The sequence below is a fragment of the Streptomyces sp. NPDC041970 genome, assembly GCF_055588985.1.
Window position 1 is genome coordinate 40,482 of sequence record NZ_JBVJCD010000005.1, and the last position, 112,426, is coordinate 152,907.

The window sequence follows — 112,426 nt, forward strand, 5'->3', positions numbered from 1 at the left end:
TGGTCGAGGTTCCCGCCGGTGCGTTCGCGGCTTTCGTCGCGGGGGTGCGGGGCGGGCGGTTCGGCGCCGTCTGACCGGGCCGGTCGGCGTCGCCCCACCGCGCGCGGCACGGTGGGGAATCCAGCAACGAAAGGGCTCCGTGATGACCGCATCCCCCCGCTGGTTCACGTCCTCGTACAGCGACAACGGCGGCAACTGCGTCGAGGTGGCCGCGAATCTGGCCGCCTCGCACGGTGTCGTCCCGGTCCGTGACTCGAAGGTGGTGGGCGGTCCGGTGGTCGAGGTTCCCGCCGGTGCGTTCGCGGCTTTCGTCGCGGGGGTGCGGGGCGGGCGGTTCGGCGCCGTCTGACCGGGCCGGTCGGCGTCGCCCCGCCGCGCGCGGCACGGCGTGGTGGGCCTTCCCGCTGTTCGGGCGCGGCTGCCGCGGGAGGGGGCCGCGCCGGGAGCCGGGGGAGTGGCAGGGTGGCGGGCATGTCCAGCGACCGTCTGATGCCCATCCAGAGCGCGGAGTTCCGCGCCATGGCCGACCGAGTCCTGCGCGTCACCGAGCTGACGTCGCGGCTCAACGTCCTGCCCTTCGACGACGAGGAGGGCAAAGCGGCGCTGTTCGCGCAGATCCTCGGCAAGCCGCTGCCGCCCCGCGTCACGATCTACCCGCCCTTCTTCACCGACCACGGCCTGCGCCTCGACCTCGCCGAGCGGGTGTTCATCAACCAGAACTGCACGTTCCTGGACTACGCGGGCATCCGGCTGAGCGAGCGCGTGATGGTCGGGCCGAAGGTCACGTTCATCACGAGCGGCCACCCGGTCGACCCGGAGGAACGGCGCCACTACCTCACCGGTGCGCCCATCCACGTGGCGGAGAACGTGTGGATCGGGGCCGGTGCGACGATCCTGCCGGGCGTCACCATCGGCAGGGACGCCGTGGTCGCCGCCGGCGCCGTCGTGGCCGAGGACGTCCCCCCGGCCACCCTGGTGACCGGTGCGAAGGCGGGGGTGCGCCGCCAGTGGTGACGGCCGTGACCCTCGACGGCCCGCGCGCGGCGCCGACCGTCGCGCGGGCGGCGGGGAACGAGCCATGGAGGAACCCGGCAGCGCGCGCTTCGGCACACAGCAGGGCCCCGCGAGGATGAACTCCGCGGGGCCCGGTGCGGTGGACTGGGTGACCTCAGTCGGTGAGCGTGTCCTTGATCTTTTCCTTGGCCTGGCGGGCGTCGCCCTTGGTCTGGTCGGCCCGGCCCTCGGCGGTGAGTCGCTCGTTGCCGACGGCGCGGCCGGCGGCTTCCTTCACCTTGCCCTTGACCTGGTCGGTCTTGGCCTGGGTCTTCTCATCGGCAGCCATGTCACTCACACCTCGTTGTTCTCGACGTTGCGGGACACCCTCCGCCTGACCGCGATCTCCGCGCTCAAACCTGCGGGGCCGGGCCGACCGGACACCTGCCGGCTCTGACCCGCCCGATGCCCTGGCCGAAACGCTGCCGGGCCGGTGGGGGGCGGGCGGGGGACCGTGCGCTGTGCCGGGCCGGTCGGGCGGGGGCTCGTGCGCTGTGCCGGGCCCTGGTTCCGGCGTGGTCAGGCCGGGAAGCGCCGTGGGTCGTCCGAGGACAGCGGGCGGCTGCCCTCGGATGAGGGTTCCGCGCGCATCAGCCACAGGCCCACCCGCCCACCCGCCCAGGCGCATCAGGCGGCCCCTGGCTGAATTTCTTTGGTCTGGACCATTGCTCTCCGGTCGGAGTGTGGAGGAAGCTGCTCACCACGCACCGGATCATCACGACCGGAGCCCTTGCCACCGGAACAGGAAGGCAGTAACTCCCCCATGCGCCAAGTGCTTTCGACCCTGAGCATGACCGGACTGCTGGCCGCAGCCGCCCTGCTGCTCGCCCCGTCCGCCCAGGCCGCCGGATACGTCTACGTCGGCATGTACCCGAGCGCCGCCGCCTGTGACGCGGCCGGCCAGGGCTACGTGGCCCGCGGGCAGGCGGTCAACTACTTCTGCGACGCCACCCCCACCACCGCCCGCCTGTCCATCTGGGTCTGACCGGCCCCACCTCCGGGCGTCGGAGCGCCCGGAGGTTGGAACCGGCCCGGCGGCCACCCGGCCGCCGGGCCGGCGGCCTTTCGTCTCTCTTCGCGGTGCGGCCGCCGTGAGCGCCGCGTCCCTGACTCCCCCGGGCGTCTGCGGCGCGCCCGCCCCGTGCGCGCCGCCGCACGCGGCGCCTCCGCAGCGCGGCCCCGGAGGGCCTGCGCCGCCTACGCGCCCGAACAGCCCTTGCGGGCCGGGGTCGCAGCGAACCAAACCATGCAACTCCCCTATCAGCAATGACTTTTGTCACTGAGGCGCGGCTGCCACGTGTGGCCGATCCCTCGCGCTTTCGCCTCTTTGTGATCTTTTACTCCCCGATAACTTCACGCTGTCATCACCATTTCCACGAAGAGGCGGGGCGTAAATGTCGGACACCATACCCATACCGGGCAGACGAAGATATCCATGGGCGCGAAGCGCTCTCATCCTGGTGTCGGGAAGTCTCTCCCTGGCCGTCTCCGTCAGCCTCCTCACGGTCGGCGAGAGAGCGGTGGCCGCCGACCGCGGCGTGCAGCCCCTGGTCGCCCCGGACGAGACAGTGGCGACCGAGGCCGCCGACATCCCGTCCGCGCGGATCGCGGCTCGGCTGTCGGGCAAGCGCGTGGAGGCGCTCTCGGAACGCTCGGAGACGTCGACGACGTGGGTGAACAAGGACGGCTCGCTCACCTCCGAGCTGACCGCGGGACCGGTCCGCTTCCGGGACACGACCACGCGGGCCTGGCGGAACGTCGATCTGGGCCTCGTGGCCGGCCCGGACGGAACCGTCGAGCCGAAGGCGCACCCGCGCGGGCTGCGGCTGGCCGGCCGGACCGGCACCCCGGCGGCCTCGCTCAAGGCCGCCCAGGCGGGCACGGGCACGGACCTGGTCACGCTGGGCGAGGGTGACCAGCAGATCACGCTCCAGTGGAAGGGCGGACTGCCCGCCCCGAAGCTCCAGGGCACCCGTGCGGAGTACGTCAACGCCGTGCCCGGCGCGGACGTGGTGGTCGAGGCGACCCGTACCGGCTTCGAGCAGTTCGTCGAGATCAAGCAGCGCCCCGTCGGCGGCTACACCTACACGCTGCCGCTGCGGGCCAAGGGGCTGCGGGCCCAACAGCAGAAGGACGGCAGCGTCCTCTTCACCGACGCGAAGAACACGAAGCGGGCCGTGATGCCGGCCCCGGTGATGTGGGACGCCACCGTCGACAAGGCATCCGGCGAGCACACCCGGCGGGTGCCGGTCGCCATGAAGGCCGTGACCAGGGGCTCCCTGGTCGATCTGGTCATCACCCCGGACGCCGAGTTCCTGGCCGACCCCGCCACGAAGTACCCGGTCACGGTCGACCCGTCGACCTCCTCGCTGGGCAACGTCTTCGACACCTACGTCCAGCAGGGCGAGACGGTCGACTGGTCCGCCGACGTCGAACTCGACTTCGGCAACCCCGGAACCACCAACGCCGACGGCACCCCGCGCACAGCGCAGTCCTTCGTCTCCTGGAACACCGCGCCCATCTCCGACGCGCTGGTCTCCAACGCCCAACTGTCGCTGTGGAACTTCCACTCCGGCAACGCGGACTGCAAGGCCTATCCGTGGGAGGTCTGGTCGTCCCCCGCGGCGACCACCGCCAGCCGCTGGACGAACCGGCCCGCCATGACGGCGAAGAGGGCCACCTCGACCGAGACGCGCGGCAACGCCGGCTGTGCCACCGCCCCTGACGGGTGGATCAACGCCGACGTGACCACGCTGGCCCAGGAATGGGCCTCGGCCAAGACCGCACGCGGACACCTGGGCCTGCGCGCCACCAGCGAGACGGTCATCCAGCAGTGGAAGCGGGTCAACTCCGCCAACGCCGCCGCCAACCCGCCCAAGCTGGTGGTGAACTACAACTACCGGCCGCGCACCGGCACCAAGCAGGAGGCCGGGCCGCCGTACTTCTCCTACACCGGCGCGTACACCGTCAACACCGCGACCCCGACCCTGCGCGACACCTTCGTCGACCCCAACGGCGACAAGGTGAACGGCACCTTCCAGATCTTCGACGGCACCAGCGACACCCAGGTCGGCGCGGTCCTGGTCTCGCCGTACGTCCCCTCGGGGCAGACCGCCTCCGTGAAGGTCCCGGCCGGTGTGCTGACCAACGGCAAGACGTACACCTTCCGCACCTCGCCCTACGACGGCGCCCACTACAACCTGGGCTGGTCGGCGCGGAGGACCTTCACCGTCGACACCTCGGCTCCGTCCGCCCCGACGCGGATCGTCTCGACGGACTACCCGTCCGGCTCGTGGGTCAAGGGAGCGGGCCAACCCGGCGTCTTCACGGTCACCCCGCCCGCCGCCGACCACCAGTGGCTGGAGTGGTCACTGGACGATGTGACCTGGACCAAGGTCGCCACCGCCGGCTCGACGGCGGCCAGGGCCATCTCCGTCACCCCGCCGCGTGACGGCGTCCACACCCTGTCCGTCCGCAGCGTGGACAAGGCGGACAACAAGTCCGAGGCCATCGAGTACGCCTTCAACGCCGGCCCCGGCGGCTTCCTCCAGCCCACCGACAGCGAGCGCACCGCACGGCGCCTGCCGCTCGTCGCCGAGGCGGACGCGGCCACGTACAACGCCGTGGCGTTCTCCTGGCGACGCTCCGAGGCGGACCCCTGGACCGCGATCCCGGTGGCGCACGTCACCGCAGGCGGTGTGCCCCTCACCGCCTGGCCCGTCCCGCTGACGAACGGCAGGAACGCCCCGCTGGTCTGGACTGCCGCCACCACGGTCGACCCCGACGGCACGGTGCAGATCAAGGCCGACTTCACGGGCGCGAGCGCCGCGTCCGGCAGCAGCGACCCGCTCACGGTGGTCGTCGACCGCGACGCCGACGAGGCAGCGGCCGAGAGCGTCGGGCCCGGCTCGGTGAACCTCCTCACCGGCGACTACACCCTGTCCGCCTCCGACGTCTCGTACTACGGGCTCTCGGTGACCCGGACCGCGTCCTCCCGCACCCCGCAGGCCGGGGCGGAGCAGCAGGGCCAGGCCGCGATCTTCGGCCCCCAGTGGGTCTCCGGCACGACCGCCGAGCTGACCGAGTCCGACTACGCGCACATCCGCCGGATCTCGGACACCGCCGTGGTCGTGGTCAAGGCCGACGACACCGAGATCCACTTCACCGCCAACGCCGGTAGGACCGGGTGGGTTCCGGAGCCGGGCTCGCAGGACCTGACCCTGACGGGCGGCATCGGCGGCTCCTTCACGCTGTCCGACTCCGATGCCGTGGTGACCGAGTTCGCCAAGCCCGATCCGGCCGTCGCCACCTGGCAGGTGGTCTCGACGCGGCTCGAAGGGCTGGACGTCTCCACGACGACCATGTCGACCGAGACCGTGCTGTCGGGCGGCAAGACCCTGGCCCGCCCCAAGCGGGTCGTGGCCCCCAGCTCGGCGAACACCAACGCCGTCTGCCTCGCCACGCCCACGACCCAGGGCTGCCGGGTGCTGGAGTTCGTCTACGCGACCGCCACCACGGCGACCGCCACCGCCTTCGGCGACTTCCGGGGCCAGGTCAAGGAGGTGCAGTTGTACGCCTCCGGGAAGTCCGCCACCTCGTCGACCGCCCGCGCGGTGGCCACCTACCGGTACGACGACGCCGGACGCCTGCGCCAGGAGTGGAACCCGCGCCTGGCCCAGTCCACGCAGACCCAGTACGCCTACGACAGCGCGGGCCGCGTCACCACGTACCAGTCCACGACGGACCAGCCATGGACCTTCGCGTACGGCAAGGTCGGCACCGGGTCGACCGCGGGGGAGGGCATGTTGCTCAAGGCGTCGCACCCGGCGCTCAAGCAGGGCACGACCAACACCCTTGAGGGCATCGCGGCCACGACCCTCGTCTACGACGTCCCGCTGACCGGGACGAGCGCTCCGTACGCGATGGGCGCGGCGGACGTGAAGGCATGGGGCCAGACCGACGCCCCCACCGATGCCACCGCCGTCTTCCCCGCGGACGTGGTGCCGTCGTCCAACACCGGCACCGCTCTCACCGCCGCCTCCTACGCCCGCGCCAACATCAGCTACCTCGGCGTCTCGGGGCGCACGGTGAACGCCGCGGCGCCCGGCGGCCACATCTCGGCCTCGGAGTCCGACAGGTTCGGCAACAACGTCCGGGACCTGACACCGGTCAACCGTGCCGTCGCCCTGGGGATCACGGCCGCTGACCGGGCCGTCCAGGCAGAGCTCGGCATCGCCCAGCTCACCTCCGCCGAGCGCGCCGAGCTCCTGTCGACCAGCTCTGTGTACGACGCCGACGGCACACGGGAACTGGAGGAACTGACCCCCCTGCGCAGGGTCGACCTCACCGCGGACCTGAAGTCCGGCGCCACCACACTGGTCCCCTCGGGCACGTCCGTGACCGCTCGCGGCTGGACGGTCAACGAGTACGACGCGGGCCGTCCCACCAACGGCACCGCTGGCGTCAAGGACCAGATCACCAAGGTGACCGTCGGGGCCCAGCTCCGTGAGCACCCCGGAGTCCACGGCGAGACCAGGGCCGACCAGACCGTCTACGACTGGACGCGGGGCCTGCCGGTCAAGAAGATCCAGGACCCGGGCGGCCTGGCCATCACCACCGTCTACGAGTACGACGCGAAGGGCCAGGTGACCAAGGAACTGTCACCCGGAGCCACCGGGACCGACGCGGCCACCCGCGTGACGAAGTACTGGTCCGCCACCGGCACCGCCGCCTGCGAGGGGCGTCCCGAGTGGGCCGACCTGCTGTGCTCCACCGGTCCCGGCGGATCGATCACCGGCGGCGGCGGCAACCCCGACCAGCTCGCCACCAGCACCTACGAGTACGACTCCTGGGGCAACACCACGACGATCAGCAACACCGCCAACGGAGTCACCCGCGCCACCACCACCACGTACGACGGTGCGGGCCGCGCCACCACGGTCGAGGTGACCGGGGGCCTGGGGGCCGCCGTCCCCACCACCACGACCGGCTACGACAGCGTGACGGGCCGGGTCCTCACAGCGGGTTCCCCGACAGCCGGGACGATCACCAAGGCGTACGACACCCTCGGCCGCCTGCTCTCCTACACCGACGCGGACGGAGGCAGGACCACGACGGAGTACGACCTCCTCAACCGCCCCGCCAAGGTCAGCGACACCGTCCCGTCCGTTCTCACCTTCGCCTACGACCACACCGCGGAGCCCCGCGGCCTGGCGACCGGGCTCACCGACTCCGTCGCCGGGGTGTTCAGCGCGACGTACGACCCCGAAGGCAGCCTCCTCACCGAGAAGCTGCCGGGCGGCTACACCATGACCGTCCGCAACGACTCCATCGGAACGCCGATCGACCGGACGTACACCAGGGACAGCGACTCGGCGGTCGTCTACTCCGACAGCACGACCGCGTCCGTCCACAACCAGACCACCAGCCACGCGGGCTGGTCCGACCAGACCTACCGCTATGACGCCGCCGGGCGTCTGACCACCGTCCAGGACACCTCCGACACGGTCTGCACCCGCCGGGCCTACGGCTTCGACGGCCGCACCAATCGCACCTCGGTCACGACGGCCACAGCGGCACCGGGGGAGGACTGCCCGACCGGCGGTGGAACCGCGAAGACCACGACCTACGACTCGGCCGACCGGCTCAACGCCGCCGGCTACACGTACGACGCCTTCGGCCGCACCACGGCGTTGCCGGGCGGGGTGACCGTCGGCTACTACGCCAACGACATGGCCCGCCAGGAGACGGCGGGCGCCAGGCGGCAGACCTGGACCATGGACGCCGCCCTGCGGCTGCGCTCCTGGACCGTCGAGGCCAACACCTCGGGCGCCTGGGCGAACGTCGGCACGAAGACCAACCACTACGACTGCGACTCCGACAACCCGCGGTGGGTCGTCGAGGACACCGCGACCGGCGCGGTGACCCGCAACCTGACCTCGCTCGCCGGCGGTCTCGCCGCGACGACCAGCGCCACCGGCTCCACGGTTCTCCATCTGTCCACGATCCACGGGGACATCGCCCTCCAGCTTCCCCTGGACGCTGCCCAGGCCCCCGTGGCGCTGGACACGGACGAGTACGGCACGCCCAGGGCAGGGCAGGCCGCCACCCGGTACGGCTGGCTGGGCGTCAAGCAGCGCTCCGCCGAGACCGTCACCGGGCACACCCTCATGGGCGTACGGCTCTACAACTCCACCACCGGCCGCTTCCTGTCCGTCGACCCGATCCACGGCGGCGGAGCCAACCGCTACGGCTATCCCGGCGACCCGGTCAACCAGAACGACCTGGACGGTCGTAAATGGAAGTGCAAGGCCAAGTGCAACATCGAGGGCAAGGGTTCGCACTGCACCGGCCACCTCTGGGGCGCCGGCTCCGGGAAGACCAAGGACGGCGCGGTGAAGGACGCGAAGCGGGACGCCACCCAGCAGGCGCCCCGCGGCTGCTACGCCCGTCATTGCCGGGCGTACGACTGCACCAAGAACCGGGTCAGGCAGTGGTGGGACGGCAACTACAACCCCCGCACCATGCACCGGCACAACCCGCCGAACTGGATGAGGCGCGCCAACCACAACTCCTGGGGAATCCTGTTCCGCAACGAGGTGTGGAGGGGTACCTACGGCAGCTTCTGCGGCTGCAGCCCCTGATCCCCGGCCATGGCGCGGGCCGGTGTTCCGGCCCCGTCCGGGGAGCCACCCCGGACGGGGCCGGGTCCGCGGAGCGCGGCACACTGGCCCCCTGCTCGTCAGCCCAGTTCGGAACGAGGACCACATCATGAGTGACGCCGACGCGGAAGCCGCCGGTACGACAGCGGAACCAAGGCTGTGGCAGGTCAACATCGCCTTGCTGGCGACAGCCGCCCAGCAGGAGGAGCTGATGGACCGGCTGGTGGAAGTGCTGTGCCCGGACCCCTCGCACGAGGGGCCGTGCCCCGTTCCCTGGGCGATGCACAGCGTGGACGGCGACTCCCTTTCCAAGAAGAAGCAGAAGGCCCTCCGGGAGGAGATCGCCGAGACCAACGGCCCGGCGCCGGACTGACCGAGTCCGGTCCGATCGACGCCACGAGCCCGGTTCCGTACGCCGTACGGAACCGGGCTCGTTCATGTGGCCGCACGGCAGCCGGAGGGCCGTCGCGCGGGCGCGTGCGGACACGGCCGCTCCGGGATGATCGGGCCGCGCCGCCGACGGAGCGGCGGGCCGGCCCGCCGCTCCGTCGGCGGCCACCCGTCCGGCGTACGCGACAATGGGGCCATGACCACGTTCGCCCCCGCCCTCCCGCAGCTCCGCATCGGCCCGCACACCGTGCGGCCGCCCGTGGTGCTGGCCCCGATGGCCGGCATCACCAACGCCCCGTTCCGGACGCTGTGCCGGGAGTTCTCCGGGGGCAAGGGGCTCTTCGTCAGCGAGATGATCACCACGCGAGCGCTGGTCGAGCGCAACGAGAAGACCATGCAGCTCATCCACTTCGACGCGACCGAGACCCCGCGCTCGATCCAGTTGTACGGAGTGGACCCGGTCACCGTCGGCAAGGCGGTCCGGATGATCGTGGACGAGGACCTGGCCGACCACATCGACCTGAACTTCGGCTGCCCCGTCCCCAAGGTCACCCGCAAGGGCGGCGGCTCCGCGCTGCCGTACAAGCGGCCCCTGCTGCGGGCCATCCTGCGCGAGGCGGTCTCCAACGCCGGTGACCTGCCGGTCACCATCAAGATGCGCAAGGGCATCGACGACGACCACCTCACCTTCCTCGACGCGGGCCGCATCGCCGTCGAGGAGGGCGTCACCGCCGTCGCCCTGCACGGGCGCACCACCGCCCAGCACTACGGCGGCACCGCCGACTGGGACGCCATCGCCCGCCTCAAGGAGCACGTCCCGGAGATCCCCGTCCTCGGCAACGGCGACATCTGGTGCGCCGACGACGCGCTGCGGATGATGCGCGAGACCGGGTGCGACGGGGTCGTCGTGGGACGCGGCTGCCTGGGCCGGCCCTGGCTCTTCGCCGACCTGGTGAGCGCCATGGAGGGCCGTGCGGCCCGCCACGCGCCCGCCCTGCGCGAGGTCGCGGACGTCATGGTGCGCCACGCGACGCTGCTGGGGGAGTGGATCGGGGACGAGGCGCGCGGGGTGATCGACTTCCGCAAGCACGTCGCCTGGTACCTGAAGGGCTTCGCGGTCGGCTCCGAGATGCGCAAGAAGCTGGCGGTCACCTCCTCGCTGGAGGAGCTGGCCGGGCAGTTGCACGAGCTGGACCTCGACCAGCCCTGGCCCGAGGGCGCGGACGGGCCGCGCGGGCGCACCTCGGGCAACAACCGGGTCGTGCTGCCGGACGGCTGGCTGAAGGACCCGTACGACTGCGCGGGCGTCGGCGCCGACGCGGAGCTGGACACCTCCGGCGGCTGAGCGCGCCCCGTCCGCGTACGGGCCCGCGTCCGGCCCCGGAGCCCGATACGCCCGCGCGCTCGCCTGAGCGCCCGTACGCACCGTTCGCGTGCGCCCTCGCCCGCCCCCGCCACCCCACCGGATCGCCCCCCGGGCCCCGGGGGGGGGCGGGGGGGGGGGGGGGGGGGGGGGGGGGGGGGGGTGGGGGGGGGGGGGGGGGGGGGGGGGGGGGGAGAGGGGGGGGGGGGGGGGCCCCCTCCCCCCCCCCCCCCCCCCCCCCCCCCCCCCCCCCCCACCCCCCCCCCCCCCCCCCCCCCCCCCCCCCCCCCGCTGGGGCCGGTCGCGTGCTCGCGGCCTGCTGGGAGCGGGTGCGCCCGAGCGGTCGGACAAGCCGGGCGGCGGCCGGCCGCACCATCCGCCGGCGTCCGCATCCTGAAATTCCGGGTCCGAAACCGGCGTGATTCACGCCACCCTTGATAGGCAATGCGCTCAGATGAGCGAATCGGAGGTGGCTGCACTTCTGGAAGACCTGGCACTCAGTGCCAGGTGGCCGTTTTCGGGAAGTGTACTCAGGTGCCGACAGGGGCGCTCTTATGAGCGTGCAAGGTCAAGATCAGGCCATGGTGCGTTCATGAGGTGAAGGCGGCGGCTGACCCGGTCCGGCGGCGGGGACCTTTCGATCTGCTGGCGGACGGGTGGTTGCGGCCGCATGACGACCAAGTGGACGTACCCATACACCTTCGATCTGGGTATGTTCCTCGCCGTCAGGGCAGCCACCGCGTCCTCGAGGAGTCGAGACCCGTGTCGGAAAACAAAGATCAGCAGAAGTTCGTCTACGACTTCACCGAGGGCAACAAGGACCTGAAGGACCTTCTGGGCGGCAAGGGCGCCAACCTCGCCGAGATGACCAACCTCGGCCTGCCCGTCCCTCCGGGCTTCACCATCACCACCGAGGCCTGCAAGGTCTACCTGGAGAGCGGCGAGGCGCCCACCGCGCTGCGCGACGAGGTGAGCGCGCACCTCGCGGCGCTGGAGGAGCGGATGGGCAAGCGGCTCGGCCAGGCCGACGACCCGCTGCTGGTGTCCGTACGCTCCGGCGCCAAGTTCTCCATGCCCGGCATGATGGACACGGTCCTCAACATCGGCCTCTCCGACGCCTCGGTGGTCGGCCTCGCCACCCAGTCCGGCGACGAGCGCTTCGCCTGGGACTCCTACCGCCGCCTCATCCAGATGTTCGGCAAGACCGTCCTCGGCGTCGACGGCGACCTCTTCGAGGAGGCGCTGGAGGCGGCCAAGGAGGCCAAGGGCGTCAGCGTCGACACCGACCTGGCAGCGGCCGACCTCAAGAAGCTCGTCAAGCGGTTCAAGAAGATCGTCGAGACGCAGGCCGGGCGCCCGTTCCCGGAGGACCCCCGCGAGCAGATGGACCTGGCCATAAACGCGGTCTTCGACTCGTGGAACACCGAGCGGGCCAAGCTCTACCGCCGCCAGGAGCGCATCCCCGGCGACCTGGGCACCGCCGTCAACGTCTGCTCGATGGTCTTCGGCAACCTCGGCCCCGACTCCGGCACGGGCGTCGCCTTCACCCGCGACCCGGCCAGCGGCCACCAGGGCGTCTACGGCGACTACCTCCAGAACGCCCAGGGCGAGGACGTCGTCGCCGGCATCCGCAACACCGTGCCGCTCGCCGAGCTGGAGTCGATCGACAAGGCGTCGTACGACCAGTTGATGCGGATCATGGAGACGCTGGAGACGCACTACAAGGACCTCTGCGACATCGAGTTCACCATCGAGCGCGGCCACCTCTGGATGCTCCAGACCCGCGTCGGCAAGCGCACCGCCGGCGCCGCCTTCCGCATCGCCACCCAGCTCGTCGACCAGGGCCTGATCGACGAGGCCGAAGCCCTCCAGCGGGTCAACGGCGCGCAGCTCGCCCAGTTGATGTTCCCCCGCTTCGACGACGAGGCCGCCACCGAACTGCTCGGCCGGGGCATCGCCGCCTCGCCCGGCGCGGCGGTCGGCAAGGCCGTCTTCGACTCGTACACCGCCATCAAGTGGTCCCGGTCCGGCGAGAAGGTCATCCTCATCCGCCGCGAGACCAACCCCGACGACCTGGACGGCATGATCGCCGCCGAGGGCATCCTGACCTCGCGCGGCGGCAAGACCTCGCACGCGGCGGTCGTCGCGCGCGGCATGGGCAAGACCTGCGTCTGCGGGGCGGAGGAGCTGGAGGTCGACACCAAGCGCCGCCGGATGACCGTCGGCGGCCGGGTGGTCGAGGAGGGCGACGTCGTCTCCATCGACGGCTCGACCGGCAAGGTCTACCTGGGCGAGGTGCCCGTCGTGCCGTCGCCGGTCGTCGAGTACTTCGAGGGCCGGATGCACGCCGGGGCGGACGACGCCGACGAGCTGGTCGCCGCCGTGCACCGGATCATGGCGTACGCGGACCGGGTGCGGCGGCTGCGGGTGCGGGCCAACGCGGACAACGCCGAGGACGCGCTGCGGGCCCGCCGCTTCGGCGCCCAGGGCATCGGCCTGTGCCGCACCGAGCACATGTTCCTCGGGGAGCGCCGCGAGCTGGTCGAGAAGCTGATCCTCGCGGACACCGACGACGAGCGCGAGACCGCGCTGGCGGCCCTGCTCCCGCTCCAGAAGGCCGACTTCGTCGAGCTGTTCGAGTCGATGGACGGCCTGCCCGTCACGGTGCGCCTGCTGGACCCGCCGCTGCACGAGTTCCTGCCCGACATCACCGAGCTGTCCGTGCGCGTCGCCCTCGCCGAGTCCCGCCAGGACGCCAACGAGAACGACCTGCGCCTGCTCCAGGCGGTCCACAAGCTGCACGAGCAGAACCCGATGCTGGGGCTGCGCGGCGTACGCCTCGGGCTCGTCATCCCCGGCCTCTTCGCGATGCAGGTCCGGGCCATCGCGGAGGCGGCCGCCCAGCGCAAGAACGCCAAGGGCGACCCGCGCCCCGAGATCATGATCCCGCTCGTCGGCACGGTCCAGGAGCTGGAGATCGTCCGGGAGGAGGCCGACCGGGTCATCACCGAGGTCCAGGCGGCCACCGGCACCGACCTCAAGCTCACGATCGGCACCATGATCGAGCTGCCGCGCGCCGCGCTGACGGCGGGGCAGATCGCGGAGGCCGCGCAGTTCTTCTCGTTCGGCACCAACGACCTGACCCAGACGGTGTGGGGCTTCTCCCGCGACGACGTGGAGGCCTCGTTCTTCACCGCGTACCTGGAGAAGGGCATCTTCGGGGTCTCGCCGTTCGAGACGATCGACAAGGACGGCGTCGGCGCGCTGGTCCGCAGCGCCGTCGAGGCCGGCCGGGCCACCCGCCCGGACCTCAAGCTCGGGGTCTGCGGGGAGCACGGCGGCGACCCGGAGTCGGTGCACTTCTTCCACGAGGTGGGCCTGGACTACGTCTCCTGCTCGCCGTTCCGGATTCCGGTGGCGCGGCTGGAGGCGGGCCGGGCGGCCGCCGGGCCCAGGGGCAGCGACAGCCGCTGACCCGGTCCTCGACCACCTTCCGGGGCAGCCGCCGGAGACCGAGCCCGGACCCTCACCCGGCTCGCCGGCCCGGCCGCGGCCCCGGAACGCCGAGAGGCGGCGGCGCCCTGTGCGGGGGCGCCGCCGCCTCACCCTCGGGCCCGCCGCCGCACCCCTGGACCCGCCGCCTCACCCTCGGGCCCGCCGCCCCGCCCCGGCGCCCGCCGCCCGACCGTCGGCCGTAAGGCGGAGAAGCGGAATACCGCGCGGATGCCGCTGGGATGTGGCGTAGCCCACATTGCTTCGTTTAATGCGCAAAGAAATGCGCGTGTCGGCCGGGGGAACCTGGGTGCGGTCCACGGATCCCCACCCGTGGACCGCACCCGGCTTACCCCCGTCGGGTACGGAGCCGCACCGCCGCCCACCGCCGCCGAACACACAAAGCCCCCCACGGCCTTCACGTGCTCATCCGGTGGGCACCGGATGCGTACCCGACGTCGTACAGCCTTTCGGGTGCGGCGTAACGGGGCGAGACGTTTCACTTCTGGCCGAAACCCCGTGGTGACCTCCTGTGATGGCCCGCATACCCTTTGGTGGGGGCGATTGCGGATGCAACAGGTGGGGGAACGGTGCTGCGTATCCATGTGTCCGGGGTGGACCTTTCGCGGGTGCGGATGGCCACACGGCCGGACGCCCTGTGGGAAACCGTTCTGAGTTTTCACCGTCTGAGGGACCGGCGCGCTTCCACGGTGTTCGGGAAATGGCGCGCGGAAACCCGGACCCGGTTGAATGGTGAAGTACACCTGCTGGCCGCGGTCGTTCCACCCCGAGGCTATTTCCCGGATTTCCTGACGCCCGCCCAGGAAGGCTCCGAGCCTTTCGCGCTGGACGTCGGAATAGAAGCCCTGCGCGACACCCCCGCCGACCGCGTCCGCGAGGAGCTGGAGCTGCTGGCGGCCGGACGGCAGCTCCAGCGGGCCGGCCGCCCGACCGGCGGGCGGTCCCCGGCGCGATCGGGCGCGGCCCTGCCCGCCGCACTCCTGGAGGGCCGCTCCGAGCCGCTCGGCCGCCTGATCGGGGCCCTGCGCGGCTACCACCACGCCGCCATCGAGCCGTACTGGCCGCACGTGCGGGCCAGCGTCGAGGCCGACCGGGCCGTCCGCGGCCGGGCCCTGCTGGACGGCGGGGCGGACGAACTCCTCGCCACCCTGCCCCCGATGATCCGCTGGCGCTCACCGGTCCTGGAGGCGGACTACCCGGTCGACCGGGACCTCCACCTCGACGGGCGGGGGCTGCTGCTCCAGCCGTCGTTCTTCTGCCGGGGCACCGCCGTCGTCTACCGCGACCCCTCGCTCCCGCCGGTGCTGGTCTACCCGGTGACCCACCCCGGCGCCCCGGTCTTCACCGGACCCGGCCCCTGGCTCGGCCGGCTCGTCGGGCACACCCGCTCGGCCATCCTCCAGTCCATCGGCGACGGCTGCACCACCAGTGAACTGGCCCGCCGGGCCGGGGTGTCGCTCGCCTCCGCCAGCCAGCACGCCTCCGTGCTGCGCGAGGCGGGCCTGGTCCTGACCCTGCGCCACGGCAACTCGGTGCTGCACACGCTGACCCCGCTCGGCGGCTCCCTGCTCCGCGGCGGCGAGCCGCTCGCCCTGCCCTGACCGGGCCCCGGCGGCCACGCGGGGGCCGGTGGCGAAAGCCTGTTCCCCGTACGCCGATGAGTTCCGGGCGCCGCCGCCGTCTACCCCTCGCAAGCGCCCGGCGGACCACCGCGGGGCCGGTACGGAGAAAGAGGCGACGGCCATGGCTCAGATGATCTTCGTGAACCTTCCGGTGAAGAACCTGGAGACCACGAAGGGCTTCTTCGAGAAGCTCGGCTACCGGACCAACCCGCAGTTCAGCGACGACCGGACGGCGTGCCTGGTCATCAGCGACACGATCTTCGCCATGCTGCTGGAGGAGTCGCGCTTCAAGGACTTCACGCAGAAGGAGATCGCGGACTCCACGAGGACGACCGAGGTCATCCTCTGCCTCAGCGCCGAGAGCCGCGAGAAGGTCGACGAGATCGCCGACGCGGCGCTGGCGGCCGGCGGGTTCCCCGCCAACCCGCCGCAGGACTACGGCCACATGTACGGCCGCTCGTTCCAGGACCCCGACCACCACGTCTGGGAGATTCTGTGGATGGACCCGGCCGCCCTCGAGGCCCAGGGCTGATCCCCACGCCGCACGCCGGGCCGGCGCGGAACCCGCGCCGGCCGGCCCGCGACCCGGAGGTCAGCGGCGGAAGGGGCCCTTCACCTCGTAGGTGATGCCGCCCGTGGAGCTGCCGCTCGTCCCGCGCTGCGAGGACAAGTACAGCCGGCTGCCGTCCGGCGAGAAGGCGGGCCCGGTGATCTCCGAGCCCGACTGGCCGGTGATCCGCAGGAACGGGGACACCTTGTCGTCCGGCGTGATCAGGCAGATCTCCATGTTCCCGCCGTCCTCGGCGACGTAGAGGTCGCCGGAGCCGGACCGGGTGACGTTGTCGACCCCGGTCAGCGGGGCGGAGCCGCTCGTCACCAGCGAGTCGTCGTAGGCGAGCGAGATGGACGAGGTGGTCGCGTCGTACGCCCACACCCGGTTGTCGCCCTTGGTGGTGAACCAGCAGGTGCCCGCCGCGTAGAAGCAGCCCTCCCCGCCGTTGAACACCTTCGCCCCCGAGACCTGGTGCCGGGTCTGGGTGGAGGAGGCCGCCGGGTCCGGCACGTCCGCCCAGGTCACCGGACCGGAGGCGCCGCTGCCCGCCACCAGCACCTGGAGGGTGCCGCGCGACAGGTCGCCCCAGGTCGTGGGGCGGAAGCGGTAGAAGCGGCCGTCCGACTCGTCCTCGGTGAGGTAGACGTACCCGTGGTCGGCGTCGGCCGCCGCCGCCTCGTGCTTGAACCGCCCCATCGCCGGGCGCCGCACCGCCGCGTTCACGCCCCACGGGTCGGTCTCGTACACGTATCCGCGGGAGACCTCCTCGCAGGAGAGCCAGGTCTTCCACGGGGTGCTGCCGCCCGCGCAGTTGTTGTTGGTGCCGGACAGGATGCGGTACGCGCCGGTCACCGTCCCCGAGGAGTCGAAGCGCACCGCGCTGGCCCCGCCGCCGCTGCTGGGGGAGGTCTCGGCGTTGGAGACGTAGATCCAGCCCGAACCGTCGGCGTACGTCGCACCGCCGTCGGGTGCGCTGTGCCAGCGGTAGGACGTCCCGGACACGGTCTGCCCGGAGCGGGCGATGATGCGGCTGGTGAAGCCGTTCGGCAACTGGATGCCGTTGCCGTTGGCCGCCTGGAGCGCGCCGTACGGGCCGGTGGCCGGCTGGGCCGGGCCGGCGTAGGCGGCCCCGCGCCAGAGCGTGCCGCCGAAGGCGGCCGCCGAGCTGCCGATCACCGCGGTGCGCAAGAAGTTCCGACGTTCCACTATCACTCCACGGGTGAGTGGGGGGCCCGCCGCTCCGGACGGACCGGCGGGTCGCGCGTCAGGACTGTAGAAGCGCAGAGTTGACGAAGCGTCACGGAGAAGTGAACGGTTGGGGGTGCCGGATCGCCCGTCCCCCCGGTCAGCCGAAGGTCCGCACGGCGAACACCGGGACGGAGACCCGCTCGTCGTCCAGGCACGCGCCGGTGGCGAGATCGAACCGCTGCTTGAGCAGGGGCGACGCCACGAACGGCCGCCCGTCGCCGGAGCCGAGCAGGCCGCGCGAGAGGACGTACGCCCCGGTGAACGGGTCCCGGTTGCCGATCGCGTGGACCCGCCCGGCCCGGTCCCGGAACAGGGCCGCCTGGTCCCCGTCCGGCAGCAGCACCGCGACGCCCCGGCCGGGGACCAGCAGCTCCGCGCGGCAGACCGCCAACCACCCCCCGCCCCAGGCGAGCTGGACCTCATCCGCCGCCTTCACCTGGTCCGCGATCGTCATGACGTGGTCCCTTCGAGGGTGCGGACGGCGAGCACCGGTCCGGCGAGCAGCTCCAGGTCCGGCTTGATCTGGTCGCGCTCGGGGACGAACCTCACCGAGGGGTCGGGCGCGCCGGGGGCGTTGACGAAGGTGACGAAGCGGCGCAGCCGCTCCGGGTCGTCGAGGGTCTCGGCCCACTCGTCGCGGTAGCCGGAGACGTGCCCGGCCATCAGCCGCTCCAACTCGTCGCAGAGCCCCAGCGAGTCGTGGACGACCACGTCCCGCACGTGCTCCAGGCCGCCGTCGATCCGCTCCAACCAGGCCGACGTGCGCTCCAGCCGGTCGGCGGTGCGGATGTAGAACATCAGGAACCGGTCGATCAGCCGCACCAGCGCGGCGTCGTCGAGGTCCTGCGCCAGGAGGTCGGCGTGGCGCGGCGTGGCCCCGCCGTTGCCGCCGACGTAGAGGTTCCACCCCTGGGCGGTGGCGATGACCCCGAAGTCCTTGCCCCGCGCCTCCGCGCACTCGCGGGCGCAGCCGGAGACCGCCGACTTCAGCTTGTGCGGGGCGCGCAGGCCCCGGTAGCGCAGCTCCAGGTCGATCGCCATCCGCACGGAGTCCTGCACGCCGTAGCGGCACCAGGTCTGCCCCACGCAGGACTTGACCGTGCGCAGCGACTTCCCGTACGCGTGGCCGGACTCGAAGCCCGCCGCCACCAACCGGGCCCAGATGGGCGGGAGCTGGTCCACGCGTGCGCCGAAGAGGTCGATGCGCTGGCCGCCGGTGATCTTCGTGTAGAGGCCGAAGTCGCGGGCGACCTCCCCGAGCACGATGAGCTTCTCCGGGGTGATCTCGCCGCCCGGAACGCGCGGCACGATCGAATAGGAGCCGTTGCGCTGGAGGTTGGCGAGGAAGTGGTCGTTGGTGTCCTGGAGCGCCGCCTGCTCGCCGTCGAGCACATAGCCGCTCGCGCCGACCTCGGGGGCGAGCGAGGCGATGACCGAGCCGACCACCGGCTTGCAGACCTCGCAGCCGTCCCCGCCCCGCGCCTCCTCGCGGCCGTGCGCGTCGAGCAGCGCGGAGAACGAGGCGATGCGCAGGGTGCGGACGATCTCGTACAGCTCCGCCCGGCTGTACGGGAAGCAGCCGCACAGGCCCCGGTCGGCGGGCGGCGGCAGCAGGTGCCCGACGACGGCCAGGCAGCCGCCGCACCCCGTACCGGCCTTGGTGCACCTCTTCACCTCGGCCAGCGTGGCGTGCGCCCGGATCGCGCCCTTGGTGACGTTGTGGCAGGAGCAGACCACCGCCTCGTCCGGCAGCGCCGACGGGCCGAGCGCCACCGCTCCGCCCGCCCCGGCCGGCAGGACCAACCGCTCCGGGGCGACCGGCAGCACCGTGCCCGTCATCGGCCGCAGGGCGCCGTACTGCTCCGCGTCCCCGACCAGCACCCCGCCCAGCAGGACGCCGTCCGCCCCGATCACCAGCTTCTTGTAGACCCCCGAGCGGGCGTCGGAGTACACCACGTCCGAGCTGCCCTCGGCGCTTCCGTGCGCGTCGCCGAACGAGGCCACGTCCACGCCGAGCAGCTTCAGCTTCGTCGAGAGGTCCGCCCCCGTGAACGCGGCCCGCCCGCCCGCGATCACCTCGGCGGCCGTCTCCGCCATCTCGTAGCCCGGTGCGACCAGCCCGTACACCCGGCCGTCCGACGCCTGCGCGCACTCGCCGATCGCGAAGACCGCGCGGTCCGAGGTCCGGCACTCCTCGTCCACGACGACGCCGCCGCGCTCGCCGACCGCCAGGCCGCACGCCCGCGCCACCTCGTCCCTGGGGCGCACGCCCGCCGAGAAGACGACCAGGTCGGTGGCGAGCCGGGAGCCGTCCGACAGCGCCATCCCGTTCACCGCCCCGTCCGCGCCCACGGCGACCTCCCGCGCGCCGACCCCCGTGCGGACGGCGAGGCCCATGGCCTCGACGGTGCGCAGCAGCGCCGCCCCGCCGCCCTCGTCCACCTGGACCGGCATCAGCCGGGGCGCGAACTCCACCACCTGGGTGCGCAGCCCGAGGCCCTTGAGCGCCCCGGCCGCCTCCAGCCCGAGCAGCCCGCCGCCGACCACCGTGCCGGTCGCCGCCCCCTTCGCGTACGCCTCGATCGCGAGCAGGTCGTCCACGGTCCGGTAGACGAAGCACCCGCGGGCGTCCCGGCCCGGCACCGGCGGCACGAAGGGGTACGAGCCCGTCGCCAGCACCAGCGTGTCGTACCGGAACACCGCCCCCGACCGGGCGGTCACCGTGCGCGCCTCGCGGTCGACACTCCGGGCCGGGTCGCCCACGCGCAGCTCGTAGCCGTGCCGGGCCATGAAGTCCGGCTCCACCAGGGAGAGCTGCTCGGGGCTGCGCCCGGCGAAGTACGAGGTGAGCCGCACCCGGTCGTAGGCGGGCCGGGACTCCTCGCAGAGCACCACGACCCGGACCCGGCCGGCCGCCGGGGTCATCCCCCGCGCGGCCAGGGCCTCCAGGAACCGCTGGCCCACCATGCCGTGCCCCACGAGCACGATCGTCGGCGGGGGAGCGGCCCCCGCCGGGCGGGCGTCCGGCGCGTCGGCGGCGTGCGGGGCGAAGGCGTGCTCCGGCATCTCGGTGACCTCCGTCGGTGTCCTCATGCCCCGAGCGTGGGCGGACGGTGTTACCCGGCCGCATCCCGCCTGTTTCCCCGGCGGAACCGTGCGCTCAGCGTTCCGGGCCCGGATCTGTGAGGGGGCGTCCGGGCGCGCGGCGCGCGCCGGGCGCACGCCGCGCGGGGAGGCGTGCGCGCGGTTCCGCGCCGTGCCGGAGGGCGTCCGAGTAGGGTCGGCGGGTGCCCGAGATATCGCTGACCACCCTGGTCCTCCTCTGCCTCGCCGCGGCCGCCGCCGGATGGATCGACGCGGTGGTGGGAGGCGGCGGACTGCTGCTCCTGCCCGCCCTCCTGCTCGGCCTGCCGAACGTGTCGGCCGCCCACGTCCTCGGCACCAACAAGGCCGTGGCGATCGTGGGGACCTCGGGCGCGGCGGTGACCTATCTCCGCAAGGCCCCGGTACGGGTGGGGCTGGCGGTACGGGTGGGGCTGATGGCGCTCGCCGGTTCGATGGCCGGGGCGTTCTTCGCCGCCGGGATCAGCAGCGACGTGCTCCGCCCGGTGATCATGGTCGTCCTGCTCGGGGTCGCCGCCTTCGTGCTGCTGCGCCCCTCCTTCGGCACGGCCGCGGCGGGCGACGGGACGGACCGGGCGGTCACCCGGACCCGGATCGTCCTGGCGATCGTGCTGGTCGGCGGCGGGATCGGCTTCTACGACGGCCTGTTCGGGCCGGGCACCGGCACCTTCCTGGTCCTCGCCCTGACCGCCGTGCTCCATCTGGACCTGGTCACCGCGTCGGCGACCGCCAAGGTCGTCAACGTCTGCACCAACGCGGGAGCCCTCGCGATGTTCGCGTACCAGGGCACGGTGCTGTGGGGACTGGCGGTGGTGATGGCCGTCTTCAACCTGGCGGGCGGGCTGGTCGGGGCCCGGATGGCGCTGAGCCGGGGGAGCGGTTTCGTCCGGGCGGTCCTGCTCGTCGTGGTGTTCTCGCTGGTCGCCAAGCTCGGCTTCGACCAGTGGAACGCCTGAGCGGCGCGCGGGCCGCGCCGCCGGCGGGGCGGCTCAGCGCACGTCGGTGAGGTGCGCGTACGCCACCACGTTGCCCTGGTAGCCGGTCTCCTTCGAGAAGCCTCCGCCGCAGGTGATCAGCCGCAGCGAGGCGTGCGGCGAGTCCCCGTAGACGCGCTGGTCGGGGAAGGCGTCGTTGTCGTACACCTCGATGGCGTCGACCGAGAAGACGGCCGTGCGCCCGTCCTCGCGGACCACCTCGACACGGGCCCCCTTGGTCAGGGCCCCCAGGGCGTAGAAGACCGACGGGCCCTCGGCGTTGTCCACGTGCCCGGCGATGATCGCGGTGCCCCGCGCGCCGGGCCGCACCCCGCCCGCGTACCAGCCCGCGAGGTCGCGGTCCGCGGTCGGCGGCACGTCGAGGCTGCCGTCGTCGGCCAGCCCCAGCCGCATCAGGGGCGCGTCCACGCCGATGCGGGGGACGCGGATGCGGACCGGCTCGGAGGAGGGGAGCGGCGCGGCGACGGGGGAGCCGGGCTGGAGCTGGGGCCCGGCGGCGAAGGCCTGCGCGCTGGAGGGCTGCGGGGGGACGACCTGGGCCGCGGAGCCGTTCTGGACGAGCCAGATGCCGCACAGCACGGCGATGCCCACCAGCCAGCCCTTGGCCTTCTGCGCGCTCTGGGACACGTCGTCGTCCTCGGTGGGGGCGCGGTGCGCGCGGGCGGCGCGGCCGCGGCGGTCGTGGGGAGGGCGGACGGGGCGCGCTCGGGGACGCGCCCCGTCCGGTACGGGGGGAGGGGAGGCGGCGGTCAGCTTCCCTCGGGGCCCTCGGGGCGGCGGCGCAGCAGCCACAGCCCGGCGGCGGCCGCCGTGCCGATCACGCCGACGCCGAGCGCGATCCGGGTGGAATCGGGCTCGACGCTGCCGCCGACGCCGGTCCGCACATGGCCGGAGGGGCGGGTGTGGTCGGGCTCGGGCTTCTCGTGCCCGCCGCCGCCGATCACCTTGAGGTCGCCGACGGCTTCCTTGCCGTTGTCGCAGGCGACGATGATCTCGTAGACGCCGGGACGGGCGTCGCGCGGCACGGTGAACTGGCCGACCACGACCTCCTTGTGGGTGCCGGGCCGCATCTCGAAGTCCCCGGCGTCCAGGGAGGCGGCGTCACCGATGCCGGAGCCCTTGGGGCCGCAGGCGGTGGTGTTCACGGTGACGGTGGCACCGGGGGCCGCGGTCGCCGGGGTGATCTCCAGACGGCCGAAGTCACCCGCGTACGCGGACGGGGCGGCGGCGGTGAGACCGAGCGCGGCGGCGGTGAACACGGCGCCGACGGCGCCGGTCACGAGGCGGGCGGGGGTGCGCATGGGAATCCTCCGGGCAGACGGCACGAGCGGGTGTGTCCTCTCCCGAGACAACGGGAGCGGGGGCGTCCGCGCCTTCTGACGCCCGGTCAGCCATCACCCGACCGGCCCGGTGCGGCCACCCCGCCGGAGGGGATCACCGCAGGTCGCGGCGGTGGAACCGGGCCGTTCGGTCCGCGCCGCCCACGGGGTGCCGATCGGGTGAGGGGGTCACCCGGCCCCTGTGGCGCACGTCACAGGCGTGGGTCGCCGGGGTCCGGGCACAAGCACGTCATCTCCCCCACGGGACGGATTTCCGCCCCCCACGGCACCGCCCTCACCGGCCTCTCCCCCCTGGGGGTCCGGTGGGGGCGGAGTCGGTCCCAGCTCGGCGGGTCACCCGGCACTCCAGGCGATCAGCGGCGGCCGCACCCGCCCGCACAGCGGCTGCCCCTTGGCGTCGGTGAGTCCCAGCCGGCCCGTCAGGCGCCCGGAACGCGCGGCGGCCGACAGGACGTCCGGGTCGATGTCGCCGAACATCAGCTTGGCGCGCCGGAACATGGTGAAGAGGCCGGAGTCGTCCACGGTGCCCCACGACAGATAGACGAACCGCCCGCCCAACCGGTTCTGGACGTACGGCCCCGCCACCTCGACCCCGTCCGCCGTCCGGGTGGCGGTGCAGTCCAGGGCCCACACCGCGGAAGGGGCGTCTCCCGGATGGAGGTCGAGCAGTTCACCGGGCCGGTCCTTGCGTTGGACGCCGACGTGGATGCCGGTGAAGCCGGGGAAGTCGGTGTCCGGGCCGCAACTGCGGCCGGGGAGCGCTGATGCCTCGATGTGGATCTGCATGACCCCCATCGTCCGGCACGGAGCTCCGGACGAGGCCGTCGGCCGGCGTCAGGTCGGGGGCGCGCGCCGTGGGGCGGGTCCGCGTGGTGACGGGGGCGCGTGCCGTGGTGCCGGTCCGCGTGGTGGCGGGGGCGCGCGCCGTGGGGCGGGCCCCGACGCCCACTCGCCTGCTGGGAGGGTCGGCCCGCCGGGAGGGTCGGCCCGCCGGGAGGGCCCGCGCGCCGTGAGCGCCTGCCCGCTGGGAGGTCGGCCCGCCGGGAGCCCCCGCCGTCCGGCGGTCGGCCCGGCCCCTCAGACCGGCTCCTGCGGGGCGCTCCCGTACGCCGCCGCCAGACGGCCCATCAGCTCCTCGTCCACCGCGAACGGGGTGTCGTCGATGCGCCGCACCGGCGCGATGCCCCGTGCGTTGCAGAGGAAGGCGGACCGGTAGCGGCCCGCCCCGTGCGGCCCGTCGCCCAGCGTCACCCGGCGGCGCGCCGACATCCCCCCGGCCCGCACCAGGCCCTCGTCCAGCAGCGTCATCGTGATCCCGGCCAGCGCGGGACCGTCGGGCCACACCACCGCCGCCCCGTCCCAGAAGCCGACGGTGGCGGTCGCGCTCTCGGCCACCACCCCGCCCGGCGCGGTCAGCAGCGCCTCGTCGAAGCCCGCCCGCGCGGCCAGCAGCCCGTGGTACGCCTGCCCGAAGTCGCCCGGCCGCTTGATGTGCGGGGCCGTGCGCACGTAGTCCACCGACATCAGGCTCCGCGCCCCGGCCGCCGGGGCGGCGGGCTCGTCCGCCGTCACCATCAGCGTCGTACGCGGCGCACCGGGCCCCGGAAGCGCCCGCACCCGCACCGAGGCGTCCCGCCGCCCCGCCCCGGCCAGGGCGTGGCGGACGAGCGCCCTGATCCGGTCGCCGTCCAGGGGCGGGCCGAACAGCTCCCGGTTCGCGGCGTCCAGCCGGGCGAGGTGGCGTCCGAGCCCGCGCACCCTCCCGTCCCCGACCTGGAACGCCGTGAAGTGGCCGAAGCCGTGGAGCGCGGGCCCACGCAGGTCCTCCGCGGTGGCCGGGCGGCCGTCGAACTCGACATGAGGGCCGGGGCGGTACGTCGTCATCCGGCCACCGTAGGGCGTCCGGACGCGGGTCGGCGGACGCGCTTGACCTCAACCATGGTTGAGGCGGAAAGGTCGTCCCCATGGACACCACACCCGCACCCACGTCATCCACCACCGCCGCCACGCCCCTCAAGGTGGCCGTCATCCTCGGCAGCAACCGCACGGGCCGATTCGGCCCGGTCGTCGCCGACTGGTTCCTGGACCGCGCGGCGGCCCATCCGGGCATCGAGACCGAGCTGGTCGACGTCGTCGCCGCCGATCTCCCGGCCGCCCTCTCCTACCGCCCCGCGCCGGACGAGGCGGCACGGGTCCAGGCGGTCTCGGCCCGGCTCGCGGCGGCCGACGCCTTCGTCGTCCTCACCCCGGAGTACAACCACTCCTACCCCGCCCCGCTCAAGAACCTGATCGACTGGCACCGCCCCGAGTGGCAGGCCAAACCCGTCGCCTTCGTCTCCTACGGCGGCATCTCCGGCGGCTTGCGGGCGGTCGAGCACCTGCGCCAGGTCTTCGCCGAACTCCACGCCGTCACCGTCCGCGACACCGTCTCCTTCCACAACGCGGGCGCCCTCTTCGACGACGAGGGGCGCCACCGGGACCCGGCGGACGCCGACGCGGCGGCGAAGGCCCTCCTGGACCAGTTGGTCTGGTGGGGGACCGCCCTGCGCGAGGCCAGAAACCTCCGTCCGTACGGCGCCTGACCGGCTCCGGGCCCACAATCGGGGCAGGGGCAGGAGCCCGCCGCACTCCGAGGAGACCGTCGATGACAGCGCCGCCGGCATGGCTGACCGTACTGACCACGACCGACAGCGAGGAGAAGGCCCACACGCTGGCGCGGTCGGCGGTGGAGGCCAGGCTGGCGGCCTGCGCGCAGATCTCCGCCCCCGTCACCTCCGTCTACCGCTGGCAGAGCGCCATCGAGTCGAGCCAGGAGTGGCAGGTCTTCTTCAAGACCACGGCGGCGCGCTACGACGAACTGGCCGACCACATCGAGCGCGAGCACGACTACGACGTGCCGGAGATCATCGCCCTGCCCGTGGTCCGCGGCAGCGCGGCCTACCTCGGCTGGGTGACGGCGGAGACGGCCCCCGCAGCCGCCCTGTGACGACGGGCGCGGCCTCCGTACGGTCAGCGCCGCGTGGTCTGCGGACGCCCGGCGGTCGGTGCCGCGCGCCCCGCGCCCCGCGCCCCGTACGGTCGGTGGCGCGCGCACGGCACCCGTACGGTCAGTGCCCCGTGGCCTGCGGGCCCCCGGCGGTCCGGTGCCGCGCGCCCCGCTGCTCCCCGTACGGTCAGCGTCCCGCGGTCTGCGGGCCGCCGGTGGTCGGTGCCGCGCGCACCGCTCCCGTACGGTCAGTGCCGCGCACACGGCCCCCGTACGGTCGGCGTCCCGCGGTCTGCGGGCCCCCGGCGGTCCGGTGCCGCGCGCCCCGCTGCCCCCCGTACGGTCAGCGTCCCGCGGTCTGCGGGCCTCCGGCGGTCAGCGCCTCGGCGACGCCCGGCTCGCGCGGGCCCAGGAAGCGCGGGTCGGGCCGGAGCAGGGCGTCGAGAGCGGCCTTGCCCGACGCGGCCAACTCCCGGACCCCGCCGTAGTACCAGGTCGCGTCCCGCCGCTCGTCGACCCCGACCCCGTACGCGTCGATCCCGGCTGACCGGCACAGCGTCACCGCCCGGTGGATGTGGAAGCCCTGGCTCACCAGCACCGCCCGATCGACCCCGAAGACCTTCTTGGCCCGGACGCAGGAGTCCCAACTGTCGAACCCGGCGTAGTCGCTCACGATCCGCCCGTCCGGCACCCCGCGCTCGACGAGGTACGTGCGCATCGCGTCCGGTTCGTCGTACTCCACACGGCTGTTGTCCCCGGTGACCAGGACGACCTTCGCCTTCCCGGTCCGGTACAGCTCGGCCGCGGCGTCCAGCCGGTGCGCGAGGTACGGGGTCGGCCGGCCCTGCCACAGACCGGCCCCGAACACCACGGCGACCTCGCCCGCCGGAGCCTCGGCCACCGTCCCCACCCGGTCATCGGCGCTGAGGCGCATCCAGGTCGCGGGAACCAGGGCCAGCACGCAGGCGGCCATCAGCCCCCGCACCAGCCGTCGGCGCGCCCGGCGGCCGCGCGGCAGGCGCAGCCCCCTCAGCCGGTCCGCCACGTTCTGACTCGTCCCGCGCACAGAATGCCCCTCCGCGATGCGTCCGCCGTGTGCCGGTACGGGACTCCGCCCGGCCGCGACCCCGTTGTGCCCCACCCGATCGGACGCCCGGCGGGGCGCGGCGGTTCGCCCACCGCCGCCTCTGTGGCCCGCGCCACCCCGACCGGTCCGGGCCGCGCCCCGGCCCGACCGACCGCCGGGCCGGGGCGTCCGCGCCCGTACGCGGACGTCCGCCCCCCCCGCCCCCTGGTACGAGGCGTCACCCCCGCCACCCGTCGCGGGGCGTCGCCGCCCCGCCCCGCTGCGAGCCGGCCGCACCCCGCCCCCCGCCCCGCTGTGAGGCGGCGGCAACCACCCGTGACCCCCGCGCAACGGCCCGGCAACGTCCGCCCGACACCATCGGTCCACGCCCACCCGCCGCCGCCCGGCCCCCGGAACGGAGCCCGCCCATGCACCCCACCCGGCACCGGCCCGGCCCGCCCGCGACCGCCCCCGTCCTGGTCGCCGTCGCGCACGGCAGCCGCGACCCGCGGGCCCTGCGCACCGTGCTGGCGCTCCTGGACCGGGTCCGCGAGCTGCGCCCCGGCCTCGACGTCCGGCTCGGCCACATCGAGCTGAACCGGCCGCTGCTCCCCGACACCCTGGCCGACCTGCGCGGAGCCGACGCGGTCCTGGTGCCGCTGCTCCTGGGCCGGGGCCACCACACCGGGCACGACCTGCCCGCTGCGGCGGCCGCCGCCCCCACCGTGCGCGCCCGGATCGCCGCCCCCCTCGGGCCGCACCCCCTGCTGGCCGAGGCGCTGCACGGGCGGCTCGTCGAAGCGGGCTGGGACCCCGCCGACCGGGGCGACCGCGGCGCCGCCGTCGTCCTCGCCGCCGCCGGGTCCCGCGACCCCCGCTCCGCGCAGGACACCCGGCGCACCGCCCGGCTGCTCGCCGCACGCCTCGGGGTCCCCGTCGTCCCGGCGTACGCCTCCGCCGCCGCGCCCACCGTGCCCACCGCGCTGCGCGCGCTGGCCGCGCGGGGCCGCCACCGCACCGCCGTCGCCGCGTACTTCACCGCCCCCGGCCGCTTCGCGAGCGCCGCCGCCGACGCCGCGCCCGGCAGGTCCGCCGCCCCGCTCGGCGCGCATCCGGCGATGGCCCGGCTGGTGCTGCACCGCTACGACCGGGCGGTGGCCGAAACCCCGGCGACGGCCGCGCGGCGGCTCGCACCCGTCTGACCTCCGGGCCCGCCCGCGCCGCGTTGTCGGTCGCGGTCGCTACTGTCGGGACCATGGACGGCACACAGGGCGCATACGGGGCAGACACGACGGACGGCACGCACGAGGCGCACAGCGCACGGCAGACGCACGGCACCCACGAGGCACACGACGGACATCAGCCGCACGGCACCCACGAGGCACTCCAGCCGCACGAGGCGCACAGCGCACAGCAGACGCACGAGGCGCACGACGGACATCAGCCGCAGGGCGCGCACCAACCGCACAGCACACAGCAGACGCACGAGGCGCACGACGCACTCGGCGCGCACCAGCCGCACTGCGCACACCCGCCGCACGGCGCACACACCGCGACCCGCGCGGGGCGGGCGTCCGGCGCGGCGGGTCCGTACGGGCACGCCGACACCGAGCGCTGGGACGCCGAGCCGGACAAGCGCCCCGGCCGCACCGCCTTCCAGCGCGACCGCGCCCGCGTCCTGCACTCCGCCGCCCTGCGCCGGCTCGCCGGGAAGACCCAGGTGGTGACGCCCGGCACCCGCTCGCCCGCCTGGGACGCCAGCCCCCGCACCCGGCTCACCCACTCCCTGGAGTGCGCCCAGGTCGGCCGCGAACTGGGCGCGGCGCTCGGCTGCGACCCCGACCTCGTCGAGACGGCCTGCCTCGCCCACGACCTGGGCCACCCCCCGTTCGGCCACAACGGCGAACAGGCGCTCAACGACTTCGCCTCCGACTGCGGGGGCTTCGAGGGCAACGCCCAGTCGCTGCGCCTGCTGACCCGCCTGGAGCCCAAGCGCTTCGTCCGCGACCCGAGCACCGGCGAGCTGGTCAGCGTCGGCCTCAACCTCACCCGCGCCGCCCTGGACGCCGCCACCAAGTACCCCTGGCCGCGCGGCGCGCACCCCACCGACCCGCACGCGGCGAAGTTCGGGGTGTACGAGGACGACCTCCCGGTCTTCGCGTGGGCCCGCCAGGACGCCCCGAAGGACCGCACCTGCTTCGAGGCCCAGGTCATGGACTGGTCCGACGACGTGGCGTATTCGGTGCACGACGTCGAGGACGGACTGCACGCCGGGCACATCGACCCGAACTGCCTCCACGCCGAGGCGGAGCGCGAGGAGATCCGGGCCGTCGCCATCGGCCGCTACGTCCCCGCCGACACCGACCCGCAGGAGCTGTCCGACGCGCTGGACCGGCTGCTCGACCAGGAGTGGTGGCCGCACGGCTACGACGGCTCCGCCGTGGCCCAGGCCCGCCTCAAGGACGCCACCAGCCAGCTCATCGGCCGCTTCTGCCAGGCCGCCGAGACCGCCACCCGCGCCGTCCACGGCCCCGGCCGGCTCGGCCGGTACGGGGCGGAGCTGGTCGTCCCGCGCGCCGTCCGCAACGAGTGCGCGGTGCTCAAGGCCGTGGCCGACCGGTACGTCATGCAACGCGCCGAACAGGAAGAACTCCGCGCCGACCAGCGCATCGTGATCGCCGAGCTGGCCGCGGCCCTCACCGCCCGCGCCCCCGAAGGGCTGGAGCCGCACTTCCGCACCCTGTTCGACCGGGCGGACGACGACCGCGCCCGCAAGCGGGTCCTCGTCGACCAGATCGCCGCGCTCACCGACGCCTCCGCACGATCCCTGCACGCCGCGCTCACCGCGCGCCACCGCTGACCGGCAGACTGGACACGACCACGGGGTGTGACCCGGTTCGGGCGACACCCTCTTTCGTCATCACGCTGCGTGCGGGACGCTCGCAGCGTGATGACGCCGCGCAGCACAGCACTGAGGAGGCATCAGGTGGTCGACGCACACAGGACGTTCGTCATCGTCGGAGCAGGACTCGCCGGGGCGAAGGCGGCCGAGACACTGCGTGCCGAAGGGTTCACCGGGCGGGTGATCCTCATCGGCGACGAGCGCGACCACCCCTACGAACGGCCACCGCTCTCCAAGGGCTACCTGGCCGGTTCGACCGAGCGCGCCGGCGTCTTCACGCACGAGCGCGCCTGGTACGCGGGCGCGGACATCGAGCTGCACCTCGGCCAGCCGGTCACCGCCCTCGACCGCTACGCCAGGACCGTGCAGCTCGGCGACAACACCGTCATCCACTACGACAAGCTGCTGCTGGCCACCGGCTCCGAACCGCGCCGCCTCGACATCCCCGGCACCGACCTGGTCGGCGTCCACCACCTGCGCCGCCTCGCCCACGCCGACCGGCTGCGCAACGTCCTGGCCGCCCTCGGCCGCGACAACGGCCACCTGGTCATCGCCGGAGCCGGCTGGATCGGCCTGGAGGTCGCCGCCGCCGCCCGCGGATACGGGGCCGAGGTCACCGTCGTCGAGGCGGAGGCCACCCCGCTGCACCAGGTCATCGGCCCCGAGCTGGGGCAGCTCTTCACCGAACTGCACAGCGCGCACGGCGTCCGCTTCCACTTCGGCGCCCGCCTCACCGAGATCACCGGGGAGGACGGCATGGTCCTCGCCGCCCGCACCGACGACGGCGAGGAGCACCCCGCCCACGACGTGCTCGCCGCGATCGGCGCCGCCCCGCGCTCCGCCCTCGCCGAGGCCGCCGGGCTGGAGACGGTCGAGCGGGCCCGCGGCGGCGGCATCGCGGTGGACGCCTCGCTGCGCACCTCGGACCCGCACATCTACGCCGCCGGGGACGTGGCCGCCGCCGCGCACCCGCTGCTCGGCGCCCGGCTGCGCGTCGAGCACTGGGCGAACGCGCTGAACGGCGGACCGGCCGCCGCCCGCGCGATGCTCGGCCAGGACGTGACGTACGACCGCGTGCCGTACTTCTTCTCCGACCAGTACGACGTCGGCCTGGAGTACTCCGGCTGGGCGCCGCCCGGCTCCTACGACGAGGTGATCATCCGGGGCGACGCCGGGAAGCGGGAGTTCATCGCGTTCTGGCTCAAGGACCGCCGCGTCCTGGCCGGGATGAACGTCAACGTGTGGGACGTCACCGACACGATCCAGGAGCTGATCCGCGAGGGCGGGCGGCAGGACCCCGACGTCCTCGCCGACCCGTCGGTCCCGCTGGCCTCCCTGCTCTGACCGCTCCCGCCCCCGCGCCCCCGAGGAACCGCCCCCCCGGGGACCGGGGCGCGGGACCGGGGCGCGGGACCGGGGCGCGGGGCGCCGGGGCGTGCGCGGGACCGGGGCGCGAGGGCGTACCGCACGGCCCGCGACGCGTACCGCACGCCCCGCGCCCGGCGTCCGATGTCTCACATCCGCGGGCGGCCCCGCAGGCGTCCGGCTGTCCGGGCCCACCCGTAGACTTCACGCGTGGCAGGCAGGATCAACGACGACGACGTGAAGGCGGTACGGGACGCCGTCCCGATCGACTCCGTCGTGTCCGAATACCTCCAACTGCGCAACGCGGGCGGCGGCAACCTCAAGGGACTCTGCCCCTTCCACGACGAGAAGTCCCCCTCCTTCCAGGTCAGCCCCAGCAAGGGCCTCTTCCACTGCTTCGGCTGCCAGGAGGGCGGCGACACGATCGCCTTCGTGATGAAGATCGACCACCTCTCCTTCTCGGAGACGGTCGAACGCCTCGCCGCCAAGGCGGGCATCACCCTGCGCTACGAGGAGGGCGGTTACAACCCCTCCCACCAGCGCGGCGAACGCATCAGGCTGATCGAGGCCCACAAGGCCGCCGCCGAGTTCTACGTCGCCCAGCTCGACGGCCCCGAGGCCGAGATCGGGCGCAGGTTCCTCGCCGAGCGCGGCTTCGACCAGGGGGCCGCCGCCCACTTCCGCGTCGGCTACAGCCCCGCCGGCTGGGACCACCTCACCCGGTATCTGCGCGGGAAGGGCTTCAGCGACAAGGAGCTGATCACCTCCGGCCTCTCCCAGGACGGCCGCCGCGGCCCCATCGACCGCTTCCGCGGCCGGCTCATGTGGCCGATCAGCGACACCGCCGGGGAGATCGTCGGCTTCGGCGCCCGCAAGCTGCGCGACGACGACAACGGCCCGAAGTACCTGAACACCCCCGAGACCCCGGTCTACAAGAAGTCGCAGGTGCTCTACGGCATCGACCTGGCCAAGAAGGACATCGCCAAGGCGAGCCGGGCCGTCGTCGTCGAGGGCTACACCGACGTCATGGCCTGCCACCTCGCCGGCGTCACCACCGCCATCGCCACCTGCGGCACCGCCTTCGGCAACGACCACATCAAGATCCTGCGCCGCCTCCTCATGGACAACGGCAGCGCGCGGGTCATCTTCACCTTCGACGGGGACTCCGCCGGCCAGAAGGCCGCGCTGCGCGCCTTCGAGGACGACCAGAAGTTCGCCGCCGAGACGTACATCGCCATCGCCCCGGACGGCATGGACCCCTGCGACCTGCGGCTCGCCAAGGGCGACGACGCCGTGCGCGACCTGGTCGAGCCGCGCACCCCGCTCTTCGAGTTCGCGCTGCGCCAGATCGTCGCCCGCTACGACCTGGAGACCCCGGCCGGCCGTGCCGCCGCGCTCGACGAGGCCGCCGCCGTCGTCGCCAAGATCAAGACGAGCAGCGTGCAGCGCGAGGTCGCCGTCCAGCTCGCCGGGTTCGTCGGCATCCTCGACCAGGAGTTCGTCGTCCACCGCGTCGCCCAGCTCGCCCGCTGGGCCCGCGACAAGGGCGGCGACCAGGGCGCGCGCGGCGGCCGGGGCGGGCCCCCCGCCCCGCGCGGGGGAGCGGCGCGGCAGACGGCGGCCCCCGCCCACGCCGGCTTCTCCGGCCCCGCGCTGAACCTCCGCAGCCCTGCCCACCGCACCGAGCGCGAACTGCTCAAGCTCGCCCTCCAGAAGCCCGCCCTGGTCTCCCCGGCCTTCGACGCGTACGGGGTCGACGAGTTCACCGCCCCGCCCTACGCGGCCGTGCGCCGGTGCATCGAGGAGGCGGGCGGCGCCGAGCGGGGCGTCGGCGACGGCCGCGAGTATCTGGTCGCCGTCATGGACGCCGCCCCCGACGACACCGTCCGCAACCTCGTCACCGAGCTGGCCGTCGAGGTCTTCCACGGCAAGAGCATCGACGAGACCTACGCGGGGATGCAGCTCGTCCAGGTCCGGCTGCGCGCCGTGGACCGCCGCATCGACGACGTCCAGGGCAGCCTCGCCCGCCTCGGCAGCCACGTGGCCCCCCAGGACCTGGCCGCCGCGCAGAACGAGGTCTGGGTCCTCCAGCAGTACGCCCAGTCCCTGCGCGCCAGGGGCGCGGACGCCCTCTGAGGGCACGCCCCCAGCGCCCGCGGCGGTCATCGCGGGTAACCGCACGGACTCAAAAAGTCACCGCACGCCCCTCGTGGCCGTCCTGTGTCGTGCCCCACACTGGACGCGGTGCCTGAGTCACCGGAGCACACCCGGTCCGCTGGGGGCCGGACCTCCATCCCGTCATCCGGCAGCGATCATCTGGAGGTCGCCCCCCGTGCAGACCCGGACCGTGACGCCCCCGACCGAGCCCTTCCCCGCCGTCCCGACGCAGAGCAGGGCCTCATACCACCCGGAGGCCGAGGCCGGCCCGCCCGAGGACGCGTCCGACGCCGTCCTGGTGGAGTCGGCCCGCCTCCCCGGACCTCCGGAGCGCCGCCGGGCCGACGCCCAGGGGCCCACCTCCGACCTCTTCCGGCAGTACCTCCGGGAGATCGGCCGCATCCCGCTGCTCACCGCCGCCGAGGAGGTCGAGCTGGCCCGCCGCATCGAGGCCGGGGTCTTCGCGGAGGAGCGCCTGACGACCACCCCGGACCTCGACTCCCGGCTCGCCGGGGACCTCGACCGGCTGGTGGTCATGGGCCGCACCGCCAAACGCCGCCTCATCGAGGCCAACCTCCGCCTCGTCGTCTCCGTGGCCAAACGCTACGTGGGCCGCGGGCTGACCATGCTCGACCTGGTCCAGGAGGGGAACGTCGGCCTGATCAGGGCCGTGGAGAAGTTCGACTACGCCCGCGGCTACAAGTTCTCCACGTACGCCACCTGGTGGATCCGCCAGGCCATGACCCGCGCGCTGGCCGACCAGGCCCGCACCATCCGCGTCCCCGTCCACGTCGTGGAGCAGATCAACCGCGTCGTCCGGGTCCAGCGCCGGCTGCTCCAGGAGCGCGGCTTCGAGCCGAGCGCCGAGGAGGTCGCCGCCGAGCTGGGCCTGACCCCGGAGCGGGTCACCGAGGTCCTGCGGCTCGCCCAGGAGCCCGTCTCCCTGCACGCCCCGGTCGGGGACGAGGACGACGTCTCCTTCGGAGACCTCATCGAGGACGGCGACACGCCCTCCCCCGTGGAGTCCGCCGCCTTCCTGCTGCTGCGCGAACACCTGGACGCCGTGCTGTCGACCCTCGGCGAACGCGAACGCAAGGTGGTCCACCTGCGGTACGGGCTCGACGACGGACGGCCCCGCACCCTGGAGGAGATCGGCCGGATCTTCGGCGTGACGCGCGAACGCATCCGCCAGATCGAGTCCAAGACCCTCAGCAGGCTGCGGGGCCACGCCTTCGCCGACCAGCTCCGCGGCTACCTCGACTGACGGCGCGCCCCGCCCGCGCCCGCCGCCTCAGTCCACCTCGGCCAGCGCCTCCGCGAACTGCGCCGCGTACAGCCGGGCGTACGCGCCCCCGGCGGCCAGCAGCTCCTCGTGCGTGCCCTGCTCGACGATGGAGCCGCTCTCCATGACCAGGATCACGTCGGCGTCCCGGATCGTGGAGAGCCGGTGCGCGATCACGAACGACGTGCGCCCGTGCGCGAGCCGCGCCATCGCCTTCTGGATCAGCACCTCGGTCCGGGTGTCCACCGAGCTGGTCGCCTCGTCCAGGACCAGGATCACCGGGTCGGAGAGGAACGCCCGCGCGATGGTGATCAACTGCTTCTCGCCCGCGCTGACCCCGGTCCCCTCGTCGTCGATCACCGAGTCGTACCCGTCGGGCAGCGTGCGGATGAACCGGTCCGCGTGCGCCGCCCGCGCCGCCTCCTCGACCTCCGCGCGCGTGACCTCGCGCGCGGCGCCGTACGCGATGTTCTCCGCGATCGTCCCCCCGAACAGCCAGGTGTCCTGGAGGACCATGCCGATCGCCGACCGCAGGTCGTCCCGCGACATCCGCGCCACGTCGACCCCGTCCAGCGCTATCCGCCCGCCGGTCACCTCGTAGAACCGCATCAGCAGATTGACCAGCGTGGTCTTGCCCGCACCGGTCGGTCCGACGATGGCGACGGTCTGCCCCGGCTCCACGCTCAGCGACAGGTCCTCGATCAGCGGCTTCTCCGGGTCGTAGCGGAAGGAGACCCCCTCCAGCGAGACCCGGCCCGTCAGCTCCTTCGGACGCTCCGCGTCCACCGGGTCCGCGTCCTGCTCGGGGGCGTCCAGCAGCTCGAAGACGCGCTCCGCCGACGCGATGCCGGACTGCACCAGGTTCGCCATCGAGGCGACCTGCGTCAGCGGCATCGAGAACTGCCGGGAGTACTGGATGAACGCCTGCACGTCACCGATCGACAGCGCGCCCGAGGCGACCCGGAGCCCGCCGACCACGGCGACCAGCACGTAGTTGAGGTTCGAGACGAACATCATCAGCGGCTGCATGATCCCGCTGGCGAACTGCGCCTTGAACCCCGCCTCGTACAGCGCGTCGTTCTGCTCGGCGAAGTCCCTCGCGGACTCCTCCTGCCGGCCGAAGACCTTCACCAGGCTGTGCCCGGTGTACATCTCCTCGACGTGGGCGTTGAGCTTCCCCGTCACCCGCCACTGCTGCACGAACTGCGGCTGCGCCCGCTTGCCGACCCGCGCCGCCACGAACACCGACAACGGGATCGTCACCAGCGCGACCAGGGCCAGCAGCGGCGAGATCCAGAACATCATGATCAGTACGCCGACGATGGTGAGCAGCGAGTTGATGAGCTGGCCCATCGTCTGCTGGAGCGTCTGGGAGATGTTGTCGATGTCGTTCGTCGCCCGGCTCAGCACCTCGCCGCGCTTGGCCCGGTCGAAGTACGACAGCGGCAACCGCGCCAGCTTCGTCTGGAGGTCCTCGCGCAACCGGAACACGATGCGGTTGATCACCCGGACCGACAGGCGCGTCGCCACCAGCATCATCAGCCCGGCCCCGACGTAGACCGCCAGCGCCAGCAGCAGGACGTCGCCCACCGCGCCGAAGTCGATGCCCTCGCCCGGCGTGAAGTCCACCCCCGAGAGCATGTCCGCCAGCGAACCGCTGCCCTTCTCGCGCAGCCCCTCGATCGCCTCCGCCTTGGAGGAGCCCTCGGGCATCCGGCGTCCGACGACCCCCGCGAAGACGAGGTCGGTCGCCCGGCCGAGGATCTTCGGGCCGATCACCGACAGCGCCACGCTGGCCGTCACCGCGCCCAGCATCAGCCACAGCGCGGACTTCTCCCGGCCGAACCGCCTCAGCAGCCGCTTGCCCGAGCCCTTGAAGTCCATCGACCGGTCGGTGGGAGCGCCGCCGGCCATCATCCGTCCGCCCGGACCGGCCATCACGCGGCCTCCGCTTCCGTCAGTTGGGAGAGCACGATCTCCCGGTACGTTTCATTGCCGTCCATCAACGCGTGGTGGGTGCCCGCGCCCACCACCCGGCCGCCGTCCAGCACCAGGATGCGGTCGGCGTCCCGGATCGTGGAGACCCGCTGGGCCACGATCACCACGGTCGCCCCGGCCGTCTCCCGCGCCAGGGCCGCCCGCAGCGCCGCGTCGGTCGCGTAGTCCAGCGCCGAGAACGAGTCGTCGAACAGGTAGATCTCCGGGCGCCGCACCAGCGTCCGGGCGATGGCGAGCCGCTGCCGCTGACCGCCCGACACGTTGGCGCCGCCCTGCGCGATCGGGGCGTCGAGCCCGTGCTCCATGGCCTCGACGAACTCCCTGGCCTGCGCCACCTCCAGGGCGTGCCACAGCTCCTCGTCGCTCGCGTCCGGGTTCCCGTACCGCAGGTTGGTCGCCACGGTCCCCGAGAAGAGGTACGGCTTCTGCGGCACCAGGCCCACCGTCCTCGCCAGCAGCACCGGGTCCAGCGTCCGCACGTCCTCGCCGTCGACCAGCACCTCGCCGGCCGTCACGTCGAACAGCCGGGGCACCAGGCCGAGCAGCGTGGACTTCCCGCTGCCCGTCGACCCGATGACCGCCGTCGTCTCGCCGGGCCGGGCCACCAGGTCCACCTCGCGCAGCACCGGCTCCTCGGCGCCGGGGAAGCGGAACTCCGCGCCGCGCAGCTCCAGATGACCGTGCCGGCGCAGCTCGGTGACCGGCGCGACGGGCGGCACCACGCTCGAATCGGTCCCCAGGACCTCCTCGATGCGCTCGGCGCACACCTCGGCGCGCGGGACCATCATGAACATGAACGTGGCCATCATCACGGCCATCACGATCTGCATCAGGTAGGCGAGGAACGCGGTCAGCGCACCGATCTGCATCCCGCCGCCGTCGATGCGGTGCGCGCCGAACCAGACGACCGCGATCGACGACAGGTTGACCACCGTCATCACCGTCGGGAACATCAGGGCCATCAGCCGCCCGGTCGCCAGCGACACGTCGGTCAGCTCGGTGTTCGCGCCCCGGAACCGCTCCTCCTCGTACCCGTCCCGGACGAAGGCCCGGATGACGCGGTTGCCGGTGATCTGCTCGCGCAGCACCCGGTTCACCCCGTCCAACCGCTCCTGCATCGTGCGGAACAGCGGCCGCATCCTCCTCACGATGAGGCTCACCGAGACGCCGAGCACCGGCACCACCGCCAGCAGCACCGCCGACAGCGGCACGTCCTGGCCGAGCGCCATCAGGATGCCGCCGACGCACATGATCGGGGCCGACACCATCAGCGTGAACGCCATCAGCACCAGCGTCTGGATCTGCTGGACGTCGTTGGTGGTCCGGGTGATCAGCGTGGGCGCCCCGAACCGCCCCAGCTCGCGCGCGGAGAAGGACTGCACCCGGTCGAAGACGGCGGCCCGCACGTCGCGCCCGAGCGCGGAGGCGGTCCGGGCCCCGTAGTACACGGCGCCGACGTTGCAGAGGACCTGGAAGACGCTGACGGCGATCATGATGCCGCCGAACTCCAGGATGTAGCCCGTATCGCCCACGACCACGCCGTTGTCGATGATGTCCGCGTTGAGGCTGGGCAGATACAGGGTGGCGCAGGTCTGGAGCAACTGGAGCAGGACCAGCAGCACGATGGGTTTCTTGTACGGGCCCAGGTGGGACCGCAGGAGTTTTATGAGCACACGGGTCTCTCGGAGTCGGCGGAGGGCAGGGAGCCGCCTCAGTTTCGCGTACGCCGTACTCGCGGGCGAACGCTTTTCCCCAAGCTCAGGTCAAGGCTGGGTCACGCCCGCGTGCGCGGCGCGTTGCGACCCCCCGCGCCCCGCAGCCCGCGCGACGGGCACCCCCCGCGCGGGCTCGGGCTCACTCCGGGTGCGCGCCGCCGAAGGCTCCGGGATGGATCTGGTCGCGGGTGGCCCCGTACTGCTGACGCACCGCCCGCCCGGCCGCCGACTCCTCGCCGGGCTCCAGCACCTGGGCGGCCGCGCCCTGCCACGGCGGGGGAGTGCGCGGGTCCAGGGAGCCCTGGGAGACCCCCAGCGCCCAGGCCGCCTGCCGCGCCGCGCCGATCGCCGCGTACTGGGCGGGCTGCGGCACCACGACCTGCGTGCCGAACACGGCCGGGGCCAGCGCCTGCACGGCCGGAAGCTCGGCGGCCGCGCCCAGCAGGAACACCCGGCGCACCTCCACCCCGCGCCCGCGCAGCACGTCCAGGGCGTCGGCCAGCGAGCACAACATGCCCTCGAACGCGGCCCGCGCCAAGTGCTCGGGCTTCATCGACTCGCGCCGCAGCCCGGTCAGGGTGCCCGCGGCGAGGGGGAGGCGCGGCGTGCGCTCGCCCTCCAGATACGGCAGCAGCACCAGCCCGGACGCGCCGGGCGTCGACTTCAGCGCGAGCGCCGAGAGCTCGTCGAGCCCGTCCGCGCCCAGCATCTCGGCGGTGCCGCGCAACGTCCGTACGGCATTGGAGGTGTGCACCACCGGCAGGTGCATACCGGTGGCGTCGGCGAACGAGGTGATCATCCCGTCCGGATCGGCGAGGGCCTCGTGGTGGACCGCCATGACGGACCCGGAGGCCCCCAGCGAGACCACGGCGTCGCCCACCGCGACCCCGAGCCCGAAGGCCGCGGCCATCGTCTCGCCGGTGCCCGCGGAGATCAGCAGCCCCTCGGGCGTCGTCCCGGCGGAGTCGGCGGGGCCGAGCACCTCGGGCAGGGCGGCGGTGTGGCCGAGGGCCAGCTCCACCAGGTCGGGCCGGTAGGAGGCGGAGCCGGCCGACCAGTAGCCGGTGCCGGAGGCCGCGCCCCGGTCGGTGGTCCGGCGGGCGGGCCGCCCCAGGAGCTGCCACACCAGCCAGTCGTGCGGCTGGAGCACGGCGGCGACCTGTCGGGCGTTCTCCGGCTCGTGCCGCGCCATCCAGCGCAGCTTCGCCACCGGCTGAGCGGCCTGCGGCACCGCCCCGACCGCCTCGGCCCAGGGCTGCCGCCCGCCCAGCGCGTCGACCAGCTCCACCGCGGCGGCCTGCGCCCGCCGGTCGTTGCCGAGCAGGGCGGGACGTACGAGATTGCCCTGCCGGTCCAACGGCAGGAGGCCGTGCTGCTGGGCGGAGACCCCGATGGCCTGCACGCCTTCGAGCAGCCCGCCGGAGGCCGCCTCACCGAGCGAGAGCAGCCAGGCCTGCGGATCGACCTCGGCGGCCTTGGCCTCGACCGGATGGGCGGCGTACCCCTGGCGCAGCACGGCGCCCGTGTCCGTGTCGCAGACGACGATGTGAGTGAAGGCGGAAGAACTGTCCAACCCCGCGACTATGCCCATGGGGAGATTCTGCCGCACCTCGGGGTGATTCCCGCAACCGCCGCCGGACGCGGGGCGACGCCGGGCTCTTCCGTTCGGACCGTGCCGCACCCGGCGGGCCCGGCCTGATCCGAACGAGGGGCTCTAGGTGTTGGTGGTCCCCCAGTCGTCCGTGCCGTTCCGCCCGCTCCGCTCCCGCAGCGACCGGACCCGCTCGGCCACGGAGACCGGCACCCGGTCGCCGACCTTGTCGCTCACCGAGTGGTACGCCTTGCCGGCGATGTCCCGCCCGCTGTGCGCGGCGCTCTCGGCGGCGTTGCGCACGGCGGGGTTCTCCGTGAACCGCCGGGCCGACTTCCTCAACTGCTCGTAACGCTCGCGCCCGGCTCGCGTGCCGAGCACGTAACCGAGGGCCACTCCGGCGATGAACGTGAGCCGGTACCGCATGGCTGCCACCCTTCCTACGCTTGGTGCGACGTGTGCAGCCCGCCTACCCGCAGAGCCCGAGATCACCCCGAGCGAGACCGATTGGCGGAGCACCCCCCTGCTTGCGCTAATGTATGTGTCGCAGCGAACGCGCGCCGCCCGGCAGCCGCCAGGCAGGTAGGTTTTCGCAGCACCGCAGCAATCCCCTGTAGCTCAATTGGCAGAGCAGCCGGCTGTTAACCGGCAGGTTACTGGTTCGAGTCCAGTCGGGGGAGCGCGATCCCCTGTAGCTCAATTGGCAGAGCATTCGGCTGTTAACCGGAGGGTTACTGGTTCGAGTCCAGTCGGGGGAGCGATGCGGGAGAGGGCCCTTCGGGGTCCTTTTTCGTGTGCCCGCCACCGGCGCCGCCGGGGCCCGCGGACCACTCTTTCGAGTCTCCGCGGCCCCGCCCGGAACCGGGCGGCGGGCAGCGCAGTCCTCAAGATCAGGCGTGGCCGACCACCCGAGGCGAGAGATCGTATGACCGGCTATGCTGCGGCAGACGGTGCGCACACATGTACGCGCCACGCCGAAAAGGGGCGGTAGCTCAGCCGGTTAGAGCAGCGGACTCATAATCCGTCGGCCGTGGGTTCGAGTCCCACCCGCCCCACCATCACGGTGACTGGCAGGAACGTTCCTACCAGCATCGGAGCGCCCCAAGTGGTTTAGACCACAGTGGGGCGCTTCTGCGTTTCAGGGGCCCTGCGTGAGCGGTGCGTGAGCGGATGTGTCGCCAGACCTCGACCGCCGGGCACGGGGGACGACCGACTCGGCCTTCCTCGCCACCTCCTGGTCGACCTGGGGCAGCAGGCTCGTATACGTGTCGCCGGCCAACTGGATCGTCCCGTGCCGCAGCGTCTCCTTGATGGCGTGCAGGTCCCCGCCGCCCGCGTGGATCAGCGTCGCCGCCACATGCCGCAGGTCCCGCAGGTTGATCGGGGGCAGGTCCGCCTCCCGCGTCAGGCGACGGAACACGTCCGACACCTTCTCCGGGTGCAGCCACGTCCCGTCCTCCTGGACGAACACCTTCCCGGTGTCCGTCCACGGCAGCCGCTTCTCCTCGCACACCGCCCGCTCCAGAGCCTGACGCTCCCGGTGCTCGCGCAGCGTCTCCACCATGGCGGGGCCCAGGGCGATGACGGCCTGGCTGTCCTCCGTCTTCGGGAGGCTCTCCACCGGCGTCCACCCGTCCTGAATGATGGTCTTGGAGACGCGCAGGGTGCCGTTCGCCAAGTCGATGTCGGCCCAGGCCTGCCCGACCGCCTCACCGCGGCGAAGCCCCCGGAACGCGATGAGGCAGAACAGGGCGTACAGCCGGTCCTGCTCGGCGTGGTCGAGAAACTGGCCCACCTGCACGGGCGTCCACACCATCACCCCTGACGGCTTCTCACCCGTAGCCCGCCACCTCTCGACGTGCTCGGTTGTCCACAGCAGGGCCTTCGGCCGCTTCCCCGATGCCAACTCCACGTGCGAGGCCGGATTGAACGTCAGCATCTGGTTCGAGATCGCCGTGTTCAGCGCGGAGCGCAGCGTCGCCCGAATCCGCTGCTGAGTCGCCGGCCCCGTGACCCGACGGTAGGGAGGCATCGCGGCGAGCTTCTCCCGCTCGGCGGCCAGGCGCCCGGTCTCCGACTCCGGTGGCCGGGATCTCTTCCCCCACGTCGCCCGCCGCTCCTGCTCGCGCCGCTCCGCGTTCTCCGCCTCGATGACCTCGTTGGCGTCGTTGATCGCGTCGAACATCTCCACCAGGTGCCCGACGTTCAGCCGGTCCAGTTGGAGGTGCCCGATGCGGGGGCGCAGGTGGACACGTATGTGGGAGGCGTAACCGGTGAGCGTCGTCTTGCGTCGGCGCTTCGCCTCCAGCCACTCGTCCAGCCAGTCCCCGACGGTTAGGCGGCTGGTGAGGGACTGCCCGGCACGGAAGCGGCGCCGTGTCTGCTCCAGGTCGGGCAGCGGCGCCTTCTTGTCCTTGCTGACGTTCTCCAGCAGGTCCCCGATGCGGACCTGGCCGTCGGCGTCGTCCCCGTCGGGGAGGTCGAGGAGGGCGCGGACCCGGTCGAGGTCCTCCTGCGCCTTCTTCGCGGTCTCGTACCCGGAGCGGGAGAACGACCGGCGGGTGCCGTCGCCGCGGGCGGGCAGCTCCTGGCGTACCGCGTAGACCCCGTGCCGGCGCGACGACAACTGCGGGCACGCCTTGCCCAGCACCTTGCCGTCATCGTCCCGGCAGTAGCAACGACGGTACGTCGAACCCTTCATGGGTTACTCCCTGCTGGTTTGGCTTGAATGCTCCCGATCATAGAGATCGACCAGAGCGTTGCCATCCAACCCCAGGTACTCGGCGAGAACTCGGATCACACCGCGGGCATAGACGTCAGGAGCGGCCTTGCTAGTGCGGGCAAAACTAAAGTCCTCTGCCTCAATTGCCGCGATTACATCGGATCGAAGTCGAGTAGCGGCCGCTACCTCCTCGATACCTAGAAGCAACTCGTGTCGGCGGCTTCGTAGAGCGTGACCGATTGAATTATGGGCTGCCTCTAGAAGCCGCAATCTTGTCTGCGTCAGGTGCAGTTGAGTTCGAGCGTGCATTTCTCGCTCTTCTCGCTGCCTCCGGGCCATCGAGGCCGCCGCGACCTTCTGTTGTGCCTGATCAGCAGCTTCTTTTGCCTCGTTCTCTCTCTGTACCGCCTCGTGAGTTTCGCGCGCCATGTAAGCAATGGCCAGCTCAAGACTATCGATCGAAGCCCGGAGTTGGTCGGCGGTCTCCGGTGCCTTGCGGAATGGCTGTCGCTTCTTCACGTCTTCACTGGAGTACAGCTCCGGAACTGTCGTCTCTAGTGCGCGGGCAAGGGCCTCGGCCTCCGCGAATTTGAGCGACCTGTGCCCGGACTCCAATTTCGCGATCGTCTGTTGATACAGCGGCACCCCTAGGGCGTTGGCGCGCTGCGCCAGGTCGCCCTGCGATAGCCCCATCTCAATCCGCCGAGTCCGAACGCGGCGAAGGAACAGCTTCTCCACCTCGTCGGGGGCCGGTACCGAGTCTTCAGCGTCCAACGCAATCAACACCTTTCATGCAGGGCACGCTACACGCTGACGTTGTGTGTTGCCAGTACGCCATCATCGGGTACATACTCGTGGTGTCCAGCCCGCCTACAGCGTGAGGGGGTTGAGCGGTGTCCATGCTGCTCACCAACGGCGGAAGCGAGTACCTAACCACGGCTGACGTGGCCGCCAGGTACCGCACAGCCGCCAGCACGGTTCGCTACTGGCGACACATCGGCTACGGCCCGAAGGGCGTCAAGGTCGGACGCCGCATCCTCTACTCCCAGGCCGAGATCGAGCGTTTCGAGCGCTCGCTCGCCGACAAGCAGACCGAAAAGACCGCGTGACGGCCGGCCTCTCGGTCGCCGAGATCCTCGACCTGCCCGCGCTCGTCCCCCTGTGGCCGACCGTCGGGAAAGCGCTCGGCCTCGCCGAGTCCACCACCTACCAGTTGGCCGCCGAGAACCGTCTCCCCGGCGACCTGGAGGTCATCCGCCTCGGCCGACGCCGAGTCGTGCGGACCGTCGATCTCCACCGATTCCTCCGGCTCACCCCGGAAAACAGCGAAGCCGTCGCGGCGGCCACCGCAACGGCTTCGAACGAGCACTCCGTCCCCACCGCATGAACAGCAAGAAAGCGAGGCACTCAATGACGAGTGTAAGCAACGCCGAGCAGGACCGACAGGCGGCACCCGGACAGACGGAATCGGTCATAACCCGGAGCACGGCCACCGTCGCGCAGATCATGAACCTGCCCCTCGACCAGGTCCTCACCGCCCTGGACATCACCGTCTTCGAGTCGTCGATCACCGACACCAACTTCTACGGCGGCGTCCACATCGGCAACGGCGGGAAGACCACCATCCTCACCTCGCCCGGCCGGGACCACCGCGTCACCGACACTCTCGTCCGGTACCTCATCGCGAAGACCCTCGACCTCGACGTCAGCGGCCTCCCCGCCCCGTTCGAGGTCCAGTTCACCGACATCACCGAGCAGGCCCGCGACGCCTGGGTCAAGGCGGTCAGCGCATGACCGAGACCACCACCGCGGCGGCCCAGGACAAACTGGGCCGCCCGGCCTCGGGCTGCCTCATCCCCGGTTGCGACGGCCACTGGCACTACGACGACACCTGCTCGGTCGAGCTCGGCCAGGTGACCTTCGACGACGGCGCCGTGCTTCCCGTTGAGTACGTCGCGATCACCGGCCACCGGCCGTACATCGTCGCCTTCGGCTACTCGCAGCACTCCGTCAACCTGCGCCGCCACATGACCCGCCCCCAGCAGGTCCGTGACTTGGCCGAGCAGATGCGCGACCTCGCCGACCAGCTCGACCTCGCCGCCGACCAGCTCGCTGGAGGCCAGGCATGACCGGAATGGACATCCCTGGCCGACCGCCCGGAGTCACTCACGGCGACGCCGCCTACTGGGCGCGCATCCGCCGCATCGTCGACGCCGCGCCGCCCCTGTCCGACCAACAGCGCGCGACCATCCGCGCCGCACTCACCCAGCCGGCCACGCCGAAGGAGAAGGCAGCATGACCGAACGCCGCCCCGGCCAGTGGCCGGCCGTCGCCTCCACTGCACTCCCGCAGTCGCACGAGCAGGGTGAACAGCACCTCGCGTACACCGCCGAGCAGGCCCGCTTCCACCTGGTCCTCGACTCCATTCGCGCCGACTTGGAGGCCCAGCCCAGCCAGGTCTGCCGCCACGCCGCGAAGCGCCGGTGGATCAACGCCGTCGTCGCTCTCGCCGACGAGATCGACCAACGGCTGCGCAACACCGGGTGACCCAACCAGGCCGGGGTGCCCCCACACCCCGGCCCTCTTCGGCCACCCCAACCCAGCTCGCAGAAGAGAGCACGTTCGTGAACGACACAATCGCCTTCAACAGGCTCGCCGACCTCCTCGGCAGCATGGGCGAACCCACCCGGTACCGAGGCGGAGCCATCCGCACCAGGGGCATCTGCCACAACGGCACGGCCGACGACAGCGTCGCCATCCGCCGGGGCAACAACAACAACGTCGTCGTCTGGTGCCACGTCTGCCAGGGCAACGCCGACTTCCTCACCGCGATCGGCTGGACCGAAGCCGACTGCTACGACGAGCCGCTCCCGCAGGAAGAGCGCCGCCAGCAGCGGCCCGCCGACGACACGTGGATCCCCTGCCGCGACCGCGACCACAAGCGCACTGCCCAGTACGCCTACCGGGACGAGAACGGTCGCACCGTCCACGGCGTCACCCGGTGCGACCACAAGTGCTTCGCCCAGTGGCGGCCCGACGACACCACGAAGTCCGGGCGCCGCTGGTCCCTCAACGACAAGGAAGGCAACCGCCTTGTCCGCGTCGTCCCCTACCGGCTGCCCGAGCTGATCGCCGCGAAGGAGAGCGACCGGGTCATCTGGATCGCCGAAGGGGAGAAGGACGTTCACGCCCTCGTCGACCACGGCCTGGCCGCCACGTGCAACGCCGCCGGCGCCGGACGCTGGACCACCGAGCACGCGCAGTTCCTGGAAGGGGCCGACGTCACCATCGTCGCCGACCGCGACGAGCCCGGACAGAAGCACGCCCTCCACGTCGTCGACACCCTGCGCGGCCTGGCCCGCTCCGTGTACGTCGTCCAGGCCCGCACCGGCAAGGACGCCGCCGACCACTTCGCCGCCGGGCACCACGACACCGACTTCGACCAGGTGTGGGCACCCATCCCGTACCCCAGCGACCCGGCGGTGGCCGCGTGACAACCGCACCCCGGTGGAAGTCGAACGTCGCACCCCCCACGTGGGACCAGGGCGTCCACCCGGAGGACCTGCTCGACTGGGAAGAGCCAGTCCCGCTGGACCCGCCACCCGCACCCTCACTCGACCCCACCCGACTGCGCGACATCGGCACAATGGCACAGGCCGTGTCTGACAGCCTCCAGGTCCCCGTAGACCTGCCCGCCTGGCTAGGCATGGCCGTCGCATCCACGGCGATTGGGGGCCGCCGATCTGTCAGCCCCAAGCCGGACTGGTCCGAGCCCGTCACCCTGTACACGATGCCCGTGGCCGCGCCCGGCGAGATGAAGTCACCGGCGCTCGGGCTCATGGCCAAGCCCATCTTCGAGGAACAGAAGCGGCGCCGCATCGAGGACACGTCGGCCGTTGCCCGCGACCAGCAGGACCGGCGCATCGCTGAAGCCTGCGTGGCCGACGCCGAGTCGAAAGTCATCAAGGCCAGCGACCCAGCGAAACGGAAGAACGCGCGGGCACTCCTCGACGCGGCCCGCGACGAACTCGAAGCGCTTGGCGAGCCACGGACGTTCACCCAGCTAATTGCCGACGACACCACCCCGGAAGCGGCGGCCGACCTCATCGCCCAGCAGGGCGAGCGGCTGGCCATCCTCTCCACCGAGAGCTCCTTCCTCGGCAACGTCGGCGGCCGGTACAGCAAGAACGCCAACCCCGAGATCGTCCTCAAGGCGTGGAGCCACGAGCCGCACGCCGTGAACCGGAAGAGCGGGCAACCGCTCCTTCTTGAACGCCCCAGCCTGACCCTAGGCTTGGCCGTCCAGCCGGGGTTCCTCACCGGCATGGGTGAGACCGGCGACGTGTTCCAGGCCCGCGGCCTGATGGCCCGGTTCATCTTCTCCATGCCCACCAGCAGGGTCGGCGACCGGGTCTACGACACCGACCCCATCCCGCCCGCGATCAGCCAGGCGTGGGCCGCGCGGGTCAAGGCCATGATGTCGACGATCTGGGACAGCGACGAGCCGCTGGAGATGCAGCTCGACGCCAAGGCCAAGGAGTCCTTCCGCGCGTTCTGGGAGACGCTGGAGCCCCGGCACAAGGCGCACGGCGACCTGTCCTCGATCGAGGGCTGGGCCAAGAAGCTGCCCGGCCAGGTCCTGCGGATCGCCGCGGTGCTCACGCTGTTCGACAACCCCGAAGCGCTGGTCGTGCCGGGCGACGTGATGGACGACGCCGTGTCGCTCGTCCCGTATCTGATCTCTCACGCTCGGCTCGTCGCCGACCTGATGTCGGCCGAGCGCCAGTCGAAGCTGGGTCCCGCCCGCGCGGTCCTGGACTGGCTGCGCCGCAAGGACATCGAGGGCCGCTTCTCGGCAGGTGATGTCGAGAAGGGCGTGCGGGGTCAGGCGTGGTGCACGGAGATGGCTGACGTCAACGACGCGCTCGACCTGCTCGCGCGCTCGGGGTGGGTGCGGCAGATCGACCCACCCGAGCGGAAAGAGGGTCAGCGAGGCCGCCCGCAGAAGCCGCGCTTCGTGACGCATCCGGACGTAACGAGCAAGGGGAGCCGGGTTATCTCCATTAATTCCACGCCTCGCGGTGCGGCGTAGCGGGCCCCTGCTTTACCTCCAGAACTCTCCGTAAGCCTATTTTCAACTAAATATTACTCTGCGTAATCAATGGGGCTGGGTCTCGTCACTCAGCCCAGCCCCACGCCTCCCACCTTGAACGTCCCCATCGCATGGAATTAATGGAGGAAAGCCTGATGTCCGAGCTTGACCACTGGCAGGACCGGCTCACGATGGCCGCCCACACCCTCGTCGGCGCGCACGCCGACCTCCGGGTCCGCGGCTACGACAAAGAACCCGACCTCACCGCTGCCGCCCTCGACGACATCGAAGCCCTGGTCCGCGACCTCCGCGCCGCGAAGTTCGGGGCCGACGGAGACGCCGCCCACGGGCGGGTCGACCTCATCGAAGAGGCCAACCTCTACAGCGACCACACCTGCAGCTGCCCGTACTGCCTCCACGCCGAACCGGTGGAGCCGGCAGTCGAGCCTCTCGGTGTCATCACCATCAGCGCCTGACCGCACGACGGGCCGGCCCCGCGGATATCGGGCCCGGCCACCCACCCAGCATCCCAGGTGGTGACAGTGTCACCACCTTGCCCCGAAGGAGATCCCCATGGCAGGCGAGACCACGATCACGATCGTCGGCAACCTGGTCGACGACCCCGAGCTGCGCTTCACCCCGGCCGGTACCGCCGTCGCGAGATTCCGGGTGGCGTCCACCCCCCGCGTCTTCAGCAAGACGACCAACGAGTGGGAGGACGGCGAAGGCCTGTTCCTGACCTGCTCTGTGTGGCGGCAGCAGGCCGAGAACGCGGCCGAGACTCTGAAGCGCGGGATGCGGGTCATCGTGCAGGGCCGGCTGAAGCAGCGGTCGTATGAGGACCGCGAGCAGGTGAAGCGCACCGTGTACGAGATCGACGTCGAGGAGGTCGGCCCGTCGTTGCTGCGCGCCTCGGCCGCGGTCACGAAGAACCCGTCCGGGAACGCCGGCCAGGCGCAGGGCGACGCGTGGGCCGGGGCCAAGCCCGCCGGTCAGCAGCAGCCCCCGCAGCAGGGCGGGTGGGGCAGCAATCAACCCGCGGCCGCAGTTGCGCCGCGGGGGTCGGCGGCGCCCGCGGCGGGCTACTCCGACGAGCCGCCCTTCTGATCGAGGAGACGAGCGTGGACAGCACGACCGCCCTGATCTTGGGCATGGAGGTGGGGGTTGCCATCGGCCTGTCGGTGGTTGCCGCCGGGGCGGAGTTCGGCGAGCGGTCCGCCGCCCGGCAGGCGCTGCGCCTCACGGCGGCGGACAGGTTCTACAGCCAGTTCCTCGCCTGTCGGCTCGCCCATCGCCGGGCGGTCGACGTACCGCTGCGGTTCGAGCGGCCGATCTACACCAGCAGCCGGACGTGGGGGGACACGTGAACACCGACTATGACCCGCAAAATGTTCAGTTTGCGACCACCTCTGACGGTGACGTGGTGCTGTACCTGCCGGAGATCACCTACCTGGACACCCAGCAGTGGTCGGTTGAGATCGGCCTCACTCCGGAGCACCTGGTCCAACTGCGCGACGCCATCACCAACCACCTGCGTAGTGCAGACCCAGCCGATCGTGGTGACTCCGATGCTTCACCGTCCTGATCAAAGCGAGGGCGTGACCGTACTGGCATCAGCGGAGCATGTTCATGAGTCTCCCCGCGATCGCCTGAAACTCACGCCCGTCGTTCCTAGCTTTCGTCAGCTCTTTTCTCACATTCGCCAGCTCCGTTCTCGCATCCGCGAGCTCGCGTTCGAGTTGTGCAACACGACCTTCCGCCTGCGGCTCCTGGGGGCTGGGCAGCGGCTCTTGGTTGGTGGGTTGACCAGGAACCAACCTTCCGCTTCGGTGCAGAACGGCTTCGACGTCCGTGTCGAGGTACACGTTCATTCTGCGCTTGCCCGCTTTCCCGATAGGCGTGATCTTCCTATTGGTTTGCCACCTTTTAAGGGCATCTCGGGTAAGGCCATACCGGCTCATGACCTCGCTGGTTGTCAACTGTTCCGGAGAGCGCTGGTTGGTCATACCTCCACAACGCACCACCAAGAGGCAGGAAGCGGATGGGGGGCTGACCACACCCCATCGTGTGGCCACCTGCATATCTGGATGACGCTGCGAGCTCACCGAGGAGATGTTCGTGTCTGACTGTCTGCTGTGCGAGAAGCCCGAGCCGACCGGCAGCTACCTGTGCGTCGGCTGCACGAAGGCCACCGAGGTGCGGGTCCAGTCCCTGCCCGCCCTCTACCGGGGCCTGGGCCCGTTCCTCCGCCCGGCCGGCGGGGTCGGGCAGGGCCGGTCCGGGAAGGGCGGGCCCGCCCGGCTGCCGGTCGACGAGGACATCCTGGACCTCCGAGGCCCAGGCGGCATCGTCGGGGTCGCCGAACGGTGGCTGGCTGACGTCCGCCGGGACCGTGGCCACACGGTGGCCACATCCTCGGGCGGGGTCGACGTCCGCTTGCAGGCCGCGGTGGCCGGGCTGCTGGCGAACATGTCGTGGATCGCGGTGTCGTGGCCGGCGGCTGGGTACTTCGCGAAGGACATCCGCGACCTGGTCGACTCGCTCCGCACGATCATCGCCCCGAGGCCCGCTGTGGGGCTTGGGCAGCGGGTGGGGAACTGTCCGGCGGTCGACCCTTCGGGGATGATCTGCGGGGCGGTGCTGCGCTTGGCGCCGGGCGAGAAGGCGATCGTCTGCCCGTGGTGCACGTGCTCGTACCCGCCGTATGTGTGGGCGCAGTTGAAGTCGTGGGTCGACGCGGACACGAAGGCGCAAAGCACGGCGTGACACCTTGCCTACAACCTCGGGTTGCAGTAGCGTTCCGTTTGTGCCCAACAGCTCATGGCGCAAGAGAGTCGCTGATGAAAAACGGCGACAGAGGGACCTGCAAGACGAGCTGCGGGCCAGCGCTATCCGGAGAGCACACGCACTTCAGGACGGCGTGGCCGAGCTGGGAAGCCAGGCCGCTGTCGCCCGAGAGATCGGGGTCAGCACCACCGCAGTACAGAACGCGATCAGGGACTACGGAACGGCGACTGCACCGCCGACCAAGCCCACAACTGAAGATCAAAACAAGTAGGCCCCCCGGCTAAGGCGACTGCACCGCCCGCCGGAGGGTGACTACTCGGGGTGCCGGACGCGCGTCAACGCGGCCGGTTCCTACCGCCAACCTTGACCAACCAAGGAGACGGTTATGGCTAACTCTGCCATGCCCGCGGCCACCACCGCGATCAGCCCCGCGCAGCAGCTCAACGAGCGCTTCGCCACCATCTACACCGCCTACCTGCCGCGCATCACCGCGCTCGTCGGCAGCCGCATCTTCAACGCCGATGACAAGCACCTCACCGACGACCTCACCGCCGAGGCGTTCACCCAGGTGTGGCTCCACCTCCACAAGTGCGAGGCCACCACCGACGCCCAGACGTTCAACTGGGTCGCCACCATCGCCCGCCGCACCGTCGCCGGCCACTTCCGGCTCAAGAAGAACACCATGGAGCGGCCCACCGACCTCGGTGACTGGCAGTACGCCAACCGCCCCATGGACCAGGCCGCCGGCTACTACACCCCCACCGCCACCGGCTTCCGCACCGCCGCCCCCTCCCTCACCGGTGGTGTCCGATGAGCGTCGACACCAGCGCCTTCCACGCCCCGCTCCGCGACCCGGACGACGACGGCTGGGTGCCGTCCCTCGACACGGCCCTCCGCCTCGCCCGCTCCGTGCTCGCCGAAAAGTCCACCGCGAACCTCCACGACCCCGACGCGATGATCGCCGCCGCCGTCAGCCTGGAGATGCGCCTGCGCCAGCTCGTCGCCGCCCTCGACCAGGAGGCCGGCCGATGAAGCCCCGGCACATCAGCATCCCCACCGCCGACCACGGCGACGTCCAGGTCACCGAACCCGACTGGTGCACCGCCGACCACACCGGCGAGGCCTACCGCGAGGACATCGAGCACTCCGGCGCCGAAACCCACCTGGTCGTCCCCACCGACTGCCACGGCCCGGTCCTCACGCTGCCCGTCGGGTTCGTGTGGAGGCCGTTCAGCCCCACCAACAGCCAGGTGATGGCCGCGATCGAGATGGACGAGTGGCACGAGTTCGACCCGCCCGGTCTGGTCCGTGTCGCCGACGCCCTCATCGAGCACGCCGCGACCCTGCGCGTCTACGCCCGCCAGCTCACCGCGATGCAGGCCCGCGGAGGTGAGGGCAAGTGACCACCCAGCTCACCAGGGGGCAGGCGATCGTCCTGTCCGCCGCCGCTGTGCCGATGGTCGCCGTCGGCGGTCTCGGCGGCTGGGGCACCTACAGCAACATCGCCGCCGAGTTCAACCGGGCCGCGACCGCCATCGGCGTCGTTGCCGCCGGGGAAGGCGTCACCCTCGTCCTCGCCCTCCTCATGGTCGGCGTCACCATGCTCGGCCAGGCCGCCCCCGCACCCGTCCGCCTCGGCCTGTGGATCACCCCCATCGGGGCCGGGCTGACCGGGGTGGTCGTCGCCGACAACTACACCGAGGCCGCCGTCTACGGCATGACACCGCTGGCCATGTCCGCCGCCGCCGAAGGACTCGGGTTCCTGGCCCGTCGGGTCGTCGTCTTCACCACCGGCATCGACATGGAAGCCCAGCGCCGCAACGCCGCGACGATGCAGCGCCTGGCCTACCACCAGGCGCGTGCGGCGAAGCACCCGGACAAGCGGGTCAAGTGGTGGTCGACGCGGGCGTCGTGGCGCCTGGCCCGCCGGGTCGGCCACGGTGACGCCCAGCTCGGCCACAGCCTGGTCGGCGTCCAGCGGGAGCAGTTGACCCTGGGAGCCGGCGCGGCCCTCGCCGACATGTACGCCCTCCCGGCCACCGCGGCCGTAACAACCGTGGCCCCCCCGGTGCGGCACAGCGCCACCGAAGTCCTGCGGCGCCGCTTCGCCGAGATGGACCCGGCTGACGCGATCCGTGTCGCGCATGATGCGCACCCTGATACGCCCCCCGCCGAGCTGGCCTCAATGCTCGTCACCTACGGGGTCATCGTCGACGCCGTCCAGGTCGCCCTCGTCCTCCACGGACAGCCCGACCGCATCACCGTCGACCGCGACGATACGGATGATGCGCACCCTGATGCGCTCAATGATGCGGGTGATGCGCCGCAGGTCACAGGCCCGCCCGCCCTCACCAAGGCGCAGGCGATCCTCCAGGCCGCCGCCGTTCTCGGCCCCGACTTCAAGGCCGCCGATGTCGTCGACCGGGTGAAGCGCATCAACCGCATCACCACCGATGACGCCTACGTCCGCACCGTCCTCAGCCGCGAGAAGAAGACCGGCCCCGGCAGCGACGAGAGGCCCATGGAAGGCGGCTACGCGTGAGCGACATCGAGAAGGCCGCGCGCGACGCGGTCGACGCGCAGGCGAACAGCGAGCAGGTCGCGCTCATCCTCGCGGCGCTCCAGGCGCAGCAGCGCACCCAGCAGCCCCCGCCGCCCGCCCCCGCCGCACCGTCCAACGGCGGCGCCGCGAAGTGGATCGGGATTGGGGTCGGCGGGTCCGTCTTTCTGATCACCGTGGCCTTGTCCGCCGTGGCCGTCGCCATCACCGCCGTCGCCCTGGCCATCTGTGTCCTCGTCCTGCGCAGCGTGTGGCAGGACATCAAGCCCAAGTAACCGCCCTGACCAGCCCATCCGTCCGGAAGGAACCACCGTCATGAGTGCCCGTAATCGTGCCGCCCGCCAGTTGGCCGCCGACCACGCCAGCATCCTCGACGCCGCCCTCGCCCGCACCTGACCCCGGCTCGCCCTGTCGTCACCAGCCCCCGCTGGCTGGTGGCGGCAGGGAGGCCCGGAACAGCCGGACCCCGTACCGAAAGGCAACCCCATGGGCGTGTTCAGGAAGACCCCCGCCGAGAAGGCCGCGATCGCCGACCTGAAGGCCGCCGACAAGGCCCTCAACGACAACACGGACCGCGAGTTCAAGGCCGGGGTCAGGGACGAGACCCCCGAGTATCAGCGGCTCAACCAGGCCGCCAACGACGCCGCCGAGAAGGTGTCGTGGTGGCACGGCGGCACCAAGCGCTAACCCCCACCCCCGAGCGAACCAACACTCCGAGGAGATCCGCCATGTACGGCTACACCCGAGCCGAGTCCCGCCAGCGCGGCAAGCTGTTCCGCAAGGGCTTCAAGCAGGCCCTCGCGGACTGCGTGGACCCGGCGTTGCAGCATCAGATCGAGCGCATCGACCAGGCCGCCGCCGAGCGCGGACAGCGGGAGCTGAACGCCCTGTACTCCGTGCAGGAGAGCGACCGGCAGGCCGTCGCCCAGGCCAAGGCCGCCGTGCGCACCGCGAGCCGCACCGACAGGGCCGCCGCCAAGCAGACGCTGCGGGACGCCGAACAGCGGCTCAAGCGGTCCGAGCGGGCCGTCAGCAAGGCCGAGAACCAGTAGCTGCACCACGGGGCGGCCGCGAATCCGCCAAGACAACCGGCCGCCCCGTGCCCCTGCGCAGCCAACAGACCAGCAGGAGAGACCATCATGACGGATACCGAAATCGGCCCCGTGAACGGGCACACCCTCGCCAAGCTCCACCCCATCCCCCCGGAGGCCGTCCCCGAGGCCCGCGCCGAGCAGCCGGCCTCGACCACCCAGGACACCGCCGAACCCGCCGCACCGGTCGCGGTCGACAACCCGGACCTGCCCTCACCTGGGGTGACGCAGGAGAAGCGGCGCCCGATCCTCGCTCCCTGGCTGACGAACAAGCCCGACTTCCTGGCCACCACGAAGCACGCCGGGGCGAACGCCGGATACGCCACCCTGTTCCACGGGGTGCGCCTGCCCGTCTACGCCCTGCGCCTGAGCCTCATGGCTCCCCGCGGCGCCTGCCGGTTCGTCGCGGACACCAACCGGTGGGTGTGGGACCGGGAGGCCGCACCGCTGCGGGAAGCCGCTGTGCGGGCCGAGGACGCCGTCGAGTACATGACCCTGTCCCGGCTGCGCGCCAACCGGGTACGCCTCCGCGGCCTGGTCGCCGTGGTGTCCGCCGTGTTCGGGGCGGGGTTCGCCCTGTGGCTGTACGTCATGGCCCCCGGCTTCCTCGCCGCGTTCGCCGCCGGCGGGGTGCTGCTGTGCGGGCTGGCAGGGCAGGAGAAGGACGCCCCCGTCATCGGCCCCGCCGTGCTGAAGACCGAGGTGCAGAAGATGACGGGCAGCATCGTGCTGCGCGGCCTCGACGCCATCGGCAACGCGAAAATCTCCGCCGCGATCAAGAAGGGCGGTGACATGAACGGCATGAGGTTCGTCTCCGAGATCGTCCGCGATGGGCCCGGATACCGCGCTGACCTGGACCTTCCCTATGGTGTGACCCCCGACGACATCATGGAGGCCCGCTCCCCCCTCGCGTCGGGGCTGCGCCGGAAGCTGGGCTGCGTGTGGCCTTCCCCCGACCCCGACGAGCACGAGGGCCGGCTGATCCTGTGGGTCGGGGACAAGCCGATGAACGAGACGACGAAGCCGGCGTGGCCGCTGCTGAAGGACGGGTAGGTCGACCTGTTCAAGCCCGTCGTGTTCGGCAACGACCAGCGGATGCGGGACATGGTCGTCACCCTGATGTTCGCCAGCGTCGTCGTCGGCTCGATCCCCCGCATGGGCAAGACCTTCCTGATGCGGCTGTTCCTCCTCATCGCCGCCCTCGACCCGCGGGCCGAACTCCACGCGTTCGACTTCAAAGGCACCGGCGACTTCAAGGCCCTTGAGCCCGTGTGCCACCGCTACCGGGCCGGCGAGGAGCCCGAAGACATCGAATACGTCGTCCAGGCCCTGCGGGAACTCAAGGACGAACTGCGGCGCCGGGCGAAAGTCATCAAGTCGCTGCCCACCAGCATCTGCCCGGAGTCGAAGGTGACCAGCGCCCTGGCCAGCGACAAGCGGTACGGGCTCCACCCGATCGTTGCCGGGTTCGACGAGTGCCAGGTGCCCTTCGAGGACGAGAAGTACGGCGCCGAAATCGAATCCATCTGCACCGACCTGACCAAGCGCGGTCCGGCGCTGGGCATCGTCGCCATGTTCGGCACCCAACGGCCTGACGCCAAGTCCCTGCCCCCTGGCATCAGCGCCAACGCGGTGCTGCGGTTCGCACTGAAGGTCATGGGCCACACCGCCAACGACATGGTCCTCGGCACCGGTGCCTACAAGTCCGGCATCCGGGCCACCATGTTCTCCCGCTCCGATCGCGGCATCTGCTGGATGTCCGGCGAGGGGGACGATCCGCGCATCGTTGCGTCCGCGTTCGTCGATGCTCCCAGGGCTGAGCAGGTCGCGGCCCGCGCTCGGAAGCTCCGTGAGGACTACGGCAACATCACTGGCCATGCCATCGGCCAGGGCCCCGAGGCGTCCGCGGGCATGGACGTCCTGGCCGACGTTCTGAAGGTCGTGCCCACTGATGAAAAGACGGTGTGGTGCGAGCGGGTCGCCCTGCGCCTGGCCGACCTCCGGCCCGACGCCTACGCCGGGTGGAAGGCCGAGAACGTCACCACCGCACTCAAGCCCTGGGGCATCAAGACCGACCAGGTGTGGGGACAGACCGACGACGGCGAGGGGAAGAACCGGCGCGGCATCAAGCGCGCCGACGTGGCCGCCGCGATCACCCGACGCGACGCCGACCGGGCCGCCAACTAGCCCCGGAACGGGCCGCTAGACCTAGCACCCCCACCCGCTAGGTCTAGCACCCCCGCTAGCAGCCGAACGGGCCCCTGAGCAGGCATCTAACGCCTAGCAGGGGCCCGCCCAGCACCCCTTATTTCCCCGGATTCGGGAGGAGAAGCACCCCATGCTCATCGCTAGCCTCGCCCTACTCTCCGCCGCCCTCTACTACACCGCCCTGTGCGCTCTGCGGCCGTTCGCCCCGTGCCGCAAGTGCCGCGGCCTCGGGCAAATCCAGCGCCTCGGAAAGCCCCGTATCTGCCCCCGCTGCCACGCTGGCCGGATGCGGCTGCGCCTCGGCCGCCGCGCCGTCAACGCATGGCTGCGCACCCAGCACTCCGGCACACGCCCCACCCCGACCCTGACGAAGGAAACCCGTTGAACACCGTCACCGAGCCCACCTCGCTGGACGAGCACCTTGACCGGCTGCCGTTGGTGGTAAGCGCCGCATGGCCACTGATCGGCGACCTGTCGATCTGGAGGGTCTTCCGGTTTCTGTAGCTACACCTTGGGCCCCGACCGCCCACGACGGCCAGGGCCTCTTGGCAGCCAGGCGGTCAGTCGGCAGGCGGTCAGTCGGCCTCAAGAAGCGTGAACGCCAGCACCACACTGAGGACGGCGTTCATCAGTGTCAGCCATGCCACCCACCGCATCCTGCTGTCGACCCCGAGGGCCAGCTTGCGAATCTGTTCAACATCACCCCAGGTGGGCGCCCGGTTGGCTTTACTGGCCTGGCTCCGCAACGCAAGGAGAGCCAGCACGCCACCGACCCCAGTGGCAGCGGCGGCGACTATGGCTATGACGAAAAGAGCGATCTTCATGGCCGCAACTTAGACGCAATGCCGGTGTCACACTGGGCATATGGAGTACCACCTGCCGCCCCTCGGCACCCTCACCACCCGCCTCGCCGCGCTCTCCGCCGACGTCGCCCCCGCCACCATCCGCGACTGGGTCCGCCGCGGCCTCCTCACCCGCTGCGGCGGCACCCCAAAGCGCCCGATCTACCGCGCAGCCGACGTCGAAGCCGCCCGCACCGCCGCCAAACCCACCCGGCAGGGACAGCGCTCACAGACAGCCGCTTGACCTGCGACGAAACATGCGCCACGATTTGGGCAGCACACGCATGTCCGAACACCCCAGGCCCCCGCCACACCGGCAGGGGCCTTCGCCGTTCCCCGGACACGAACACCCGCCCTGCCCGATGATGGCCCCTCACGCCACCATCCCTGGGGGGACCATGCACACCCGCACCACCACCGCCGCCCTCGCCGCGGTCGTCCTGCTCACCCTCACCGGGTGCAGCAGCGACAGCGAGCCCGACACCGCGGCCAAGCCCAGCGCTGCGCCGACCCTCACCGACGAACAGCGCGCCACCGCCCGAGCCGCCGCCGGCATCCCGCCCGAGCCCAGCACCACCACGCGCTACAAGTACCTCGAAGCCCTCAACGCGATCGACCGGCGCATCGTGGACGGCAAAGACGACAAGGCCATCAGCCGCGGCCTCAACCAGTGCCGGTCCATCAAGTCGTCCCCCGACGACCGGGAGAAGCTGGTGAAGTCGGCCCTCGGCCGCTTCACCATCGACACCCGCCTCCCGGAGATCGCCACCCCGGAAACCGGCGGCAAGATCCTCGACGCCGTCCACCACCACCTCTGCCCCGACTTCTGACCCACACCACCAAGGCCCGGCCGCGCACACTGCGCCGCCGGGCCTCGGCACGCCAGGAGGCACCCGTGGCCAGACGTAAGGCGCTGCAGGTCTGCCCCACGCCAGGCTGCCCCGCCCTCACCCCCCAGGGTCGATGCCCCGCCTGCCAGGCCAAGGCCAACCAAGCCCGACCCGCCCACCGCAACGCGGGACGAGGCACCGCATGGCGCAACGCCAGCGCGCGCTACCTCGAAGACCATCCGTACTGCGAGTGCGACGAGTGCGCGCCGCTGCTTCCCCTGCAGCGCGACCTGGCGACCGAGGTCGACCACATCGACGGCCTCGGCCCACTCGGCCCCCGCGGCTTCGACCCGACGAACTGGCAGGCCATGTCGAAGCGGCACCACAGCCGCAAGACCGCACGCGAGACGTTCGGCCACTGACCAGGCCGTCACGCTGAGCGACCTGACCCAGGGGGGTACCCCCGGCTGGCCTGGGGGTTCCAGACGCGGGGGAGGGCGCTCGAAGGTGCGACGGGTTCAAAAGGTCTCCGCTGTCACGCAAGGTGATGGCGCTCGGTGCTGCGCAACGCAGCGTTGGAGGGGTGATCGTTATGCCCAGTGGCGGAGCGCGTGCTGTGTCCGGGCCGCCGCCGGACCCGCGTTCGCTGAAGAGCGCGGCGTCGATGGAGAACGGCGGCTGGCGGACGCTGCCGGCGGAAGGTCGGGGCGGTGTCCCGCCTGAGTGGCCGCTGTCGACGGCCGCCGACCGGGAGCTGGACCTGTGGGAGGAGCTGTGGGCCAAGCCGCAGGCCGTGGCGTGGGAGGACATGGGCCAGGCGCTGGAGGTGGCGCTGTTCGTCCGGACGCTGGCCGAGGCGGAGCGCGCGGACGCGCGGGTCGACGTGAAGAAGATGGTCCGCGGCTACCTCGACAGCCTCGGGCTGAGCGTGGCGGGCATGAACCGCAACCGGTGGAGGATCGCCCCGGCCACGGAGGAGCCGGTCGCCGCCGGCCCGGTGTCTGCGGCGCCCGCGCGGCGGCCGTCCGCCAGGGACCGGCTGAAGGTCGTGTCCCGTGTCGAAGGCGGCTGAGGCCGCCGAGTTCGTCGTCGACTTCCCCACCTTGTGGATCGTCCCGGACTGGATCGAGCGCCACTGTCCGGTCCCGGACGGGTTCCGTGCGGGCGAGGACATGGAGCTGTACCCGTGGCAGCTCTGGTGCACGGTCAACCACTACCGGGTGAAGCCGGGCGCGACCGTGGGCCAGCTCGCGCCGGCCTTCCATTATCGGCGTAGCCAGGTCGTCGCCCCGCAGAAGACGGGCAAGGGCCCGTGGTCGGCCACGATCGTCCTGGCCGAGGCCGCCGGTCCGGTCGTCTTCGACGGGTGGGCCAAGGGCGGTGAGCGCTACTGGTGCTCACAGCACGGGTGCGGCTGCGGCTGGTGGTACGACTACCGGCCCGGTGAGCCGATGGGGACGCCGTGGCCGACGCCGCAGATCCAGTTGACGGCGACCTCGGAGGACCAGGTCGCCAACGTGTACAGGCCGCTGCAGTCCATGGTGAAGCGCGGTCCGCTCGGTGCGCTGCTGCGCGTGGGCGAGGAGTTCACACGGGTCGGGGATCAGGGCCGCATCGACGTCGTGACCTCATCAGCGCTGTCCCGGCTCGGCAATCCGATCATCTTCGCTCTGCAGGATGAGACCGGCCTGTACAACACGGCGAACAAGCTGCGCCGGGTCGCGGAGACCCAGCGCCGTGGGACCGCGGGCATGGGCGGACGGTCGATGGAGACGACGAACGGGTGGGACCCGTCGGAGGGCTCGGTGGCGCAGACGACGTCCGAGGCGAAGGCGCGGGACATCTTCCGCTACCACCCGCAGGCCCCGAAGACCTTGTCCTACGCCAACAAGCGGGACCGCCGGAAGATCCACACGGTCGTCTACGCCGGGTCGTCCCACGTGGATCTGGATGCGATCGAGGCCGAGGCCGCCGAGATCATGGAGAAGGACCCGGCGCAGGCGGAGCGGTTCTTCGGCAACCGGTGCGTGGCGGGGTCGGCGGCCTGGCTGGACGGCGCGAAGTGGGCGGGCAAGGCCGGCCCGCAGCGCGTGCGGCCGAGGACCCGACTCGTCCTCGGGTTCGACGGCTCCGACTCCGACGACTGGACGGCGATCCGCGCCGAGACCATGAACGGCTACCAGTTCACCCCGCTGCACGGGCCGGACGACGCCCCGACGATCTGGAACCCGGCGGACTTCGACGGCCAGGTCCCCCGCGCCGAGGTGCGCGCGGCCATGGGACAGCTCTTTCGCCGGTACGACGTGGTGCGGCTGTACGCGGACCCGCCGTACTGGGAGACGGAGATCGACGACTGGGTCGACGAGCACGGAGAGGAGCGGGTGATCCGCTGGCACACCCGGCGGATCGTGCAGATGCACTCAGCGTGCGAGCGGCTGAAGACGGACGTGATCAAGCGGGACGGCACCTTCCGGCACGACGGGTGCGAAATCACCCAGTCCCACATCGAGAACACCCGCGCGGCCGCGCGCCCGATGGACCGCTACGTGCTCCGCAAGGCCAGCCCCACCCAGAAGATCGACGCCGTGATCCCCAGCATCCTCGCGCACGAGGCGCTCGGCGACGTCATCAAGGCGGGTCTGGCCACACGGCAGACGTCCTACTACTACGGCGCGTGAGAGGAGAGCGATGGCAACGATGGAGCGGGCTCTCCAGTTGGTGACCGTGCTGGAGCAGGAGCTCGTCAACCGGCGCACGGACATCGACCGGCACAACGCCTACTACCGGGGGCGCGGCCGGTTGAAGTACGCCTCGGACGCATTCTCGAAGTTCCACGGGGACCGCTACCGCGACTTCTGCGACAACTGGGTGCAGGTGGTGGCCGACTCCCCGGTGGAGCGGCTGACGGTGAACGGCATCCAGGCCGCCGGGGAGACCGAGGCGGACAAGGACCTGTGGAAGGTGTGGCAGGTCAACGGCCTCGATGCCGACAGCCAGCTCGGGTTCCTCGGCGCGGTGAACGGGGCCCGTTCCTTCCTCCTGGTGTGGGGGGACCCGGACGACCCGGACATGCCCGTGGTCACCTTCGAGGACGCCTCGCAGTGCATCGTCGCCTACGAGCCAGGGTCGAGGCGTCACCGACGGGCGGCGCTGAAGCGGTGGCAGGACGGCGGCGAGGACTTCGCGACGCTGTACCTGCCCGGCGAGGTGTGGAAGTTCTCCCGCCCGGTGATGTACGGGCAGGACGCCCAGTCGCCGGCCATGACGGAGGTCGACGAGGAGCTGAAGCGGTGGCGGCCGCGGGAGTTGGCCGAGGAGCCGAACCCGCAGCCCAACCCCATGGGCGTGGTGCCGATGGTGGAGCTGCCGAACAAGCCGTCCCTGGTGGGCGAGCCGATGTCGGACGTGGCGAGCGTGATCGCGATGCAGGACGCCATCAACCTGCTGTGGGCCCAGTTGTTCACCGCCTCCGACTACGCGTCGTTCCCGCAGCGCGTCATCCTCGGCGCCGAGCCGCCGAAGCTGCCGGTGCTGAACAGTGAGGGTGTCGTCGTCGGTGACAAGCCGGTCGACATCGAGAAGTTCGCCGTCGACAGGGTGATGATGTTCAACGGCAAGGACGCCCGGATCGCCGAGTGGCAGGCCGCGAACCTCACGATGTACACCGGTCTGATCGAGGTCGCGGTCGGCCACCTCGCCGCCCAGACCCGCACCCCGCAGCACTACCTGATCGGGAAGATGGCCAACCTCAGCGCGGACGCGCTGCTGGCCGCCGAGACGGGGCTGGTGAAGCGGGTCGAGGAGAAGCAGCTCTGGTACGGGCAGGGCATCCGTGAGGGCGCGCGGCTCATCGCGCTGGCCCAGGGCGATGAGCGCAAGGCGCTGGCCTTGCGCTCGGGCCGGGTGCTCTGGGCGGACGCCGAGTCCCGCAGCCACGCCCAGTTGGCGGACGCGCTGGTGAAGCTGAAGGGCATCGGGTTCCCGCTGGAGTGGCTGGCCTCGAAGTACGGGCTCACCCCGACAGAGGTCTCGGACATGCTCGCGATGCGGGCGCGGGAAATGGAGGCCGACCCGGTCTCGGAGATCACCCGCATGATGGTCGACGGTCGCACCCCCGCACCGGCCCCGCCGGGGAGCGACGAGGTCCCTGACGGGCCGGTGCAGGAGCCTGCGGCATGAGCCCGTCACCTCTCGCGCTGGCCCACCAGGCGGCCAGGGAGCGGCTCGCGCAGGCCGCCGGGAAGGCCGCTGTCCGCCTGTGGCGGCAGACCGACCCGCAGGACATCCGCGGTTCCTGGCTGCCGCTGCTGGCCCGCCTCCTGGTCATCGTCTCCGGCGCCCAGCTCGCGGCCGCCGAGTCCACCGAGCCCTGGCTGTCGCGCCTCCTGGGCGATGAGGACCCCGAGCGGCCGGACGCCGACCTGCTGAACCCGGCCATGCTGGCCGGGGTGTCCGGTGAGGGTCTGCCCCTGGCCGATGTGCTGGGCGCTCCGATGTGGAGCGCGTTCCGGATGGTCACCGCCGGCGCGCCGATCGCCCACGCGATGGCGCGGGGCAGTGCCCTGGTCGACATCGTGGCCCGTACCGCGGTCGCCGACGCCGGCCGGGCCGCCGACCAGGTCGGCATGGTCACCCGCCGCTCGGTCACCGCGTACATCCGGGTGACGGAGTCCGGGGCCTGCTCCCGCTGCCTGGTCCTGGCGGGGCGCGAGTACGGCACCTCGACCGGGTTCCTGCGCCACCCGCGGTGTGCCTGCGGGATGGAACCGGTCACCCGCGACCACAAGCCGGGCGCGCAGGACCCGCGCAAGCTGGTCGACGCCATGTCGCAGGCCCAGCGCGCGAAGGTGTTCGGCCAGGCGGGGGCGAAGGCGCTCGCCGAGGGCGCCGACCTCGGGCTGCTCGTCAACGCCCGCCGGGGCATGGCGACGGCCACCGCGTTCGGCCGCAAGGTGCTGGCCACGACCGAGGGCACCACCGTCCGGGGCATCGCCGGGAAGCGCCTGGCGGGAAGCCGGGGTCCGCGCCTGATGCCCGAAGCGATCTTCCGCCTGGCCGACGACCGGGCCCACGCGGTCCGGCTGCTGCGGCAGCACGCCTACATCTTCTGACCCGCCGCCCGCGCGCAACGCCTGGGCCCGCACCCGCAACGGGAGTCCCTCATGAACCGCAGCACCCTGCCCCGCCCCGCCCGCACGCACGCGCACGCGCCCGGCTGGTCCCACCCCTACCCGGCCGGTCCGCTCTCCCCGGTCCTCTACGCCGACGGCGGTCAGGAGGAAGAGGACCCGCCCAGCGAGGAGGGAGAGGACGGGGCGGACGAGGAGCCGGACGAGGAGGAGCCCGACGACGAGCAGGAGCCGGACGGCGCCGCCGACCTGGGCGACAAGGGCAAGCGGGCCCTGGACTCCATGAAGGGCAAGCTCAAGGCCGAGCGCGACAAGCGGCGCACCCTGGAGCGGCAGCTCGCCGAGAAGGACGGCACCGACCAGGCGGAGAAGGCCCGCCGCGAGGCCGAGAGCGCCGCGCTGTCCAAGGCCAACGCGCGCATCCTGCGGGCCGAGGTGAAGGCCGCGGCCGCGGGCAAGCTCGCCGACCCGGCCGACGCCTACAAGTTCCTCGACCTCGACCAGTTCGAGGTCGACGACGACGGAAACGTCGACTCCGAAGAGGTCGCGGAGGCCATCGACGACCTCATCAAGTCCAAGCCCTACCTCGCGGCCGCAACGGCCAAGCGGTTCCAGGGCACGGGCGACGGCGGAGCAGCGCGCAAGGCGTCCCGGCCGAAGCAGCTCACACGAGCGGACCTGAAGTCCCTGACCCCTGCGCAGATCGTCAAGGCCAAGGAAGACGGCCAGCTCGACGACATGCTCAGCAACGCCGGCTGACCCCGGCCCCACAAGGAGAACACCACCATGGCCATTTCGGCATTCATCCCCGAGGTGTGGTCCTCGGAACTGCTGGTGACGCTGGAGAAGTCCCACGTCTACGGAGCGCCCGGCGTCGTGAACCGCGACTACGAGGGCGACATCGCCGCGGCTGGTGACACCGTGCACATCGTGTCGCTGGCGGAGCCGACCATCGGCACCTACACCCCGCACACCGACATCGTCATCGAGGACGTCGACGACGTCGACTCGACTCTGGTCATCAACCAGTCGAAGTACTTCGCGTTCGAGGTCGACGACGTGGAGAAGCGGCAGGCCAAGAGCGGCGGCAAGGTGCTGTCCGAGCAGGCGCGCAAGGCCGGCTACAAGCTCCGCGACGTGTCCGACACCTACATCGCCGGGCTCATGGCCGCCGGGGTCGACGCGGGCAACCTGATCGCCGAGCAGACCCTGACCGACCCCGGCGACGCCTACGACCTCCTGGTCGACCTCGGCGTCGTCCTGGACGAGGACGACGTCCCCGACGGCGGGCGCTGGGCGGTCGTCACCCCGAAGTTCCACGGCCTGCTGCAGAAGGACCCGCGGTTCGTGTCCGCCGGCGACCCCGCCGCCGCGGCGACCCGCGCGAACGGGATCATCGGCAGTGCCGCCGGGTTCTCCCTGCGCAAGTCCAACAACGCCCCCAACGGGCCGGGCGCCGGGGCCGGCAAACTCGTCATCGCCGGGTACAACGGGGCGGTCAGCTACGCCGAGCAGATCAACAAGACCGAGGCCGCCCGCAAGGAGAAGGGCTTCGCGGACATCGTGAAGGGCCTGCACCTGTACGGGGCGAAGGTCGTGCGGCCCAAGGGCCTCGCCGCGGCGGACGTGGTCATCTGATGTCCGGACAGATGAAGGACGGCGACGAGATCCGCCTGATCGGCTCCGGTGGGGCCCCGGTCCTGCTGACCGTGGGCCGCCCCTTCTCCGCCCAGGAGATCGAGGCACGGCTGCGCAGCGGCGAATGGCGCCGCGAGGGCGAGGCGGCGCCCGAGTCCGCGGCGGGCCCCCGGCCGCGCAAGGAGAAGGTGTCCAAGCCCTCCGACGACCCCGGTCCGGGGCCGAAGCCGCGCACGGAGAAGGTGTCCAAGCCGGCAGACGATCCGGACGCGGGCGGCCCGCAGCCGCGGACCGAGTACCGGTCCGACCCGGACCGGGACCCCGAGCAGAGGTCCAGCGACCCGCGCCGCCCGGCGGGCACCGCCCCCAAGGGCGACTGGGTGGCCTACGTCGCCGGGCTCAAGCACATGACCATCGAGGACGCGTCCTCGTACACGAAGGCCGATCTCATCGAGATGGCCGACTGAGGGGAGGCCGCCGTGGCACTGGCACCCCTGGCGACGGTGGCCGACCTGGTCGCCCTCGGATTGCGTGTCGAGGACGACGAGCTCAGCGTCGTGCAGCGTTACCTGGACGTCGCGTCCGCCGCGGTCCGCCAGGCCGCCGGCTGCCCCATCTCGCAGATGACGTCCACCGTGACGACGGAAGGTCAGGGCGGCCAGTGGCTGACCCTGCCCGGTGTGCCCATCACCGCCGTCCTTGCCGTGTCGGTCGACGGGGAGGCCCGGACGGACTGGCGGCTGCGCTCCGGGCGCGTGTGGCGGGCGGCGGGATGGACGCTCCGCGAGCCGTCCGAGATCGAGGTGACGTACACCCACGGGCTGCCCGAGGCCCCGGCCGACATCGTCGACCTGGTGGGCCGCCTCGTCGCCGGGGCCCTGGCCTCCTACCGGGCCGACGACGACGGGGCCAGCCTGGGCACCCAGATCATCACCTCCGAGCGGATCGGGGACTACGCCGTCACCTACGGCGGCGACGGCCTGGCCACCGACATGGAGCTCCCCAACTACCTGCGCGAGCGCCTGGCCGCGCGCTTCGGCGGCGGCATCTCGACGATGAGGTCACGGTGAGGGGGCCTGGCCGGTACTTCAACCGGCGCCTGGAGGTATGGCGGCCCACCACCGTGGACGACGGGTACGGCGGGCAGGACACCGCGATGGTCCAGCAGCCCGGCACGGTGCGGGCGAAGGTCGACCAGCCCAGCAACGCGGACCAGATGCTCGCCGGGCAGTCGGGCAGCGACCACGACCACACCGTGTTCCTGACCCCCCGCGCGGACGTGCGGCGCGGCGACGAGCTGCGCGGCACGGACGTGCTCGGGCAGGACCAGGCGTTCAAGGTGCTGGCTGTCGTTCGGCCGTCCACCCCCGTCTACTCCAAGGCGACCTGCTCGCTGATCCAGAAAGAAGGACCCGATGGCTGACCACACCGAGTTCCCCACCGAGCCGCAGGACTGCCGGCGCGGCGCGGAGGACACCACCCTGCCCGAGGGGGACCGACTGATCTGGGCGGTCCTGGCCGTGGCCGGCGAGCTGCACGAGCTGCGCCGCCTGCTGCGCAAGAGGTGACCCGGTGACGGCGCGGGTCACCCGCATCGAGGGCCTGGACCGGCTGCGCGACCAACTGGAAGCGCTGGGGCCCGAGCTGGAGGCGGCGGCGAAGCGGGCCACGAAAGAATCCGCCGTGGCCGTGCGCGAGGACACCCGCGGCAAGGTGCGGGTCGACACCGGCAACCTCCGCGACAAGCTCGACATCCACTACAGCGACGACGGGCTGACGGCCGACGTGGGATGGAAGGACCGGGAGGACTGGTACGCCTCGCTCCACGAGCACGGCACCCGAAGCATCCCCGCGAACCCGGCGCTCGGCCCGGCCCTGGAGGCGGAACGCGTGAAGTTCGAGGAGCGGCTGCGCGCCGAAGTCCGAAAGGCGCTGCGGTGACCGACGCCCCGACGCCGATGCTGCCCGTGCAGGGCGCGCTGATCACCCTGCTGCGGGGCGACACCGCCCTGAAAGCGCTGGCCCCCTCGGTGTACGACTACCTGCCCGAGGACGCCCCCTATCCGTTCGTCGTGGTCGGCGAGGCGACCGAGACCGCGGACAACGCGCACGACCGGTACGGCCGGCAGACGGTGGTGACCCTGCACGTGTGGTCGCAGTACCGCGGCTACGCGCAGGTGCTGCGGATCGGGGCCCGCATCAACGCGCTGCTGGACCACCAGCCCCTGACCATCACGGGGCTGGACCATGTGGTCACCCGGTACGAGTTCTCCCAGACGCTGACCGATCCCGAGCCGCCGGGCAACATCCGCCACCTCGTCCTGCGGTACCGGATCATCACCGAGCAGCCCCCCGCCTGACCCTTCGCCCCGCGCCGACCGGCCGGGGCTTCTTCATGCCCAGGAGGCACCCATGGCCGGAAAGGACGCGCTGGGGACCCAGTTCCTGCGCAAGGGAGTCGCGGAGACGTACTCGCCGATCGCGAACGTGAGCGACATCAGCGGCCCGAGCAGGTCCCGCGAGTCGATCGACGTGACCGCGCACGACTCCCCCAACAAATACAGGGAGTTCATCCCCGGCCTGAAGGACGGCGGGGAGGTCGAGATCACCCTGAACTTCGACCCGTCGGACACCTCGCACACCGCGCTGGACACCGACTTCGAGTCCGACGCCCTGCACGACTACCAGATCGTCCTGCTGCCGGGCACCGCCGACGAGCACACCTGGGCGTTCGCCGCGTTCATCACCGCCCTCGGGGAGAGCTACCCGACCGACAACAAGATGGAACGCACCGCCACCTTCAAGATCAGTGGCAAGCCGGCCCTGACCCCGACCGGCGTCTGAACGGAGACCCCACACCATGACCAGCCTCAAGGACCTCATCCGGTCCGCCACCGACATCAAGACCCAGGACAACGTGGAGATCCCCGAGTGGGCTCCAGGACACCTCTTCCAGGTCACCGGCCTCCCGTCCGGGGACTGGGAGGCGTACCAGAACAAGATGTCGAAGATGACCAAGCGCGACCAGGACTCCGGCCTGGAGATGACCATCAAGTCGAACAAGGCGGAGATCGTCGCCAAGGCGCTGCGCGACCAGGAGAGCGGCGAGCTCGTCTTCACCGACCTGCGCGAGGGCATCGCCATCCTGTCCAAGCGGTCCGCGGGCATCATCGGCGGCCTGTTCCTCCTGGTCCGCCACCTCTCCGACGAGGACCGCGACTTCACCCAGAAGGTGAAGGCGGCCGAGGAGGATTTCGCCGACGGCCAGAGCTGAAGATCCTCTATGACCTCGCCCTCGCGTTCCAGATCCCCCCGCGCGAGGTCATGAGCAGGTTCTCCGAAGAGGAGATCATCCGGCTTCTGGCCCACCAGAACCTCTACGGTCCGGCCGGGCTGCGCCGCCTGGACGCCCTCTTCGCCCGGCTCGGCATGGACGTGGCCGCACCGCACATGAAGAAGGGCCTTCAGCCGAAGTTCCAGGACCACCTGATCGAGTGGTCCAAGCCCCGCAAGACGGGTCACGAACTTTTGCAGGCGGTGCTCAGCATCCAGGCCGGGTTCGACGAGAGCGCGTGAGGAGGCCCCGTGCCGTTGCTCGATGAGCTTCTGGTCAGGATCGGGATGGACACCTCCGGTGTCGACGAAGGCACCGAGCAGGTGACCAGCAAGCTGGACGCGATGACCGGGCCCGCGACCCTCGCCGGGGCCGCGGCGGGCGGCGCCCTGGTGGTGGGGCTGAGCGCCGCCATGGACATCAGCCAGGCCCGCAGCAGTCTGCGCGACCAGCTCGGCCTGACCGAGGGCGAGGCCGCGCGGGCGGGCGACATCGCCGGTGACGTCTACGCCTCCGGGTTCGGCGGCTCCCTGGAGGACGTGACCGAGTCGGTGGCCGCGGTGGGCTCGTCGATCAGCGACCTCGGCGACCTCACCGACGCCGAGGTCGAGGGCATGTCCAAGGCCGCGCTCGGCCTGGCCAAGCGCATGGGCGTCGACGTGGCGGAAGCCGCCGCGGCCGCCGGGAACATGGTCAAGAACGGCCTCGCCAAGGACGGCACCGAGGCCCTCGACGTCATGACGAAGGCCGCGGAGAGCATCCCCAAGGCCATGCGGGCGGACCTGCCGGAAGCTGTGAGCGAGTACGGCAAGCACTGGGCCAGGATCGGCCTGGACGCCAAGGACGCGATGGGGATGCTGTCGCAGTACGTCGCCGCCGGCGGCAAGGACATCGACCAGGCCGGCGACGTCCTGCACGAGTTCGCCCGCATCACCTCCGAGGAGGGCGAGCGCGCGGCCGACGCACTCAAGGAGATGGGCCTGCCGGCGAAGCAGATGCTGGCCGACATCAACGCCGGCGGGGCGCCCGCGAAGGCGGCGCTCCAGAAGACGATCGAGGGACTGCGCGGGGTGAAGGACCCGGCCGAGCAGAGCGCCCTGGCGGTGGAGCTGTTCGGCGACATGGCCGGTGAGGGCGCCGATGCCCTGTGGGCGATGGACCCCGCAACCGCGGCGACGGCCACCGGGATGGACAAGGCCGCCGGTGCGTCGAAGAAGATGACCGAGGCGATGGAGAATGACCCCGCCCAGCAGATGGACGCCGCGATGCGGACCCTGACGCAAGGGCTCGGGGAAGCGCTGCTGCCCGCCCTGCTGAAGGTCAGCAAGTTCATCTCGGAGAACAAGGAGTTGATGGGCTTTCTGATCCCCGTGGTGGGCGGTCTGGCCATCATGCTGGGGGTGTTCGCGGCCGCCGTCTGGATCGCCAACATGGCCATGCTCGCCTCCCCGGTCACCTGGATCGTCCTCGGGATCATCGCGCTGATCGCCGTGATCGCCCTCATCATCATCAAGTGGGACAAGGTCGCCGCCGCCACCGGTGCCGCCTGGGACTGGATCGTCGGGAAGCTCGCCGCCGCCTGGGGCTGGATCACCGGGAAGGTCGCGTCCGTCTGGAACTGGATCACCGGCAAGACGTCGACGGCCTGGAACGCGGTGGCCGGGTTCGTCGGTGCCGCGGTCGATGACTTCATGCGCGACATCAACACCATCGCGTCGATCCCTGGGAAGGTCGGACGCTGGCTCGGCGACGTCGTGTCCTGGGTGGCCGGGATGCCCGGCCGCATCAGCTCCGCGGCCGGCGGCATGTGGGACAGCATCGTGTCCGGCTTCAAGTACGCGGTGAACCAGCTCATCTGGATGTGGAATTCCCTCAGCTTCACCCTCGGCGGCGGCAGCTTCATGGGCGTCGGCATCCCCTCGCTGACCCTCCACACCCCCGACATCCCCTACCTCGCCGAGGGCGGCATCACCACCGGCCCCACCCTCGCGATGATCGGTGAGGGCCAGGACCCACACGAGGTCGTACTGCCGCTGTCCCGCCTGGACCAGATGCTCAACTCCGGGCAGCAGGACATGCGCGCGCCGTCGGTCGGCACGGTGCAGCCGCTCACCGTCCGCACCGTCCTGGAGCTGACCGGCGCCGACTCCGAGTTCAAGGACTTCTTCCAGAAGGTCGTCCGCACCAAGGCGGGCGGCTCCGTGATCCGCTTCGCAGAAGGGTGACCCCGCCGATGCCGTCCCTGCCCCCGCCCCGCACCACCGAGCTGTACTACGGCGGGGCCTGGCACACCGCGAAGGTCCGCGAAGCGGCACCGCTCACCATCACCCGCGGGCTGCCCGCCGAGGGCACCACCGCGGACCCCTCCGCCGCCTCCCTCGTCCTCGACAACCGGGCCGGGCTCTACAGCCCCCGCACCCCGACCTCCCCGCTGTACGGGGCCATCGGCCGCAACACGCCCATCCGGCACACCGTGCACGCGGGCGGCCCCCACCTGCTGCTGCCGGCGTCCGGCGTCTACACCGTCTCGACGCCGCACACCGCCGCGTTCGGCGTGACCGGGGACCTGGACGTGCGGGTCGACGTCACCCCCAACACCTGGACCGAGGCGCAGATGCTGGCCTGCCGGTGGGCGGCCGGGGGCAACCTCGGGTGGGCACTCGAGCTCTCGCGCACCGGCGAACTGGTTCTGCTGTGGTCCCCGACCGGGGCCCCGGCGGGCCAGCGGTGGGCGACCTCCACCGTGCGGGTGCCCGCGTACACCGGCCAGCGCCTCGTCCTGCGCGCCACCCTGGACGTGAACAACGGGGCCGGCGGCTGCACCGCGGTCTTTTACTACGGGGCGGGCCTGGACAGCTCCCGGTGGACGATGATCGGCGCTCCCGTCGTCCTCGCCGGCGCCACGTCCCTGTTCGCTCCCGTCGCCCCGATCGTGATCGGTGACTCCGTCATCTCCATGACGCCCGACGGGTCGTCCGGGCTGAACGCCCTGCGCGGCCGGGCCCACGGCCTCCAGGTGCGCCGGGGGATCGACGGGCCGGTCGTCGCCCAGACCCGGATCGCGCGGGAGGCGACGCCGGGCGCCACCTCCTGGACGGACGGCGACGGGCGCGTGTGGACCCTCACCGACGCGGCGACCCTGTCCAACGCGCACATCCGGATGGAGGGGGAGGTCCCGGCGTGGCCGCCGTCGCGGGACATGTCGGGTGCCGACCGCACCGTGGCCATCGCCCCGGCCGGGATCATGCGCCGCCTGGGGGCCGGCTCCCGGCCGCTCGACAGCGCGCTGCGCCGCTACATCGTCAGCAAAGCCCCCCTGGAGTGCTGGCCGCTGACCGACGGGCGGCAGGCCACACAGGGGATGTCGCTGAACGGGTCCGACCCCGTGGTCCCGGTGACCGGCTCGCCACCCCCGCAGTGGGGCGAGGGGGAGATCGCCGACTGGATCGAGCCCGTGCTGGGGTGCAGGGCCCAGACCGGCACCACCGTGCGGGGCACGGTGGCACCCGTGGGCACCGCGAGCTGGTCGGTCGACTTCGTCCGGGGAGGCAAGGGCTACCAGGAGGCCCTACGGATCATGGATCGGGGCCGCGGCACGGCATCCGACCCGCGCAGCATGTGGTCGCTGTACTTCGATGGGCCGCAGGACCGCATCCAGGTCTTCTGGGATCAGTGGATGGACGACACCTCCGACGGGGCCAGCCTGGGCACCCTGGAAAACTCCGGGTTGCGCGACGGCCAGCCTCACCACCTTCGGTTCTCCACGATGGTCTCCGGGTCGGAGACCATCTGGTCCTTCTTCATCGACGGCGACCTCAGAACGAGCGGCAGCGTGGCGATGCAGGGCCGCCCGATCCGCTACGTCGAGCTCGCCTGCACCACGGAGGGGGCGGACGCCCAGGAGATCGCGGTGGGCTACCTCACCTGCTGGACCAACAACGGCCCCAGCGCCGCCGCGTGCACGACAGCCATGCGCGGATTCCCTGGGGAGAGGGCCGGGGCTCGGATGCTGCGCCTGTCCGCGGAGCACGGGGTGACGGCGTCCGTCGCAGGAGAGACGGCCGCACAGACCGCCCTGGGCATCCAGCACCCCGAGCGGTACCTGGACACCCTCGACATGATCGCCAAGACCGACCTCGGCTTCCTCTTCGAGCGGCGGGACGCCCGCGAGCTGGTCTACCGGGCCCGCTCCACCCTCTACAACCAGTCTCCGGTCCTCACCCTGGACTGGACCACCGGGGTCATCAGCGAGCCGTTCCGGCCGACGGACGACGACAAGCTGACCGAGAACGACGTCACCGTGGAGCGCGAGGGCGGCGGCTCGTCGCGGGCCGTCCTGGAGACCGGCCGCATGTCCGTCCAGGACCCGCCCGCCGGCGTCGGCCGGTACGACGAGGACCACACCCTCTCCCTGGAGTCCGACCACCAGACCGCCCCCCACGCCCAGTGGCGGATGCACCTGGGCACCTACGACGGCCTCCGCTTCACGAAGATCACGCTGACCCTGGGCAACCCGCGGGTGTACGCGCTGATCGAGGACATCTACCGGGCCGACGTCGGCGACCTCCTACGCCTGACCAACCTGCCCCCGGACTACGGGCCCGACGACGTCGACCTCATCATCCGCGGCTACACCGAGGAGATCGGGGCCGACGGCTGGACCATCACCTTCAACTGCTCGCCGGGCACCCCGTGGGCCGTCGCCGTCGCCGACGACCCGGTCCTGGGCCGGGCGGACACCGACGGCAGCCGACTGGCGACCGCGGCGACCGCCACGGCCACCACCCTGTCCGTCGCCGTGACCGCCGGCCCCCGCTGGGTCACCGGCGCCCCGAACCTGATCAGCGACCCGGACTTCGAGGCGGGCACCGGAGCCTGGGCGTGCTCGCGCGGGGCCAGCATCGGGCAGGTGACGTGGGACCGCACCATCGTGCGGTCCGGTACGGGCGCCGCGCGCATCACCCGCGTCCACCCCACCGACACCGGCACCCTCAACCTGCAACAGACCGGCGTCGTCTACCCCGCGGCCGCCGGGCAGACCTGGACCGCGCACGCCTGGGTCTACAACGGCGCGACGGTGGCACGGGACATGCGCATGGGCATCGTCTGGCGCAACAGCACGGGGACCGACACGTTCATCCTCCCGGCCGTCACCTCCGTGCCTCCCGGCCAGTGGACCCGGCTCACCGCCACGGGCCCGCTGCCCGCCGGGGCCGTCTCCGTCTACCCCAGCATCGTCGGCGGCACCGGCTGGACCGCCGGGGAATGGTGGGTCGCCGACAGCGTCCGGTGCGCCCGCACCGACAACGTCGTCGGCGCCGACGAACCCGACCAGTTCCCGTTCTCCGTGACCCTCGGAGGCGAGGAGGTCACCGTCCTCGGCATCACCGGCACCGGCACCCAGACCTTCACCGTCGCCCGCTCCACCAACGGCGTCACCAAGTCCCACCCGGCGCTGACCCCCCTGTCCCTCACCCACCCGATGCGCCTCGCGCTGTAGGAGGTCCGATGCCCATCTACGCGGGCGGAGTCGTCACCGCCGGGATGCTCAGCCGGATGCAGCCGAAAACCTACGATGCGGTCGGGAGCGAGCTCCAGGCCGGCCCCCTGACGAACAACGACGTCATCGGGTGCAGCCTCACGCTGACCACGACCGCCCCCAACGCGGTCGTGACCGCCCGCGCCGCCTTCTACTTCGTCCTCACCGCCGCCGGGACGACCAGCGCGTCGGGCCGCCTCGCCGTCAACGGAGTGCTGCAGGCGCCTTTCGCCATCTTCGGGCAGGGGCCGGGAGCCACGGCCGACCGTGCCACGGTCCCCCAGAACTTCCGCTTCACCCTGCCGACCGCCGGGACGCACACGCTGAAGCTGACAGTGACCTCCCCCACCCACATCTCCGTCCAGGGCCTGTACACAACCCTGGTCGCTACCGTCTACGAGGTCGTCTGATGCCCATCGCCGCCGCCTACTTCAGATCGATGCACTACGACGGAACCAACGGTGAAGCGCTCGCCGACTGGCTCGGGAACGGAACTTTCGACCGTGTCGATGACGACGGGAATCTCAGGCTGACCATCGCCAGCGACTGGGACTACTCCGTCGCTGTCCCGCCCGACTCCTGGGTGATCCAGAGTGTCGGCGTCTACCAGGGCGTCCTGTCCCCGGCGGACTACGCGGCGCAGTTCTACGAACTCCCCACCTCCTGACCACTGCCCCACCGCCCATCCCCGCCCCGGTCGTCCTGGCCGGGGCTTCGTCATGTCTGGAGACCCGCATGGCCACACCGCTGTCTGCCGACCGGCTGCTCAAAGCCCTCCGCGACGAAGGGCTCCGGGTCGTCGAGCACCGGAGCTGGCGCACGCACAACCGGAACCACAAGGGGTCGTGGGGACCGGTGCACGGGGTGATGGTCCACCACACCGTCACCTCGGGCACCGCGTCCTCCGTCGAGCTCTGCTACAACGGCCACTCCGCGCTCCCCGGCCCGCTGTGCCACGGGGTGATCGCGAAGGACGGCACCGTCTACCTCGTGGGTCACGGGCGGGCCAACCACGCCGGTCTCGGCGACGACGACGTCCTGCACGCGGTCCGGGCGGAGGACGTACCGCGGCCGCCGGACAACGAGGCCAACACCGACGGCAACCGGCACTTCTACGGCTTCGAGGCGATCAACCTCGGTAACGGCAAGGACCCCTGGCCCGCCGCCCAACTGGAGGCGATCGAGCGGGCCTCCGCCGCCGTCTGCCGGGCGCACGGCTGGGGGCCCCGGTCGGTGATCGGGCACCTGGAGTGGCAGCCGGGGAAGATCGATCCGCGCGGGTTCACGATGGACTCGATGCGCACGCGGGTCGGGGCTCGGCTGGGCACCGACCCGGCACCGGCGAAGCCGCCCGCCGCCCGGCCGCCGACCGCGAAGCCGGTGTACGAGCCGTTCCCCGGCGCCGCGTTCTTCCGTGCCGGCCGCCGTAGCCCGGTCATCACCGCGATGGGCCGCCGCCTGGTCGCCGAGGGCTGCGGCCGCTACGCCGTCGGCCCCGGCCCCGCCTGGTCGAAGGCGGACCGCGCGTCCTACGCGGCCTGGCAGCGGCGTCTCGGCTACACGGGCGATGACGCCAACGGCATCCCCGGCCGGGCCTCCTGGGACCGGCTCCGCGTCCCCAACGTCTGACCCCAACCCAACCCACACCTGCACGACGGAGGGAACACGATGACCCAGCGTCACCCCGCGACGGAGCACCTGCTCCGCTACTTCGAGTACGCGCACCTGCCCGCGCACCTCCAGGCCGTCAGCGAGCCGTGCGCGCGCCTCGCCCGCGAGCTGGCCGACGCCCTGCCGGACGGGCCCGAGCTGTCCGCAGGCCTCCGCAGGCTCCTGGAGGCGAAGGACTGCTTCGTCCGCGCCGCCCTCGACACCACCCCGGAGGACTGACCATGAAGATCAGCAGCATGGCCAAGGCCCTCGTCGCCGGTCTCGCCGCCGGGGCGTCCGTCGCCGTCACCGCGGTGCAGGACGGGTCGCTCACCACCGGGGAGGGCGTCACGATCGTCCTCGCCGTCCTCGGCGCGCTCGGCGTCACCTACGCCGTGCCCAACCGCCCGGCGGGGGCCGACCGGGTCACGCCCGGCCGGGGGATCTGACCACCTCGCACCAGGAGGCACGCACGTGGACGCTGCGACGCTCGGCGCCGTCGGGACCATCGTCGTCGGGCTCGCAGCGGCTACGGCCGCGCTGATCGGGCAGCGCACCAACGCGCGGGCCACCCACCAGGGCGCGGTCATGACCGGGTACGGCGGCCTGGTCAACGAGTTGCAGGAGGAGCGCGCGGACCTCCGGGCGAAGCTGGCCGCCGCATACGCCGAGCTGGCCTCGGAGCGCGCGGACCGGGCCGCACTCCAGGCGCAGATTGCCCGGCTGGAGACCGAGATCGCCGACCGCGACCGCCAGCTCGCCGACCTACGGAGGAACACCCTGTGACCCGCCATCGACCCCGCACCGAGGGGCTCCTTGCTCGCCGCTGGCGGTCGCTCGCCGTCGCCGCGGTCCTCGCCGTGCTGTCGGGCGCGGTCGTGCTGGTCTGGCTGCGGATCGACGCCGAGGCGCAGCGGACGCAGCGGGTCGCGGCGGAGGCGGACCGGCGCGGCGACGCCGTGTCGACGCTCGCCGGCGACGTCCGCACGCTGCGCGCGCAGATCACGGCCAGGGGCGGGACGCCGGCGGCACCGGACCCGGCGGAGGCGATCGAAGATCTACCCGATCGAGTCGAGGTCCCGGTGCCGATCCCCGGCCCGCCGGGGGCGCGCGGGGCGAAGGGAGAGGACGGGCCGCCGGGGATGCGCGGTCCGGAGGGAGAGGACGGCGTGGACGGGAGGACCGGTACGGCTGGGGAGGACGGCCGGGATGGTGCGCCCGGCCCTGCAGTCACCGGGCCGCCTGGCCGCGACGGCGCGGACGGCGAGGACGGAGCCCCCGGTGCTGTTGGCGAGCGGGGCGCGACGGGCGACCGCGGGGAGCCGGGCCCGGCTGGGCCCCCCGGCCCGGCTGGACCTCCCGGTGAGCCCGGTCCCCCCGGCCAGGCCTGCCCCGACGGGTACGCCCTTCAGCCGCCGCCGGGCGACCCGGACGCGCTGGTCTGCCGGCGCGACGGCGCGCCGCCCCCGCCGGAGGACCCGGCTGGTACGCCGGGCCCGCTCGCCGGGGGGCTCGATCCGGCGCGCCGCCAGTACCCCTGACCACGGCCCCACCGCCCTCGCGACGGTGGGGCCCTTCGTCATGCCCTGACCTGCGGGGTCATCACTTTGCGGATGCCCGTAAAGTGACAAGCATTTTCACCTTCGCGGCTCCGCGAAAGTGATCACCCCTCCGGGCGGTGGGGGCCCTTCGTCATGTCCGGCTGCTCGTGCGGAGCGGTGAACTCTCCCCCACGAGAAGGGCCTTGCCCCATACCCTGGCAGTGACGAGCTGGACAGAGAGGGGCAAGGCCATGCCATCCGATGCTACCCCGGACCCGTACACCGACCCTTTGCAATTCGGGCAGAGGATGCAGATCCTCCGGACCCGCCGAGGGATGAGCCGACCAGTCGCAGCCGGGCTGCTCGGCATGTCGCCCTCGTGGGTGAAGCAAATCGAGCGGGGCGAGATCGGCGTACCACGGCTGCCGGTCGTGCTCCGGATCGCCGAGCTACTACGGGTGCGAGACCTGTCGGACCTCACCGGGGACCAGGCCCCGGCCGTTGACCTCTTCATCGGGCCGGGGCACGCCCGGCTCCCCGCGGTACGGGACGCGGTCAACACCCTGGTGCTGGGCGGTGACCGGCCAGCACCGTCCGCCGCGCACCTGGCGGCCCGGCTGGCGGCGGCGTGGTCGGCGCGGCACCAGGCGGCGACCCACCGCGAGGTCCTCGGGGAGCTGCTGCCGGGCCTGATCCGGGATGCGCAGATGACGGTCAGGCAGGCGGAATCGAGCGCGGACCGGCGGGCGGCGCAGGCGCGCCTCGCCGAGGTGTACGCCCTCAGCCAGTTCTTCCTGGCGTACCAGCCGGACAGTGCGCTGCTGTGGCGGGTGGCCGAGCGGGGGATGGTCGCGGCACAGGAGGCGGAGGACCCGCACGCGATCGGCGTGGCCGCCTGGCTGTCCGCGCAGGCGCACCGCGACTCCGGGCGCGCCCACTTCGATGCGGCGGACGCCGTGGTCCGCGAGGCCCTGGCCTACCTGGGTCGGGTCCCGGACCCCGACGACCGCACTGTGGCCATCATCGGCGCCCTGCAGGTCGAGGCCGGGTACACGGCGGCGCGCTGGGGCGCGGCGGGCACCGCCTGGAGGTGGTGGGCCAAGGCCCGGAGGACGTCTCGCCGACTACCAGGAAGCTACTTCCACCCGGTGACCAGCTTCGGCCGGGCCATCATGGGCGCGCACGCCGTCACCATCGCGGTCGAGCTGCGCGCCGGCGGCGAGTCCGTGCGCCAGGCGGTCGCCGCGGATGTGCACGCGATCCCGTCCCGCCCGCGCCTGGCCCGGCACCGCATCGAGGAGGCCCGTGCGTACCAGCTCGACGGGCAGCCGGAGACCGCCCTCGCGACGCTGGAGCGGGCGCACCGGGCGGCACCGGACACGATCCGCTACAACGGGTACGCCCGCCGGATCGTGCTGGAGGAGACCGAGTCGCGGGTGCCGGCGCGGCGGCAGCGCGCGGCCGCGCTGGCGGAGGAACTGGGACTTCTGGCCGCGTAGCCGAACGGCCATGCGAGGGGCAGGATTCCTGCCCCTCGTTCCGCGGGCCCGCCCCTACGGTCGTCCGAACCACCGACGATCGAGGAGGCGGGCATGGCTACACGCCAGTTGCCTGACGTCACCACCCTGACCGAGCAGCAGCAGCGCGGTTGGAGCTGCGTCTGGTGCCGGGAGCCGCTCGGCATCGACCTGGGCACCGACCTGGGTGAGAAACGGGTGCGACCAGCCAGCGGTGCCGCGTACAGCGTGTTCCCCCGGCAGTGCGCGGACGCCGTAGCCTGCGCCCGGCGGGCCGGCTCATGACGATCAACCCCGTGGCGGGGTCCACCCGCGAGGACGTCACGTACCGGGCCTGGATAGGGCACACGGTCATATGCGCCGCCTGCCGCACCGGAGCGCCCTGCCGGGTCGCTGAGCACCTCGGACGCGTCTGGCGCGCTGCCTGCCGAGCGCTGCTGGCTCGCCCGGCGGAGGGCTCGCCACCCGGCCAGCCGCCGGTGTGACGCGTTCCCCCTCACTGGATGGACCGAGCAGCCCCTGCCTCTCGCACGGCAGGGGCTGCTTCGTGTTCTGGATCTTCAGGGGATCCCCTGAAGATCTGACGGACGGACGCTTCGTGTCCACCGTTGCCGTGCACGACGGGGTGCGAGACAATGGAATCTGCGCAGGTCAACCCGTATGCAGCTATAGGGATTGCGTGAGCGGTGCGTGAGCGGAGGTCCCGCAGGCTCCCAGAATTACCGGAGTCTGCCAGCGTCAAGGGCCAGTAACGCCCCTGCTGAGCAGGGTTTTCGGAGTCTGCCAGAGTGAGCCAGTCCTCAACCTGGCGACTCATAATCCGTCGGCCGTGGGTTCGAGTCCCACCCGCCCCACCGAGTGTCCCCAGGCAGAATCGTTCTGGCCTGGGGATACGTGCGTTGTGGGGGCGTTTGGCGTGTGGCGGTCGTCTCAGGGGGGTGTGGCGCACGCGGGCCCTGGGGCAAGGAGGATGAGAGCGCCGAGCCGTCCCGATCGTCGCCGACCGCGCCCGCCCCGGCGCCGGCTCCTGGGCCGCCGCCCGCTCGACGGCGCACTGCCACCGGCCGAACGGGCGGCGAACCGGGCACTCGCCCAGGCCCGGACTCCTGCCGAACGAGGCGTCGCCCGCCGGAAAGCCCGGCGGATTCTCCACCGGCGCCACCGCGGCCCGAGCCGCACGGCGGACATCGCCGCCAGGGCACCCGTACTGGAGAGGCGACGCCGAAAGGAGTCCACGGACCCAGTGCGGCGACGTCATCGCCGACGAGGATCCGCTGTCACCTCGTTCGCACCGGCGGGCGCTACCAGATCCTGATCTTCGTGATCTTGTGGATGGGCTCGCCGGGGACGTTGCCGAAATGCCACTTGTCCAGGGTCGCGCTGGTCGCCGACGCACCCAGCCTCGGCACGTACTCCAAGGTCACCTTGTTGTCTCCGGTCCAGATCCGGTCCACGCCGTAGATCGCCACGTTCTGCACGCCCGCGTTGGCGAAGCAGAGGGAGCCGCCTGCGTTGTGAAGGGACAGGAGACCCAGTCCGTTGCAGTCGGTGCGGTTGATGGCGGACGCCGACGAGGCAGGCAGCACGACGGCCATGGCCCCGGCCGCCGCGACTACCGCGAGGCGTGTGATGAAGCGCTTCACTGGTTGGTTGTTCCTTCCGTGGTGGTGTGGTGCCGCCGAGGGCCGCAGCGCGCGGCGGCATGGCGGGACGCGTGCACGTCCCATCAGCGCAACGGGGAAAAGGGTGCTCCCGTTCACCACGTGAGCGCCTTGCTTCGGGCGCGGTCGCCATCCCCCCAGCCGTTCGCGCGCCCGATGCGGGCAGGCGGGACCGGCCGCGGCGAACGCTGGGCGTCGTGCTCCTGCGGCGTGGGAGCGGCTGCGTCCGGGCGGGTCCCACACCCTGCTCGGCGGGACCGTCCTGCCGAACGACGCGGCTCCCCGCCGCTGCCCGCGGCCACGGGATTCCCGCAGTGCCGACACAGCGCAAGGCGCGCCCCGCGTGGTCATCTCACTCTTTCCCAGGGCCTGAGCAGCACCCGGCCCTACGGAACGGCAAGAAAGCGACAAGGTCTCGCCAAGGGCTTCCGGCGAGTGTGTGAGCCGTTCGGTCGCGTATGCGGCCGAGCACGCCACGGAACACTCGGACAGGATCGAGCGCCACGCATGAACGGGATCATGGAAACGCGGACCACTGCCTCCGCTCCCACTTGGTCGCATGACCGGAACCTCGTATCCGATGTCGACTGCGAGGCCTTCGTCAAAGACATCTACGACCAGTACGGTCCCCTGCTCGTCCGGTACGCGGCACGCCTGCTGGACGGTGACTGGCACAAGGCGGAGGACGTCTTCCAGGAGACCGCGGCCCGCGCCTGGAAACACGCCCGGTTCCTGGGCACCCGCCACGAGAGCCTTCGACCGTGGTTGTTCACCGTCGCGAGGAACCTCGTCATCGACCACCATCGGGCGCGCCAGGTGAGGCCGTTGGAGCACATGGCCGTCGTCGAGGAGCTGGACGCCTCAAGCGACAGCACGGCATCCGCGATCGAGTCCCATGCGGTGTCGCAGGCCCTGGCCGAGCTGAACGAGCAGCAGCGATCCGTCATCCGCCTCATGTACTACCTGGAATGCAGCGTCGCCCAAGCGGCCGAGCACCTCGGCATACCGGCCGGCACCGTCAAGAGCCGGGCCTTCTACGCCGTGCGGGCGTTGCGCAAAGCGTTGGAGAGGCAGGGAATCGTGGGGGTGTGACCACGGCGCGTCCCCGGTCGGCACGGTCGTCGATGGGGCCTGTGGTCCCGGCGCCGTCGAGGCCCTGGCGCACGCGCTCCCGGCGGTGCTCGGGAGACCGCGTGGGCGCCTGGTGGGGATCGGTCCGGTGGACGTCGTCACCTGGCGACAGGACGACGCCGGCGGCATTCCGGCCCCGGATGTCCGCACTCCGTTCGGCGCCCGGTGCGGGAAGGCTCCATGGTCCAGGACCGGCCTGTGCCCCGAACGCGAGCGCACACCTCGCCGAGATGGCGGAGGCACGGTTCGGCCACTCCGCCACTCCGCCACTCCGCCACTCGGCCGCCGATCGCCGGACGGCGCCGTGCGGCCTCCCGCGTCCGCCCACGGGCAGGTGAACCGGTTCCTTGTCCCGGCCGTTCACAGCAGAGGGGCACACGTCCGGTGATCATGGCGCGGGGCTCCGCGCCGGACGCTCAGCAGCCCCTTCCGGAAGAGGCCCGAACCCGCCGTCCCGGCGAGTGTGCCCGTGACGAGACGCATGAGGAGTGTCCGTGATCGACGCCAGGTCTCAGAGCGCAGGACCCTTACTCCTCGGAACGGGGAGCTTGTGCTTCCCGACCGCTCTCTCGGGCACGGTGGGTGCGGGGTCCTCGTCCATGTCGAGGGCGGTGAGCCGGTCACGGACCTGCTGAGCGCTGTGTGCCATCTCCCGCGCCTCGGCGTCCTCGAGGGCCTCGGCCCAGTCCGCACGTGCGCCTTCCCGGTCGCCCATGGAAAGCCGGGTGTCGCCGAGCCGCATCAGCGTGCCGATGGCGTTCCTGTGGTCTCCGAGTTCCCTGAACGCTTTCGAGGCCCGCTGGTACGTCGTCACCGAGTCCTCGTGACGGCCGAGCAGGCGAAGGTTGTGGCCCAGGATGTCCCACCCCTGGGCGAGCTGCCAGGGGGCGTCGAGATGGTGGAACAAGGCGATGCCCTCCTCGCTGTACAGAAGGCTCTTGTCGAGGTTCCCCAGGTTGGAGTGGAACCAGGCGAGTTCGAGGAGGCACTCCGCCAGCCACAACTCTTCGCCTGTCTCGCGGGAGAGTTCCAGTCCCCGCTCGGAGGCTGCCACGGCTTCCGCCGTCCGCCCGAACAGGAACAGCGCACAGGCCGTGACGTAGTGGGCTCGTGCCTGTTCACCGATGTCGTCGAGCTCTTCGAAGATCGCTGTCGCCTCGTGCAGATGGTGCAGGGCTTGCTCCTGATGGCCGAGGTAGCCGTGGATGCCGCCCAGGTGCCGCAGGCAGCGGCCCTCTTCGAGGCGGTCGTCGCGACGTCGGGCCACTTCGAGGGCGGGGGTCAGCGCGCTGATGGCCTCGGGCCAGAACTCCTGACGGTTGAGGTACTCCTTGAGCGACCAGGCGAGCCCGGTGGTGTGCTCGTCGAGCTTCTGACCGACGGCGGTGTGGAGCAGGCCGGTCAGGACGGCCTGCTCGGCGGTGAGCCACCGGGTCGCCTGCGTGACGGTGGCGAGTTCTTCCGGCCTGACACCCGAGCGGGGTGCACCGAGTTCGAGCTCGTGCGATATGTCCTGCTTGAGGAACCGGTTGGCCTCGCAGGCGGTGAACATGTAGTGGTCCAGGACCCGGAGGGTGGCCTGATGGCGCTCCTGGCCGGTGTCGTGGGTGTGAGCGAGCTCGGTGGCGTAGCCGCGCAGGAGGTCGTGCAGGCTGTAGCGACCGGGCAGCGGTTGTTCCACGAGGCAGGAGCTGAGCAGCTCGGCGAGGGCACGGCGGGTCCGGGACAGGGGGAGGCCGGCGAGGCTGGCCGCGGCGGGGGCGGTGATGTGGGGGCCGGGATGCAGCGCCAGCAGGCGGAAGAGCCGGGCGGCGTGCTCGTCCAGTGACTGGTAGGACCAGGAGAAGACGGTGCGTACGTCGGCGGTGGTGTCGGAGCCGGTGAACGCTTCGAGTCCGCCGTGGGTGTGTCGGAGGTCGTCGACCACGGCGTGCAGGGGGAGCGAGGGGTCGAGTTCCGCGCGGGCCGCGACCACGGCCATGGCCAGGGGAAGCCGCCCGCACAGACGGATGATGTCGGCTGCGGCGGTGGGCTCGGCGGCGAGCCGTTCGGCTCCCAGACGTCGTTCGAGGGCCTCGTGCGCCTCGGTAGGGGAGGGCAGCGCGAGCCGGAGGGGCTTGGCCCCGTCGAGGGTGATCAGGCCCGGAAGCTGGTTGCGACTGGTGATCAGGGTGAGGCAGCCCACTCCTGCGGGCAGCAGAGGGCGCACCTGTTGCTCGTCGCGGGCGTTGTCCAGGACGAGGAGGATCTGCCGGTCGGCGAGGAGGCTGCGGAAGAGTGTGCTGCGGTCGGCGGTGTCCTCGGGGATGCGCTGGGCGGGAACGCCCAGGGCGGTGAGGAAGCCGTGCAGGGCGGTGCCGGGTTCGACGGCGGGTGCGTGCGGGTGGAATCCGCGCAGGTTGACGAAGAGCTGCCCGTCGGGGAACGAGGGGGCGACGCGGTGGGCGTGGTGCACGGCGAACGTCGTCTTGCCGACACCGGGTGTACCGCTGATGACCACGGCGGGGGAGGTGGCGGGCCCGGAGCGGCCCGGTGCACCGCTGACGGCGGACAGCCACGCACCTTCGGCCGCCCGTCCCGCGAAGACCGGCAGGCTACGCGGTAGCTGAGCCGGACGAGCCGAGGGCAGTAGGGGGGACGCCGTTCCCCCGCTGTCCGCGACCGCCGCACCACGTGCGCCGTACTCGGCTTCCGCGTCGTCGGACCGGTCTGCGGCCGACGCGGTCGGTGGGGTCGGTGGGGTCGCCTCGCCTCCGTCCGGCGCCCCGGTCGCGATGGTCCCGCTCAGGTGGCGGCCGCCCTGGGGCGCCGTGTCGTCCGTCCGGTCGTCCGGGAGCAGGGACGGCAGGTCATGGTGGAGGATGCCCTGGTGCAGGGCGCGCAGTGCCGGACCCGGTTCGAGACCGAGCTCGTCGGCCAGGCGCCGGCGCACGTCGGCATAGCGCTGCAGGGCTTCGGGGTGCCGTCCGGCCAGGTACAGGGCTCGCAGCAGCAGGGCCCAGCCGGTCTCCCGCAGGGGGTGCTGGGCGGTCATCTCCTGCGCCGCGTGGAGGGCCTCGGTGATCCGGCCCCGCAGCAGGAGGCCGGTGGCTCGGACTTCGCGGGTGGTCTGCCGGAGCTCTTCCAGGCGTGCTGTCTCCTGGGCCGCGAACAGGTGGTGCGCGGCGTCGGCGAACGCCGCGCCACGCCACATGGCCAGGGCCTCATCGGCCTCGTCCACGGCCCGATCGGGCCTGCCTTGGTCCATGAACCGGTGTGCTTGGGCGACGCAGCGCTCGAAGCGCACGGTGTCACGGTTCTCGGGCGCCACCCGCAGGGCATAGCCCAGGGGTTCGGTGACCAGCGTCTCGAAGGCTCCATGCCGGCGAAGACGCTGGGGTTCCAGGACCGCGCGTATCTTGCTGATATGGGCGTGCAGGGAACCCAGCGCCGCGCCCGGTGCCCGCCCCGGCTGCCGCGGCCACAGTTCCTCGCACAGCGTCTGCGGCGAGACCGCCCGGCCGTCGGCGAGCAGCAGGCGAATCAGCAGCAGTCGCTGCCTGCGACGACCCGGATCCAGTACAGCCCCCGCCCGCCGCACCTCCAGCGGGCCCAGCAGCCCGAAGTCAAGGCCTTGCCCCACAGCTCTCACCGTACCCAGCCGAATCTCGCTTCACGGTGTCACTCCTGGTCACGCCTGACCAGGGCCCGGCACCTGGACGACGTGGTCGCGCGGTGATCGAAAGGGGCCTCGACCCACCGGGCGCCCGCAGGAACCACGGCGCGGCGGCTCCGGGCCAGGAGTGACGAGGACTCCGTCGTCCGTTTTCCGCATATCGGACAGGACATTAGCAGGGCCTCATCCGGCGGCGGACCTCGTCGGCTGCGCGGTGTGCTCCCACCCCGCAGACCGGGCTCCGCGGTGGCCGGGTCCGACGGTTCGCGACCGGTACGCCGGCACGCGTGCGCCCCTGGGGCGGCACGGAGGAGTGAGAAGGCGTGCGCCCCGCGTTCCGTACCCGGACCTCGCGGGAGCGGCATGTGCACAGATGTCGTGACCTGCCGCGATACGTGAACCGCTGCGACGTTCGGCCCGTTGAGTGAGCGAACGGTTGTCGTCCGGAGTGGAGAAGAACATGGTCGTCGAGGGAACGAGCACTGCCCGGTTCGCACCGGTGCGAGCGGCGCTGGCAGCGCATCTCGAAGCCGGCGAGGAGTTGGGAGCGTCGATCGCCGTCGACGTGGACGGGGTCATGGAAGTCGATCTGTGGGGTGGCCACGCGGACCAAGCGCGGACCGTGCCGTGGCACCGGGACACCTTGGTGAGCATGTGGTCGACCACGAAGACCCTCACCAATCTCGCGGCCCTCCTCCTCGTCGACCGGGGCGCACTGGATCTGCACCGCCCCGTGGCGCACTACTGGCCCGAGTTCGCCGCCCGGGGGAAGGAGCGCATCGAGGTGCGGCACATCCTGTCCCACACCTCGGGACTTTCCGGGTGGGAGCAGCCCTTCTCCATGGAAGACCTGTACGACCGGCCCACCGCGAGCGCCCGGCTGGCAGCGCAGGCCCCGTGGTGGGAGCCGGGCTCCGCCGCGGGCTACCACGTGCAGACCCAAGGGCAACTGGTGGGAGAGCTTGTCCGGCGGGTCAGCGGCCGTACGCTGACGGAGTTCGTCGACACCGAGATCGCCAAGCCGACGCACGCCGACGTCCAGATCGGTGCGCGTCAGGCCGACTGGCCGCGCATCGCCGATCTGGTGGCCCCCTCGCAGCTTTCCGGGATACCCGCCGGCCTCGATCCCGAAGGGATCTTCACCAGGACGTTGCTCGGTAGCCCCGCCCGTGACGAGCACGTTGACACCCGGCAGTGGCGCTCCGCGGAACTCGGGGCCGTCAACGGCCACGGCAACGCACGAGGCATGGCCCGCGCCCTCTCCGCCATCTCGCGACGTGGCCAGGTGAACGGCGTCCGGCTTCTCTCCGCGGACACGGTGGACAAGGTGTTCGACGTCCAGGCCGACGGAGTCGACCTGTTCCTGGGCGTCCCCGTCCGCTGGGGCATCGGTTACGCGCTCGCCGACCCGAGGACGATGCCGCACATGCCCACCGGCAGAATCTGCTTCTGGGTCGGCCGGGGCGGTTCGATCGTCATGATGGACCTCGACCGGGGCGTCACGTTCTCGTACACGATGAACCGGATCGGCGACGGGATCCTCGGCTCCGAACGCACCCACGACTACATCAAGCACGTCTACGAAGTCCTGCAATCCACCGACTGAGGTGCACCCGGTCCCTCGCTCGGCAGGAGACTCCGTGGGCGGAGCTGCCGACCGGTGGGTCAGGCTGCCGTCGGCAGCGGCTTCACGGTGCCGACGGTGCTTCCGAGACGGCCGCCGATCTCCGCATCGGCCGACCCGGAGGCCGCCGGAGGCGGGACGCCGCGTTCACGGCTGATCAGGATGCCCGGAGCGCGGGGGACGTCGCCGGCCTCGGGGCCCGGCGCGCGGTCCGGACGCGTGGCGACCGGCCCGATCATGTCGGGAAGCCGGTGTCCGCGATGCCCCGCACAGCTCACCCGCTGTCCGCGAACGAGCGGCCACGTTTGGGGTGAACCGCTCCGGCCGTCCGGCCGTCGTACGAGACGAAGGGCGCTCCACCCCCGGTGACCGGGCGAGAGCAGTGCCTCAGGACCGATCGAGCCGCAGGCCCGCGGCCGTACTCCCCGTGCCGCTGCCGAGGCCGGCCGACAGCAGGCCGATCCGCGCTGATCACATAGCGTGGGCGAACGTACGCACACGGCGAAATCGGCCACCGGCGAGGTGACTCGGGACCCTGTCCCGGACGCACCGGCCGGAATCACCCGCACCATCAACCAATCAAGAGGATTTCGCGTATGCGCATCAATCGCCTGGCCCGTCCTGACCGCAGATCCGTGCTGCTCGGTGTCACCACGGCCGTAGGACTGTCCGTCGCCGCAGTCGCCCCGTCCGGTACAGCCGGCGCGACGCCCCACCACGCGGCACGTCCGACGATCGTGCTGGAACACGGAGCGTTCGCCGACGCCGCGAGCTGGGACGGTGTCGTCGCCCGGCTTCAGCGCGCCGGCTATCCCGTGGTGTCCGCCGCCAACCCCCTGCGCGGTCCGGCGACCGACGCCGCCTACCTGCGCAGCGTCCTCGACCACGTCGACGGGCCCGTGGTCCTGGTCGGCCACTCCTACGGCGGCACCGTCATCAGCCAGGCCGCCGCGGGCCTCGAGGGCAAGGTGAAGGCTCTGGTCTACATCGCGGCGTTCCTGCCGGACGCCGGCGAGAGCTCGATCGGACTGACGGACAAGTTCCCCGGCAGCACCCTCGGCGAGGCCGTCGAGTCCGTCGACTACTCCCTGCCCGACGGCGGCCGAGGCGCGGACGTGTACATCAAGCCCGAGAAGTTCCGCGACCAGTTCGCCGCGGACGTACCGGCGGACAAGTCCAGGCTCATGGCTGCCGGCCAGCGTCCGATCGCCGCGAGCGCTCTGGAGGAGAAGTCCACCGAGGCCGCGTGGAAGACGATCCCCTCCTGGTCGCTGATCACCACGGAGGACCGCAACATCCCCGTGGCCGCCCAGCGCTTCATGTCGGCCCGCGCCAAGGCCCGCACGACGACCGTCGACGCGTCGCACGCGGTATCCGTATCCCGCCCCGAAGCCGTCACCCGCATCGTCGAGCAGGCGGCCCGCACGGTCCGATGACCGGCGGCCCCGCCCTGTCGCCCGACGCACCTCACCGCACCCGCACAGCCGTGCCCGATCGTGCACCGCACCATCAGGCGCATTCACACCGGAAGGCAGAAATCACCATGGCGTTCATCACCGTCGACCAGGAGAACTCCACCAGCGTCGAGCTGTACTACGAGGACCACGGCACCGGGCAGCCGGTCGTGCTGATCCACGGCTACCCGCTCGACGGCCATTCCTGGGAGAAGCAGTCCGCCGCACTCCTGTCGGCCGGCTACCGAGTGATCACGTACGACCGGCGCGGTTTCGGCCGCTCCAGCCAGCCCACCACCGGCTACGACTACGACACCTTCGCCGCCGACCTGAACGTAGTCCTGGAGACCCTCGACCTCAACGACGCCGTTCTGGTGGGCTTCTCCATGGGCACCGGCGAGGTCGGCCGTTACCTGGGCGCCTATGGCTCCGACCGGATCGCCAAGGCCGCCTTCCTCGCCTCCCTCGAACCCTTCCTCCTCAAGACCGACGACAACCCCGGCGGCGTCGACGGCACCGTCTTCGAAGACATCGAAGGCGCCGTCACCGCCGACCGCTACGCCTACTTCACCGAGTTCTACGAGGACTTCTACAACCTCGACGAGAACCTCGGCACCCGCATCAGCGAGGAAGCCGTCCGCAACAGTTGGAACGTCGCCGCCGGGGCCTCCTCGTACGCCTCCCTGGCCTGCGTGGCGACCTGGTCCACCGACTTCCGTGCCGACCTGCCCAAGATCGACGTGCCGACGCTCATCCTGCACGGCACCGCCGACCGCATCCTGCCCATCGAGGCCACCGGGCACCGTTTCCACCAGGCACTCCCGCAGGCCGACTACGTCGTCATCGACGGCGCCCCCCACGGCCTGTTGTGGACCCACGCCCAGGAAGTCACCGACGCCCTCCTCGCGTTCCTCGCCAAGTGACCGGCGGCCGACGGCCCCTCCTGCCGTGAGGCGGCACGCGGGAGGCCAGGCTCCGGGCGCGAGGCGGAGCCGTGCCCCCACTGCCGCACGGCAGGCCCGTGAGGCGCGCGAAACACGCCGTCGAGCCGACGACTTCGGTCCGCGCGCCGCACGGCGGAAGCACGACCGGGCGGCGGTGCCGTTCGCCCGGCCTTCCGACACGGGACGCCCGCCGACACGGTTGGGCGGGCGTCCCGCCGTGACGGCACAGGCCGCGTGCGGGGTGTCGCAGCGGTCACCGCACAGAACAGCAGGTAGCTGAGGGGGGAGCAGGAGGATGGGCCCGACATGTGCACCACCCGATGGGGGACCTCGACGTGGCGCGGGCTGCGGGGCCCCTGCCGCGTTCCACGTGGCACGGGCACGGTACTGGACCTCGCAGCCGCAGCACGTCCGAGGATGGCAGCATGTTGTCGATCAGTGATTTCAGCGAGATGTGTGACCTGCCGCCGCAGACACTTCGGTACTACCACGCCGAAGGGCTGCTCGTTCCGGCCGATGTCGACGAGCGGACCGGCTGCCTCTCCTACAGGTTCGAGCAGGTCGAACGGGCCATGCTGATCACTGTCCTGCGGGACGCGGGTATGAGCGCGGCCCTCGTCCGCCGCGCCGTCGAGCAACCCGACGAGGCGCCGGCCCTCCTGGGGCAGCACCTGACGGAGGCGGGACGGCAGGGCCGGGACCAGGACGAGGCAGTCAGAGACGCACAGGCATTGCTCGCATCGCCTCCGGAGGCTGTCATGCGTCACGTGGACGCGATGACCGTGGCGTCGAAACCGGTGACCTGCCTGCCCGCCGGGCGCAGGCGTCACGACTGGAATGCGGCCCACGCCGCGCTCACGGATGCCGTGCAGGAAGTGGTGGGGACCGTGGAGTTGTGCGGAGCCGTGGTCGTCGGGACGCCCTGGGGGACCCTGGCCGCCCGACCCCCTGGGCAGCAGAGCCGGTCCCTCGTCGGCGAGGGACCGGCTTGGCTGGTCCAGGTCCCTGTCGCGGCGGACGAGAAGGTGCTGGCGTCTCTGCCTGTCGACGTCGAGGTGGAAACGTTCGGACCTCGGGACGAGCTGTCGGTCTTCATGCCGGGCAAGGGCTCGACGGCCAAGTACAGCAGCGCGCTGTCGCGCCTCCTCACGCACCCCTTGGACGCCGCCTACGTCGACACGTCTCGGTTGCGTCATCTGCTGCACACCAACGGGACCGAAACCGCAGCGGCCCTATGTGCGTTTCGCGAGCCCAGCGTTGACGCATGACCTCAGACGGCCGCCCCGCCGTCACTGTCCCGGTGTGGGCTGCCCAACCTGCCCGCACACCGGGTTCCTCACCCTGTACGTCAACCCGGGGGCTGCTGGACCGAGGACTCCCTCGCGCGGGTGCGCGAGCACACCACTGTGTCCGACGACCCCGGAGCCCGTCCCCTGCTCGTGCCGTCCTGCGCCACAGTGACCGACCGCCCTTCTGGCGCCCCGCCGTCGACGTCCTCCGCCTCGGCGGGGAGGGCCGTGCCGTACGCACCTCCCGGCACCGGCACCGGCACCGGCACCGGCAGCGAGGTGGCGTGCGACACGTGGACGGCGCCGGCACCCGACTCGCCGTGATCACCCTGGGCGGGCGCTGAGCCCTCGCATCGCTGGATGACACACGCGTCACCGTCCCGCCCCGCCCGTCGGCGCCGTCGACACCGCTGGCGGCGGCGCCCCCTTCACCGCGGACCCCCGCCGCCGCCTCGGCGCGCCCGGCAGGCTCCGTGCCGGGTGCGGCCCCACCTCGGGGTGGACGAACCGGCACGCCGCTGCGACACCGCCTGCCCCCGGCCGCTGCACGAGGGATGAAGGCGGCCGACCCTGAGTGATGTCCCTCGTTCTCCCCGCTGAACCTGCCCGCAAGCTCTCCGCGGCACCTGACGGCCGAGGGGACCAGCTCCGGAGCCAGCCATGCACGTAGCTGCGGAGCAAGGCGGAGTCTTGCTGCCTTGCTGGGAGCCAGGCCCCCGGTCAGGTTGTACGTTCGCGGGCCTCGGGGTTCGAGGTGAGGAAGGAGAGACGCGGCCGCTCTCCTTTTCCTCGGTGGGCCCGAGGAGATACTTGCGATGCGGTACCAGGCGTGGACGTCCATCGACGACGAATCGTTCGTGCCGATGCGGGGGAAGTGGCAGAGGGCCCTCAACGGGCGCCGGCGCACCGGCGCACCGGCGGCTATTGCTCCGGTTACCGCAGAGGCCATCTACAGATTGGCGGGTCGGGAGCATGTCGGTGGGGAGAGGGCGATGCGCCGCTGTGTCCCTGGCATTGGGGTTGGTCGTCGTTGCGGGCGGGTGTTCCACGGCCGGCACGGCGGCGGTGGACACGGCCGGGCTGCCGGGTGTCTGGACCGGGGGCGGTGGCGGCCGGGTCGAGTTCCAGGCCGACGGTCGGTTCAGCATGAAGGGGATCCCCGCCAAATCCGTCGCCTTCACTTGGAGCGAGCCGCGGAACGGTGCGACCAGGGTCTCGGGTTCGGGCACCTGGTGGCCGCCGGACGTCCACGAGGACAGCCTGCAGCTGATGTTCGACGCCGGCGGCTCGTTCCCGACCGACGAGGAGATCGCCGTTCTCATGGTCGCCGAGGAGGGTCCGCCGCAGGTGCTCTTCTTCAGTACGAACGTCGACAAGCCGTACGGCTACGAGATCAGGAAGACCTCATAGCCCTCCGGATGCCTTGACGGGTTCTTTTGGCCTTAGGCCCTGGGGCCCTGGCAGCCCGGTTCGGGGACGATGCGGCCCGGCGTGATGTGCCGGCGAGGTGCGGGTCCTGGCGGGCGTTGCGCACAGCAGTGTCCCAGTCAGAATCGTTCTGGCCTGGGGACACGTGCGTTGTGGGGGATCGGTGCGTGGCCTTTTTGCCGCCATCAGGACCGCTTGCTGGCCATGGCTCGGCCGAGAGGCGGGGCCATGGCCCCGCACTGCCCCTGCGGCCGCCGCGCACCCGGTACGGGGCAGTGGACGACACATCCGAGGCGTCGAGCACGCGGCAGCCGGACGCCTCGGGGCACCGTCAACGACCAGGGTTGGAGTCGGTCGGCTGAATGGCGTCGAGGGGAGTGCGCGGGGGTCGTCACCCGCTGGTTCCCCACCCGATGCGGTGGCCGCCGGAGCGCGCGGTGAGGGACTGGGCGCTTGGTCGGGAAAGAGGGAGCCGCCGTAGCCCCCCGCGAGTCAGGAGGAATAATGTCGAGGCCACGAAGAAATCCAACTAAATGAAAACGGCTACATCGTCAGCCAACTCCGCAGGTCACGAAGTGTCGACCCCGCAGGCGCGGGGATGGTCCGACTTCCGGGCTGGTCGATGCGGACGCCGAGTCGTCGACCCCGCAGGCGCGGGGATGGTCCGCTCGCCGTGCTGGCCGACCTGCCCGAGTTTTACCGTGACGTCGCGTGTGAGGGTGCCGCCGCGTCGAGGGGCCCCGCGACGTGCCTCACGTGGCGTACGGGGGATGGGCAGGGTCGGAGTGCCCGACGTCTTCCGGGTCGGTCGTGATCTCCTCGGCCAAGGCGATCGCGTCCGCGTCGGGCGTTCGGTCGCGTCGGCCCGGTCCGTGTGTGCCGTACAGCACGCGGTCCGCCAGCCGTGCTCGGGCCTCGGCGGGTGTTCTTCGGCCCCAGGTGGAGGAGTCGCTGTTGCAGAAGAGGTGGGTGAGGGCGACGTTGTCCAGGGTGTCCGTGCCGCCCGCCGCGATCTCGACCAGGTGGTGGACGCTCGGGGAGCACGGGTGCGGGGGGCGGAACGCGCGGTTCACCGCACCGCGGCAGATGGCGCAGCGCCAACCGTCGCGGTCACCAATTTGCGCCGGGGTGTAGCTGTCGCGCGGGCCGTTCTCACGCAGGCGTCGGGCGCGGCGGCGGTTCTGCCGCCGTTTGACGGCGCGGTGGCGTTCCGCTTTCCGTTCCTCCTCCGTGAGGCCTGACCAGCGGTCCCGGTCGAGCACGTCGAAGACCCAGTGGCCGGGGCCTCCTCCGCTGACCTCGATGACGGGACGACGCCTTTGGGGGGTCCTCTCGTCCTTCGGCGCGGGCCTGGGGCGTTGCTCGTTCATGCTTCCCCTTCGTCGTGCGGTCCGTGCGGACAGACACCACAGGTGCCTAACCCGTCAAGCTGAGGGGCTCGAACCGCTGTGTAACCTGGCGGTTCGTTCGATCTGGTGAGGGGCTGAGGGTGGACGTCGAAGGACGGCACGCTGGGATCCAGCTTCCTGAAGGGTCCTGGTGGGACTGGGACGTGGTCGCCTGGACTGCCGGGCAACTCCGGCTTGCTGCTGGATATGATCTGGCTTACCACCATGGTCTGGAGCTGGTATTTGACGATCCTGTCTACGTCAGCTGCCCGTCGAACTTCCACGATCCGACGTTCCGTGCCCCCTCGCCTGACGAGTTGCTGAAGGTTTCCCGTCAGGTCCGCGGAGAAGTGCCCGTCGTGGTCGCCTTTGAGGCAGACGCTGGCGGGCAGGAGCCGGTCGCGTGCCTCATCGCCGCTGAGCGACTAGTGCTCTGACCGGAAACGATCACCGGGGTGTCCTGCGATGATCGGTGAATGAGTGAGCGTGAGTGGCAGGCGTTGACCAAGTCCGAGGAAGCGTTCATGGTCAATTCGTATGAGATCGACATCCTGGCTGGTGTCTGGGGCGACCTTGACGATGCCGATCAGTCCCGGCCTGTGAACGAGGTGGCAGGGATCTTGCTCACTCTCATCGATCGTGGATGGATCGAGGTTCGTCGAGTCGCCCCTTGGACGTCGCCGTCAGGGGAGAAGGGCTTCCAGCCTGGGGAGCTAGTGCCTCGCGGTCAGCTTCCGGCGGTCCTCGCGGATGCGGCCAACTGGGAGTACCCGGATGACGGCAACTGGATCGGTGCGGTGACCCTCGTGGAGACCGAAGCGGGCAAGAAGATCACCCGTCGTTCTCCCGAGGAGATGGCCGGGTAGACCGCCGTGGCGGGCCCGTCAGACCGCTGCCGCCTGTGGTCGGCCGCCCCACCGGATTCCCCTCTCACTGCGCACACGTGCGCGTTCGCGCCGTTGGGCGGCCAGGACGTCGGGGTGGCGGGCGTTCTGGTCGCGCCAGCGCAGGTATCGCTGCAGCGCCCGTGTCTGCACGGTGTGGTTGGGGTGGTGGGAGTTGGCCAGGGTGAACTGTCGTAGTGGCCCGAAGTGCGCCTCGATCGGGTTCGCCCAGGACGCGTTGGTCGGCGTGAAGCACAGCTTGACCTGGTTCTTCCGAGCCCATCGGCGGATCTTGTTGCCCTTGTGAGCGGACAGGTTGTCCAGGATCACGTAGATCGGGGCGCCGTCCGGTCGGGCGGCCCGGATCGATTGCAGCGCGGCCAGCGACGGGGCGGTGCCTTTGTGGCGGCGGTTGACACCCCAGAGGGTGTCGTCGCCGACCGAGTAGCAGCCGTGGAAGTAGGTGACCCCGTGGGTGCGATGGAAGGTCGCCGGCAACCGGTCCGGCTTGCCCTCCTTCGCCCAGCAGGACCCGGCGGTGGGGCGGATGCCGAGCGGACCGAACTCGTCGAAGGCGAAGGTGCGGTCAGGGCGCTCGGTCAGCGCGTACTCGATCCGGTCCAGCTTGGCGTCGAAGTCCGGATCGGTGGACTCCTTCCACGTCTTGGTCCGCTGGAACGAGACGCCGCGGCGTGCGAGCAGGCAGCGCAGGGCCTCGCGGCCGATGTGTATCGGCCGTGCGATGTTGCGCCGCAGATGGTCGGCGAGCTTGCGGACCGACCAGCGGGTGAAGGGCTTGCCGAGTTTGGTGGGGCGGGTGGTGGCCGTCTGGACGACAAACTCCTCGTCGTCATCCGTGAGCAGGCGGGGACGGCCTCCCGCCCACCGAGGGTCCAGGCAGGCCAGCCCGATCTCGTTGAAGCGGTGGATCACATCACGGACAGTGTCCTCGTCCGCCTGCACCAGATTCGCGATCACCGGCACGGTGTTCCCGCCCGCCGAGGCCAGCACCATCATCGCCCGCCGGAAGCGCACCGTGCTGGTGCTGCCCCGCCGCACGATCCGCAGCAGTATCTGTCCCTCCTGCTCGGCCAGCCTGCGAACCCTGACTGGCTTGGCCACCGCGCCTCCTCGGACCGATCGAACGTGTCGTCACATCCAACCGGCACAAGACCAGTCAGCTCCACCCCGGTGATCGTTTCCGGTCAGAGCACTAGAGATCGTCCAAGAGACGGTCTTGAGGTACTGGCGCGAGGACGCGGCAGCCGGCCAGCGTTTTGCTCCTTGGGTGCGACCTCCCCAGTAGAGGCGCCCGCCTATGCCGCCGCCGTGCTCGTCCCCTCCGAGAAGGGTGGGAAGGCAATCGACTCCTCGAAGCGCTGGCTCCGCTGGAGGCGGTGATAAAGCTGTCCGAGCAGACGATTGAAGAGGTTCCGCTGAGCAGATGCGTGCCAGTCGCCGTGCCTGTCGCGACGTCGGCGGTAGTGGAATTCGGCGCCGGGCGAGGCGTTGGGGGCAGAGAAGGCCCAGAGGTAGCCGACGTGGTTGAGCCGATCGTTTTCATCCACCGTCGGGTGACGCTCGACTTCGGCCTCGGTCTATGCGGGAGCTCGGCGGCTCGGGCGTATTGAGAGGTCGCCGTGGGGTGGGCTCGTCCCACCAACACCAACGAGTGGTCAAGGTTGGAGTGTTGACGCTCGACGACGCTGGGCAGCACCGATCTATCTCAAGGCGTTCAAGCCTGGTCATGATCAGGCATCCGTCCAGCGCCGACGAGTACCAACATCCGCTGTGGCGGTGGCCAAACGAGGTGTCGGGACGCGCCCCGTCTGTCCGAGGGCCTCACGGGCCCTCCGAACCGTATGCATCCACCCGGCACCCCGCAGGGCCACCACCACTCGAACGGCCTTGCCGGACTACTCGTCATGCCGGACCGCTCTTGACTCCGGATCAGGCCGACGGGAAGTCCTCGGCTGTGCCCCGGCCCGCCCCCGGCCGGTGCCGCGGGTCGTCTACGCGCTCTGGCTCTCCGGGGCGCGGGTCCCGGTCAGGTGCGGTTTGAAGCCCAAGGCGGAGAAGCCGTACGCGAGTTGCTGGCACCAGGCGCGCTCCGTCCACAACTCCTCGGGGACCTGGGCCGACAGGCGGTGCGGGGAGTCCTCGTAAGGCACCGTGACCGTGAACGAGGGGGCCGGAGCGGACGGGGTGTGGATCACGGCGAACTCCCAGAGCGCGGCGCCCGGCACGTCCGGCACGTCCGGTGCGGCGGCACGGTGCCGCAGTACGTACGTCGGTTGCGGCAGCAGCACCAGGGACTGCGCCCGAAGGGCGAACTGTCCGTGCTCCACGACGCGCCACGGAGGCTCGGGGCGCGTGTGATGGAGGTCGGAGAACAGTGCCTCGCGCAACCGCGAGTACTCGGCGGCGGTACCGGCCAGGCGCCGCGTGTCCTCCGCGAGGTCTCTCCTGGTGTCGCAGCTGGCCAGCAGCGAGCCCAGGCGGTCGAACCGCTGCCGGACCCACGGGCGGAGGAAAGGGTCGAGTGCGGGGAGGGGGTAGGCGTCCTCGGCCGTTTCGGCGACGAGGAGGGCGCCATGGCGGAGAGCCTGATACCGGTCGTTGAGATCCATGCGCGTCCTTCCCCTGGCGTTCTTCGAGCACGATATCCACCGTGCCTCCCCGAGGGGCCGGTTCCGGGGGACTGCCCGGCGGAGAGGCGCGCGGACGCGCGCGGGGAGTCAGTCCCGCTGGGCCGCAGCTCTGCGCCCGCCGCGTCACGGCCTCCGTACGCCTGCCGGGCACCGGGACTCCGGAGCAGGCGGCGTCGTCGTCCTGCGGTCGGGTGCCGTCCTTGATCCGTCCCGCGGTCGGACGTCACCCCTGATCCGTCCCGCGGTCGGGCGTCACCCCTGATCCGTCCCGTGGTCGGGTGCCGTCCCTGATCCGTCCCGCAGGCGGGCGCCATCCCTGATCCACCCTGCGGGCGGGCGTCACCCCTGATCCGCCCCGCAGGCGGCGTCACGTCCCGAGCGGGACGTCCGAGGCCCCCTCCACGGCGGCGGCCCTGCGGTGACTCGGTTGTCCTCCCCCCTCAGGCACGGCCGACCGGCGGGCCGCCGCCACCGCGACGGGGGGCGGAGGCGGGCAGACCTCGCGCTCGGGGGCGCGGGCGGAGTCGTCGAGCCCGGCCCGGCCGCGCGGGTCCCGGCCCGTGGGACCGGCCCGGCCCCGTGGTACTGGCCCAGCCCCATGGGACCCGGCCCCGTGGGATCGACCCGGCCCCGGGGGTCCGCGCCCCGTGGGTCCGGACCCCGTGGGACCGACCGGACCCCGTGGGACCGGCCCAGCCCCGTGGGACCGACCCAGCCCCATGGGACCGGGCCCCGTGCCAGCAGCGCGTAGACCGCCGGACCCCGCCCCGGTCCCGGCGCGTAGACCGCCGGACCCCGCCCCGTGCCAGCAGCCCGTGGACCGCAGGGCCCCGTCCCGGCCCCGGCGCGTAGAGGACGCGTCAAGAGCGGCGTCGCGCCCGTCAGGGAGACGTCAACGACGACGGAAAGTGGCTGAAAGGGCTGTTTCCTCATCTCGTCAGAGAATCCGTTTTTCCTTCTTCCGGGAGTTCACGATGGCCGATGCGGCCTTCGTCGCCACCATGGTCGCGGTCTTCGCGCTGGTGGCGTTCGTCGCCAAGGGGGTGGCGAAACTGTGAGTGCCGAGAACGTGGTCGGTCTGCTCGTCGCCGCCGCCCTGCTGGGATACCTCGTCCTCGCGCTGGTCAAGCCGGAGAGGTTCTGAGCCGGCCATGAGTCCTGTGCTGGCTGGAATCCTCCAGCTTCTGGCGCTGGTCGCCGCGCTCGGTCTGGCGTACCGACCGCTCGGCGACCACATGGCGCGCGTCTACTCCTCCGAGAGGCACTACCGGCCCGAGAAGTGGATCTACAAGGCGATCGGCGCGAACCCCGACGCCGGGATGCGCTGGCCCGCGTACCTGCGCGGGGTCCTCGCCTTCTCCGCGACGGGCGTGCTGTTCCTTTACGCCCTGCAGCGGCTCCAGGGCGTACTGCCCGGCTCGCTCGGCTTCGCGTCGATCGACCCGGACCAGGCCTTCAACACGGCCGCGTCCTTCGTGGCCAACACGAACTGGCAGTCGTACTACGGCGAGCAGGCCATGGGCCACGTCGTCCAGACCGGCGGCCTCGCGGTGCAGAACTTCGTCTCCGCGGCCGTGGGCATGGCGGTCGCGGTGGCGCTGGTGCGCGGTTTCGCCCGCTCCCGCGGCGGCGAACTGGGCAACTTCTGGGCCGACCTCGTACGGGGCGTGGTGCGCGTCCTGCTGCCGATCTCCGTCGTGGGCGCGCTGGTGCTCGTCGCGTGCGGCGCCCTGCAGAACTTCGCCGGCATCCACGAGGTCGGGCAGTTCGCGGGCGGCTCGCAGCAGTGGAACGGCGGGGCGGTCGCCTCGCAGGAGGTCATCAAGGAGCTGGGCACCAACGGGGGCGGCTACTTCAACGCCAACTCCGCCCACCCCTTCGAGAACCCCGACGGGCTCTCGAACCTCTTCGAGGTCTTCCTGATCCTGCTGATCCCCTTCGCGTTGACGCGGACCTTCGGCCGGATGGTCGGCTCGCTGAGGCAGGGGTACGCGATCCTCGGCGCGATGGCCGTGATCTGGCTCGGGTTCACGGCGCTGATGCTGTGGACCGAGTTCGCGGGCCGGGGGCCGGCGTTCGAGCTGGCCGGCGGGGCGATGGAGGGCAAGGAGACCCGCTTCGGCATCGCCGGCTCGGCGATCTTCTCCGTCGCCACCACGCTGACGTCGACCGGAGCGGTGAACTCCTTCCACTCGTCCAACACCGGCTTCGGCGGCGGCATCAACCTGCTGGGGATGCAGCTCGGCGAGATCGCTCCGGGCGGCGTCGGCTCCGGCCTGTACGGAATGCTGGTCATGGCGGTCATCGCCGTGTTCATCGCCGGCCTGATGGTCGGGCGCACCCCGGAGTACCTGGGCAAGAAGATCGGCACCCGCGAGATCACGTTCGCCGCCTGCTACATCCTCGTCACCCCGGCCCTGGTGCTGTGCTTCACGGCGGCCTCGTTCGCCCTGGACACCCCGGCGAACTCGCTGACGCACTCCGGTGCGCACGGCTTCTCCGAGATCCTGTACGCCTACACCTCCGCCGCGAACAACAACGGTTCCGCGTTCGCCGGGCTGAACGCCGACACGCAGTGGTTCAACTCGACGCTCGGCGTCGTGATGCTCCTGGGGCGCTTCCTGCCGATGGTGTTCGTGCTCGCGCTGGCCGGCTCGCTGGCCGGACAGAAGCCCGTTCCCGAGACCGCGGGGACGCTGCGGACCGGGAAGCCGCTGTTCACCGGATTGCTCGTCGGCACGATCATGATCGTCGCCGGTCTCACCTACTTCCCGGCCCTCGCGCTGGGACCGCTCGCCGAAGGGCTCGCGGCATGACCACCGACGTGAAGAAGAACGAGGACACGATGTCCACACGCGCCCCCGCGGCGACGCCGCCGCACGTCGACCTGTCCGGCGGACGCCCGCCGTCCGGCCGAGTCGGCGCCGGTCTGTTCGACCCCGGGCAGTTGGTCGCCTCCTTCCCGGACGCGCTCCGGAAGCTCGACCCGCGCGTGATGGTGAAGTCGCCCGTCATGTTCGTGGTCCTGGTCGGCTCGGTGGTCACCACCGTGCTCGCCGTGAGGGAGCCGGGGGACTGGTTCGGCTGGGCGATCACCGCCTGGCTCTGGCTGACCACGGTCTTCGCGAACCTCGCGGAGGCCGTCGCCGAGGGCCGCGGCAAGGCGCAGGCCGACACCCTGCGCAAGGCGAAGACCGACACCGTCGCCCGCCGCCTGACCGGGGAGGGCGAGGCCGAGGAGGCGGTCCCCGGCGCCGAGCTGCGCGTCGGCGACCTGGTGGTCTGCGAGGCCGGTGACGTCATCCCCGGTGACGGCGACGTCGTCGAGGGCGTCGCGAGCGTCGACGAGTCCGCCATCACGGGCGAGTCCGCGCCGGTCATCCGCGAGTCCGGCGGCGACCGGTGCGCGGTGACGGGCGGCACCAAGGTCCTCTCCGACCGGATCGTCGTCAGGATCACGACGAAGCCGGGCGAGACGTTCATCGACCGGATGATCAACCTGGTCGAGGGCGCGGCACGGCAGAAGACGCCGAACGAGATCGCCCTCACCATCCTCCTGTCCTCGCTGACGATCGTCTTCCTGCTCGCGGTCGTCACGCTCAAGCCGTTCGCGGTCTACGCCGGCGCCGACGAGCAGACGTCCCTCATCGTCCTGACCGCGCTCCTCGTCTGCTTGATCCCGACGACGATCGGCGCGCTGCTCTCCGCGATCGGCATCGCCGGCATGGACCGGCTGGTCCAGCGCAACGTCCTCGCGATGTCGGGGCGGGCGGTCGAGGCGGCGGGCGACGTGTCCACCCTGCTGCTCGACAAGACCGGCACCATCACCCTCGGCAACCGGCAGGCGGCCCAGTTCGTCCCGGTGGCCGGGGTCACGGCCGCCGAGGTCGCCGAGGCCGCCCGGCTCTCCTCCCTCGCGGACGAGACGCCCGAGGGCCGCTCGGTGGTCGTCCTCGCGGAGGAGGAGTACGGCCTGCGCGGGCGGGGCCGGGGCGAGCCGGCCGGCGCCGAGTGGGTCGCGTTCACGGCCCAGACCCGGATGTCGGGCGTGGACGTGGACGGGCGGAAGGTGCGCAAGGGCGCGGCCGGCTCGGTCGTGGCCTGGGTGCAGGAGCGGGGCGGCCGTGTCCCCCCGGACGCGCAGGCGCTCACGGACCGGATCTCCCAGGCCGGCGGCACGCCGCTGCTGGTGGCCCTGGAGGACGGCGGGGGCGCGCGGGTCCTCGGCGTCATCCACCTGAAGGACGTCGTCAAGGAGGGGATGCGGGAGCGGTTCGACGAGCTGCGCCGCATGGGCATCCGTACGGTCATGATCACGGGCGACAACCCGCTGACCGCGAAGGCCATCGCCGAGGAGGCGGGCGTCGACGACTTCCTCGCCGAGGCCACCCCCGAGGACAAGATGGCCCTCATCAAGCGCGAGCAGGCGGGCGGCAAGCTCGTCGCGATGACCGGCGACGGCACCAACGACGCCCCGGCCCTCGCCCAGGCCGACGTCGGCGTGGCCATGAACACCGGCACCTCGGCCGCCAAGGAGGCCGGGAACATGGTGGACCTGGACTCCGACCCGACCAAGCTCATCGAGATCGTCGGGATCGGCAAGCAGCTCCTCATCACACGGGGCGCGCTCACCACCTTCTCCATCGCCAACGACGTCGCGAAGTACTTCGCGATCATCCCCGCGATGTTCGCGGTCGCCCACCCCTCGCTGGACAGGCTCAACATCATGGGCCTGACCTCGCCCGAGTCCGCGATCCTGTCCGCCGTCGTCTTCAACGCGCTGATCATCGTGGCCCTGGTGCCGCTCGCCCTGAAGGGCGTGCGCTACCGGCCCTCCAGCGCGGACGCGATGCTCCGCCGCAACCTCGGCCTGTACGGCCTGGGCGGCCTGGTCGCCCCGTTCGTCGGCATCAAGATCATCGACATGCTCCTCTCCCTCATCCCCGGAATCGGCTGACCGATCATGAACAACTCCGTAGGAAGCGCGGGACGACTGCTCTGGGCCGCACTCCGCGCCCTCCTCGTCCTGACCGCCGTGTGCGGCGTGCTGTACCCCCTCGCCGTCACCGGCGTCGCCCAGGCCGCCTTCCCGTCCAAGGCCAACGGCTCCGAGATCACGGACGGCCGAGGCAGGACCGTCGGCTCCGAACTCATCGGCCAGCGCTACGACCTGCCGCTCGGGGAGGGCGAGGAGACCCCGGCCCCGGACCTGCGGTGGTTCCAGCCGCGCCCCTCCAACGGCCTGGGCGCCAACTCCGTCAACACCCGGTACCGGCTGCTCCTGTCCGGCGCGACCAACCGCGCGGGTGACGACGCCGAACTGATCCGGTGGGTCGAGGACGCCCGGTCCGCCGTCGTCGCGGACAACTCCACCGCCGGACACCGGGTGAGGCCGTCCGACGTCCCCGCCGACGCGGTCACCTCCTCCGGCTCCGGCCTGGACCCGCACATCTCCCCGGCGTACGCGAAGCTCCAGGTCCACCGGGTCGCGGAGCGCAACCAGCTCGACGCGGCCGCGGTCGAGCGGCTGGTCGCCGACCACACCGAGGGCCGCGTCCTGGGCTTCGTCGGCGAGCCCCGCGTCAACGTCCTGAAGCTCAACATCGCGCTCAGGGACCTCCTGGCCGGGCGCTGACGGCCTCGGCCGGGCGGCGGCGGGACCGGCGCGGCTCCGGGCGGCGGCCCGCCCGACCCGCCGACCGCCGACCGACCGCCGACCGCCCGCCGATCCGCTGGGGACCGAGCCCGACCCCCACCGGACACGAGCACGGCCCCCACCGGCCCCACCGGACACGAGCACGGCCCCCACCGGCCCCACCGGACACGAGCACGGCCCCCACCGACCCCCACCGGACACGAGAACGGCCCCCACCGACCCCCACCGGACACGAGAACGGCCCCCACCGACCCCCACCGGACACGAGAACGGCGGCGCACATCACCATGGGACGCGGAAAGCTCCGGATCTACCTCGGCGCGGCGCCGGGCGTCGGCAAGACGTACGCGATGCTCTCCGAGGCCCATCGCCGGGTGGAGCGCGGCACGGACTGCGTCGTCGCCCTCGTCGAGCACCACCGCAGGCCGCGCACGGAGGTCATGCTGCACGGCCTGGAGACGGTGACGCGCCAGGAGATCGCGTACCGGGGGGCCGTCTTCACCGAGATGGACGTCGACGCGGTCCTCGCCCGCCGCCCCGCCGTGGCGCTCGTCGACGAGCTCGCCCACACCAACGTGCCCGGCTCCCGCAACCCCAAGCGCTGGCAGGACGTCGAGGAACTGCTCGCGGCGGGCGTCGACGTCGTGTCGACGGTCAACATCCAGCATCTGGAGTCCCTGGGAGACGTGGTCGAGTCGATCACCGGCATCCGGCAGCGGGAGACGGTTCCGGACGAGTTCGTCCGGCGCGCCGACCAGATCGAGCTGGTCGACATGTCGCCACAGGCGCTGCGCCGCCGGATGGCGCACGGCAACGTGTACACGTCGGACAAGGTCGACGCGGCGCTCTCCCACTACTTCCGCCCCGGCAACCTCGCCGCCCTGCGCGAACTCGCTCTGCTGTGGACGGCCGACCGGGTCGACGAGTACCTCCAGGCGTACCGGACCGAGCACCGGGTCTCGAAGATCTGGGGCTCTCGGGAGCGGATCGTCGTCGGCCTCACCGGCGGTCCCGAGGGCCGCACCCTCATCCGGCGGGCCGTCCGCCTCGCGGAGAAGGGAGCCGGCGGGGAGGTCCTCGCCGTGTACGTCTCGCGCAGCGACGGGCTCACGGCCGCCTCGCCGAGGGAACTGGCGCTCCAGCGGACGCTCGTGGAGGACCTCGGGGGCGCCTTCCACCACGTGGTGGGCGACGACGTCCCCACCGGGCTGCTCGCGTTCGCGCGCGGGGTCAACGCCACCCAGGTCGTCGTCGGAGTCAGCAGGCGCCGCCCCTGGCAGTACGCCTTCGGGCCGGGGGTCAGCGCCACGGTCGCCCGCGAGTCGGGCCCGGACCTGGACGTCCACATCGTCACCCACGACGAGGTGGCGAAGGGCCGCGGCCTGCCGACCGCCGGTCGGGGGCGGTTGGGCCGGTCCCGCACCCTGTGGGGCTGGGTCGTCGGTCTCGCCGGACCCGCCCTGCTCACCCTGCTGTTGGGCGGGGCCCTGCCCGACGTCGGCCTGGCCAACGACGTCCTGCTCTTCCTGGCGTTGACCGTGGCCGCCGCCCTGCTGGGCGGGCTCCGGCCGGCCCTGGCGTCCGCGGCCGTCGGTACCGTGCTTCTCAACTGGTGCTTCACGCCGCCCGTCCGCAAGCTCACGATCGCCGATCCGGACAACATCGTCGCCCTGGTGATCTTCGTCGGCGTCGCGGTCTCGGTCGCCTCCGTGGTGGACCTCGCCGCGCGCCGCACGCATCAGGCGGCCCGGCTGCGGGCGGAGGCGGAGACGCTCTCCTTCCTCGCCGGCAGTGTGCTGCGCGGGGAGACCGGGCTGGACGCCCTGCTGGAACGGCTCCGGGAGACCTTCGCCATGGAGTCGGTGGCGCTGCTGGAGCGCGCCGGCGACGCCGGGCCCTGGTCGTGCGTCGCCGCCGTCGGCCCCCGCCGGGCGGACCGCCCCGAGGACGCGGACGTGGACCTGCCCGTCGGGGACCGTCTCGCCCTCGCCCTGACCGGCCGCGTCCTGCCGGCCGAGGACCGCCGGGTCCTGGGGGCCTTCGCCGCCCAGGCGGCCGTCGTCCTGGACCGCCAACGCCTCCTCGGCCAGGCGGAGGAGGCCCGCAAGCTCGCGGAGGGCAACAGGATCCGCACCTCGCTCCTGGCCGCGGTCAGCCACGACCTGCGGACGCCGCTCGCCGGGATCAAGGCGTCCGTCTCCTCCCTGCGGGCGGACGACGTGGAGTGGTCGGACGAGGACCACGCGGCCCTCCTCGCGAACATCGAGGACGGCGCCGACCGGCTCGCCCACCTCATCGGCAACCTCCTCGACGTGTCCCGCCTGGAGACCGGCGCCGTCACGGCCGTGATCAGGGAGACCGACCTCGACGAGGTCGTCCCGATGGCGCTGCTCGGCGTCCCAGCGGACCGTGTCGAACTGGACATCCCCGAGACGCTCCCGATGGTCGCCGTGGACCGCGGCCTGTTGGAGCGGGCCGTCGCCAACGTCGTCGAGAACGCCGTCAGGCACAGCCGGGCCGGAGAGCCGGTCCTCGTCGCCGCGAGCGCCCTCGCCGACCGCGTCGAGCTCCGCGTCGTCGATCGCGGACCCGGCGTCCCCGACGAGGCCAAGGACCGCATCTTCGGCCCCTTCCAGCGGGGCGGGGACGCCCCGCGCGGTGAGGGCGTCGGCCTCGGCCTCGCCGTGGCCCGCGGCTTCGCGGAGTCGATGGGCGGCACGGTGACGGCGGAGGACACCCCCGGAGGCGGTCTCACCATGGTGCTCAGCCTGCCCACGGCGGACGGGCTCCCCCCGTCGCGCCCGGCGGAGAAGCCGGCATGAGACCGGTACGAGGCCGGTGGCGGGTCGCGCCTCGGCGCGCCGCACGCCGACGCTCTGCGGCCGGACCTCGCCCCACGGGACCGGGACGCGCCCCGAGACCACCCGGCTACCATCCCCTGTGACCGAAACGACCCGGCCGTCCGCGCCCCGCCCCCGGATACTCGCCGACCTCACGCCGCTGCGGCTCTCGCCCGACTACCGGCGGCTCTGGTTCGGGAACACCGTCTCGTGGGTCGGCCAGGGCATGACGGCGCTGGCGGTCTCGCTCCAGGTCTACGACATCACCGGCTCCGCGTTCTCCGTGGGGCTCATCGGCTTCTGCTCGCTGGTGCCGCTCGTCGTCTTCGGGCTCTACGGCGGAGCCGTCGCGGACACCGTCGACCGGCGCAAGCTCGGGCTGTCCAGCGCCGCCGGCTCGTTCGTCCTGGCCCTGGTCCTGGTGGCCGTCAGCGTGGCGGGGGTCGAACGGGTCGGCCTGCTGTACGCGGTCGTCGCCCTCCAGGCCGTCTGCTTCGCCCTCAACGCACCGGCCCGCTCCTCCATGGTCGCCCGGCTGCTGCCGCCCGAACAGCTCCCCGCCGCGAACGCGTTGAACTCCATGACCAGCACGACGGGCGCGCTCGTCGGGCCGATGCTGGGCGGGTTGATCGTCGGCTGGTGGGGGTACCGGGCCGCCTACACCGTGGACGCCCTCACCTTCACCGCTTCCCTGTACGCGATGTGGCGGCTGCCCTCGATGCTGCCCGACCGGGGCGAAAAGGGGGCGGCCGGAAAGCGGGCCTCGGTCCTGGACGGGCTGCGGTTCCTCGGGACCCGGCCCAACCTGCGGATGACCTTCTTCACCGACCTGTGCGCCATGGTGCTCGCCCACCCCCGCGCGCTCTTCCCGGTCGTCGCCGTCCTCTGGTACGGGGGTGACGCGCGGACCACCGGACTGCTCGTCGCCGCCCCCGCCCTCGGCGCGCTGCTCGGCGGGGTGTTCTCCGGCTGGCTCGGGCGCGTCCGGCGGCACGGGCTCGCGGTCCTGCTGGCCGTCGGCTGCTGGGGCGCGGCCGTCGCCGTCTTCGGCCTCACCCGGAACCTCTGGCTCGGGCTGCTCTTCCTGGCGCTCGCCGGGTGCGCGGACACCGTCTCCATGGTCTTCCGGAACACCATGCTCCAGGCGGCCGTGCCCGACGAGATGCGCGGCCGGCTCCAGGGCGTGTTCATCGTCGTCGTCGCGGGCGGGCCCCGGTTGGGGGACTTCGTGGCCGGTTCGGTCGCCGACGCCGTCTCCCCGGCCGCGGCGATCACCGGCGGCGGCGTCGCGTGCGTGGCGGCCGTGGCCCTGCTCGCCCTGAAGTGGCGCGGCTTCGCCCGCTACGACGCCCGCGACCCGCAGCCGTAGGGGCCCGGCCCCTTCGATCGGCCGACTCCCTCGGCGACGGGACCGTCAGTGGGATGCGCAAGGATGAGCGCATGTCCTACGCAGAGCAGTTCCGGGCGCACGCCCGTCAGTACGGGGTGTCCGAGGACGCCGTCACCCGCATTCTGTGGCATGTCCAGCCGGCGGTCGGGATCAGGGGCGTCTACGACGACCCCGGCCCCGGCGACCGCGTGGTCGGCTATGCCGGGGGGCTCCCCCGGATGCCGGCGGACGTCCCCTGGGAGTGGGGGACCCAGTTCGTGGCCTGCCTCGATCTGGCGGCGATACCGAAGCAGCCCCTGGACGACTGGGTCACCCGCGAGGGCCACCTGCTGCTGTTCGCCGAATCGGACTACTGGCAGGCCGACGACGATCCGCTGTCGGTCGTCTACGTGCCCCCTGGCGTCGAGATGGTCGAGCGGGCCAACCCCGCCGTCTTCAGCCGGGACGGTGTGGAGGAGGCGGTGGAGCCGTTCGACCTCCTGAGCCGCCAGACCCTGATCCTGACGGAGCCCGCCGAGTGGGACGTCCTCGGCGAGACCTGGGTGGAGGAGGAGCCCGCCGAGGGGGAGACCCCCGGCGACCTCGTTCGGGATTGGCAGTTGGACCCCCTGTTCGTGGCCGCCCTCGAGGAGTACCGCTCGCGGGTCCCCCACCCGGCGTCGCCGGGCCGGCACGAGAGCGACCTGAAGCTGCGCGGGGCCGAAGTGATCCCCCACGGGTGGGACACCGACCAGGGGGACGTCCTCGCCGCCCTGCGGGAAGAGGCCGTGCCCCTCGTCAGGGAGGCGCCGGAGAGGTTCGAGGAGCTGCACCTGCGGGCCCTCACCGCGGCGATCGGCAACGGGTATGTGCCGGACAACTGCCACATGGAGCACACCGAACCGTGGCTGTGCCTCGCCGAGGTCAACGCGGGCGCCTTCTGGCGTCAGGCCGAGGGCACCCTGGCCTGGATGGTCCGCTACGCCGACCTGCGCGCGGGCCGTCTGGACCGGGTCCACTCCGTCTACCACGAGTGACCGACGCCGTACGCCCCGGCGACCGCCGGCCGCCCGCCGCCGCCCGCACGGCGCGGGCGGCTACCGGGTGACGATCGAGCGGGCGACGCCCAGCTCCACCAGGTCCTGGGGGCGCAGCCGCAACTGGTCGGCGGTGGCCCCGCTCTCGGACGGCGGGCGTTTGAGGATCGAGGCGGCCGGTTCGGGGGCGATGACGGAGAAGTAGGCGTCCGCCGTGACATGGGTGTTGTCCGGCGCCGCGAGGGCCAGCGCCCCGCCCGATCCGCCCTCGCCGATCACCAGCGTCGTCACCGGGACCCGAGCCGCCGCGACGGCCGCGAACGTGTCCGCGATGGCCGCGCCCGCGCCCGCCCGTTCCGCCTCGGCGTCGTTGGCGGCGCCGGGGGTGTCGACCAGGGTGAGCACGGGGACGCCGAGCCGGTCGGCGAGCCGGATCGTCCGGGCCGCCGTACGGTATCCGGCCGGGCGGGTCGCGGTCCCGCACTGGGCGACGTACGCGACGGGCTGCCCGTCGGCGCGCAGCCCGAAGCCGCACAGCACCCCCGCGTCCGTACCGCCGCAGCGGTCGCCGTGCAGGGGGAGGCGTACGGCGAAGTAGTCCGCCAGGTAGGCCCCCGCGCGCGGGCGTCGCGGGGAGCGGGCCTGCTCCACCGCCTCCCGCCCGGTCTCCGGGAGGCGGGCCTCCGACAGCGCGCGGGGCGTCGGGGCGGTGCGCGGCGCCTCGTGCGGGCCGAGCGCGCGCAGCCAGTGCCCCACGGTGGCGGCCAGCTCCTCGGGCGGGACGACCGCGTCGACCTGGCCCGCCGCCCACTGGCCCTCGGCGCTGTACGCGTACGGCTCCGCGTCAGCCGGGCGCACGCGGGAGCCGGCGAAGCCCACCTGCGCGCCGGGCAGCGCCAGCACCACGTCGGAGCCCGCCCCCACGGTGGCCCAGCCCCCGCCGGTCGTCGGGTCGCGGACCACGGCGAGCTGCGGGAGTCCGGCCGCGCGCAACCGGGCGGAGGCGGCCGCGACCCGCTGGAGCTGGGTGAGCGCGACCATGCCCTCCTGCATCCGGCTCCCGCCGGTGGCGACGAGGGAGAGCAGCGGCAGCCGCCGCTCCAGGGCCAGCGCGTACGCGGCCTCCAGCCGGTCGCCGGTGCGCTGGCCCAACGAGCCGCCCAGGAAGCCGAATTCGAAGGAGAGGAGCACGCAGGGGCGGTCGCCGACGACCCCGAGGCCGTACACGACGGACTCCTCCTCGCCGGTCCGGGCCGCCGCCCGCTCCCGCGCCGCGTCGTACCCCGTCCAGCCGAGCGGCCCGTCGGGCGGCAGGGTGCGGGCGGGCGGCACGTGCTCGGTGAAACCGTCCGGGCCGGTGAGCAGCGCGATCGCCTCCCGCGCCGTCGTCCGGACCGGCGTCGGGGAGGCGGAGGGGCGGGCGGCGGACGGGTCGGGCGGCGTGGGGTCAGGCACGGAGCGACCTCTTCATGATCTTGCCCAGGTCGTTGCGGGGCAGGGCGTCCAGGTAGCGCACGGTGCGCGGGCGTTTGTGCGGGGCCAGTTGGGCGGCGACGTGGTCGGCCAGCTCGGCGGCGTCCGGCGGCGACTGCGGGTCCGCCGCGACGATCCAGGCGACGACGCGCTCCCCGAGGTCGGGGTCCGCCTCGCCCGTGACGGCCGCCTCCCGCACGCCGGGGTGGGCGAGCAGAACGTTCTCGATCTCGCCCGCGCCGATCTTGTAGCCGCCGCTCTTGATCAGGTCGGTGGCCCGGCGGCCGACGATGCGGACGTACCCGTCCTCGTCCACCGTGCCGACGTCGCCCGTCCGGAACCAGCCGTCCGCCGTGTGGGCGGCGGCGGTGGCGTCGGGGCGGTTCAGGTAGCCGGTGAACAGGTTCGGCCCCCGGACCTGGATCTCCCCGATGGCCGCCGGCCCGTCGAGCACGGTCCCGTCGTCCTCGACCAGGCGCAGCCCCACCCCGGCGAGCGGCGGGCCGACCGTGCCGGGGCGCGGTTCGCCGTCCGCCCGGATCGCGGTGTTCATCAGGGTCTCCGTCATCCCGTACCGCTCGATCACCCGCCGTCCGGTCGCCGCCGCGATGCGTTCGTGGTCGTGGACGGGGAGCGCCGCCGAACCGGAGACCAGCAGCCGGGCCCCGGCCAGCGCCCCGGCGAGCGCGGTGCGTGCGGGGGCGGTCGCCGGGGCGTCCAGCGCCTCGGCCAACCGGTGGTACATGGTCGGTACGCCGAAGAGCATCGTGCCGCCGTCCGCCAGCTCGCGGGCCACCCCCTCGGGCGAGAACCGCCCCAGGTGGCGTACGGAGCCGCCGCGCCGCAGCGGGCCGAGGACGCCCAGGATCAGCCCGTGCACGTGGAACAGGGGCAGCGCGTGGACCAGGACGTCGTCCCCGGTCCAGTCCCAGGCGTCCGCCAGGGCGTCCAGCGACGCGGCGACGGCCCGCCGGGGCAGCACGGCCCCCTTGGGCGGGCCGGTGGTCCCGGAGGTGTAGACGATCAGCGCGGGGGAGTCGGGGGAGGCGACCGCGGCGGGGGCGGCCGGGCCCGCCGGGGCGCCGGCCGCCGCGTCGGCCCGTGCGTCCACCGCTGCCCGCCGCAGCCCCGCCAGGGCCGGGGGCAGCTCGGCGTCCGGCCCCGCCAGGACGGCCGAGGGCGCGCTGTCGGCCAGGATGTGCGCCAACTCCCGCTCGCCGGTACGGGGGTTGAGCGGTACGGCCGGAATCCCGGCGCGGAGGGCCGCGACGACCGCGATCACCGTCTCCGGCGTCGCGGAGGCCCAGACGGCGACCCGGTCCGCGCCCGCGATACGGGCGGCGAGCGCCGCCGACGCGTCGGCCAGCCGGCCGTACGTCAGACGGAGGTCGCCGAAGCGCACGGCCTCCCGTGCGGCGGCCGGACCGGTGGGGGACTGGAGCGCGGGAAGAAGGAGGGTCACGCCGGGCAGCCTAGAGCCTCGCACCGGTGTCGGGCCGGGCCGCGGACCCGATGAGGGCAGCGTCACCCCGCCTCCGGCGCGCGGCCGCCGGTCGCCGCCCGCCGGACCGACCCGCACGGCCGCCGGTCGCCCGGTCGAGGACACTCCAAGACGATATCCCGGCGAACTGGGACAATCGTGGTATGGACCGGTTGGACAGGGAAATCCTCGGCATTCTCCAGGAGGACGCGCGGATCTCGTACCGGGACCTGGGCGTCCGCGTGGGGCTCAGCGCCAACGCGGCGGGCGACCGGGTGCGCCGGATGCGCCGCGACGGGGTGATCCGGGGCTTCACCGTCATCGTCGACCCGGCCGCCGACACCCGTTCGGGCCTGGTGGTCTTCATCGACGTGACGCTGCGCCTGGACACGACGAACGAGGAGTTCGAGCGCTCCGTGCTGATGCTGCCCGGCATCACGGAGGTGGTCCACGTGACGGGCGGCCACGACTACCTCGTACGGGCCACCGCCGCCGACCCCGGAGCGCTGGACGCCCTGCTGCGCCGGTTGAAGCGGGAAGCGGGCGTCGCCCACTCCGCCACCCGGATCGCCCTGCGGGCGGCCCCGGACCGCTGACCGGGCGGGCCCCGGCTCACAGGGGCGCGTGCCAGGTCACCGTCGTCGACCGCTCGCCGTCCTCGCCGCGTCCGTCGTCCGCGACCATCAGCCGGACCCCCCGCCGCCCGTCCGGCAGTCGGACCGGGGCGTCCACCTCGACCTCGATCGCCCGGACGCCGGGCCTGCGGTGCGCGGCGGCCAGCGCCCCGCGCAGCGCCGCGAGCAGCTCCCGCCCCGTCGCGTCGTCCACCAGCGCGTCCACCGGCCCGGTGAAGTGGACCGACGGCGCGAACCCCAGCAGGGCCGACGCGCCCCCGGTCTCCCGCAGCACCCGCCCCCGGAAGGTGCTCGGGGCCTCGGCGGGCGGCTGCTGGAGGGCGAAGATCGCGGTGCGCACCTCCTGGATGGTGGAGTCCAGCTCGTCCACGGCCCGCCCCAGCAGCGCGCCGGTCCCCTCGCCCACCGGGCCGGGGTGCGGCTCCCCGCTGCCGCCGGCCTCCTCCGAGGCGGCCCGGCGGCGGGTGGACTCCAACATCATCTCGGTGGCGAAGAGCCGCTGGACGACCAGGTCGTGCAGGTCGCGGGCGATGCGGTCGCGGTCCTCGTACACCGCGAGCTGCTCGCGGTCGGCCTGCGCGTCCGCCATCACCAGCGCCAGCGCGGCCTGCGAGGCGAACTGGGTCGCCAGCAGCCGGTCCAGGTCCGTGTACGGCGGTTCGCCGCGCCGCCGGGGGAGCGCGAGGGTGCCGATGAGCCGCCCCCCGCTCTGGAGGGGCAGCATCATGCTCGGCCCGAAGCGCGAGCGTACGCCGGTGGTCATCCGGGGATCGGTGGCCGAGTCCTCGACGAAGACCGGCTCGCCCCCGAGGAGCTGGACCAGCACCGGCGAACCGGGCTCGATCACCGTGCCGACGAGGCCCGCCGGGTCGTCCGGCGTGGAGGCGGTGACGATCTCCATCCCGCCCTCCTCCGTCGGCTGGAGGATCACCCCGGCCGAGGCCCCCGCCAGCATCCGCGCCCGCTCGGCCACCGTCATCAGCGCGTCGGCCGCGTCGGTGCCGGTCAGCAGGGCCGTGGTGACGGCGGCCGCCCCCTCGATCCAGCGTTCGCGCTGCCGGGCGGTCTCGTAGAGCCGGGCGTTGCCGATCGCGATGCCCGCCTGCGAGGCGAGGGCCCGCAGCAGGGCCCGGTCGGTGTCGGTGAAGGGCCCCGACCGCTTCCCGGCCAGGTGGAGGTGGCCGAACATCTCGGTGTGCACCCGGATCGGGGCGTGCAGGAAACTCCGACGCGCCGGCGCACGCTCCTGTCCCGGCCCCACGGCGTCCGACGCGTCGGGGCGTACGGGAAGAGCGCCCCGGCCCGAGCCGTCCAGGCCGTCCGGCCCGTGCGACCCGTCCGACGGGGCGCCCGGCCCGTCCGGAGCATCGGGCGGTCCGTCCGACCCGTCCGGAGCATCGGGCGGTCCGACCGGCTCGTCCGGG

General features: G+C 72.1%; 111 protein-coding genes, 3 tRNA genes and 1 pseudogene (1 of these 115 running past the window's edge). 89 read left to right on the top strand and 26 right to left on the bottom strand.

Features of this window, described 5'->3' with window-relative positions; genetic code table 11:
* The first annotated feature begins 139 nt into the window (after positions 1-139).
* Entirely contained in the window at positions 140-349 is a 210-nt protein-coding gene (locus tag ACZ6EJ_RS04600; protein ID WP_469264579.1) for a DUF397 domain-containing protein, read from the top strand.
* Positions 350-471: 122 nt separating this feature from the next.
* A complete protein-coding gene (locus tag ACZ6EJ_RS04605) occupies positions 472-1,014 on the top strand; it encodes a DapH/DapD/GlmU-related protein (RefSeq protein WP_469264581.1) in 543 nt (180 codons plus the stop codon).
* 154 nt (positions 1,015-1,168) lie between these two features.
* On the opposite strand, the gene ACZ6EJ_RS04610 is transcribed toward ACZ6EJ_RS04605, so the two are convergent.
* On the bottom strand, positions 1,169-1,342 hold the full coding sequence (locus tag ACZ6EJ_RS04610; RefSeq protein ID WP_469264583.1) for a CsbD family protein: 174 nt from the start codon (positions 1,340-1,342) through the stop codon (positions 1,169-1,171).
* A gap of 474 nt (positions 1,343-1,816) precedes the next feature.
* Between ACZ6EJ_RS04610 and ACZ6EJ_RS04615 the strand changes: the two genes are divergently transcribed.
* From ACZ6EJ_RS04615 to ACZ6EJ_RS04645, 7 genes are all read left to right on the top strand, one after another.
* The gene (locus ACZ6EJ_RS04615) at positions 1,817-2,038 is read left to right on the top strand and encodes a hypothetical protein (protein WP_469264585.1); all 222 of its coding nucleotides are present in this window, start codon (positions 1,817-1,819) and stop codon (positions 2,036-2,038) included.
* Positions 2,039-2,447: 409 nt separating this feature from the next.
* Entirely contained in the window at positions 2,448-8,696 is a 6,249-nt protein-coding gene (locus tag ACZ6EJ_RS04620) for an RHS repeat-associated core domain-containing protein (RefSeq protein WP_469264587.1), read from the top strand.
* Positions 8,697-8,823: 127 nt separating this feature from the next.
* Positions 8,824-9,087, top strand: coding sequence for a hypothetical protein (locus ACZ6EJ_RS04625; protein ID WP_469264589.1), 264 nt, complete (start codon positions 8,824-8,826; stop codon positions 9,085-9,087).
* Between the two features lie 213 nt (positions 9,088-9,300).
* Positions 9,301-10,449 (top strand): tRNA dihydrouridine synthase DusB, encoded by a 1,149-nt coding sequence (dusB, locus tag ACZ6EJ_RS04630; RefSeq protein ID WP_469264590.1) that lies wholly within the window; start codon positions 9,301-9,303, stop codon positions 10,447-10,449.
* A gap of 780 nt (positions 10,450-11,229) precedes the next feature.
* Entirely contained in the window at positions 11,230-13,941 is a 2,712-nt protein-coding gene (gene ppdK, locus ACZ6EJ_RS04635) for a pyruvate, phosphate dikinase (RefSeq protein ID WP_469264592.1), read from the top strand.
* A gap of 608 nt (positions 13,942-14,549) precedes the next feature.
* Positions 14,550-15,581 (top strand): ArsR/SmtB family transcription factor, encoded by a 1,032-nt coding sequence (locus ACZ6EJ_RS04640; protein ID WP_469264594.1) that lies wholly within the window; start codon positions 14,550-14,552, stop codon positions 15,579-15,581.
* Between the two features lie 142 nt (positions 15,582-15,723).
* A complete protein-coding gene (locus ACZ6EJ_RS04645; RefSeq protein ID WP_469264596.1) occupies positions 15,724-16,134 on the top strand; it encodes a VOC family protein in 411 nt (136 codons plus the stop codon).
* Positions 16,135-16,194: 60 nt separating this feature from the next.
* Here ACZ6EJ_RS04645 and ACZ6EJ_RS04650 read toward each other — a convergent pair whose 3' ends face one another.
* The 3 genes from ACZ6EJ_RS04650 to nirB all read right to left on the bottom strand — a co-directional run bounded on the left by ACZ6EJ_RS04650 (position 16,195) and on the right by nirB (position 20,469).
* Entirely contained in the window at positions 16,195-17,361 is a 1,167-nt protein-coding gene (locus tag ACZ6EJ_RS04650) for an alkaline phosphatase PhoX (RefSeq protein ID WP_469264598.1), read from the bottom strand.
* 139 nt (positions 17,362-17,500) lie between these two features.
* The gene (gene nirD / locus ACZ6EJ_RS04655; protein ID WP_469264600.1) at positions 17,501-17,857 is read right to left on the bottom strand and encodes a nitrite reductase small subunit NirD; all 357 of its coding nucleotides are present in this window, start codon (positions 17,855-17,857) and stop codon (positions 17,501-17,503) included.
* Complete coding sequence (gene nirB / locus ACZ6EJ_RS04660; protein WP_469264781.1) at positions 17,854-20,469, bottom strand: nitrite reductase large subunit NirB; 2,616 nt, start codon at positions 20,467-20,469, stop codon at positions 17,854-17,856. The genes nirD and nirB overlap by 4 nt, the downstream gene beginning before the upstream one ends.
* A 221-nt stretch (positions 20,470-20,690) precedes the next feature.
* On the opposite strand from nirB, the gene ACZ6EJ_RS04665 reads away from it, so the two are divergent.
* Positions 20,691-21,482, top strand: a complete 792-nt coding sequence (locus ACZ6EJ_RS04665; protein WP_469264602.1) for a TSUP family transporter — start codon at positions 20,691-20,693, stop codon at positions 21,480-21,482.
* A gap of 33 nt (positions 21,483-21,515) precedes the next feature.
* Here the strand turns inward: ACZ6EJ_RS04665 and ACZ6EJ_RS04670 are convergent, their stop codons facing one another.
* The 4 genes from ACZ6EJ_RS04670 to ACZ6EJ_RS04685 form a co-directional block, all read right to left on the bottom strand.
* On the bottom strand, positions 21,516-22,148 hold the full coding sequence (locus ACZ6EJ_RS04670; protein ID WP_469264604.1) for a class F sortase: 633 nt from the start codon (positions 22,146-22,148) through the stop codon (positions 21,516-21,518).
* Positions 22,149-22,270: 122 nt separating this feature from the next.
* On the bottom strand, positions 22,271-22,822 hold the full coding sequence (locus ACZ6EJ_RS04675; RefSeq protein WP_469264605.1) for a hypothetical protein: 552 nt from the start codon (positions 22,820-22,822) through the stop codon (positions 22,271-22,273).
* 372 nt (positions 22,823-23,194) lie between these two features.
* On the bottom strand, positions 23,195-23,647 hold the full coding sequence (locus ACZ6EJ_RS04680) for a DUF5990 family protein (protein WP_469264606.1): 453 nt from the start codon (positions 23,645-23,647) through the stop codon (positions 23,195-23,197).
* Positions 23,648-23,938: 291 nt separating this feature from the next.
* Positions 23,939-24,745 carry an aminotransferase class IV gene (locus ACZ6EJ_RS04685; protein WP_469264608.1) on the bottom strand — a complete coding sequence of 269 codons (807 nt, stop codon included), beginning with the start codon at positions 24,743-24,745 and terminating at the stop codon, positions 23,939-23,941.
* Between the two features lie 80 nt (positions 24,746-24,825).
* On the opposite strand from ACZ6EJ_RS04685, the gene ACZ6EJ_RS04690 reads away from it, so the two are divergent.
* On the top strand, positions 24,826-25,443 hold the full coding sequence (locus ACZ6EJ_RS04690; RefSeq protein ID WP_469264609.1) for an NADPH-dependent FMN reductase: 618 nt from the start codon (positions 24,826-24,828) through the stop codon (positions 25,441-25,443).
* Between the two features lie 62 nt (positions 25,444-25,505).
* Positions 25,506-25,847, top strand: coding sequence for a divalent-cation tolerance protein CutA (gene cutA, locus ACZ6EJ_RS04695; protein WP_469264610.1), 342 nt, complete (start codon positions 25,506-25,508; stop codon positions 25,845-25,847).
* A gap of 343 nt (positions 25,848-26,190) precedes the next feature.
* Here cutA and ACZ6EJ_RS04700 read toward each other — a convergent pair whose 3' ends face one another.
* Positions 26,191-26,931, bottom strand: a complete 741-nt coding sequence (locus ACZ6EJ_RS04700; protein WP_469264782.1) for a SanA/YdcF family protein — start codon at positions 26,929-26,931, stop codon at positions 26,191-26,193.
* A 410-nt stretch (positions 26,932-27,341) separates the two neighbouring features.
* On the opposite strand from ACZ6EJ_RS04700, the gene ACZ6EJ_RS04705 reads away from it, so the two are divergent.
* The 5 genes from ACZ6EJ_RS04705 (at position 27,342) to ACZ6EJ_RS04725 (ending at position 34,601) form a co-directional block, all read left to right on the top strand.
* Positions 27,342-28,115 carry a sirohydrochlorin chelatase gene (locus tag ACZ6EJ_RS04705; RefSeq protein ID WP_469264611.1) on the top strand — a complete coding sequence of 258 codons (774 nt, stop codon included), beginning with the start codon at positions 27,342-27,344 and terminating at the stop codon, positions 28,113-28,115.
* Between the two features lie 53 nt (positions 28,116-28,168).
* Complete coding sequence (locus tag ACZ6EJ_RS04710) at positions 28,169-29,773, top strand: deoxyguanosinetriphosphate triphosphohydrolase (RefSeq protein ID WP_469264612.1); 1,605 nt, start codon at positions 28,169-28,171, stop codon at positions 29,771-29,773.
* A 126-nt stretch (positions 29,774-29,899) separates the two neighbouring features.
* Positions 29,900-31,159, top strand: a complete 1,260-nt coding sequence (locus ACZ6EJ_RS04715; protein ID WP_469264613.1) for an NAD(P)/FAD-dependent oxidoreductase — start codon at positions 29,900-29,902, stop codon at positions 31,157-31,159.
* 231 nt (positions 31,160-31,390) lie between these two features.
* Positions 31,391-33,316 carry a DNA primase gene (dnaG, locus tag ACZ6EJ_RS04720; protein WP_469264614.1) on the top strand — a complete coding sequence of 642 codons (1,926 nt, stop codon included), beginning with the start codon at positions 31,391-31,393 and terminating at the stop codon, positions 33,314-33,316.
* Between the two features lie 196 nt (positions 33,317-33,512).
* Positions 33,513-34,601: an RNA polymerase sigma factor gene (locus ACZ6EJ_RS04725; protein ID WP_469264615.1), complete on the top strand. Its 1,089-nt coding sequence runs from the start codon at positions 33,513-33,515 to the stop codon at positions 34,599-34,601.
* A 27-nt stretch (positions 34,602-34,628) separates the two neighbouring features.
* On the opposite strand, the gene ACZ6EJ_RS04730 is transcribed toward ACZ6EJ_RS04725, so the two are convergent.
* The 4 genes from ACZ6EJ_RS04730 to ACZ6EJ_RS04745 all read right to left on the bottom strand — a co-directional run bounded on the left by ACZ6EJ_RS04730 (position 34,629) and on the right by ACZ6EJ_RS04745 (position 40,349).
* The gene (locus ACZ6EJ_RS04730; RefSeq protein WP_469264616.1) at positions 34,629-36,557 is read right to left on the bottom strand and encodes an ABC transporter ATP-binding protein; all 1,929 of its coding nucleotides are present in this window, start codon (positions 36,555-36,557) and stop codon (positions 34,629-34,631) included.
* Complete coding sequence (locus ACZ6EJ_RS04735; protein WP_469264617.1) at positions 36,557-38,290, bottom strand: ABC transporter ATP-binding protein; 1,734 nt, start codon at positions 38,288-38,290, stop codon at positions 36,557-36,559. Before ACZ6EJ_RS04735 ends, ACZ6EJ_RS04730 begins: the two co-directional genes overlap by 1 nt.
* 181 nt (positions 38,291-38,471) lie before the next feature.
* Positions 38,472-39,923 carry an FGGY family carbohydrate kinase gene (locus ACZ6EJ_RS04740; RefSeq protein WP_469264618.1) on the bottom strand — a complete coding sequence of 484 codons (1,452 nt, stop codon included), beginning with the start codon at positions 39,921-39,923 and terminating at the stop codon, positions 38,472-38,474.
* Between the two features lie 123 nt (positions 39,924-40,046).
* The gene (locus ACZ6EJ_RS04745) at positions 40,047-40,349 is read right to left on the bottom strand and encodes a YtxH domain-containing protein (protein WP_469264783.1); all 303 of its coding nucleotides are present in this window, start codon (positions 40,347-40,349) and stop codon (positions 40,047-40,049) included.
* 181 nt (positions 40,350-40,530) lie between these two features.
* Between ACZ6EJ_RS04745 and ACZ6EJ_RS04750 the strand changes: the two genes are divergently transcribed.
* The 3 genes from ACZ6EJ_RS04750 (at position 40,531) to ACZ6EJ_RS04760 (ending at position 40,981) form a co-directional block, all read left to right on the top strand.
* Positions 40,531-40,603, top strand: a tRNA-Asn gene (locus tag ACZ6EJ_RS04750).
* Between the two features lie 5 nt (positions 40,604-40,608).
* Positions 40,609-40,681, top strand: a tRNA-Asn gene (locus tag ACZ6EJ_RS04755).
* Between the two features lie 223 nt (positions 40,682-40,904).
* Positions 40,905-40,981 (top strand) — tRNA-Ile (locus tag ACZ6EJ_RS04760).
* Positions 40,982-41,061: 80 nt separating this feature from the next.
* On the opposite strand, the gene ACZ6EJ_RS04765 is transcribed toward ACZ6EJ_RS04760, so the two are convergent.
* Positions 41,062-42,624, bottom strand: a complete 1,563-nt coding sequence (locus ACZ6EJ_RS04765; protein ID WP_469264619.1) for a site-specific integrase — start codon at positions 42,622-42,624, stop codon at positions 41,062-41,064.
* A gap of 3 nt (positions 42,625-42,627) precedes the next feature.
* Positions 42,628-43,419 (bottom strand): helix-turn-helix domain-containing protein, encoded by a 792-nt coding sequence (locus ACZ6EJ_RS04770; RefSeq protein ID WP_469264620.1) that lies wholly within the window; start codon positions 43,417-43,419, stop codon positions 42,628-42,630.
* Between the two features lie 125 nt (positions 43,420-43,544).
* Between ACZ6EJ_RS04770 and ACZ6EJ_RS04775 the strand changes: the two genes are divergently transcribed.
* From ACZ6EJ_RS04775 to ACZ6EJ_RS04830, 12 genes are all read left to right on the top strand, one after another.
* The gene (locus tag ACZ6EJ_RS04775; protein WP_469264784.1) at positions 43,545-43,754 is read left to right on the top strand and encodes a helix-turn-helix transcriptional regulator; all 210 of its coding nucleotides are present in this window, start codon (positions 43,545-43,547) and stop codon (positions 43,752-43,754) included.
* Positions 43,751-44,032 (top strand): helix-turn-helix domain-containing protein, encoded by a 282-nt coding sequence (locus ACZ6EJ_RS04780; RefSeq protein WP_469264621.1) that lies wholly within the window; start codon positions 43,751-43,753, stop codon positions 44,030-44,032. The genes ACZ6EJ_RS04775 and ACZ6EJ_RS04780 overlap by 4 nt, the downstream gene beginning before the upstream one ends.
* Before the next feature lie 23 nt (positions 44,033-44,055).
* Positions 44,056-44,439: a hypothetical protein gene (locus ACZ6EJ_RS04785; RefSeq protein WP_469264622.1), complete on the top strand. Its 384-nt coding sequence runs from the start codon at positions 44,056-44,058 to the stop codon at positions 44,437-44,439.
* Positions 44,436-44,774: a hypothetical protein gene (locus tag ACZ6EJ_RS04790; protein WP_469264623.1), complete on the top strand. Its 339-nt coding sequence runs from the start codon at positions 44,436-44,438 to the stop codon at positions 44,772-44,774. The genes ACZ6EJ_RS04785 and ACZ6EJ_RS04790 overlap by 4 nt, the downstream gene beginning before the upstream one ends.
* On the top strand, positions 44,771-44,944 hold the full coding sequence (locus ACZ6EJ_RS04795) for a hypothetical protein (protein ID WP_469264624.1): 174 nt from the start codon (positions 44,771-44,773) through the stop codon (positions 44,942-44,944). The genes ACZ6EJ_RS04790 and ACZ6EJ_RS04795 overlap by 4 nt, the downstream gene beginning before the upstream one ends.
* On the top strand, positions 44,941-45,192 hold the full coding sequence (locus tag ACZ6EJ_RS04800; protein WP_469264625.1) for a hypothetical protein: 252 nt from the start codon (positions 44,941-44,943) through the stop codon (positions 45,190-45,192). Before ACZ6EJ_RS04795 ends, ACZ6EJ_RS04800 begins: the two co-directional genes overlap by 4 nt.
* A gap of 77 nt (positions 45,193-45,269) precedes the next feature.
* Positions 45,270-46,139, top strand: coding sequence for a toprim domain-containing protein (locus ACZ6EJ_RS04805; RefSeq protein ID WP_469264626.1), 870 nt, complete (start codon positions 45,270-45,272; stop codon positions 46,137-46,139).
* Positions 46,140-46,303: 164 nt separating this feature from the next.
* The gene (locus ACZ6EJ_RS04810) at positions 46,304-47,737 is read left to right on the top strand and encodes a YfjI family protein (RefSeq protein ID WP_469264627.1); all 1,434 of its coding nucleotides are present in this window, start codon (positions 46,304-46,306) and stop codon (positions 47,735-47,737) included.
* A gap of 155 nt (positions 47,738-47,892) precedes the next feature.
* Positions 47,893-48,213 (top strand): hypothetical protein, encoded by a 321-nt coding sequence (locus tag ACZ6EJ_RS04815; protein ID WP_469264633.1) that lies wholly within the window; start codon positions 47,893-47,895, stop codon positions 48,211-48,213.
* Between the two features lie 97 nt (positions 48,214-48,310).
* Complete coding sequence (locus ACZ6EJ_RS04820; protein ID WP_469264634.1) at positions 48,311-48,844, top strand: single-stranded DNA-binding protein; 534 nt, start codon at positions 48,311-48,313, stop codon at positions 48,842-48,844.
* Positions 48,845-48,858: 14 nt separating this feature from the next.
* Positions 48,859-49,104 (top strand): hypothetical protein, encoded by a 246-nt coding sequence (locus tag ACZ6EJ_RS04825; RefSeq protein ID WP_469264635.1) that lies wholly within the window; start codon positions 48,859-48,861, stop codon positions 49,102-49,104.
* A complete protein-coding gene (locus ACZ6EJ_RS04830; RefSeq protein WP_469264636.1) occupies positions 49,101-49,322 on the top strand; it encodes a hypothetical protein in 222 nt (73 codons plus the stop codon). The genes ACZ6EJ_RS04825 and ACZ6EJ_RS04830 overlap by 4 nt, the downstream gene beginning before the upstream one ends.
* A gap of 28 nt (positions 49,323-49,350) precedes the next feature.
* Here the strand turns inward: ACZ6EJ_RS04830 and ACZ6EJ_RS04835 are convergent, their stop codons facing one another.
* Entirely contained in the window at positions 49,351-49,743 is a 393-nt protein-coding gene (locus tag ACZ6EJ_RS04835; protein WP_469264638.1) for a hypothetical protein, read from the bottom strand.
* A gap of 106 nt (positions 49,744-49,849) precedes the next feature.
* Between ACZ6EJ_RS04835 and ACZ6EJ_RS04840 the strand changes: the two genes are divergently transcribed.
* The 11 genes and pseudogenes from ACZ6EJ_RS04840 to ACZ6EJ_RS04890 all read left to right on the top strand — a co-directional run bounded on the left by ACZ6EJ_RS04840 (position 49,850) and on the right by ACZ6EJ_RS04890 (position 56,887).
* Positions 49,850-50,503: a hypothetical protein gene (locus ACZ6EJ_RS04840; protein ID WP_469264640.1), complete on the top strand. Its 654-nt coding sequence runs from the start codon at positions 49,850-49,852 to the stop codon at positions 50,501-50,503.
* Between the two features lie 406 nt (positions 50,504-50,909).
* On the top strand, positions 50,910-51,338 hold the full coding sequence (locus ACZ6EJ_RS04845; RefSeq protein WP_469264642.1) for an RNA polymerase sigma factor: 429 nt from the start codon (positions 50,910-50,912) through the stop codon (positions 51,336-51,338).
* Complete coding sequence (locus tag ACZ6EJ_RS04850) at positions 51,335-51,556, top strand: hypothetical protein (RefSeq protein WP_469264643.1); 222 nt, start codon at positions 51,335-51,337, stop codon at positions 51,554-51,556. Before ACZ6EJ_RS04845 ends, ACZ6EJ_RS04850 begins: the two co-directional genes overlap by 4 nt.
* Positions 51,553-51,927, top strand: a complete 375-nt coding sequence (locus ACZ6EJ_RS04855) for a DUF6907 domain-containing protein (protein ID WP_469264645.1) — start codon at positions 51,553-51,555, stop codon at positions 51,925-51,927. The genes ACZ6EJ_RS04850 and ACZ6EJ_RS04855 overlap by 4 nt, the downstream gene beginning before the upstream one ends.
* A complete protein-coding gene (locus ACZ6EJ_RS04860; protein WP_469264647.1) occupies positions 51,924-53,066 on the top strand; it encodes a conjugal transfer protein in 1,143 nt (380 codons plus the stop codon). The genes ACZ6EJ_RS04855 and ACZ6EJ_RS04860 overlap by 4 nt, the downstream gene beginning before the upstream one ends.
* Positions 53,063-53,359 carry a hypothetical protein gene (locus ACZ6EJ_RS04865; RefSeq protein WP_469264649.1) on the top strand — a complete coding sequence of 99 codons (297 nt, stop codon included), beginning with the start codon at positions 53,063-53,065 and terminating at the stop codon, positions 53,357-53,359. The genes ACZ6EJ_RS04860 and ACZ6EJ_RS04865 overlap by 4 nt, the downstream gene beginning before the upstream one ends.
* 211 nt (positions 53,360-53,570) lie before the next feature.
* Complete coding sequence (locus ACZ6EJ_RS04870; protein ID WP_469264650.1) at positions 53,571-53,771, top strand: hypothetical protein; 201 nt, start codon at positions 53,571-53,573, stop codon at positions 53,769-53,771.
* Positions 53,772-53,812: 41 nt separating this feature from the next.
* Positions 53,813-54,136 carry a hypothetical protein gene (locus ACZ6EJ_RS04875; RefSeq protein WP_469264652.1) on the top strand — a complete coding sequence of 108 codons (324 nt, stop codon included), beginning with the start codon at positions 53,813-53,815 and terminating at the stop codon, positions 54,134-54,136.
* Between the two features lie 87 nt (positions 54,137-54,223).
* Positions 54,224-56,362: pseudogene (locus tag ACZ6EJ_RS04880) on the top strand (cell division protein FtsK).
* Between the two features lie 151 nt (positions 56,363-56,513).
* Complete coding sequence (locus tag ACZ6EJ_RS04885; protein ID WP_469264654.1) at positions 56,514-56,768, top strand: hypothetical protein; 255 nt, start codon at positions 56,514-56,516, stop codon at positions 56,766-56,768.
* Positions 56,765-56,887 carry a hypothetical protein gene (locus ACZ6EJ_RS04890; protein WP_469264656.1) on the top strand — a complete coding sequence of 41 codons (123 nt, stop codon included), beginning with the start codon at positions 56,765-56,767 and terminating at the stop codon, positions 56,885-56,887. Before ACZ6EJ_RS04885 ends, ACZ6EJ_RS04890 begins: the two co-directional genes overlap by 4 nt.
* Before the next feature lie 71 nt (positions 56,888-56,958).
* On the opposite strand, the gene ACZ6EJ_RS04895 is transcribed toward ACZ6EJ_RS04890, so the two are convergent.
* Entirely contained in the window at positions 56,959-57,207 is a 249-nt protein-coding gene (locus tag ACZ6EJ_RS04895) for a hypothetical protein (protein ID WP_469264657.1), read from the bottom strand.
* 40 nt (positions 57,208-57,247) lie between these two features.
* On the opposite strand from ACZ6EJ_RS04895, the gene ACZ6EJ_RS04900 reads away from it, so the two are divergent.
* From ACZ6EJ_RS04900 to ACZ6EJ_RS05040, 29 genes are all read left to right on the top strand, one after another.
* The gene (locus ACZ6EJ_RS04900) at positions 57,248-57,469 is read left to right on the top strand and encodes a MerR family transcriptional regulator (protein ID WP_469264659.1); all 222 of its coding nucleotides are present in this window, start codon (positions 57,248-57,250) and stop codon (positions 57,467-57,469) included.
* Positions 57,470-57,623: 154 nt separating this feature from the next.
* The gene (locus ACZ6EJ_RS04905) at positions 57,624-58,055 is read left to right on the top strand and encodes a hypothetical protein (protein ID WP_469264661.1); all 432 of its coding nucleotides are present in this window, start codon (positions 57,624-57,626) and stop codon (positions 58,053-58,055) included.
* A 65-nt stretch (positions 58,056-58,120) separates the two neighbouring features.
* A complete protein-coding gene (locus tag ACZ6EJ_RS04910) occupies positions 58,121-58,477 on the top strand; it encodes a hypothetical protein (protein ID WP_469264663.1) in 357 nt (118 codons plus the stop codon).
* A 194-nt stretch (positions 58,478-58,671) separates the two neighbouring features.
* Complete coding sequence (locus ACZ6EJ_RS04915) at positions 58,672-59,127, top strand: hypothetical protein (RefSeq protein WP_469264665.1); 456 nt, start codon at positions 58,672-58,674, stop codon at positions 59,125-59,127.
* Positions 59,111-60,733, top strand: coding sequence for a hypothetical protein (locus tag ACZ6EJ_RS04920; protein WP_469264667.1), 1,623 nt, complete (start codon positions 59,111-59,113; stop codon positions 60,731-60,733). The genes ACZ6EJ_RS04915 and ACZ6EJ_RS04920 overlap by 17 nt, the downstream gene beginning before the upstream one ends.
* A gap of 10 nt (positions 60,734-60,743) precedes the next feature.
* Complete coding sequence (locus tag ACZ6EJ_RS04925) at positions 60,744-62,234, top strand: phage portal protein (RefSeq protein WP_469264669.1); 1,491 nt, start codon at positions 60,744-60,746, stop codon at positions 62,232-62,234.
* Positions 62,231-63,166: a hypothetical protein gene (locus ACZ6EJ_RS04930; protein WP_469264671.1), complete on the top strand. Its 936-nt coding sequence runs from the start codon at positions 62,231-62,233 to the stop codon at positions 63,164-63,166. The genes ACZ6EJ_RS04925 and ACZ6EJ_RS04930 overlap by 4 nt, the downstream gene beginning before the upstream one ends.
* 51 nt (positions 63,167-63,217) lie before the next feature.
* Positions 63,218-63,943 carry a hypothetical protein gene (locus ACZ6EJ_RS04935; protein ID WP_469264673.1) on the top strand — a complete coding sequence of 242 codons (726 nt, stop codon included), beginning with the start codon at positions 63,218-63,220 and terminating at the stop codon, positions 63,941-63,943.
* 27 nt (positions 63,944-63,970) lie between these two features.
* The gene (locus ACZ6EJ_RS04940) at positions 63,971-64,822 is read left to right on the top strand and encodes a major capsid protein (RefSeq protein WP_469264674.1); all 852 of its coding nucleotides are present in this window, start codon (positions 63,971-63,973) and stop codon (positions 64,820-64,822) included.
* A complete protein-coding gene (locus ACZ6EJ_RS04945) occupies positions 64,822-65,289 on the top strand; it encodes a hypothetical protein (RefSeq protein WP_469264675.1) in 468 nt (155 codons plus the stop codon). Before ACZ6EJ_RS04940 ends, ACZ6EJ_RS04945 begins: the two co-directional genes overlap by 1 nt.
* Before the next feature lie 12 nt (positions 65,290-65,301).
* The gene (locus tag ACZ6EJ_RS04950; RefSeq protein ID WP_469264676.1) at positions 65,302-65,892 is read left to right on the top strand and encodes a head-tail connector protein; all 591 of its coding nucleotides are present in this window, start codon (positions 65,302-65,304) and stop codon (positions 65,890-65,892) included.
* A complete protein-coding gene (locus ACZ6EJ_RS04955) occupies positions 65,889-66,245 on the top strand; it encodes a phage head closure protein (RefSeq protein WP_469264678.1) in 357 nt (118 codons plus the stop codon). Before ACZ6EJ_RS04950 ends, ACZ6EJ_RS04955 begins: the two co-directional genes overlap by 4 nt.
* Positions 66,238-66,390 (top strand): hypothetical protein, encoded by a 153-nt coding sequence (locus ACZ6EJ_RS04960; protein WP_469264680.1) that lies wholly within the window; start codon positions 66,238-66,240, stop codon positions 66,388-66,390. Before ACZ6EJ_RS04955 ends, ACZ6EJ_RS04960 begins: the two co-directional genes overlap by 8 nt.
* A 4-nt stretch (positions 66,391-66,394) precedes the next feature.
* Positions 66,395-66,763 (top strand): HK97-gp10 family putative phage morphogenesis protein, encoded by a 369-nt coding sequence (locus tag ACZ6EJ_RS04965; protein ID WP_469264682.1) that lies wholly within the window; start codon positions 66,395-66,397, stop codon positions 66,761-66,763.
* Positions 66,760-67,182: a DUF3168 domain-containing protein gene (locus ACZ6EJ_RS04970; protein WP_469264684.1), complete on the top strand. Its 423-nt coding sequence runs from the start codon at positions 66,760-66,762 to the stop codon at positions 67,180-67,182. Before ACZ6EJ_RS04965 ends, ACZ6EJ_RS04970 begins: the two co-directional genes overlap by 4 nt.
* 52 nt (positions 67,183-67,234) lie before the next feature.
* Positions 67,235-67,666 (top strand): phage tail tube protein, encoded by a 432-nt coding sequence (locus ACZ6EJ_RS04975; RefSeq protein ID WP_469264686.1) that lies wholly within the window; start codon positions 67,235-67,237, stop codon positions 67,664-67,666.
* A 16-nt stretch (positions 67,667-67,682) separates the two neighbouring features.
* Complete coding sequence (locus tag ACZ6EJ_RS04980) at positions 67,683-68,096, top strand: hypothetical protein (protein WP_469264688.1); 414 nt, start codon at positions 67,683-67,685, stop codon at positions 68,094-68,096.
* Between the two features lie 50 nt (positions 68,097-68,146).
* The gene (locus ACZ6EJ_RS04985; RefSeq protein ID WP_469264690.1) at positions 68,147-68,398 is read left to right on the top strand and encodes a phage tail assembly protein T; all 252 of its coding nucleotides are present in this window, start codon (positions 68,147-68,149) and stop codon (positions 68,396-68,398) included.
* A gap of 9 nt (positions 68,399-68,407) precedes the next feature.
* Entirely contained in the window at positions 68,408-70,381 is a 1,974-nt protein-coding gene (locus ACZ6EJ_RS04990; protein WP_469264692.1) for a phage tail tape measure protein, read from the top strand.
* Positions 70,382-70,389: 8 nt separating this feature from the next.
* Complete coding sequence (locus tag ACZ6EJ_RS04995) at positions 70,390-73,656, top strand: carbohydrate binding domain-containing protein (RefSeq protein WP_469264694.1); 3,267 nt, start codon at positions 70,390-70,392, stop codon at positions 73,654-73,656.
* Positions 73,657-73,664: 8 nt separating this feature from the next.
* Positions 73,665-74,105: a hypothetical protein gene (locus ACZ6EJ_RS05000; RefSeq protein WP_469264696.1), complete on the top strand. Its 441-nt coding sequence runs from the start codon at positions 73,665-73,667 to the stop codon at positions 74,103-74,105.
* Between the two features lie 29 nt (positions 74,106-74,134).
* The gene (locus tag ACZ6EJ_RS05005; protein WP_469264698.1) at positions 74,135-74,362 is read left to right on the top strand and encodes a hypothetical protein; all 228 of its coding nucleotides are present in this window, start codon (positions 74,135-74,137) and stop codon (positions 74,360-74,362) included.
* A 68-nt stretch (positions 74,363-74,430) separates the two neighbouring features.
* Entirely contained in the window at positions 74,431-75,324 is an 894-nt protein-coding gene (locus ACZ6EJ_RS05010) for a peptidoglycan-binding protein (protein ID WP_469264700.1), read from the top strand.
* Between the two features lie 39 nt (positions 75,325-75,363).
* Positions 75,364-75,585, top strand: a complete 222-nt coding sequence (locus ACZ6EJ_RS05015) for a hypothetical protein (protein WP_469264702.1) — start codon at positions 75,364-75,366, stop codon at positions 75,583-75,585.
* A gap of 2 nt (positions 75,586-75,587) precedes the next feature.
* A complete protein-coding gene (locus tag ACZ6EJ_RS05020) occupies positions 75,588-75,794 on the top strand; it encodes a hypothetical protein (protein ID WP_469264704.1) in 207 nt (68 codons plus the stop codon).
* A gap of 25 nt (positions 75,795-75,819) precedes the next feature.
* The gene (locus tag ACZ6EJ_RS05025; RefSeq protein ID WP_469264707.1) at positions 75,820-76,131 is read left to right on the top strand and encodes a hypothetical protein; all 312 of its coding nucleotides are present in this window, start codon (positions 75,820-75,822) and stop codon (positions 76,129-76,131) included.
* Complete coding sequence (locus tag ACZ6EJ_RS05030; protein ID WP_469264709.1) at positions 76,128-76,886, top strand: collagen-like domain-containing protein; 759 nt, start codon at positions 76,128-76,130, stop codon at positions 76,884-76,886. Before ACZ6EJ_RS05025 ends, ACZ6EJ_RS05030 begins: the two co-directional genes overlap by 4 nt.
* A 251-nt stretch (positions 76,887-77,137) precedes the next feature.
* Positions 77,138-78,385: a helix-turn-helix domain-containing protein gene (locus tag ACZ6EJ_RS05035; RefSeq protein WP_469264710.1), complete on the top strand. Its 1,248-nt coding sequence runs from the start codon at positions 77,138-77,140 to the stop codon at positions 78,383-78,385.
* A 93-nt stretch (positions 78,386-78,478) separates the two neighbouring features.
* Positions 78,479-78,688, top strand: a complete 210-nt coding sequence (locus ACZ6EJ_RS05040; RefSeq protein ID WP_469264712.1) for a hypothetical protein — start codon at positions 78,479-78,481, stop codon at positions 78,686-78,688.
* A 1,016-nt stretch (positions 78,689-79,704) separates the two neighbouring features.
* Here the strand turns inward: ACZ6EJ_RS05040 and ACZ6EJ_RS05045 are convergent.
* Complete coding sequence (locus tag ACZ6EJ_RS05045; protein WP_469264713.1) at positions 79,705-80,046, bottom strand: beta/gamma crystallin domain-containing protein; 342 nt, start codon at positions 80,044-80,046, stop codon at positions 79,705-79,707.
* Between the two features lie 525 nt (positions 80,047-80,571).
* Here ACZ6EJ_RS05045 and ACZ6EJ_RS05050 point away from each other — a divergent pair.
* Positions 80,572-81,156 carry a sigma-70 family RNA polymerase sigma factor gene (locus tag ACZ6EJ_RS05050; RefSeq protein ID WP_469264715.1) on the top strand — a complete coding sequence of 195 codons (585 nt, stop codon included), beginning with the start codon at positions 80,572-80,574 and terminating at the stop codon, positions 81,154-81,156.
* 550 nt (positions 81,157-81,706) lie between these two features.
* Here ACZ6EJ_RS05050 and ACZ6EJ_RS05055 read toward each other — a convergent pair.
* Positions 81,707-84,817 (bottom strand): AfsR/SARP family transcriptional regulator, encoded by a 3,111-nt coding sequence (locus ACZ6EJ_RS05055; RefSeq protein ID WP_469264717.1) that lies wholly within the window; start codon positions 84,815-84,817, stop codon positions 81,707-81,709.
* Positions 84,818-85,274: 457 nt separating this feature from the next.
* Between ACZ6EJ_RS05055 and ACZ6EJ_RS05060 the strand changes: the two genes are divergently transcribed.
* Positions 85,275-86,456: a serine hydrolase domain-containing protein gene (locus tag ACZ6EJ_RS05060; protein WP_469264718.1), complete on the top strand. Its 1,182-nt coding sequence runs from the start codon at positions 85,275-85,277 to the stop codon at positions 86,454-86,456.
* 59 nt (positions 86,457-86,515) lie between these two features.
* On the opposite strand, the gene ACZ6EJ_RS05065 is transcribed toward ACZ6EJ_RS05060, so the two are convergent.
* The gene (locus ACZ6EJ_RS05065; protein ID WP_469264720.1) at positions 86,516-86,713 is read right to left on the bottom strand and encodes a hypothetical protein; all 198 of its coding nucleotides are present in this window, start codon (positions 86,711-86,713) and stop codon (positions 86,516-86,518) included.
* A 357-nt stretch (positions 86,714-87,070) separates the two neighbouring features.
* Here ACZ6EJ_RS05065 and ACZ6EJ_RS05070 point away from each other — a divergent pair, with 357 nt between their 5' ends.
* The 4 genes from ACZ6EJ_RS05070 to ACZ6EJ_RS05085 all read left to right on the top strand — a co-directional run bounded on the left by ACZ6EJ_RS05070 (position 87,071) and on the right by ACZ6EJ_RS05085 (position 91,571).
* Positions 87,071-87,910, top strand: coding sequence for an alpha/beta fold hydrolase (locus ACZ6EJ_RS05070; protein WP_469264721.1), 840 nt, complete (start codon positions 87,071-87,073; stop codon positions 87,908-87,910).
* Between the two features lie 107 nt (positions 87,911-88,017).
* Entirely contained in the window at positions 88,018-88,851 is an 834-nt protein-coding gene (locus ACZ6EJ_RS05075) for an alpha/beta fold hydrolase (protein ID WP_469264723.1), read from the top strand.
* Between the two features lie 446 nt (positions 88,852-89,297).
* Positions 89,298-90,140, top strand: a complete 843-nt coding sequence (locus ACZ6EJ_RS05080; RefSeq protein WP_469264725.1) for a MerR family transcriptional regulator — start codon at positions 89,298-89,300, stop codon at positions 90,138-90,140.
* A 1,167-nt stretch (positions 90,141-91,307) separates the two neighbouring features.
* Entirely contained in the window at positions 91,308-91,571 is a 264-nt protein-coding gene (locus tag ACZ6EJ_RS05085) for a hypothetical protein (RefSeq protein WP_469264726.1), read from the top strand.
* A 770-nt stretch (positions 91,572-92,341) separates the two neighbouring features.
* On the opposite strand, the gene ACZ6EJ_RS05090 is transcribed toward ACZ6EJ_RS05085, so the two are convergent.
* Entirely contained in the window at positions 92,342-92,959 is a 618-nt protein-coding gene (locus ACZ6EJ_RS05090; protein WP_469264727.1) for an HNH endonuclease, read from the bottom strand.
* 119 nt (positions 92,960-93,078) lie between these two features.
* On the opposite strand from ACZ6EJ_RS05090, the gene ACZ6EJ_RS05095 reads away from it, so the two are divergent.
* Both ACZ6EJ_RS05095 and ACZ6EJ_RS05100 read left to right on the top strand, forming a co-directional pair.
* Positions 93,079-93,414, top strand: a complete 336-nt coding sequence (locus ACZ6EJ_RS05095) for a hypothetical protein (RefSeq protein WP_469264729.1) — start codon at positions 93,079-93,081, stop codon at positions 93,412-93,414.
* 39 nt (positions 93,415-93,453) lie between these two features.
* On the top strand, positions 93,454-93,843 hold the full coding sequence (locus ACZ6EJ_RS05100; protein ID WP_145798147.1) for a hypothetical protein: 390 nt from the start codon (positions 93,454-93,456) through the stop codon (positions 93,841-93,843).
* 18 nt (positions 93,844-93,861) lie between these two features.
* Here the strand turns inward: ACZ6EJ_RS05100 and ACZ6EJ_RS05105 are convergent, their stop codons facing one another.
* Both ACZ6EJ_RS05105 and ACZ6EJ_RS05110 read right to left on the bottom strand, forming a co-directional pair.
* Positions 93,862-94,983 carry an IS630 family transposase gene (locus ACZ6EJ_RS05105; protein ID WP_469264730.1) on the bottom strand — a complete coding sequence of 374 codons (1,122 nt, stop codon included), beginning with the start codon at positions 94,981-94,983 and terminating at the stop codon, positions 93,862-93,864.
* 890 nt (positions 94,984-95,873) lie between these two features.
* A complete protein-coding gene (locus ACZ6EJ_RS05110) occupies positions 95,874-96,491 on the bottom strand; it encodes a hypothetical protein (RefSeq protein WP_469264732.1) in 618 nt (205 codons plus the stop codon).
* 929 nt (positions 96,492-97,420) lie between these two features.
* Between ACZ6EJ_RS05110 and ACZ6EJ_RS05115 the strand changes: the two genes are divergently transcribed.
* From ACZ6EJ_RS05115 to ACZ6EJ_RS05150, 8 genes are all read left to right on the top strand, one after another.
* On the top strand, positions 97,421-97,570 hold the full coding sequence (locus tag ACZ6EJ_RS05115; protein WP_469264733.1) for a hypothetical protein: 150 nt from the start codon (positions 97,421-97,423) through the stop codon (positions 97,568-97,570).
* The gene (kdpF, locus tag ACZ6EJ_RS05120) at positions 97,567-97,656 is read left to right on the top strand and encodes a K(+)-transporting ATPase subunit F (protein ID WP_123452475.1); all 90 of its coding nucleotides are present in this window, start codon (positions 97,567-97,569) and stop codon (positions 97,654-97,656) included. Before ACZ6EJ_RS05115 ends, kdpF begins: the two co-directional genes overlap by 4 nt.
* A 7-nt stretch (positions 97,657-97,663) precedes the next feature.
* Complete coding sequence (gene kdpA / locus ACZ6EJ_RS05125) at positions 97,664-99,328, top strand: potassium-transporting ATPase subunit KdpA (RefSeq protein WP_469264734.1); 1,665 nt, start codon at positions 97,664-97,666, stop codon at positions 99,326-99,328.
* A 29-nt stretch (positions 99,329-99,357) separates the two neighbouring features.
* The gene (kdpB, locus tag ACZ6EJ_RS05130; RefSeq protein WP_469264785.1) at positions 99,358-101,469 is read left to right on the top strand and encodes a potassium-transporting ATPase subunit KdpB; all 2,112 of its coding nucleotides are present in this window, start codon (positions 99,358-99,360) and stop codon (positions 101,467-101,469) included.
* A gap of 6 nt (positions 101,470-101,475) precedes the next feature.
* Positions 101,476-102,147, top strand: a complete 672-nt coding sequence (locus ACZ6EJ_RS05135; protein ID WP_469264736.1) for a potassium-transporting ATPase subunit C — start codon at positions 101,476-101,478, stop codon at positions 102,145-102,147.
* Positions 102,148-102,455: 308 nt separating this feature from the next.
* Positions 102,456-104,990: an ATP-binding protein gene (locus ACZ6EJ_RS05140; RefSeq protein WP_469264738.1), complete on the top strand. Its 2,535-nt coding sequence runs from the start codon at positions 102,456-102,458 to the stop codon at positions 104,988-104,990.
* A gap of 118 nt (positions 104,991-105,108) precedes the next feature.
* Complete coding sequence (locus tag ACZ6EJ_RS05145; protein ID WP_469264740.1) at positions 105,109-106,377, top strand: MFS transporter; 1,269 nt, start codon at positions 105,109-105,111, stop codon at positions 106,375-106,377.
* 71 nt (positions 106,378-106,448) lie between these two features.
* On the top strand, positions 106,449-107,414 hold the full coding sequence (locus tag ACZ6EJ_RS05150; RefSeq protein WP_469264741.1) for a hypothetical protein: 966 nt from the start codon (positions 106,449-106,451) through the stop codon (positions 107,412-107,414).
* A 60-nt stretch (positions 107,415-107,474) separates the two neighbouring features.
* Here ACZ6EJ_RS05150 and ACZ6EJ_RS05155 read toward each other — a convergent pair whose 3' ends face one another.
* Both ACZ6EJ_RS05155 and ACZ6EJ_RS05160 read right to left on the bottom strand, forming a co-directional pair.
* Positions 107,475-108,785 (bottom strand): carboxyl transferase domain-containing protein, encoded by a 1,311-nt coding sequence (locus ACZ6EJ_RS05155; protein ID WP_469264786.1) that lies wholly within the window; start codon positions 108,783-108,785, stop codon positions 107,475-107,477.
* Between the two features lie 76 nt (positions 108,786-108,861).
* A complete protein-coding gene (locus ACZ6EJ_RS05160; RefSeq protein ID WP_469264742.1) occupies positions 108,862-110,349 on the bottom strand; it encodes an AMP-binding protein in 1,488 nt (495 codons plus the stop codon).
* Positions 110,350-110,531: 182 nt separating this feature from the next.
* Here ACZ6EJ_RS05160 and ACZ6EJ_RS05165 point away from each other — a divergent pair, with 182 nt between their 5' ends.
* A complete protein-coding gene (locus ACZ6EJ_RS05165) occupies positions 110,532-110,963 on the top strand; it encodes an Lrp/AsnC family transcriptional regulator (protein ID WP_469264744.1) in 432 nt (143 codons plus the stop codon).
* A 16-nt stretch (positions 110,964-110,979) separates the two neighbouring features.
* Here the strand turns inward: ACZ6EJ_RS05165 and ACZ6EJ_RS05170 are convergent, their stop codons facing one another.
* Positions 110,980-112,426, bottom strand: partial view of a GAF domain-containing protein gene (locus tag ACZ6EJ_RS05170; RefSeq protein WP_469264746.1) — the 3' portion only. It continues 275 nt past the right edge of the window; the window shows 1,447 of its 1,722 coding nt (coding positions 276-1,722); its start codon lies off the right edge, out of view; its stop codon occupies positions 110,980-110,982.

What these genes read in the sequence shown, in the direction of transcription:
- ACZ6EJ_RS04605 (WP_469264581.1), top strand. Translation starts at nt 472, where the DNA reads ATGTCCAGCGACCGTCTGATGCCCATCCAGAGCGCGGAGTTCCGCGCC.
- ACZ6EJ_RS04610 (WP_469264583.1), bottom strand. Translation starts at nt 1,342, where the DNA reads ATGGCTGCCGATGAGAAGACCCAGGCCAAGACCGACCAGGTCAAGGGC.
- ACZ6EJ_RS04615 (WP_469264585.1), top strand. Translation starts at nt 1,817, where the DNA reads ATGCGCCAAGTGCTTTCGACCCTGAGCATGACCGGACTGCTGGCCGCA.
- ACZ6EJ_RS04620 (WP_469264587.1), top strand. Translation starts at nt 2,448, where the DNA reads ATGTCGGACACCATACCCATACCGGGCAGACGAAGATATCCATGGGCG.
- ACZ6EJ_RS04625 (WP_469264589.1), top strand. Translation starts at nt 8,824, where the DNA reads ATGAGTGACGCCGACGCGGAAGCCGCCGGTACGACAGCGGAACCAAGG.
- dusB (WP_469264590.1), top strand. Translation starts at nt 9,301, where the DNA reads ATGACCACGTTCGCCCCCGCCCTCCCGCAGCTCCGCATCGGCCCGCAC.
- ACZ6EJ_RS04645 (WP_469264596.1), top strand. Translation starts at nt 15,724, where the DNA reads ATGGCTCAGATGATCTTCGTGAACCTTCCGGTGAAGAACCTGGAGACC.
- nirD (WP_469264600.1), bottom strand. Translation starts at nt 17,857, where the DNA reads ATGACGATCGCGGACCAGGTGAAGGCGGCGGATGAGGTCCAGCTCGCC.
- nirB (WP_469264781.1), bottom strand. Translation starts at nt 20,469, where the DNA reads ATGCCGGAGCACGCCTTCGCCCCGCACGCCGCCGACGCGCCGGACGCC.
- ACZ6EJ_RS04675 (WP_469264605.1), bottom strand. Translation starts at nt 22,822, where the DNA reads ATGCGCACCCCCGCCCGCCTCGTGACCGGCGCCGTCGGCGCCGTGTTC.
- ACZ6EJ_RS04680 (WP_469264606.1), bottom strand. Translation starts at nt 23,647, where the DNA reads ATGCAGATCCACATCGAGGCATCAGCGCTCCCCGGCCGCAGTTGCGGC.
- ACZ6EJ_RS04685 (WP_469264608.1), bottom strand. Translation starts at nt 24,745, where the DNA reads ATGACGACGTACCGCCCCGGCCCTCATGTCGAGTTCGACGGCCGCCCG.
- ACZ6EJ_RS04690 (WP_469264609.1), top strand. Translation starts at nt 24,826, where the DNA reads ATGGACACCACACCCGCACCCACGTCATCCACCACCGCCGCCACGCCC.
- cutA (WP_469264610.1), top strand. Translation starts at nt 25,506, where the DNA reads ATGACAGCGCCGCCGGCATGGCTGACCGTACTGACCACGACCGACAGC.
- ACZ6EJ_RS04705 (WP_469264611.1), top strand. Translation starts at nt 27,342, where the DNA reads ATGCACCCCACCCGGCACCGGCCCGGCCCGCCCGCGACCGCCCCCGTC.
- ACZ6EJ_RS04710 (WP_469264612.1), top strand. Translation starts at nt 28,169, where the DNA reads ATGGACGGCACACAGGGCGCATACGGGGCAGACACGACGGACGGCACG.
- ACZ6EJ_RS04730 (WP_469264616.1), bottom strand. Translation starts at nt 36,557, where the DNA reads ATGGCCGGTCCGGGCGGACGGATGATGGCCGGCGGCGCTCCCACCGAC.
- ACZ6EJ_RS04740 (WP_469264618.1), bottom strand. Translation starts at nt 39,923, where the DNA reads ATGGGCATAGTCGCGGGGTTGGACAGTTCTTCCGCCTTCACTCACATC.
- ACZ6EJ_RS04745 (WP_469264783.1), bottom strand. Translation starts at nt 40,349, where the DNA reads ATGCGGTACCGGCTCACGTTCATCGCCGGAGTGGCCCTCGGTTACGTG.
- ACZ6EJ_RS04765 (WP_469264619.1), bottom strand. Translation starts at nt 42,624, where the DNA reads ATGAAGGGTTCGACGTACCGTCGTTGCTACTGCCGGGACGATGACGGC.
- ACZ6EJ_RS04775 (WP_469264784.1), top strand. Translation starts at nt 43,545, where the DNA reads ATGCTGCTCACCAACGGCGGAAGCGAGTACCTAACCACGGCTGACGTG.
- ACZ6EJ_RS04785 (WP_469264622.1), top strand. Translation starts at nt 44,056, where the DNA reads ATGACGAGTGTAAGCAACGCCGAGCAGGACCGACAGGCGGCACCCGGA.
- ACZ6EJ_RS04790 (WP_469264623.1), top strand. Translation starts at nt 44,436, where the DNA reads ATGACCGAGACCACCACCGCGGCGGCCCAGGACAAACTGGGCCGCCCG.
- ACZ6EJ_RS04795 (WP_469264624.1), top strand. Translation starts at nt 44,771, where the DNA reads ATGACCGGAATGGACATCCCTGGCCGACCGCCCGGAGTCACTCACGGC.
- ACZ6EJ_RS04800 (WP_469264625.1), top strand. Translation starts at nt 44,941, where the DNA reads ATGACCGAACGCCGCCCCGGCCAGTGGCCGGCCGTCGCCTCCACTGCA.
- ACZ6EJ_RS04815 (WP_469264633.1), top strand. Translation starts at nt 47,893, where the DNA reads ATGTCCGAGCTTGACCACTGGCAGGACCGGCTCACGATGGCCGCCCAC.
- ACZ6EJ_RS04820 (WP_469264634.1), top strand. Translation starts at nt 48,311, where the DNA reads ATGGCAGGCGAGACCACGATCACGATCGTCGGCAACCTGGTCGACGAC.
- ACZ6EJ_RS04835 (WP_469264638.1), bottom strand. Translation starts at nt 49,743, where the DNA reads ATGACCAACCAGCGCTCTCCGGAACAGTTGACAACCAGCGAGGTCATG.
- ACZ6EJ_RS04840 (WP_469264640.1), top strand. Translation starts at nt 49,850, where the DNA reads ATGTTCGTGTCTGACTGTCTGCTGTGCGAGAAGCCCGAGCCGACCGGC.
- ACZ6EJ_RS04845 (WP_469264642.1), top strand. Translation starts at nt 50,910, where the DNA reads ATGGCTAACTCTGCCATGCCCGCGGCCACCACCGCGATCAGCCCCGCG.
- ACZ6EJ_RS04850 (WP_469264643.1), top strand. Translation starts at nt 51,335, where the DNA reads ATGAGCGTCGACACCAGCGCCTTCCACGCCCCGCTCCGCGACCCGGAC.
- ACZ6EJ_RS04855 (WP_469264645.1), top strand. Translation starts at nt 51,553, where the DNA reads ATGAAGCCCCGGCACATCAGCATCCCCACCGCCGACCACGGCGACGTC.
- ACZ6EJ_RS04870 (WP_469264650.1), top strand. Translation starts at nt 53,571, where the DNA reads ATGGGCGTGTTCAGGAAGACCCCCGCCGAGAAGGCCGCGATCGCCGAC.
- ACZ6EJ_RS04875 (WP_469264652.1), top strand. Translation starts at nt 53,813, where the DNA reads ATGTACGGCTACACCCGAGCCGAGTCCCGCCAGCGCGGCAAGCTGTTC.
- ACZ6EJ_RS04885 (WP_469264654.1), top strand. Translation starts at nt 56,514, where the DNA reads ATGCTCATCGCTAGCCTCGCCCTACTCTCCGCCGCCCTCTACTACACC.
- ACZ6EJ_RS04895 (WP_469264657.1), bottom strand. Translation starts at nt 57,207, where the DNA reads ATGAAGATCGCTCTTTTCGTCATAGCCATAGTCGCCGCCGCTGCCACT.
- ACZ6EJ_RS04900 (WP_469264659.1), top strand. Translation starts at nt 57,248, where the DNA reads ATGGAGTACCACCTGCCGCCCCTCGGCACCCTCACCACCCGCCTCGCC.
- ACZ6EJ_RS04905 (WP_469264661.1), top strand. Translation starts at nt 57,624, where the DNA reads ATGCACACCCGCACCACCACCGCCGCCCTCGCCGCGGTCGTCCTGCTC.
- ACZ6EJ_RS04925 (WP_469264669.1), top strand. Translation starts at nt 60,744, where the DNA reads ATGGCAACGATGGAGCGGGCTCTCCAGTTGGTGACCGTGCTGGAGCAG.
- ACZ6EJ_RS04930 (WP_469264671.1), top strand. Translation starts at nt 62,231, where the DNA reads ATGAGCCCGTCACCTCTCGCGCTGGCCCACCAGGCGGCCAGGGAGCGG.
- ACZ6EJ_RS04935 (WP_469264673.1), top strand. Translation starts at nt 63,218, where the DNA reads ATGAACCGCAGCACCCTGCCCCGCCCCGCCCGCACGCACGCGCACGCG.
- ACZ6EJ_RS04940 (WP_469264674.1), top strand. Translation starts at nt 63,971, where the DNA reads ATGGCCATTTCGGCATTCATCCCCGAGGTGTGGTCCTCGGAACTGCTG.
- ACZ6EJ_RS04945 (WP_469264675.1), top strand. Translation starts at nt 64,822, where the DNA reads ATGTCCGGACAGATGAAGGACGGCGACGAGATCCGCCTGATCGGCTCC.
- ACZ6EJ_RS04960 (WP_469264680.1), top strand. Translation starts at nt 66,238, where the DNA reads ATGGCTGACCACACCGAGTTCCCCACCGAGCCGCAGGACTGCCGGCGC.
- ACZ6EJ_RS04975 (WP_469264686.1), top strand. Translation starts at nt 67,235, where the DNA reads ATGGCCGGAAAGGACGCGCTGGGGACCCAGTTCCTGCGCAAGGGAGTC.
- ACZ6EJ_RS04980 (WP_469264688.1), top strand. Translation starts at nt 67,683, where the DNA reads ATGACCAGCCTCAAGGACCTCATCCGGTCCGCCACCGACATCAAGACC.
- ACZ6EJ_RS04985 (WP_469264690.1), top strand. Translation starts at nt 68,147, where the DNA reads ATGAGCAGGTTCTCCGAAGAGGAGATCATCCGGCTTCTGGCCCACCAG.
- ACZ6EJ_RS04995 (WP_469264694.1), top strand. Translation starts at nt 70,390, where the DNA reads ATGCCGTCCCTGCCCCCGCCCCGCACCACCGAGCTGTACTACGGCGGG.
- ACZ6EJ_RS05000 (WP_469264696.1), top strand. Translation starts at nt 73,665, where the DNA reads ATGCCCATCTACGCGGGCGGAGTCGTCACCGCCGGGATGCTCAGCCGG.
- ACZ6EJ_RS05005 (WP_469264698.1), top strand. Translation starts at nt 74,135, where the DNA reads ATGCACTACGACGGAACCAACGGTGAAGCGCTCGCCGACTGGCTCGGG.
- ACZ6EJ_RS05010 (WP_469264700.1), top strand. Translation starts at nt 74,431, where the DNA reads ATGGCCACACCGCTGTCTGCCGACCGGCTGCTCAAAGCCCTCCGCGAC.
- ACZ6EJ_RS05015 (WP_469264702.1), top strand. Translation starts at nt 75,364, where the DNA reads ATGACCCAGCGTCACCCCGCGACGGAGCACCTGCTCCGCTACTTCGAG.
- ACZ6EJ_RS05020 (WP_469264704.1), top strand. Translation starts at nt 75,588, where the DNA reads ATGAAGATCAGCAGCATGGCCAAGGCCCTCGTCGCCGGTCTCGCCGCC.
- ACZ6EJ_RS05035 (WP_469264710.1), top strand. Translation starts at nt 77,138, where the DNA reads ATGCCATCCGATGCTACCCCGGACCCGTACACCGACCCTTTGCAATTC.
- ACZ6EJ_RS05040 (WP_469264712.1), top strand. Translation starts at nt 78,479, where the DNA reads ATGGCTACACGCCAGTTGCCTGACGTCACCACCCTGACCGAGCAGCAG.
- ACZ6EJ_RS05050 (WP_469264715.1), top strand. Translation starts at nt 80,572, where the DNA reads ATGAACGGGATCATGGAAACGCGGACCACTGCCTCCGCTCCCACTTGG.
- ACZ6EJ_RS05065 (WP_469264720.1), bottom strand. Translation starts at nt 86,713, where the DNA reads ATGATCGGGCCGGTCGCCACGCGTCCGGACCGCGCGCCGGGCCCCGAG.
- ACZ6EJ_RS05070 (WP_469264721.1), top strand. Translation starts at nt 87,071, where the DNA reads ATGCGCATCAATCGCCTGGCCCGTCCTGACCGCAGATCCGTGCTGCTC.
- ACZ6EJ_RS05075 (WP_469264723.1), top strand. Translation starts at nt 88,018, where the DNA reads ATGGCGTTCATCACCGTCGACCAGGAGAACTCCACCAGCGTCGAGCTG.
- ACZ6EJ_RS05080 (WP_469264725.1), top strand. Translation starts at nt 89,298, where the DNA reads ATGTTGTCGATCAGTGATTTCAGCGAGATGTGTGACCTGCCGCCGCAG.
- ACZ6EJ_RS05085 (WP_469264726.1), top strand. Translation starts at nt 91,308, where the DNA reads ATGAAGGGGATCCCCGCCAAATCCGTCGCCTTCACTTGGAGCGAGCCG.
- ACZ6EJ_RS05090 (WP_469264727.1), bottom strand. Translation starts at nt 92,959, where the DNA reads ATGAACGAGCAACGCCCCAGGCCCGCGCCGAAGGACGAGAGGACCCCC.
- ACZ6EJ_RS05100 (WP_145798147.1), top strand. Translation starts at nt 93,454, where the DNA reads ATGAGTGAGCGTGAGTGGCAGGCGTTGACCAAGTCCGAGGAAGCGTTC.
- ACZ6EJ_RS05110 (WP_469264732.1), bottom strand. Translation starts at nt 96,491, where the DNA reads ATGGATCTCAACGACCGGTATCAGGCTCTCCGCCATGGCGCCCTCCTC.
- kdpA (WP_469264734.1), top strand. Translation starts at nt 97,664, where the DNA reads ATGAGTCCTGTGCTGGCTGGAATCCTCCAGCTTCTGGCGCTGGTCGCC.
- kdpB (WP_469264785.1), top strand. Translation starts at nt 99,358, where the DNA reads ATGTCCACACGCGCCCCCGCGGCGACGCCGCCGCACGTCGACCTGTCC.
- ACZ6EJ_RS05135 (WP_469264736.1), top strand. Translation starts at nt 101,476, where the DNA reads ATGAACAACTCCGTAGGAAGCGCGGGACGACTGCTCTGGGCCGCACTC.
- ACZ6EJ_RS05140 (WP_469264738.1), top strand. Translation starts at nt 102,456, where the DNA reads ATGGGACGCGGAAAGCTCCGGATCTACCTCGGCGCGGCGCCGGGCGTC.
- ACZ6EJ_RS05150 (WP_469264741.1), top strand. Translation starts at nt 106,449, where the DNA reads ATGTCCTACGCAGAGCAGTTCCGGGCGCACGCCCGTCAGTACGGGGTG.
- ACZ6EJ_RS05165 (WP_469264744.1), top strand. Translation starts at nt 110,532, where the DNA reads ATGGACCGGTTGGACAGGGAAATCCTCGGCATTCTCCAGGAGGACGCG.